76 protein-coding genes and 1 tRNA gene (2 of these 77 cut by a window edge) are annotated in these 115,343 nt (G+C 61.8%); 27 read left to right on the forward strand and 50 right to left on the reverse strand.

What is annotated here, in order from left to right; translation table 11 throughout:
* The 11 genes from ACGHP5_RS11400 to ACGHP5_RS11450 all read right to left on the reverse strand — a co-directional run.
* Positions 1-936 carry the beginning of a TonB family protein gene (locus ACGHP5_RS11400; RefSeq protein ID WP_390566848.1) on the reverse strand. The gene continues 1,632 nt to the left of window position 1, outside the view, so 936 of the gene's 2,568 nt are visible here — the first part of the coding sequence; its start codon is at positions 934-936; the stop codon falls past the left edge of the window.
* Between the two features lie 6 nt (positions 937-942).
* Positions 943-1,317: a BlaI/MecI/CopY family transcriptional regulator gene (locus ACGHP5_RS11405; protein ID WP_290532488.1), complete on the reverse strand. Its 375-nt coding sequence runs from the start codon at positions 1,315-1,317 to the stop codon at positions 943-945.
* Between the two features lie 363 nt (positions 1,318-1,680).
* Positions 1,681-2,175: a GNAT family N-acetyltransferase gene (locus ACGHP5_RS11410; RefSeq protein WP_390566850.1), complete on the reverse strand. Its 495-nt coding sequence runs from the start codon at positions 2,173-2,175 to the stop codon at positions 1,681-1,683.
* A 15-nt stretch (positions 2,176-2,190) separates the two neighbouring features.
* Positions 2,191-2,940, reverse strand: a complete 750-nt coding sequence (gene trmB / locus ACGHP5_RS11415; protein WP_295904837.1) for a tRNA (guanosine(46)-N7)-methyltransferase TrmB — start codon at positions 2,938-2,940, stop codon at positions 2,191-2,193.
* 56 nt (positions 2,941-2,996) lie between these two features.
* Positions 2,997-3,434: a hypothetical protein gene (locus ACGHP5_RS11420; RefSeq protein WP_290532485.1), complete on the reverse strand. Its 438-nt coding sequence runs from the start codon at positions 3,432-3,434 to the stop codon at positions 2,997-2,999.
* Positions 3,435-3,438: 4 nt separating this feature from the next.
* On the reverse strand, positions 3,439-5,007 hold the full coding sequence (ricT, locus tag ACGHP5_RS11425; RefSeq protein ID WP_390566853.1) for a regulatory iron-sulfur-containing complex subunit RicT: 1,569 nt from the start codon (positions 5,005-5,007) through the stop codon (positions 3,439-3,441).
* 37 nt (positions 5,008-5,044) lie between these two features.
* On the reverse strand, positions 5,045-6,403 hold the full coding sequence (locus tag ACGHP5_RS11430) for an MATE family efflux transporter (protein ID WP_290532483.1): 1,359 nt from the start codon (positions 6,401-6,403) through the stop codon (positions 5,045-5,047).
* Between the two features lie 116 nt (positions 6,404-6,519).
* Positions 6,520-8,565: an ATP-binding protein gene (locus ACGHP5_RS11435; RefSeq protein WP_390566855.1), complete on the reverse strand. Its 2,046-nt coding sequence runs from the start codon at positions 8,563-8,565 to the stop codon at positions 6,520-6,522.
* A 131-nt stretch (positions 8,566-8,696) separates the two neighbouring features.
* Entirely contained in the window at positions 8,697-11,150 is a 2,454-nt protein-coding gene (locus ACGHP5_RS11440) for an ATP-dependent Clp protease ATP-binding subunit (protein ID WP_390566857.1), read from the reverse strand.
* A gap of 406 nt (positions 11,151-11,556) precedes the next feature.
* Entirely contained in the window at positions 11,557-12,051 is a 495-nt protein-coding gene (locus ACGHP5_RS11445; RefSeq protein WP_290532480.1) for a metallophosphoesterase, read from the reverse strand.
* Positions 12,048-13,325, reverse strand: coding sequence for a replication-associated recombination protein A (locus ACGHP5_RS11450; RefSeq protein WP_390566859.1), 1,278 nt, complete (start codon positions 13,323-13,325; stop codon positions 12,048-12,050). Before ACGHP5_RS11450 ends, ACGHP5_RS11445 begins: the two co-directional genes overlap by 4 nt.
* A gap of 316 nt (positions 13,326-13,641) precedes the next feature.
* On the opposite strand from ACGHP5_RS11450, the gene ACGHP5_RS11455 reads away from it, so the two are divergent.
* Positions 13,642-13,977, forward strand: a complete 336-nt coding sequence (locus tag ACGHP5_RS11455) for a hypothetical protein (RefSeq protein WP_295904819.1) — start codon at positions 13,642-13,644, stop codon at positions 13,975-13,977.
* A 79-nt stretch (positions 13,978-14,056) separates the two neighbouring features.
* Here the strand turns inward: ACGHP5_RS11455 and aspS are convergent, their stop codons facing one another.
* Positions 14,057-15,811 carry an aspartate--tRNA ligase gene (aspS, locus tag ACGHP5_RS11460; protein WP_390566861.1) on the reverse strand — a complete coding sequence of 585 codons (1,755 nt, stop codon included), beginning with the start codon at positions 15,809-15,811 and terminating at the stop codon, positions 14,057-14,059.
* A gap of 204 nt (positions 15,812-16,015) precedes the next feature.
* Between aspS and ACGHP5_RS11465 the strand changes: the two genes are divergently transcribed.
* Positions 16,016-16,549 carry a porin family protein gene (locus ACGHP5_RS11465; protein ID WP_290532475.1) on the forward strand — a complete coding sequence of 178 codons (534 nt, stop codon included), beginning with the start codon at positions 16,016-16,018 and terminating at the stop codon, positions 16,547-16,549.
* A 102-nt stretch (positions 16,550-16,651) separates the two neighbouring features.
* Here the strand turns inward: ACGHP5_RS11465 and ACGHP5_RS11470 are convergent, their stop codons facing one another.
* The 5 genes from ACGHP5_RS11470 to ACGHP5_RS11490 all read right to left on the reverse strand — a co-directional run bounded on the left by ACGHP5_RS11470 (position 16,652) and on the right by ACGHP5_RS11490 (position 26,994).
* Positions 16,652-18,829, reverse strand: a complete 2,178-nt coding sequence (locus ACGHP5_RS11470; RefSeq protein ID WP_390566864.1) for an alpha-galactosidase — start codon at positions 18,827-18,829, stop codon at positions 16,652-16,654.
* 126 nt (positions 18,830-18,955) lie between these two features.
* A complete protein-coding gene (locus tag ACGHP5_RS11475) occupies positions 18,956-21,133 on the reverse strand; it encodes a glycerophosphodiester phosphodiesterase family protein (RefSeq protein ID WP_390566866.1) in 2,178 nt (725 codons plus the stop codon).
* 48 nt (positions 21,134-21,181) lie between these two features.
* Positions 21,182-21,685, reverse strand: coding sequence for a DUF1735 domain-containing protein (locus ACGHP5_RS11480; RefSeq protein ID WP_337756187.1), 504 nt, complete (start codon positions 21,683-21,685; stop codon positions 21,182-21,184).
* A gap of 22 nt (positions 21,686-21,707) precedes the next feature.
* The gene (locus ACGHP5_RS11485) at positions 21,708-23,651 is read right to left on the reverse strand and encodes a RagB/SusD family nutrient uptake outer membrane protein (protein WP_337773097.1); all 1,944 of its coding nucleotides are present in this window, start codon (positions 23,649-23,651) and stop codon (positions 21,708-21,710) included.
* A 19-nt stretch (positions 23,652-23,670) separates the two neighbouring features.
* Positions 23,671-26,994, reverse strand: a complete 3,324-nt coding sequence (locus ACGHP5_RS11490; RefSeq protein ID WP_390566868.1) for a TonB-dependent receptor — start codon at positions 26,992-26,994, stop codon at positions 23,671-23,673.
* A gap of 405 nt (positions 26,995-27,399) precedes the next feature.
* On the opposite strand from ACGHP5_RS11490, the gene ACGHP5_RS11495 reads away from it, so the two are divergent.
* The 4 genes from ACGHP5_RS11495 (at position 27,400) to ACGHP5_RS11510 (ending at position 31,339) form a co-directional block, all read left to right on the forward strand.
* A complete protein-coding gene (locus ACGHP5_RS11495; RefSeq protein ID WP_290532469.1) occupies positions 27,400-27,846 on the forward strand; it encodes a nucleoside deaminase in 447 nt (148 codons plus the stop codon).
* A gap of 98 nt (positions 27,847-27,944) precedes the next feature.
* On the forward strand, positions 27,945-28,883 hold the full coding sequence (locus ACGHP5_RS11500) for a tetratricopeptide repeat protein (RefSeq protein ID WP_295904796.1): 939 nt from the start codon (positions 27,945-27,947) through the stop codon (positions 28,881-28,883).
* Positions 28,884-29,070: 187 nt separating this feature from the next.
* A complete protein-coding gene (locus ACGHP5_RS11505; RefSeq protein ID WP_290532467.1) occupies positions 29,071-29,196 on the forward strand; it encodes a hypothetical protein in 126 nt (41 codons plus the stop codon).
* On the forward strand, positions 29,189-31,339 hold the full coding sequence (locus ACGHP5_RS11510; protein WP_390566870.1) for a fimbrillin family protein: 2,151 nt from the start codon (positions 29,189-29,191) through the stop codon (positions 31,337-31,339). The genes ACGHP5_RS11505 and ACGHP5_RS11510 overlap by 8 nt, the downstream gene beginning before the upstream one ends.
* On the opposite strand, the gene queG is transcribed toward ACGHP5_RS11510, so the two are convergent.
* The gene (gene queG / locus ACGHP5_RS11515; protein ID WP_390566872.1) at positions 31,329-32,234 is read right to left on the reverse strand and encodes a tRNA epoxyqueuosine(34) reductase QueG; all 906 of its coding nucleotides are present in this window, start codon (positions 32,232-32,234) and stop codon (positions 31,329-31,331) included. The genes ACGHP5_RS11510 and queG overlap by 11 nt on opposite strands.
* Positions 32,235-32,333: 99 nt before the next feature.
* Between queG and ACGHP5_RS11520 the strand changes: the two genes are divergently transcribed.
* Positions 32,334-34,001, forward strand: a complete 1,668-nt coding sequence (locus ACGHP5_RS11520) for an AMP-binding protein (RefSeq protein ID WP_290532464.1) — start codon at positions 32,334-32,336, stop codon at positions 33,999-34,001.
* A gap of 141 nt (positions 34,002-34,142) precedes the next feature.
* On the opposite strand, the gene asnA is transcribed toward ACGHP5_RS11520, so the two are convergent.
* From asnA to ACGHP5_RS11535, 3 genes are all read right to left on the reverse strand, one after another.
* On the reverse strand, positions 34,143-35,177 hold the full coding sequence (gene asnA / locus ACGHP5_RS11525) for an aspartate--ammonia ligase (RefSeq protein WP_337773090.1): 1,035 nt from the start codon (positions 35,175-35,177) through the stop codon (positions 34,143-34,145).
* A 210-nt stretch (positions 35,178-35,387) separates the two neighbouring features.
* Complete coding sequence (locus tag ACGHP5_RS11530) at positions 35,388-38,615, reverse strand: DUF2723 domain-containing protein (protein WP_390566874.1); 3,228 nt, start codon at positions 38,613-38,615, stop codon at positions 35,388-35,390.
* An 86-nt stretch (positions 38,616-38,701) separates the two neighbouring features.
* Entirely contained in the window at positions 38,702-40,414 is a 1,713-nt protein-coding gene (locus ACGHP5_RS11535) for a DEAD/DEAH box helicase (RefSeq protein WP_390566876.1), read from the reverse strand.
* Positions 40,415-40,570: 156 nt separating this feature from the next.
* On the opposite strand from ACGHP5_RS11535, the gene cysS reads away from it, so the two are divergent.
* From cysS to ACGHP5_RS11570, 7 genes are all read left to right on the forward strand, one after another.
* Positions 40,571-42,046, forward strand: a complete 1,476-nt coding sequence (cysS, locus tag ACGHP5_RS11540) for a cysteine--tRNA ligase (protein ID WP_337756194.1) — start codon at positions 40,571-40,573, stop codon at positions 42,044-42,046.
* Between the two features lie 14 nt (positions 42,047-42,060).
* On the forward strand, positions 42,061-43,017 hold the full coding sequence (locus ACGHP5_RS11545) for a carbohydrate kinase family protein (RefSeq protein ID WP_390566878.1): 957 nt from the start codon (positions 42,061-42,063) through the stop codon (positions 43,015-43,017).
* A gap of 64 nt (positions 43,018-43,081) precedes the next feature.
* Positions 43,082-44,479, forward strand: coding sequence for an MATE family efflux transporter (locus ACGHP5_RS11550; RefSeq protein WP_390566880.1), 1,398 nt, complete (start codon positions 43,082-43,084; stop codon positions 44,477-44,479).
* 4 nt (positions 44,480-44,483) lie between these two features.
* Positions 44,484-45,116 (forward strand): AAA family ATPase, encoded by a 633-nt coding sequence (locus tag ACGHP5_RS11555; RefSeq protein ID WP_295905458.1) that lies wholly within the window; start codon positions 44,484-44,486, stop codon positions 45,114-45,116.
* A 7-nt stretch (positions 45,117-45,123) separates the two neighbouring features.
* Entirely contained in the window at positions 45,124-46,236 is a 1,113-nt protein-coding gene (gene prfB / locus ACGHP5_RS11560) for a peptide chain release factor 2 (protein WP_390566882.1), read from the forward strand.
* A gap of 402 nt (positions 46,237-46,638) precedes the next feature.
* Complete coding sequence (locus ACGHP5_RS11565; RefSeq protein WP_390566884.1) at positions 46,639-47,820, forward strand: exo-beta-N-acetylmuramidase NamZ domain-containing protein; 1,182 nt, start codon at positions 46,639-46,641, stop codon at positions 47,818-47,820.
* Between the two features lie 428 nt (positions 47,821-48,248).
* Positions 48,249-48,479, forward strand: coding sequence for a helix-turn-helix domain-containing protein (locus ACGHP5_RS11570; protein ID WP_290532455.1), 231 nt, complete (start codon positions 48,249-48,251; stop codon positions 48,477-48,479).
* A gap of 273 nt (positions 48,480-48,752) precedes the next feature.
* On the opposite strand, the gene ACGHP5_RS11575 is transcribed toward ACGHP5_RS11570, so the two are convergent.
* From ACGHP5_RS11575 to ACGHP5_RS11625, 11 genes are all read right to left on the reverse strand, one after another.
* The gene (locus tag ACGHP5_RS11575) at positions 48,753-49,334 is read right to left on the reverse strand and encodes a sugar O-acetyltransferase (RefSeq protein ID WP_390566886.1); all 582 of its coding nucleotides are present in this window, start codon (positions 49,332-49,334) and stop codon (positions 48,753-48,755) included.
* Positions 49,335-49,433: 99 nt separating this feature from the next.
* Positions 49,434-49,601: a DUF362 domain-containing protein gene (locus ACGHP5_RS11580; protein ID WP_015547590.1), complete on the reverse strand. Its 168-nt coding sequence runs from the start codon at positions 49,599-49,601 to the stop codon at positions 49,434-49,436.
* Positions 49,602-49,647: 46 nt separating this feature from the next.
* Positions 49,648-50,919 (reverse strand): serine--tRNA ligase, encoded by a 1,272-nt coding sequence (serS, locus tag ACGHP5_RS11585; protein WP_290532453.1) that lies wholly within the window; start codon positions 50,917-50,919, stop codon positions 49,648-49,650.
* 156 nt (positions 50,920-51,075) lie between these two features.
* The gene (locus tag ACGHP5_RS11590; RefSeq protein ID WP_390566888.1) at positions 51,076-53,346 is read right to left on the reverse strand and encodes a hypothetical protein; all 2,271 of its coding nucleotides are present in this window, start codon (positions 53,344-53,346) and stop codon (positions 51,076-51,078) included.
* A 33-nt stretch (positions 53,347-53,379) separates the two neighbouring features.
* Positions 53,380-54,939: a RagB/SusD family nutrient uptake outer membrane protein gene (locus ACGHP5_RS11595; RefSeq protein ID WP_337657033.1), complete on the reverse strand. Its 1,560-nt coding sequence runs from the start codon at positions 54,937-54,939 to the stop codon at positions 53,380-53,382.
* A gap of 18 nt (positions 54,940-54,957) precedes the next feature.
* Positions 54,958-58,152, reverse strand: coding sequence for a SusC/RagA family TonB-linked outer membrane protein (locus ACGHP5_RS11600; protein ID WP_390566890.1), 3,195 nt, complete (start codon positions 58,150-58,152; stop codon positions 54,958-54,960).
* A 10-nt stretch (positions 58,153-58,162) separates the two neighbouring features.
* On the reverse strand, positions 58,163-60,106 hold the full coding sequence (locus tag ACGHP5_RS11605) for a hypothetical protein (RefSeq protein WP_390566892.1): 1,944 nt from the start codon (positions 60,104-60,106) through the stop codon (positions 58,163-58,165).
* 32 nt (positions 60,107-60,138) lie between these two features.
* On the reverse strand, positions 60,139-62,058 hold the full coding sequence (locus tag ACGHP5_RS11610; RefSeq protein WP_390566894.1) for a S8 family serine peptidase: 1,920 nt from the start codon (positions 62,056-62,058) through the stop codon (positions 60,139-60,141).
* A gap of 19 nt (positions 62,059-62,077) precedes the next feature.
* Entirely contained in the window at positions 62,078-63,604 is a 1,527-nt protein-coding gene (locus tag ACGHP5_RS11615; protein ID WP_390566896.1) for a BACON domain-containing protein, read from the reverse strand.
* A 23-nt stretch (positions 63,605-63,627) separates the two neighbouring features.
* A complete protein-coding gene (locus ACGHP5_RS11620) occupies positions 63,628-67,173 on the reverse strand; it encodes a BACON domain-containing protein (RefSeq protein WP_390566898.1) in 3,546 nt (1,181 codons plus the stop codon).
* 12 nt (positions 67,174-67,185) lie between these two features.
* Positions 67,186-68,385, reverse strand: coding sequence for a BACON domain-containing protein (locus tag ACGHP5_RS11625; protein WP_390566900.1), 1,200 nt, complete (start codon positions 68,383-68,385; stop codon positions 67,186-67,188).
* Positions 68,386-68,850: 465 nt separating this feature from the next.
* Between ACGHP5_RS11625 and ACGHP5_RS11630 the strand changes: the two genes are divergently transcribed.
* From ACGHP5_RS11630 to ACGHP5_RS11640, 3 genes are all read left to right on the forward strand, one after another.
* On the forward strand, positions 68,851-70,662 hold the full coding sequence (locus ACGHP5_RS11630; RefSeq protein WP_337773072.1) for a U32 family peptidase: 1,812 nt from the start codon (positions 68,851-68,853) through the stop codon (positions 70,660-70,662).
* Positions 70,663-70,672: 10 nt separating this feature from the next.
* The gene (locus tag ACGHP5_RS11635; RefSeq protein ID WP_337773070.1) at positions 70,673-71,608 is read left to right on the forward strand and encodes a class I SAM-dependent methyltransferase; all 936 of its coding nucleotides are present in this window, start codon (positions 70,673-70,675) and stop codon (positions 71,606-71,608) included.
* 471 nt (positions 71,609-72,079) lie between these two features.
* Positions 72,080-72,367, forward strand: coding sequence for a hypothetical protein (locus ACGHP5_RS11640; protein WP_337773068.1), 288 nt, complete (start codon positions 72,080-72,082; stop codon positions 72,365-72,367).
* A gap of 1 nt (position 72,368) precedes the next feature.
* Here ACGHP5_RS11640 and ACGHP5_RS11645 read toward each other — a convergent pair whose 3' ends face one another.
* The 10 genes from ACGHP5_RS11645 to ACGHP5_RS11690 form a co-directional block, all read right to left on the reverse strand.
* Entirely contained in the window at positions 72,369-73,058 is a 690-nt protein-coding gene (locus ACGHP5_RS11645) for a hypothetical protein (RefSeq protein ID WP_390566903.1), read from the reverse strand.
* 11 nt (positions 73,059-73,069) lie between these two features.
* Positions 73,070-73,645: a chromate transporter gene (locus tag ACGHP5_RS11650; protein ID WP_337757339.1), complete on the reverse strand. Its 576-nt coding sequence runs from the start codon at positions 73,643-73,645 to the stop codon at positions 73,070-73,072.
* Positions 73,642-74,184, reverse strand: a complete 543-nt coding sequence (locus ACGHP5_RS11655) for a chromate transporter (protein ID WP_290532497.1) — start codon at positions 74,182-74,184, stop codon at positions 73,642-73,644. The genes ACGHP5_RS11650 and ACGHP5_RS11655 overlap by 4 nt, the downstream gene beginning before the upstream one ends.
* A 2-nt stretch (positions 74,185-74,186) precedes the next feature.
* A complete protein-coding gene (locus tag ACGHP5_RS11660) occupies positions 74,187-74,951 on the reverse strand; it encodes an NADH:ubiquinone oxidoreductase (RefSeq protein ID WP_290532439.1) in 765 nt (254 codons plus the stop codon).
* Positions 74,952-75,138: 187 nt separating this feature from the next.
* On the reverse strand, positions 75,139-76,662 hold the full coding sequence (locus ACGHP5_RS11665) for an NADH-quinone oxidoreductase subunit C (RefSeq protein WP_390566907.1): 1,524 nt from the start codon (positions 76,660-76,662) through the stop codon (positions 75,139-75,141).
* Positions 76,659-78,059, reverse strand: a complete 1,401-nt coding sequence (locus ACGHP5_RS11670; protein WP_290532437.1) for a complex I subunit 5 family protein — start codon at positions 78,057-78,059, stop codon at positions 76,659-76,661. Before ACGHP5_RS11670 ends, ACGHP5_RS11665 begins: the two co-directional genes overlap by 4 nt.
* A 4-nt stretch (positions 78,060-78,063) precedes the next feature.
* Positions 78,064-78,693: a hypothetical protein gene (locus tag ACGHP5_RS11675; RefSeq protein ID WP_290532436.1), complete on the reverse strand. Its 630-nt coding sequence runs from the start codon at positions 78,691-78,693 to the stop codon at positions 78,064-78,066.
* A complete protein-coding gene (locus tag ACGHP5_RS11680) occupies positions 78,690-79,604 on the reverse strand; it encodes an NADH-quinone oxidoreductase subunit H (RefSeq protein WP_337773058.1) in 915 nt (304 codons plus the stop codon). Before ACGHP5_RS11680 ends, ACGHP5_RS11675 begins: the two co-directional genes overlap by 4 nt.
* A gap of 1 nt (position 79,605) precedes the next feature.
* Positions 79,606-81,594, reverse strand: coding sequence for a proton-conducting transporter membrane subunit (locus tag ACGHP5_RS11685; protein ID WP_290532434.1), 1,989 nt, complete (start codon positions 81,592-81,594; stop codon positions 79,606-79,608).
* 22 nt (positions 81,595-81,616) lie between these two features.
* Positions 81,617-82,330: a 16S rRNA (uracil(1498)-N(3))-methyltransferase gene (locus ACGHP5_RS11690; RefSeq protein ID WP_295904183.1), complete on the reverse strand. Its 714-nt coding sequence runs from the start codon at positions 82,328-82,330 to the stop codon at positions 81,617-81,619.
* Between the two features lie 90 nt (positions 82,331-82,420).
* Between ACGHP5_RS11690 and ACGHP5_RS11695 the strand changes: the two genes are divergently transcribed.
* From ACGHP5_RS11695 to ACGHP5_RS11735, 9 genes are all read left to right on the forward strand, one after another.
* Entirely contained in the window at positions 82,421-84,589 is a 2,169-nt protein-coding gene (locus ACGHP5_RS11695; protein ID WP_337772668.1) for a M3 family metallopeptidase, read from the forward strand.
* Positions 84,590-84,668: 79 nt separating this feature from the next.
* A complete protein-coding gene (locus ACGHP5_RS11700) occupies positions 84,669-86,750 on the forward strand; it encodes a M3 family metallopeptidase (RefSeq protein ID WP_337772670.1) in 2,082 nt (693 codons plus the stop codon).
* Positions 86,751-86,895: 145 nt separating this feature from the next.
* Entirely contained in the window at positions 86,896-87,861 is a 966-nt protein-coding gene (locus ACGHP5_RS11705) for a hypothetical protein (RefSeq protein WP_390566911.1), read from the forward strand.
* Positions 87,862-88,337: 476 nt separating this feature from the next.
* Positions 88,338-88,874, forward strand: coding sequence for an RNA polymerase sigma-70 factor (locus ACGHP5_RS11710; RefSeq protein ID WP_015547610.1), 537 nt, complete (start codon positions 88,338-88,340; stop codon positions 88,872-88,874).
* A 73-nt stretch (positions 88,875-88,947) separates the two neighbouring features.
* Entirely contained in the window at positions 88,948-89,937 is a 990-nt protein-coding gene (locus ACGHP5_RS11715; RefSeq protein WP_390566913.1) for a FecR family protein, read from the forward strand.
* A 233-nt stretch (positions 89,938-90,170) separates the two neighbouring features.
* Positions 90,171-93,566 carry a SusC/RagA family TonB-linked outer membrane protein gene (locus ACGHP5_RS11720; RefSeq protein ID WP_390566915.1) on the forward strand — a complete coding sequence of 1,132 codons (3,396 nt, stop codon included), beginning with the start codon at positions 90,171-90,173 and terminating at the stop codon, positions 93,564-93,566.
* Between the two features lie 13 nt (positions 93,567-93,579).
* Positions 93,580-95,334 (forward strand): RagB/SusD family nutrient uptake outer membrane protein, encoded by a 1,755-nt coding sequence (locus tag ACGHP5_RS11725; RefSeq protein WP_295904173.1) that lies wholly within the window; start codon positions 93,580-93,582, stop codon positions 95,332-95,334.
* A gap of 18 nt (positions 95,335-95,352) precedes the next feature.
* A complete protein-coding gene (locus ACGHP5_RS11730; RefSeq protein ID WP_390566917.1) occupies positions 95,353-96,228 on the forward strand; it encodes an endonuclease/exonuclease/phosphatase family protein in 876 nt (291 codons plus the stop codon).
* A gap of 6 nt (positions 96,229-96,234) precedes the next feature.
* The gene (locus tag ACGHP5_RS11735) at positions 96,235-98,454 is read left to right on the forward strand and encodes a DUF5689 domain-containing protein (RefSeq protein ID WP_390566919.1); all 2,220 of its coding nucleotides are present in this window, start codon (positions 96,235-96,237) and stop codon (positions 98,452-98,454) included.
* A gap of 77 nt (positions 98,455-98,531) precedes the next feature.
* Here ACGHP5_RS11735 and ACGHP5_RS11740 read toward each other — a convergent pair whose 3' ends face one another.
* The 8 genes from ACGHP5_RS11740 to ACGHP5_RS11775 all read right to left on the reverse strand — a co-directional run bounded on the left by ACGHP5_RS11740 (position 98,532) and on the right by ACGHP5_RS11775 (position 114,455).
* A complete protein-coding gene (locus tag ACGHP5_RS11740; protein WP_390566921.1) occupies positions 98,532-100,202 on the reverse strand; it encodes a metallophosphoesterase N-terminal domain-containing protein in 1,671 nt (556 codons plus the stop codon).
* Between the two features lie 98 nt (positions 100,203-100,300).
* Positions 100,301-102,781 (reverse strand): DUF5689 domain-containing protein, encoded by a 2,481-nt coding sequence (locus ACGHP5_RS11745; protein ID WP_290532423.1) that lies wholly within the window; start codon positions 102,779-102,781, stop codon positions 100,301-100,303.
* A 79-nt stretch (positions 102,782-102,860) separates the two neighbouring features.
* A complete protein-coding gene (locus ACGHP5_RS11750) occupies positions 102,861-105,422 on the reverse strand; it encodes a BACON domain-containing protein (protein WP_390566922.1) in 2,562 nt (853 codons plus the stop codon).
* Between the two features lie 21 nt (positions 105,423-105,443).
* The gene (locus ACGHP5_RS11755; protein ID WP_390566924.1) at positions 105,444-106,967 is read right to left on the reverse strand and encodes a RagB/SusD family nutrient uptake outer membrane protein; all 1,524 of its coding nucleotides are present in this window, start codon (positions 106,965-106,967) and stop codon (positions 105,444-105,446) included.
* Between the two features lie 18 nt (positions 106,968-106,985).
* Positions 106,986-110,054 (reverse strand): SusC/RagA family TonB-linked outer membrane protein, encoded by a 3,069-nt coding sequence (locus ACGHP5_RS11760; RefSeq protein ID WP_390568428.1) that lies wholly within the window; start codon positions 110,052-110,054, stop codon positions 106,986-106,988.
* An 80-nt stretch (positions 110,055-110,134) separates the two neighbouring features.
* Complete coding sequence (locus tag ACGHP5_RS11765) at positions 110,135-111,268, reverse strand: hypothetical protein (RefSeq protein WP_290532420.1); 1,134 nt, start codon at positions 111,266-111,268, stop codon at positions 110,135-110,137.
* 59 nt (positions 111,269-111,327) lie between these two features.
* Complete coding sequence (locus ACGHP5_RS11770) at positions 111,328-113,850, reverse strand: metal-dependent hydrolase (protein ID WP_390566926.1); 2,523 nt, start codon at positions 113,848-113,850, stop codon at positions 111,328-111,330.
* Positions 113,851-114,384: 534 nt separating this feature from the next.
* Positions 114,385-114,455, reverse strand: a tRNA-Gln gene (locus ACGHP5_RS11775).
* Positions 114,456-114,591: 136 nt separating this feature from the next.
* On the opposite strand from ACGHP5_RS11775, the gene ACGHP5_RS11780 reads away from it, so the two are divergent.
* Positions 114,592-115,343 carry the 5' portion of a nucleoside permease gene (locus ACGHP5_RS11780; RefSeq protein WP_290532418.1) on the forward strand. It continues 493 nt past the right edge of the window, so only the first 752 of its 1,245 coding nucleotides appear in the window; it begins with the start codon at positions 114,592-114,594; its stop codon lies off the right edge, out of view.

Below are 115,343 nucleotides of genomic sequence, written 5' to 3' on the forward strand. Positions count from 1 at the left end.
TTTTTTATCCGCCGCGTCCCGGGACACCGTTTCGTCGGCCGGGACCTTGGCGGTCTCTGCAATCCGGACCTCGGCGGCGCGCGTGGTCAGCGAGAAAGCGCACAGGAGCCCTATCACGGCGGGAAGCGTGCCCGCCAGCCGCAGCAGGGAGTGCCTGCCGGAAGTTTTTGTTGTCATCATTTTAAAGCGTTTTTTGGTTAAGGAATCCCGCAGCCCGTTGGCTATTTCCGGACTATAACCGAATAGCTGCCTGAATATGGTTTTCATGTAATGTTCGATGTCGTACCCTTCGGCCAGCACGTCGCTGTCGGCTTCGAACTCCTCGGCTTCGGTGAGCCGCCGTGCGGCGAGCCATACGAAGGGGTTCCACCACAGCGCGGCCTTCATGCACTCCATCGCCACGCGCTCGGCGGAGTGGCGGTGGGCGACGTGGCTCGCCTCGTGGGCCACGATGGCCTGCAACTCGCCGGCCGGGATCTGGTCCCAGACGTAGATCGAACGGAAGAACGAGAACGACGCGATCCGCTGCGGGGTGCGCACGAGCGTGAAACGCTCTGTGCGGGTGATCGCCGCGCCGCGCCGCAGCCGGCGGATGCGCACGACCTGCCACAGCATGACCCCCGCGACCAGTCCGACCCCGATCAGGTACACCGTCAGGCACACCGTTTCGGGCGTGACGGCCGGAGCCGCCTCTTCGACCACTTCTGCGGTCCATTCGGTCGCGGGCAGGGCGACCGTCGGGGCGACCTCGACCACCTCGCCCGGCCAGACGGGGATGCGCAGCAGCGGGATGACCGCCGCCAGGAGAGTCGATGCGAGCAGGTAGGCTCTGCACCAGCCGAACCGCACGCGCCGGTCGAGCAGGATGGCGTAGGCGGCCAGCAGCACGCCGCTGCAGGCCAGCACTTCGAGGGCGTAGATGGCAAGGGTTTTCATGGCGGGCTATTTTTTGGCGTTGCGCATGATTTCGAGGATTTCGTCCATCTCCCGGGCGGGGATGTTCTCATGGCGCGAGAAGAACGATACCAGCTGGGCCAGCGAACCGTCGAAATAGTTGGAAAGCATCGACGACATGACGCCCCGGGCATACTCCTCGCGGCCGATCAGCGGAAAGTAGCGGTGGCTCTTGCCCTCGGCCCTGTGGCTGACGAAGCCTTTGTTCTCCAGGATTTTGAGGAACGTGGCGACGGTGGTGTACTTGGGGTGGGGTTCGTCGGTCCGGGCGATGATGTCGTTGACCACCGCGTCGCCCAGCCGCCAGAGAATCTGCATGATCTCCTCCTCGCCGCGAGTCAGTTCCGAAATGTTGGTATCCATGGTTATTGTGCTTTTGTGTCTGTTATCCTGTTTCCGGTCCGTTTCCGGTCCGCCGTAGGCCGTCGAATGCCGCCTGCGGGAATGTTGTCAATGCAAGTTTACTACTAAATTTTTAGTAAAACAAATTTTTGATCTAAAAAATTAGTAGACGGGGCGAAAATAATGGATACCTATATTTATATATTTATAAAAGAGGTGGCGCGGAGAAGCCGGAGGCGAGGATGGCGGTGAATAACAGCGGATGGAAGGGCGGCGGGGAGGAGCAGACAGGAACGAATGAAGTGGGACGGTGCGGAGAAGATGTGGAGAGTGTGGAGGTCGATGGCGTGGATCGGAGATTGCGGCGGGCGGCGGAAAAGCCGTTTACAGAATCCACCGACAGGTTTCCGCGCGGCTGCGTTCGCGGAATCCGCATTTGAGGAGCAGGCGCTGCGAGGCGAGGCCGTCGGTGTTGGTTTCGGCGGTGACATGCCGGACGCCTTCCTGCCGCAAAGCCCAGGCGCACAAGGCTTCGACGGCCTCGCGCATGTAGCCGTTGCGTTCGAATGCGCGGCCCAGTCCGTAGCCGATTTCGACACAGCCTTCCGGATCGGGACGCTCCTTGAAGACCGCCGAGCCGACGACCGTACGGTCGGTTTTACGGATGAGAAACCAGAAGCTGTGCCATTGCGGACTGGCCGCGTCGGCGAGGGTCGCGGTGCGTTGCATTTCGACGATAGTCCGGAAATCGCCGGCAAGCGGTTCGGCCCGGTAGCGGCACTCCAGCCTCCGTTCCAGCCGGGGCAGGTCGTCCAGCCACAGCATCAACTGCTCCGGTGTCAGAAGCCGGATTTCCAGCCGGGCGGTGTCGGTCTGCATGGCGGGAAAGCCGGGTTATCGGAGTTGTCTTTCGGCCTCGTTGTCCTTCTCCGCCTTGTCGTCCTCCTCCCAGTCGAACCACGGGAATTCGCGCCGGCCGCCCAGCGCGAAGCGCGTGTAGGTGATCGGAAGCCCCATCTCGAGAAAACGGGTTTCGTAGGCCGTCTTGACCGAAAGCACTTCGTCGGCGAATCCCGAGCCGTAGATGTCCGCTTCGGAGACCTCGCACGTCAGTCCGTAATGGCGGATGACCTCGCCGGTGTAGGCGTAGAGGTGCTTGGAGTCGGTCTTGAGGTTGATCCGCCCGTCGGGCCGGAGCAGGCGGGCGTAACAGGCCAGGTAGAGCGGCGAAGTGAGGCGTTTCTTGGCCCGCCGGGTCTTGAGCTGCGGATCGGGGAAGGTGATCCAGATTTCGGAGATTTCATTTTCGGCGAACAGCGCGTCGATGAACTCGATGCGTGTGCGCAGGAAGCCTACGTTGTGCATCCTGCGGTCCGTGGCGGTCTTCGCGCCGCGCCACATGCGTGCGCCCTTGATGTCGATGCCGATGTAGTTGCGCAGCGGATCGCGCTGGGCCAGTGCGACGGTGTATTCGCCCTTGCCGCAGCCCAGTTCCAGTACGATGGGGTTGTCGTTGCGGAAGAAATCACGGTTCCAGTTCCCTTTGAGCGGGTGGTCGCGGCGGAACACCTCGTCGAATTCGGGTTGTACGAAACATTCGAAAGTCAGGTTCTCGCGGAACCTGCGGAGCTTGTCTTTGCCCATAGTGGTATGTTGTTCCGCCGGACTGCGGGGTCGGCAGGGCGGTGATGTGTTTTCGGTTATCTGCTTTCCTGCAGGTCGATGCCGACGGCCTCGACCCCACGGACGGGGCGGACCGGCGTGACCGAGCAGCGGTAGTCGCCGTGCTGCGTGAGGCGGATTCGGCGGCGGTAGGGGATCACGGCCTCGCGCATCAGGGCCGCGGGACCTTCCGGGCGCGGGATGGCGAGCAGGAACCACTCCCCGAAGCGGAGCGAATCGGGTGTTACGGTGGCGATGCGTACCGTCAGCGTGTCTTCCGCGAAGCGGTCGTTGCAGCGCAGGAAGATCACGGCGTCGCGCAACGACACGGTGTCGGCGTTCGGCAGGCGGATTTCGGCCCGTGAGTCCCACCGGGCGGGGCTGACGTCGGTTGCCGCCGACTGGTGCGGCGAAATGCAGCTCCCGGCCAGAAGCGCGGCCGCCACGGCCGCAATATGCCCTGCCGAGCGTTTCACCGCGCTATTGGTTTTGAGGCGTTCCGCCGTTATTGCCGCTGCCTGTGCTCCCGCCTCTGTTGCCGTTATTGCCGACCGGGGCGTTCCCTCCGTTTCCGCTGTTGTTCCCGTTGTCGCCATTGCCGCGCCGGCGGTTGCGGTTGTTGCGGCTGCGGTTTCCGCCCTCGCGGCTGCCTCCGTTGCTTTCGCGGGGTTCGCGTCCGTTGCTTTCGGCCCGGTTGCTATTCTCGCCGCGGTTGTTGCCGTTGCGCGGACGTTCGCCGTTGCCGCCGTTCTGGCGCTCTCCGCCGTTGCCGCCGTTGCGCGGTCGGTCGTTGCGGCGCGGCTGCCGGTCGGGACGGCCGGACTGCCCTTCACGCGGCTGGCGGCTCTCCCCGCCGGACTCCTGCGGTGTCTGTCCGTTCTGTCCTGCGGGACGTCCCTGTTCGCCGCGGCCCTTGCTGTTGCGGCCGCCGCGCTTGCGGCGTTTAGCCTGGTCGAAGCGGGTGATGCTGTCCTCCTCCGAACGGTAGGTCGGTTCCTCGGCGTCCGTCCGGATGTCGTCGGCGTCCTGCAACCGTTCGACCTTCTTGCCCTGGCGGTTCAGCGCCATGATCTCCCGCACGCGCGAGACGGGCAGCGTCGTGACGTTGGCCATCGCCTCCTTCGACGAGGAGAAGGTCATCGTCCCGGCCAGCACGTCGCTCTTGACGCAGAACCATTCGCCTTCGGCGGCCTGCAACGGCTCGCGCAGGCGCGGGAAGTCCCGGCGGGCGTCGACGTAGGTGTCGTATTCGTACATCATGCAGCACTTGAGCTTCGAGCACTGCCCGGCGAGTTTCTGGGGGTTGAGCGAAATGTCCTGCACGCGCGCGGCCCCGGTCGTGACGCTCGAAAAGCTCGACATCCACGACGCGCAGCACAATTCGCGGCCGCAGGCGCCCAGTCCCCCGATGCGCCCGGCCTCCTGGCGGGCGCCGATCTGCTTCATCTCGATGCGGATGTGGAACCGTTCGGCGAAGACCTTGATCAGCTCGCGGAAGTCCACGCGCTCGTCGGCGATGTAGTAGAAGATGGCCTTGATCTTGTCGCCCTGGTATTCCACGTCGCCGATCTTCATGTTCAGGCCCATGTCGGCGGCGATCTGCCGCGAGGCGATCATCGTCTCGTGCTCCAGCGCGATGGCCTCCTGCCACTTTTCGATGTCGTAGGGCTTGGCCTTGCGGTAGATCTTCTTGTATTCGCCGTTGTAGGGGTTGAATCCCGTGCGGCGCATCTGGCGCGCCACCAGGTCGCCCGTGAGCGACACGACGCCGATGTCGTGGCCCGGCGACGCCTCGACGGCCACGATGTCGCCCCGTTTGAGGTCGAGGTTGTTGACGTTCTGGTAGAACGAACGGCGGGTGTTCTTGAAACGCACCTCGACGATGTCGCTCGGCATGTTGACCGGGTACTCGTCGAGCCAGGCCGTTTCGTGGAGCTTGAAGCATCCGTCGCAGAGTTTGGCTTCCGGCTCCGAGCCGCAGTTACAAAAGGCGCACCCGCGGCCCACTTCGGGTTTGCAGGCGCCCGTATGTTGTTTTTCGGTATCCATTATCGGGTATAATTTGCGTAAAGATACGAAAAATATTTTATTTCGTTACGTAGAGTTTGCGGATGCTGCGGCGGATGCGCACGATCATCATGACCGCCGCGGCCGACAGCCCGAACGAGAAGCCCAGGAAAAGCCCCGAAGGACCCATGCCCATCGTGAAGCCGAACAGGTAGCCCACCGGGAGGTTCAGCAGCCAGTACGACACGAAGGCGATCGGCATGATGATCTTCACGTCCTGGATACCCCGCAGGATGCCTACCGAGACGTTCTGAATGCCGTCCGAGAGCTGGTAGAGCGCCGCGAAGACCATCAGGTTCGAGGCGATGGCTATCACCTCGGCGTTGGTGGTGAAGAAAGTCGGGATGATGTTGCGCATCGTGATGAAAACCAGCGCCGCGAGGGCGTTCCACGCCAGCACGAGGTGGTACGACGCCTTGGCCGCGAGCGACAGCTGGCCGATGTCGCGCGCGCCGTAGCAGTGCGACACGCGGATGGTGGTGGCCGCGCCGATCGACATGACGATCATGAAGGCGCAGTTGCCGATGGTCGTGGCGATCTGGTTGGCGCTCATCGTCTCCTTGTTGAACCACCCCATCATGATTCCCGTGCCGACGAAGGCCGAGGCTTCGAGGAACATCTGCATCGAGATCGGCAGGCCCATGTGCAGCAACTGTTTGACCGATGTCCACGAGTAGTTGCGCGGCGAGAAGCCTTCGAGGTAGACGCGGTATTTGCTGCGGCTGTAAAAGTAACCGATCATCAGTATCGGGGCGATGATGCGCGACATCAGCGTGCCCAGGCCCGCGCCTTCGGCGCCCATCTCGGGGAATCCGTAGCGGCCGTAGATGAACACCCAGTTGAAACCGATGTTCGCCAGGTTGGCCGCGATCGTGACCACCATCTCGACCTTCGTGTTGCCCACGCCTTCGAGGAACTGCTTGAAGGTGAAGAACAGCATGATGAACGGCATGCTCCACACCAGCATCCTGTAATAGGGGATGGCCATGTCGACCACTTCGGCGGGCTGGCCGAGGTGGTACATCAGCGGAATGACGGCGTACTGCACGGCGGCCATCGCCACGCCCAGCAGTCCGTAGAAGAGGATGCCGTTTTGCAGCAGCCCCGACGATTTCTCGCGGTCGCCCTGTGCGTAGAGTTCGCCCACGAGGGGTGTCATGCCCAGTGCGATGCCGATGGCGGCGATGAAGAGGATGAAGAAGACGGCGCCGCCGAACGAGACGGCGGCCAGCGGCGTGGGGTCGCTGCCGCCGTAGCGGCCGACCATCAGGTTGTCGGCGACCTGCGTGAGGATCTGCCCCAGCTGTGTCAGCACCACGGGCAGCGCCAGCCGCAGGTTGGCCTTGTATTGGTCTTTGTATGTTGCGAAACTGTACATTCGATTCGGGTATTGAGGTGCAAAGATAGCCATTTCCGGCGGGATTGCAATTCGCAAACCCCTTCCGGAGCCGAAAAAGCGTCGGAAGGGGCTGCGAAGGTTGCGTGCGGTGCGAATCAGTAGGGCAGTTCGATGCGGATGCAGCAGCCCCCGCTGTATTCGGGACAGACGCGGATGTCGCCCCCGAGGCGGGTGACGATCAGGCGGCAGAGGTAAAGCCCGATGCCCGAACCGGGTTTGAAGGGGTCGACCTTGGTGAAGCGTTCGAACACCCACTCCTGCTTTTCGGGCGGGATGCCGATGCCCGTGTCGCTGACGCTGATTTGCAGCGTGCGCCGGGATTCGTCGTTGCGGCAACGGAGCGTGATGCGTCCTGCGGCGGTGAACTTGGCGGCGTTATGCAGCAGGTTGTCGAGGACGCGCGTCAGGTAGAAGGCGTTGGTGGGTATCTCGATGCCCTCTTCCACCGCTTCGTAGGCGTAGCCGACCGCCGGATTGTCGCCGAGCTGCCTCTGCAGCTCCAGCCGTTCGGCGCAGAGCAGGCAGATGTCGGTCTGGGCGACCGGGAGCGGGTCTTCGGTGCTGATGAGCTGCGAAAGTTCCAGCATGTTTTCCAGCAGGACGGTCAGGGCCTTGGTGCTCTTCCCGATCTCGGTCTGAAAGGCCTGCCGGGCCGTGGGGTCCTGTTCCGTGAGCAGCAGTTCGGAAAAGCCGTTGATGGCGTTCAGCGGCGTGCGTATCTCGTGGCACATCGAGTTGATGAAGGCGGTCTTCATCCGTTCGCTCTCCTGGGCGCGGCGGCTCTGGCGCTGCGCCTCTTCGCTGGCCGCCATGAACTGCGTGCGCGCCAGTTTCAGCCGCCGGACCATCGCCTGCTGGTAGACGGCCCAGCCGGCGAGCAGCAGCAGCACGATGCCGCCGGCCATAAGCAGGAAGAATTTGCTGCGGTCGGCCAGCCGTACCTTTTCGAGTTCGAGGCGGTTGACGTCGTAGAGCGCCTGCATCTCGGCCAGTTTGCTTTGCGCCTGGTCCATGCGGCTGTAATAACGGAAGTCGTTGCCTTCCCGCACGGCTTTGAGTGCCTTTTCGTAATCGCCCGCCTTTTCATACATGTGCGACTGCGCTATGTAGATGGAGCCGAGATCCGCCTTCTTGCCGGTCTGGGCATAGTGGGTCAGCAGCGAATCCATGTAGGCTGCGGTCCGCTCGTAGTCGCCCGCATGCTGGTAATAACGGGCGCTGGTGTTGTATATCTCCTCGCGGTCGTCGCGCCCGTGCGCCAGCTCCATGCATTTGTTGTAGTAGTCATCCACCTCCTCCCGGGCGAGGAGGTCGCCCAGGAAGACCATCTTGCCGTAAGACCGCATCAGGTATTCCGACGAGTCGCGGCGGGGGCGTTCGAAACGCGTGTCGGCCGCCATCCATGCACGGTGCAGGTCGATGCACCGGCCGATCTGCCCGGCGGCGCGCGGATCGTCGGCGTAGAGGTAGATGTCCGCAAGTTCCTCGCGGCAGAGTTTTTCGAAGTGGACGCGTTCCTCCAGCGGGTATTTTTCGAGCTTGGCGAGAGCCTGCTCCACATAGGGGATGGCCTGGAGGATGTTGCCGTAGGCTTCGGTGGCGATCGACGAATAGTCGATGGAGAGTCCCGTGAGGAACTCCCATTCGATCTCCTCCTCGGGGGTGAGGCTGCCCGGCTGCCGTTCGCGGAACTCCGCCAGCGCGCGGTCGATCGCTTCGAACGAGTTGGCCACCGACATCTGCTTCCAGAGCCAGAAGGCGTTGAGCGATGCGCGGAACAGCGCGAAGCGGCGGTCGGGCAGGAGGCTGTCCGCAAGGCGGACGTACTCCAAAGCCCGTTCGGGCTGCTTCGCCGAGAACCCCTGCACGAGCCGGTCCAGCGCCTCCCGGCATCCGTAGTCGTCTCCGGCCCCGGCGGCTTCGGTGAGTGCGGCTTCCCAGTAGACGGCGGCGAGCGCCGTGCTGTCGGTGCAGAGGTCGGCCAGCCGGACATAGGTCTGCTCCCGTTCGGCAGGCGTGCGTGCCCGGGACAGCGCCGCGGACAGGCTGTCGGCTTCAGTGGTTGCGGAGAGCGCCGTCGCCGCGGCGCAGAGAGTCATGAACAGGGACCCGGTGAGGGCTTTCAAAGAAATCGGACGCATTCGGTTTCAGTGAGGAGATATGAAAAATTCACACAAATTTAGGAAAAATGGAAAATTTCGCATCGTTTCCCGCTGGAAAAATGCAAAAAGGGGCCGGGAAGCGATCCCGGTCCCTCTCTGTAAGCGGTCGGTTATGCCACGCGCAGCTTCACGCCGTGGCCCTTGTCCGACTCCACGACCACGGTGTCGCCCTCGTGGAGCTTGCCGTCGATGATCAGCGCCGAGAGCGGTTCCTCGACGTTGTCCATCAGCGTCCGCTTGAGCGAACGCACGCCGTAGCGCGATTCGTAGCCCATGGCCGCCAGCCGTCGCTTGGCTCCGTCGGTGATCTTCACCTTATAGCCCAGCCTGCCCGTGCGGGCCATCAGTCCCTGCAACTCCAGGTCGACGATCCGTTCCACGTCGGCGATTTCCAGCGTGCGGAACAGCACGATGTCGTCGATACGGTTGAGGAATTCCGGGGCGAAGGTCTGCTCCAGCGCCTTGCGGTACTCGCTCTGGGGCGTCACGTCGGCTACGGCGCTCTTCGAGGTGGTGCTGTAACCCACCTGCACCGATTTCCGGACCACGGCCCGCGAACCCACGTTCGAGGTCATGATGATGATCGTGTTCCGGAAGTCGACCTTGCGTCCCGAGCCGTCGGTGAGGTGCCCTTCGTCGAAGATCTGCAGCATGGCGTTGAAGACCTCGGGGTGGGCCTTTTCGATCTCGTCGAAGAGCACCACGGCGTAGGGCTGACGACGCACGGCCTCCGTTAACTGGCCTCCTTCGCCGTAACCGACGTATCCCGGGGGCGAGCCGATCAGGCGCGCCACGTTGTGTTTTTCGCCGTATTCGCTCATGTCGATCCGGATCAGCCCGCGGCGCTCGTCGAACAGCCATTTCGACACCTCCTTGGCCAGCAGCGTCTTGCCGACGCCCGTGGGGCCGACGAAGAGGAAGACGCCGATGGGGCGGTTTTCGTCCTTCAGTCCGGCACGCGAACGGCGGATGGTGCGCGAAATCTTCTCCACGGCCTCCTGCTGTCCCACGACACGCTTGGCGAGGTGTTCGCGCAGGGTTTGCAGACGGCTCATCTCGCCCCCCGAGACGCGCTCCGCAGGGATGCCCGTCATGGCGGTAATCACCTCCTGGATATGCCCTGCGGTGATCTCCACGGGGTTGCTTTCGAGCGAGCGTTTCCATTCGGCGCGGCTTTCGCCCAGCTTCGAGCGCAGCGCGATCTCCCGCATGCGCGCCGAGGCGGCCTTCTCGTAGACCAGTGCCTCGACCGCTTCGCGGCGCTCGCGTTTGGCGTCGTTGAGCGCCGTTTTCATGGCCCGCAGCTCCTCCGGTTCGCGTGCCGACCGGAGGTGCGCCCGCGAGCCGGCCTCGTCCAGCACGTCGATGGCCTTGTCGGGGAAATAGCGGTCGGTGATGTAACGCCCGGTGAGCGTCACGCAGGCCTGCAACGCCTCCTCGGTGTAACGCACCTTGTGGTGGCGTTCGTAGTGGGGCGCGATGTTGCGCAGGATCTGGAGCGTCTGCTCGGGCGTCGTCGGCTCGATCACGACCTTCTGGAAATGGCGTTCGAGGGCCGAGTCGGTCTCGATGTTCTCGCGGTACTCGTCGAGCGTCGTGGCGCCGATGGTTTGCAGTTCGCCGCGCGCGAGGGCCGGTTTGAGGATGTTGGCCGTGTCGAGGCTGCCCTGCGTGGAGCCGGCGCCCACGATGGTGTGTATCTCGTCGATGAAGATGATCGTGTCCTTGGCCTTGCGCAGTTCGTCCAGAAGCTGCTGCATGCGCTCCTCGAACTCGCCACGGAACTTCGTGCCCGCCACGAGCGACGAGACGTCGAGCGAAAAGAGCGTCTTGTCGGCGATGGTGTAGGGAACCTCGCCGCGCGCGATGCGCAGCGCCAGCCCCTCGACGATGGCGCTCTTGCCCACGCCGGCCTCGCCGATCAGGATCGGGTTGTTCTTCTTGCGGCGCGAGAGGATCTGCACCACGCGTTCGATCTCCTGCTCGCGGCCTATGACCGGATCGATCTTCCCTTCGCGTGCCTGGCGCGTGAGGTTCACGCCGAACTTGTCCAGCAGGTGGGCCGGGCTTTTCTCCCCGGCCTTGTTCTCCTCGCCGAAGTCGAGCATGTGAACCTGGACTTCGGTGCGGAAGTCGTCGCCCACGGCGAATTTCTGCAGGTCCTCGGACACGCTGTCGGCCGTCACGCCGTACATCTCCAGCACGCGTGCGGTCGCCGTCGAACGGTCGCTGACGATGGCCAGCAGCGCGTGGGCCGTCGATACGCTCCGGGCGACGCCCGGCATTGCGAGCAGTTCCTCGGTGAAATCGCGGTAATATTCCTCGGGCGACCGGGTCTCCTGCTGTTTGGCGGTGATTACCTCGCGTTCGATGCGCAGGCGCACCTGATAAAGCTCCCAGTCCTTGAGCCGGGAGGATAAAAGCTGGTAGGCGAGCGACCCCTCTTCGCGGAGCAGCTCCAGCGTGAGGAAATCCTTGAGCGAATGCGTCATTCCCGCCTTCGTAGTGTTGAATGCCGAGCGGGCGATGATGCCCTCCAGCGTTTTCGAAATCTTCAATTGCATGTTGCGTCGTCGTTATGAATTCGCTATACTAACGTGAGCGCGTATGTGATTATTATGCGGCCGTTTTTGTTTAGCGCCTGAACTGTGGTGGCTGACACAGAGGCGTTTCCGTCGGGGAGGTATTTTCGGGACGGTCCCAAGGCTTCGGGTTTACTGGCTGACCTTCAATGCCTTGCGGGCTGTATTGGAGTGCTTTCGGGCGGAATTGTATAGGGTTGCCTTTTTTGTAGTGCGACTTGCCGGAATGTTCCGGGCATTTCGCTGACGATCACCAAAATCCGGCCGGAATGCGTTTCCGGCCTTTTGGGGTATAAAATTTTATTTCGGGTGATTTCGTGACGGAAAAGGCTCTCCTGAACACTCCTTTTTAGTTCTCCGTCTTTTTAGCTCTCCGTCCGCCGGGTCTTTATTTGCGGGGCCACTCGCCGACCTCCATGTCGCGCATGTCGCTGCCGTCGATCGTAAGGCGCACGGCCGTGCGGACCTTGTGGAATCCGAACTCCCCGGCGGCGCCGGGATTGACTGCCAGCAGGTCGTAGACGGGATCGTAGACGACCTTGAGGATGTGGGAATGCCCGGCGATGAAGAGTTTCGGGTGCACGGACTGGATTTTCTGTACGGCGCGCGGATCGTAATGGCGTGGATAACCCCCGATGTGGGTCATCAGCACCTGCACCCTTTCGCATTCGAAAGCCAGGAATGCGGGGTAGACGCGGCGGGTCATGCCGCCGTCGATATTGCCGCTCACGGCACGCAGCGGTTTGAAGGCGGCGATCCGGTCGGCGAGTTCGATCGAGCCGATGTCGCCCGCATGCCAGATTTCGTCCACGTCTTTCAGAAATGCGCGGAGCGTGTCGTCGAAGGTTCCGTGGGTGTCGGAGATGATGCCGATGCGTTTCATTTGTATTTGTCTTTCCACAACTGCGCCATCCGTTCGGCGATTTTCGCCTCGGCGGCGTTCTGCGTGTCGGGTTCGTAGAACTTCGTGCCCGAAAGGCTCTCGGGCAGGAACTCCTGCTCGGCGAAATGCCCGGCGTAGTCGTGAGCGTATTTATAGCCCTTGCCGTAGCCCGCCTTGTCCATCAGGCGGGTCGGGGCGTTGCGCAGGTGCAGCGGCACGGGACGGTTCGTGGTGTCGCGCTCGACCAGCGACATCGCCTTGTTGATGGCCATGTAGGCCGAATTGCTCTTGGGGCTGGTGGCCAGGTAGATCGTCGTCTCGGCCAGCGTGATGCGCGCTTCGGGCATGCCGATCTTGTGTACCGTGTCGAAGCAGGCGTTGGCCAGCAGCAGGGCGTTGGGATTGGCCAGCCCGATGTCCTCCGAGGCCAGGATCACCAGCCGCCGGGCCAGGAACCGAGGCTCCTCGCCCCCGGCAAGCATCCGCGCCAGGTAGTAGATCGCGGCGTTGGGGTCGCTGCCGCGGACCGATTTGATGAAGGCCGAAATGACGTCGTAGTGCTGTTCGCCGTTCTTGTCGTAGAGGGCGATGTTCTGCTGGAGGCAGTCGGTGACGTACTGGTCGGTGATCGTCACCTTGCCGTCGGTGGCCCCGACGACGATTTCGAGGATGTTGAGCAGCTTGCGCGCGTCGCCGCCCGAGAAGCGGAACAGCGCGCCGGTCTCCGCGACTTCGATCCGGCGTTCCTTGAGTTCCGTGTCGGTCGTCAGGGCACGGTCGAGCAGTGTTTGCAGGTCCTTGTCTTCGAGCGACTTGAGGATGTAGACCTGGCAGCGGCTCAACAGCGGCGAGATCACTTCGAACGAGGGGTTTTCGGTCGTCGCGCCGATGAGCGTGAAGACGCCCTGCTCGACGGCTCCCAGCAGCGAATCCTGCTGCGATTTGTTGAAGCGGTGGATTTCGTCGATGAACAGCAGCGGGGCCTTCTGGTCGAAGAACCGCTGCTTGCGCGCCGACTCGATTACCTCGCGCACATCCTTCACGCCCGACGTAACGGCCGAGAGGGTGAAGAACGGACGTTCCAACTGCGTGGCGACGATCTTCGCCAGCGTGGTCTTGCCCACGCCGGGAGGTCCCCAGAGGATGAACGACGGGACGTTGCCCGTCTCGAAGAACTTGCGGAACACCCCGTTTTTGCCCACGAGGTGCTCCTGCCCGATGTATTCGTCGATCGTGCGGGGGCGTAGTCGTTCGGCTAAAGGAATGTTCGGCATAATTAATATCGGTGCTTTGGGGCTTCAAATATACGAAATTCCGGGAATAATTCCTATATTTGCCCTACATACTGACAAACACGGAAAGTGTAAGTCTGTTCCCGAATCGTGAACGTAGGAAATTCACTTGGGTTGGGAGTAGGCACGCATCTTGCCGCGTCGTATCCGTATCTCGCGGATATAGGCGTGGGAGCTGTCGCTTATTTTATTCCCAAGGTATCCTACGACCTACGATTCTGAAATAAGACTTCGGCACCACGCTTTCTTTATATGTGGGTTGCAAAGGGTGTCTTGCGGCAAACTTAAACTGATTCTCATGAAGGCAAAAACTCGGTATAATGATTTTACCGGTACGGTCGCCGCCGATATCAGCGATTACCTCGAAAAGGGATATCTGAATGCGTTGATTCCCGGAAGTGTCCGTGAAGCGGAACGTTATACGGTCGTGGGATTTGAATTCTACGCGCATTATGACGAAATGATCTTCGCGCTTTTGTGTCGTGACATGCTGGCAGAAACCGACGATTCGCTGGTTGCCATTGAAACTTCCTGCGACCTCTCCTCGTTTTTCAACCTCTTCAAACGATTCAACTTGAATCTGCTGCCCGGAGGTTCCGAAAAGTTCGTCGTGAAGATGCGGATAAAAGCGTGATTTGGGAGATTCAACCCGGGATGAAAACAACGGCAGGCGGACTTCTCGTCCGCCTGCCGTATGCTGTCAGTTTTCCGGGTTATTCCTCCGGCTTCTTCAATTCCAGATACAACTCATCGAGCTGCGTCTGGTCGATGTAACCCGGGGCGTCGAGCATCACGTCGCGGCCGGCGTTGTTCTTCGGGAAGGCGATGTAGTCGCGGATCGACTCCGACCCGCCGAACAGCGAGCACAGGCGGTCGAAACCGAACGCCAGTCCGCCGTGAGGGGGCGCGCCGTACTTGAAGGCGTTCATCAGGAAGCCGAAGCGCTTCTGCGCCTCGTCGGGCGTGAAGCCCAGCAGTTCGAACATCTTCTCCTGCAACTTCGAGTCGTGGATACGGATCGAACCGCCGCCGATCTCCGTGCCGTTGCAGACGAAGTCGTAGGCGTTGGCACGCACGCGGCCCGGGTCGCTGTCGAGGAATTCGACGTCCTCGAGTTTGGGCGAGGTGAAGGGGTGGTGCACGGCGTAGTAACGCTGCGTCTCGTCGTCCCACTCGAACAGCGGGAAATCCACCACCCACAGCGGGGCGAACTTCTGCGGGTCGCGCAGGCCCAGCTGCTGGGCCACTTCGAGGCGCAGGGCGCAGAGCTGCGTCAGCGTCTTGAACTTCTTGCCGCAGAGGATGAAGACCATGTCCCCGGCCACAGCGCCGCAGCGCTCGGCCATGGCGCGCACCTCCTCGGGGGAGTAGAACTTGTCGACCGACGACTTCACGCAGCCCTCCTCGACGCGAATCCAGACGAGGCCCTTGGCGCCGATCTGCTGCCGCTTGACGAACTCCGTCAGCGAGTCGATCTGTTTGCGGGTGTATGCGGCGCAGCCCGTGGCGGCGAATCCGGTGATGTATTCGGCCTCGTCGAAGACCGGGAAGCCGTGACCCTTGGCCAGGTCGGTGATGTCCGCGAACTCCATGCCGAACCGCAGGTCGGGTTTGTCCGAGCCGTATTTCTCCATCGCCTCGATCCACGGCATGCGGCGCAGCGGCTCGGTCAGTTCGATGTTCATCACGTGTTTGAACATGTGCTTGGCCCAGCGTTCGAAAATCTCCAGCACGTCCTCCTGCTCGACGAACGACATTTCGCAGTCGATCTGCGTGAACTCGGGCTGGCGGTCGGCGCGCAGGTCTTCGTCGCGGAAGCAGCGCACGATCTGGAAATACTTGTCGTAGCCGGCGACCATCAGCAGCTGCTTGAGCGTCTGCGGCGATTGGGGCAGGGCGTAGAACTGGTTGGGCGACATGCGGCTCGGCACGACGAAGTCGCGGGCGCCCTCGGGCGTCGAACCCACCAGGCAGGGGGTTTCGATTTCGAGGAATCCCTCGTCCGAAAGGAAGCGGCGGATCTCCTGGGCCATTTTGTGGCGCAGGATCATGTTGCGTTGCAGGGGCGGACGCCGCAGGTCGAGGTAACGGTACTTCATGCGCAGGTCGTCGCCGCCGTCCGAGACCTCCTCGATGGTGAAGGGGGGCACTTCGGCTTCGTGCAGGATGACCACCTTCTCGGCCGTGACCTCGATGTCGCCCGTCGGCATTTTGGGGTTCTTCGACTGCCGCTCGACGACCTTGCCGACGACCTGGATGACCCACTCGCGGCCCACGCGGCAGACCGTTTCGCGCGCCTCGGCGGGGGAGTGCTCCTCGACGACGATCTGGGTGATGCCGTAACGGTCCCTCAAGTCGATGAAGGTCATGGCGCCGAGGTTCCTCACTTTTTGCACCCATCCGGCCAGGGTGACGGTTTGGTTGACGTTGCAGGCCCGGAGGCAGCCGCAGGTATGGGTTCTGTACATATGAAATTTATTTTGTACGATTTACGTTTTGTTCTTGTAACCTGCAAAGTTAAATAAAAGTCCCGAGAAAAAGGAAACGGAACGGGTATTTTATTTGCGTTCCCGGTCCGGCGGGAAGTGAAAAAGCGCTGCGCGGAAGAAATATGCGGAAATGGCACGGAATTTTATACCCCGTTTCACGTCAAACCAATCATGCACTGAATTATGAAAAAAATCGCTACTCTGTTGCTGGCGGCCCTTGCGTTCGCGGGATTCGAATCCCATGCGCAGGGCATCCACATCATTCCCAAGGTGGGTCTGAACCTTTCGAGCCTGTCGCACGTCGACGGCAGCACGATCGCCGGGCTGAATGCCGGCGTCTCGCTGGAAATCCTCCTCACCGAGAAGTTCGGCATCGAGCCGGGTGTCCTCTTCTCGATGCAGGGGACGAAGATCGGCTCCGAGAAAATCCACCTCGACTACATCAACATCCCCGTTTATGCGAAGTACTACGTGCTGGGCGGGCTGAATGTCTTCGCCGGTCCGCAGGTGGGCTTCAACGTGCGCGCCAAGAGCGGCGGCGAGCGTGTGAAGGACCTGGTCCGCACGGCCGATTTCGGGCTGGGACTGGGCGTGGGCTACCAGTTCGGGTGGGGCCTGATGGTTTCGGCCAACTACAACTTCGGCTTCGTCAACATCGAGAAGGACACCTCCACGAAGAACGGCGTGTTCCAGCTCAATGTCGGCTGGCGCTTCTGAAAAGCGGCTTCCGCAAAGGGTCCGTCCGGAGTTTCCGGGCGGATTTTTTCAAAAAAACGGTCCCCGAAATCCGGGGACCGTTGCTGTCTGTTTCCGTCGGGGTCACTCCACCGCCTTGAGTTCGAGGATGCGGCTGGCATACTCCTTGCCCACCGCGAATTCGAGTCCGTTCTCCATCAGGAACGCACCGCTGAAGGTCTTGCCGTCCTGCGGGACCGGCTTCCCGTCGACGTTCAGTTCGGTGATCAGGTAGCGTTTGCCGGGGTCGAGACCCGCCATCCGGAAGGCCGGCGACGGCATGTTGAGGAAGTGTTCCAGCTTGTAGACGAACCAGACGGCGCGGTCCTTTCCGGGGGCGACGTACATCAGCGAAGCGTAGCCCGTCTTGTCGTAGGGCGAGATCAGCCGGTAGAGGTCGCCCTGCTGTACGACGGGGCGGATCTCCTTGTAGGCGGCAATCGCCCTGCGGGCGAACTCCTTCTCCTTGTCGGTCATCTTCGAGGGTTGCAGCTCCAGCCCCAGGCGTCCCGACATGGCCACGTCGAAGCGCAGTTTGAGCGGCACGCTGCGGCCCGTCTGGTGGTTGGGCGAGGCGCTCACGTGCGAGGCCATCGCCACGGCGGGATAGAAGTTCGACACGCCCCACTGCATGTAGATGCGTTGCAGGGCGTCGGTGTTGTCGCTGGTCCAGAATTCGTCGTAGTAGGGCAGGACGCCGTAGTTGACCCGGCCGCCGCCGCTGGCGCACGACTGCATCACCAGACGGGGATATTTCTCCCGGATGCGCCGCAGCACCTTGTCCATGCCGCGGTGGTACTCGATGTAGAGGTGCGATTGCCGGTCGGCCGGCAGGAAGGTCGAACCGTAGTTGTAGAGCGTCATGTTGTCGTCCCACTTGATGTAGGCGATGTCGGGATGCGCGGTCATCAGATGGTCGACCACGCCGAAGACGAACTCCTGCACCGCGGGGTTCGACAGGTCGAGCACCTGCTGCGTGCCGCCGCGGCCCTTGCGGTTCTCGCGGTAGGGCTGCTGGATCACCCAGTCGGGATGCTTTTCGTAGAGTTCGCTCCGGGTGTTGGTCATCTCGGGTTCGATCCAGATGCCGAACTTCACGCCGTGTCTGCGGGCCGACTCGGTCAGCCCCTCGATGCCCTGCGGCAGCTTTTCGCGGCAGACCGTCCAGTCGCCGAGGCTCGTCTCGCCGTTGTTGCGCGGGTATTTGTCGCCGAACCAGCCGTCGTCCATCACGAACAGTTCGCCGCCCAGATCCGCCAGGTCGGCCATCATCCGGTCCATGCCCTCCTGGTTGACCTTGAAGTAGACGCCCTCCCACGAGTTGAGCAGCACGTCGCGCAGTTCGGTTCCGTGGTTGAGCCGGTGGAGGCGCGCCCAAGAGTGGATGTTGCGGCTCACGCCGCTCTTGCCTTCGTCGCTGAACGTGAAGGCGAACACCGGGGTCGTGAAGACCTCGCGGGGTTGCAGCGTGTATTGCGACTGCTCCTCGTTGATGCCCGCGAAGAGGTGTGTGGTGTGGGTGTTGTCGTTGTCCAGAGCGATGCGGTAGTTGCCGGCCCAGGCCAGCGTGCCGCCGATGACACGGCCCGTCAGTTCCCGGGGACGTCCGTCGAGCGAGATCATCAGCGAGGGGTTGTCAGTCTGGGTGTTGCGTACGCCGTTCTTGTTCTTGAGCACCTTCATGCCGTCGGTCAGCGGCTCTTCGTGGAGGTAGCACTCTGCGCCCCATGTGCCGTGGAAATGCGTCAGCCACGTGTCGCCCCGGCGGACGGGCATGTAGGCCGATGCGAACCGGTAGAGCGTCACGGGCTTCTTCTCCGTGTGGCTGATCTCGGTCCACGTCTCGATCACCTCGCAGTCGTCGTAGGTCTTGTAAAAGAGCGTCACGAAAAACGGGTAGTGCTTGTCCTTCATGGCGATGGCGGTGGTTTCGGCGCCGTTCCCGCGGTCGCGCGACACCGATTCGACCACCAGTTCGAGCGACATCGAGCCGTCGGCGTGCGTCGCCTGGATGGCTACTTCGCGGTGGCATTGGGCGCCGAACTGCGGGTAGGCCGCATCGCCGAACGCCGCGCCGCTGGCGAGGATGTCGCCGGGCGAGGCGACGCGCGCCCCGAAATACTGGAACAGAGGGGCTTTGCCTTTCTCCGCCGTCAGCAGCAGCGAGGAATTCCGGGTCGAGAGCAGGATGTTTTCCGCCCGGAGCATGCCGCCGGACAGCAACGCCGCGCCGACCCATGCCAATACTGAAAGTTTCTTCATAGAGGGTTGTCGTATAAGGTTGATTTCGGGTATAAAACTAATAAAAAAACGCGGATTCCGCAAAGAATGCAGGCCGGACAATCGTCCGGCCTGCGAATCCAGAAATTCGGGGCAGAGCCTCCGCGGTTATTTCGGAGCCGTGACGAACGGTGTCTCCAGCAGTTTTTTCAGCGTGGCGGGGTTGTCGGTGGTGATGTAGTCGACACCCAGCGCGATGCAGGCCATCATGTCGGCCGTCGAATTGACCGTCCAGGCGTTGACCTCGATTCCGCGGGCGTGGGCTTCCGTCACCCACTCGGGCTTTTTCGAAAGCACGGTCGAATACTGGTAGTCGATGCCCGAGAGCTTGTCCGCCGCGACTTCGGCCGGGGCCTTGTCGCCGCCCAGGTACTGTACGCCGGCCGCGGGCATGGCCGCCCGGAGCTGCTTGCAGACCTCGTAGTCGAAGGCGATGTAATCGACCCGCGACTCCATCGACTTCGCCTTGACGGCGGCCACGACGGCGTTGACGGCCCGCGTGTTGCTTGCGGCCGAACTGTGGGTCTTGATCTCGCAGATCAGCTTCATCGAGGCGTCCCTGGCTCCCTGCTCCAGATAGGCGTCGAGGGTCGGAAGCACCTCGCCGTTGGCCAGCGTGAGATCCCTGATCTGTGCATAGGCGCTCTCCTCGATCCGCAGGTCGCTGCCCGCCACCGTCGCGTTGTGGTTGATGACCGGCACGTCGTCGGTGGTGATCCAGACGTCGAACTCGGCGCCGTGGATACCCAGTCTCTGGGCGTTGGCCAGGGCCGCGATCGAATTCTCGGTCGAATTCTCCACGCCGTCCTGATGCTGGCCGCGGTGCGCGATGATCCGGGGCATCGAGATGTCGGGATTGTCGCTGACGGTGAATTCGACCGTGCCGAGCGGGTATTGGCTGCCGGCACGGACGAGCGTCATGAAATACCGTCCCGTTCCGGCGGGAATCTCTGCGGGGACGGTCACGGCCAGCGACTGAAGGGTATTGTCGCCGGAGGCTTCGGTGAACGCGGCGTCGGCCGTGAACGCTGCGGTTACGTCGGCCGCCGAGGTGAACTTCACCTTGTCGCCGGCTGCGAAACCGTTGCCGTAGACCGTGTAGGTGTAGCCCGCGCCGATCTCGCACCTGGTCAGGCAGGTGAGGTTCGAGAGGTCGAACTCCACGGGGGTCTGGCCGGCGAACATCGCATCCTTGTAGAGCAGGGCGATCTGTTCCCCGGTCAGCGCATCGTCGAAGACGCGGGCCAGAACCACCTCGCCGTTCCATGCGTTGCCCATCGAGCCTACCGCCGAGTCGCCGCCCACGGCGAACCAGCGCGCGCCGTCCGAGGCGTGATTGAGATTGCCCGCTGCGTCGGCCGTGCCTTTCAATGCGCCGTCCACGTAAATGTAGGCTTTTCCCTCGTTTTTGTCCCATACGCCGACGACGTGGTAGTAGCGGCCTATTTCGGGATAGACGTCGCTCTGCGCCCAGCGCCATGAACTCTTGCCCGTCGTGCTTACGTTGGGAAGGAACGTGATGCAGGCCGGATGGCCTCCCTGGCCCTCCTTGCAGATCAGGAAACCCGTGCCGCCGGCCTGATGCGCCGCGAAAGGTTTGTACTCCGCCGTGCCCTTGTTTTCATTCGAGCGGAAAACCACCTCCAGTGTGTGTCCGTCGTCGAGGCCGTTTTTGAAGGTTTCGTTCGTGTAGTAGTCCACCCGGTAATAGGAGTCCTTGCGGGTATTCTGTCCCGGGGTGTGCGTGTAGTTGGTCACGATGCGCTTGTAGACGTCGTGATAATAGCAGGTCAGCGCCGTTCCGGGGTAGGAGAGCACCTCGTTCCTGAGCGGCGACACGTCCTCGGCCGTGCCGTCGGCGTGGAAGACCACGTCGAGCAGGTCGGCTTTCGGTGGTTCGGGCGGTACGGGTCCGGGTTCCTGCGTGATGGTGAACTCCTCGGCCAGCGTGGGGTCCGAGACCGAGATGAACCGGACCACGCCGGAGCGCTCCCTGCTCACGGTGTTTTCCGGAATCAGGATCGCCAGCGTCATGCCGTCGACGGTGGGGTGGGTGAACCAGTCGGTCTTGCTCTGGTCTATCGCATAGGTCCACTTGCCGCCGGTCGTTACGGTGAACACGACCGTGCCCCCTTCGTAGGGGATGGTCCCGGTTTCGGGAGTGAGGTTGGAAGTTACCGAGAAATCGACGTCTTTCCATTTGGCCGTCTCGTCGTCGTTGCACGACGGGCAGAGTGCCAGGGCGAAAGCCGTGAACAGAAAAACCGGTAAAAAACCTTTTTTCATAATGGGAAGGTTATATGGTTAATTTTTCAGTTGATTGATCCCGCCGGGTCATTCGGCGTTTTCAGGCTCCTCCGCCTCGGGGCGGACCGGGAAGATCAGCACCGTGGCGGCGGCCGCGTTCACCTCCGTGTCGGGGCTGTCGACCGAAACGGGAAGCACGTAGAGACTGCCCGCCGTGATCGCCGAGACGTCGAGCCGGATGCCGACCTTCGCGGTGTGAGCGTCGTTGTCGAGCCGCACGGCGGCGGACGGGAGGTCGTAGCACGACGCGGGCATCAGTTCGTAGGCCGTGCCATTGGCTTTGTTGTAGGCGGCCAGCGCCTCGGCGTCGACCGACAGCGCGGCCGTCGAGACGCCTTCGTTGTAGCCGCTGCGGTAGATCCACACCTCGTAGTCGACCGCTGTGGCGTCGGCCGTCAGGCCGACCTGTTGCAGGCCGTTTTTCGGGATCAGCACCTTCGAGCCGATGTCGTATCCGACCTCTTCGTTGTCGGAGCACCCGGCCAGGCAGGCTGCCGCCGACAGCGCGAGCGCTATAAATAGTTTTTTCATAATCGTTTCCTTTCGCTAATGGTTAATAACCCGGATTCTGAACCAGCTGGCCGTTGATGTTGAGCTGCGAGTTGGGGATCGCCAGCCAGTAGTGTTTCGGCGTGGTGAAGATGCGCGTGTCGTTCTCCTTCATGTCGACCAGCTTGTAGAACTTCTCGGGCGTGTCGCCCTCGATATTCCAGGCCTTCGGGATGGGGCGCAGGCACTTTTCGGCGATCTTCCAGCGGCGGATGTCGTGGAAACGGCGTCCCTCCATCAGGAACTCGATCGAGCGCTCGCGGCGGATGATGTCGCGCAGCTTGTCGCCCGACGGAATGCCTCCGGCCCTGCTCCACGATTCCTGGAACGTCGGCAGGCCGCAGCGCGAACGGATCTTGTTCAGACACTCGTAGCCGTAGTCGCTCAACGTGCCGTCGTACTCGAAGTCGGCTTCGGCGTAGCTCAAATAGAGTTCGGCGATGCGCATGTAGGGGTAGACGTAGCTCATGTAGGTGCTGACGGCGTAGTTGCCGCTTGAGTTGAGCGTCATCTTCGACTGCTCGTTGACCCATTTCTGGCAGAAATAGCCGTTGTAGGACTGGTATTCGTTGTCATAGCTGCCGGTGAAGCCCTGCGGTTCGCCCTTGTGCGCCTTGATGGTCATTTTGCCGCCGTTGAAACGGTACGTGCCGCGGTCGTAACCCACCGACGCGTAGAAACGCGGTTCTTTGTGGAGGTGCATCTCGACCGTCCCGGCCGCCTCGTTGTAGGCCAGCGGGTCGATGTCCTTCGTCTCGGGGTCGTCCTCCCACGGAAGGCCGTTTTTGGTGTAGTACATCTGGACCGCCTCGACTGTCGGGCACGAATAGCCGCGGTAGGCGCCTGACACCTTCGTGTAGTCGCTGGCCAGGTGGCAGCCGAACTGCCGCTGCGTGTAGGTGATCGAGGCCGACTTGTTCAGGCTCATCAGGTACTCGTTCTGGTTCATGAACTGCGTCGAGTTGCCGTCGCCGGTGAAGACGTAGGTGTAGTTGGTGCGTCCCAGTTCGAACGGGTCGGTCACGCTGGAGCTTTTCGACACGGAGAGGCCCAGCTTGCGGCCGTCCATCGTGTAGGCTCCCGTCGCCTCCGAAGCCTCCACGCAGTCGATGGCCTCCTTGGCGGCGTCCATCGCGCGTTTCCACTTCTCGGCGTCGTAGGTCTGGTTGATCAGGTGCGTGCCGTCCTTGTTGACGAAATCGGCGTAGAATTCCGAGTTGCCGTTCACCAGCGGCGACGCGGCGTAGAGCAGCAGGCGGGCGCGGTAGGCCAGCGCCGTGGCCCTGATCGCGCGGCCGTACTGGATGGGGCCCCAGTAGTCGGGCAGCATCTCGGCGGCTTTGCGGAACTCCTCTTCGATGAAGTTGACGCACTCGTCGTAGGTGCTGCGCGGCACGTTCACGCTGCTGGCCGGCGCATTCAGGTCGATCTCCTCCCGGGCCAGGACGATCGGACCGTAGTACTCCAGCAGGATCTGGTGCAGGTGGGCGATCAGGAAGTGCGCCTCGCCCGACCAGATGCGCAGGTTGGCCTCCGTGATGTCGGGAACCGAGCCGATGTTGTTCAGGAAGTTGTAGGCATAACGGATGCCCTCGTAGATGTTGTACGAGTAGTAACCCGTCGGAAGCCCCGTGGTCGTTCCCCACATGTTGAAGTAGGTGTTCGTCGGGGACTCCTGCGAGGTGGCGTACACGAGGCTCTTCCATGAGAAATAGCGCACCGATCCGTAGTAACTCGAAATCAGGTCGTCGCCGCCGCTCAGGTCGGGCATGGCCTGCGCGTGGAACAGGTCGGGGCACTTGCCGTAGATCATGAAGAGCATCTTTTCGGCCTGGGCCTGGGTTTTGTAAATATCCTCCTGCGTGGGGCTGCCCTCGGGGACGACATCCAGGAAATCGCAGGATGCGGTCGCGAGAAGGAGGGCTAACGCCAATGCTATTTTTTTCATAACGGTGTCTTCTTTTGGATTAGAATTGGTATTGAACGCCGATCTTCGCCGTGCGCTGCAACGGGTAGGTCAGGCCGTGGCCGCCGCCCTTCTCGGGATCCCAGTAGTCGAACGGGGAGATGACGAAGAGGTTGTTGCCCGACAGGTAGACGCGGAATTTCTTGATGGTGTAGCCCAGCTCCACGGTTTTCAGACGCAGGTACTTGGCGTCGTGGATGTAGAAGGTCGAACTCTGGGTGTTGTTGGAGCTTAACTGCGAGGTCAGGCGCGGATAGGCCGCGTCGGCGCGGTTGTTTTCCTCCGACCAGTGGTTGTCGGCGATGTACTGCGTGATGCCGTAGCCGAAGTGCGAGGCGTCGCAGAACGGGTGCATGTTGTACATCCGCAGCGATACGTTGGACGCGCCCTGGAACATGAACGAGAAGTCGAGCCTGCGCCATTTCACCGTCGCGCCGATGCCGTACTGGATTTCGGGAACGGTGGGACTGCCGGCAGTCGTCACGTCGTTGCCGTCGACGATGCCGTCGCCGTTCAGGTCGCGGTACTTGATGTCGCCGACCGTGTAGTTGCCGAACTGCTGTTTGGGCGAGTTGTCGATCTCCTCCTGCGAGGTGAACAGTCCGTCGGCGACCAGCACGCCGGTGATGGCGTTGACCGGATGTCCAACGACCGACATGTAGTCGTACATCAGGTCGCCCTCGTCTTTCTCGACCACTTCGTTGCGCGAGAAGGTGAACGTGCCGCGCAGGCTCAGCGACCAGTCCTTGCCGAACTGCTTGTTGTAGACGGCCGAAAGGTCTACGCCGTGCGATTTCACGCGGCCGATATTACCGTAGGGCGTAACGCCCAGCAGGCCCGTCGACGAAGGTAGCGAGGTGCGCCGCATGAAGATGCCCGTACGGTCCTCGGTGAAGTAGGCAGCCTCGATGTTCAGCGCGTTGAACAGTCCCAGTTCGAGACCGATGTCGAGTTTCTTGGCCTCCTCCCACGTCGCGTTGGGGTTGCCGTAGGTGGTGATTTGCGGGCCTTTGCCCTGGGTGTTCCAGTTATAGTAGAATTTCGATTCCTCGCCCATGGCCACGATCGAACGGTAGGGGAAGCGCTCGCTCAAGGCGTCGTTGCCCGCCAGGCCGTAGGAGGCGCGGATTTTCAGGTTGCTGACCGTCTTGCGGATGCCGTCCCAGAACGACTCGTTGGAGATCACCCAGCCGGCGGCCGCCGAGGGGAAGAAGCCCCAGCGTTTGCCGGGAGCGAAGTTCTCCGAACCGTTGTAGCCGAAGCTGGCCTCGAACAGGTAGCGGTTGTCGAATCCGTAGGTCACGCGGCCCGCCATGCCCTGTTCGCGGTAGGGCAGCAGGTTCTCCTCGCTCGTGCCGGCGATGTTGTTCTTCTTCTCGTTCATGCGGTAGACGAACATGGCTCCCACGTCGTGTTTGCCGAACTTGCGGGCGTAGTTCAGCGAGGCCTGCAACGCGTAGCGGCGGTGGCCGCCGTTGCCGTCGGTGCTGGTCAGGTAGGTCGTGCCCGTGTCGCCGATCGAGTTGGTGATGAGGTTGGCCGTGCCGTCGGGATTGAGCGAACTGCCGTCCTCGACCTTGAAATAGTAGGGGGTCGCCGTGCGGTAGGTCGCCGAATAGGTGTAGTTGTAGAACGATGCCGTGAGGTTGGCGCTCAAGCCCTTGGTGAAGAAATCCAGGTTCTGGTCCAGCGTAAAGGCCGTCGTCATGTAGGAGTAGTAGCGCTTGCCGTAGCCGCGGGCCAGCTTGGCCAGCGGGTTGAGGTCGGTGGCGCCGGTGTCCCACGAGGCGTTGTTGCCGTAGCGCACGAACGTGTCGCCCTCCTCGGCCGGGAGCGTGGCCGGGAAACGCACCGGATTGGCGCGCATCGAGTAGTAGAACAAATTGCCGATGTCCTCGATCGGGCGGGTGTTGTACTCCAGCTGGGCGTTGACTTTGATGCCGACGATCGTCGTCTTGGTGATGTTGGCGCTGACGTTGCTCTGGAAAATGTACTTCTGGTGGTTCATCTTCACGTCGTAGGGGTTCTGCTCGATGTCGGCGATGATGCCGTTTTCGTTCGAGACCGCCGCGTTGAGGAAGTAGCTGACCTTACGGCCGCCGCCGCGGATGTTGAGGTTGAGGTTCTGGTTGACCGAGAAATCCTTGAACATCAGGTCATACCAGTCGTTGTTCGGATAGAGGTACTTGTTGAGTCCCGCCTTCGTGCCGTTGATCTTGTCGGCCGAGTAGAACGGCTGGTAGGTGTGGAGCGTTCCGGTCTCCTTGGCGGTGTTGAAGACTGCCTCGTTGTAGAGTTGCATGTAGGTCACGCCGTCGGCCACCTGCTGTACCATCGTGGGCATCGAGAAGGTGTTCTCCAGACGGACCGAGACGTTCATCTTCTCCGAGTTGCGGCCGTTTTTCGTGTTGATGAGGATGACGCCGTTGGCGCCGCGCGAACCGTAGACGGAGGTCGCCTGAGCGTCCTTGAGCACCGAGAACGACTCGATCGACTCGGGAGGCATGTTGTTGAGCATGTTGCTCAACACCTCCACGCCGTCGAGGATGATCAGCGGCGCGTTGCTCGACCCGAAGGTCGAAATGCCGCGGATGTAGAAGGTGGCGCTGTCGTAGCCGGGTTCGCCCGAGGTCTGGCGCGAGATCATGCCGGCGATGTTGCCGGCGAACGCCGTGGTCAGCGAACTGGAGGTGATATTCAGGTCGGAGGGTTTTACGGAGGTGATCGAGGCGACCATCGACTCCTTTTTCTGCGTGCCGTAGCCGATGACCACGACTTCGTCGAGCGTGTTGCTCTGCTCGGCGAGCGATACGAGCTTGAACAGCTCGGTATCCTCGACGTGGAGCTTCTTCGTGTCGAAACCGACGTACGAGAAGGTCACGTATTTCGATTTGGCGGGAATGGTGAAGGTGTACGAGCCGTCGCCGTTGGTGATCGTGCCGGCCGTCGTTCCTTCGACGTAGATCATCACGCCGGCCAGCGGAGAGTTGTCGGTGCCGGAGATCACCGTGCCGCTGACCGTCTGGGCGACGTCGCGCGAACCGCTGGCGGCCTGGTAGATGCGGACCTGCGTGCCGCTGACCGAATACTGGAGACCGGCGCCGGGCAGGATCTGGTCGAGAATCCGGTTTGCGCTGATGTTTTTCTCGCTGACCGTTACGACCTTGGTCAGGATCGGTTTTACTTCATCGGGATAGACGAACCGCAGGTCGCTCTGCGACTCGATCGATTCGAGGACCTCCCGGATGCTTGCATCGGTTGCATCTACCGTTACATAGATGCTCCGGATCTGTGCGGAGACATTTCCCCCCCCCACGCAAGGCATAGGGTTTCGGACAGCAGCAGCGCGGCGACGAATCGCAGGACTGCCGGAAAATGCCTGTTCCCGGGTGCTTTTTGGCGAGTTTCTTCCATAATGGTTTTAATTGGTTCTGGTTAGTAATTGGTGTGGTTTCGAAATACAGAGTGCATGGTTTGGGCCGGTTTGGGGCCAGAATGTGTTTTCTTTGTCGGAGCGAATTGAATTTAAGTGTTTTGTGGACTATTCCATTTGCAAATATAGAAATTCTGCAATAGAATGCAAGCGTTTTTTCGATTTTGATTTTTTCTTTTCGGGGAAAGGTCGGTTTTGAATCGAAATTGCCGCCTTTGCGCCGCTTCCGGACGGGGTTTGCGGGGGCGGGGCGCGTTCTTCGAAAAAAATGGTTACTTTTGCCGAAAACAATCCGGCATGGAACAGCACGAAACCGACGAAAAATTCATGCGTCTGGCACTAAACGAGGCGCGGAAAGCGTTAAGACAACAGGAGGTCCCCATCGGCGCGGTCGTCGTGGCCGGAGGTGCGGTGATCGGACGGGGCCATAACCTCGTCGAGACCCTGGCCGACCCCACGGCCCACGCCGAGATGCAGGCCTTGACGGCCGCCGCCGCGACGCTCGGAGGCAAATACTTGCAGGAGTGCACGTTGTACGTCACGGTCGAACCGTGCATCATGTGCGCCGGGGCGATCGGATGGGCGCAGGTGAGCCGCGTGGTGTGGGGCGCCGACGATCCCAAGAAGGGTTTCCGGCGCTACTCCGAGGCGGTGTTCCACCCCAGGACGACCGTGGCGCGGGGGGTGCTCCGGGAGGAGTGCGAGGAATTGATGAGCAGTTTTTTCGCGGGTTTACGCGGATAGATTTGGTAACAAAGGAATTTTTTTTATACTTTTGCATCCAGCGCGTTTCGGGAACGGGGCGCATGAACTGAAAAACTTAAAAATCGAATAGAAAAGCAATGAAAAAGTTATTTGTATCGGCAATCGCGCTGCTGGCGGCGGTGTCGCTCTCGGCGCAGGACGTTACTGCAATCTACAACGAAGCCGCAGCCGCTTTCGGCGCCAAGGATTTCGCAGGCGCGGCCGCGAAGTTCGAACAGGTGATCGAACAGGGGCTGGACAACGAGGAGGCCGCATCGCTGGTGGCCACGGCCAAGACGACGCTTCCCAAATGCTACTTCATGCTGGGCGGCGGAGCGATCCGGACCAAGAACTACGACGAGGCGCTGAAGAATTTCACCAAGTCGGCCGAGCTGGCCGAACTCTACGGCGACATGAGCCAGATGGCCAAGGCCAACGGCTGGGTGGCCAAGATCTACCAGATCCAGGGCGGCGACGCTTTCAACAACAAGGACTATGCGACCGCCGCAGGCGTGTTCGAGAAGGGCTACAAGGCCGACCCGGACAATACGGCGATGGCGCTGAACCTCGCCATGAGCTACTGCGAGATGGGCGAGTACGAGAAGGGTATGGACATCTACGAGGCGGTGGCCGCCAAGACGCACCCCAAGTACGCCGATGACGCCGCCAAGGCCAAGGAGATGATCGCTCTCTACACCAATAACAAGGTGGCCACGCTCCAGGCTGCCAACGATTTCGACGGCATCATCGCGATGGCCGACGCGCTGTTGGCGAAGAACCCCGAAAACGCCCTGGCGCAGAAGGTCCGCTTGCAGGCCTATGCCAGCAAGAAGGATTACAACAAGGTGATCGAACTGGGCGAGGCCGCCGCCAAGGTGCAGACCGATCCCGAGGATGTGAGCCTGATGTACCTGACGCTGGGCGCCGCCTACAACGCCAAGGAGATGAAGCCGCAGGCCATCGAGGCCTTCCGGAAGGTGACGGCGGGACCGGCTGTCGAGAGTGCGAAAGCCGCGCTGGCCGAACTGACCAAATAGCCTGCGGGCCGCGAAGGGGCCGGGTCTCCGAAGGGCTTCCGGGCCGCAGACGGCCGGACCTCCCGATCCATGAAATAAACCGCAGAGCGGGTTCCGAATTTCGGAACCCGCTCTCTTTATGTCCTGCCGTCAGCGGCGGTTTGGTACGGTATGTGTTTCCTTTTCCGGCATTTAACGATTCGTAACGATGGAAAGGGAAACGTATTTGCGGCCGGAGGCCGAGGTGACGGAGGTGCGCATCGGGCGCGGATTCGCCGCTTCGTCCGTGGACGGCGAGGTCGAAGGTTTCGACCGGGAGGAGTGGAATGAATAGGTTTGCGATTGCGGCGGTCGGATGCGGGTTGTTGTGCGCCTGCACGGCCGACCGGACCGGGGAGCCGGTTCCGCCGAAGACGTTCACGCGCAGCGTCCGGATTGCGGCGGCGGCCCCCGAGACCCGCACGGAACTGGCCGCGGACGGTTACAACGTCCTCTGGACGCCCGGCGACCGGATCGGCGTCTACGTCAAGAGCGGCGACACATTCACTTCGGTCAATGTTCCGCTGACGTTCGAAGGCGCGGAGGCCGCGGCCAGCGGCACGTTCAGCGGCGAGATCTCCCTCACGGAGGGCGCTTCGGGCTATACGCTCTATGCCTATTACCCGTGGTCGGAGCAGGCGTCGGACGACGCTTCGGCGGTCGCCTTTACGCTGGAGACTTCCCAGGTGCAGGCCGCTGCGGGCGACTCGTCGCATCTGGGCGATTCGGATTTCCTCGTGGCGGGGGCCGTCGGGAGCGCGACGGGCGATTTCCCGGCGCTGGCGTTCCGTCACGCCTTCGCGGTGGTCGAAGTCAGTCTGACGGCTTCGGGAACGATGGCCGGGAAGCGGCTCTCGGAGGTGACCCTCTACTGCTCGCCCGCCGCGACGGTCGATTCCGGGGGCAATCTCGGCGGGATGTCCAACCTGGCCGGGGCGTTCTCGTTCGATCTGACCGCCGCTTCGGGCAACAACGCGGCGGCGTATGCGGGCGGCTCGGCGGAGATCGACTATTGCAGCCTCGCTCTTACGGAGACCCCGGCGCTGGGGAGCGAGCCGGTGAAGGTCTGGCTGACGGTTAATCCTGCCGACTATTCGCGCGGCGGCGGGAAGGTCTACGTCGTGGTGCGGACCGAGGACGGCTATACGGCCACCTACACCCGTCCGGGACTGGTCATCGCCGCGGCGCAGATGAAGGTCATCACGCAGGATGTGGCCTCGGGCGCGGCCCCGCAGCCTGCCGTGGACCTTTCGGGCGGCGGAGAGCGGGCCAACTGCTATGTCGCCTCGGTCGCCGGGCAGGAGTATTCGTTCGACGCCACGGTCGCCGGGAACGGCGTCATTTCGCAGGCCCTCGCTGCGGCTGTCGGGCGTTACGAGGGGCGCACGCTCTCCGCCGCGCTGTCGGGAGCGTCGGCCCGCCTGCTGTGGCAGAGCAGCCCCCGGCTGATCGATCCTGCGAGCTTGCGCGTGGAGGGCGGGAAGATCTATTTCACGCTGACGTCGCGCCCCGTGTCGCTGGGCGGCAACGCCGTCATCGGCCTTTACGCTGACGCGTCGTCCGACGAGGCGCTGTGGAGCTGGCATATCTGGATCACCGATGCGGACAACGCCGCGCTGACGGCCCTTGCCGAGACCTATATCCTTCCGTCGGATTATGAAAACGAATACGGTTCGGGTTCGGTGCAGATGATGGACCGCAATCTGGGGGCCGTTTACAAGGAGGACGGGCCGTATGCCCGTTCGTTCCGCGCGCCGCTCTACCAGTGGGGCCGCAAGGATCCCTTCCCGTGGGGAAAGGTGATCTTCGACGCGCAGGGTGCGCCGCAGACCTACATCACCTACCGCAGGCCGGTGCAGACTTCGGGAGCCTTGGGGCAGTACGCCGGTTACACGGGCAATACGTATTACGCCACGGCGCATCCCGACATCTTCATCACCACGACCGACGGCAGTTCCTACGACTGGTATTACGGGGCGGGCAAGGGCAACGGTCCCGCGTTCCGCAACAACGAGTTGTGGGGCAATCCCACGGGCTACGAGGTGGGGCAGAAGACAGCCAAGACGCTGTTCGACCCCTGTCCGCCGGGATGGGTCGTACCGCATCCCTACGCCTTCACCGCCTTTACGAAGACGGGCGGCACGGCCGCCGTCGCCAGCGGCGAGGTCCTGGTAAAAGGGGCGTTCGTGCAGGGGTGGAACTTCCTCTACAACGGCATCGACGCGACCTATTATCCCGGAGTCGGATATCGCTACGACGAATACGGGCTTTTCGTATTCACGCCTTCGGGCTACTACTGGTCGAGTTCCCCGGCGCCCGCCGACACGTTCGGGGCGTGGGTGTTCGGACTGACCGCGGCGACCGTCTACCAGCGTATTCCCGATCCCCGGGGATTCGGGCTTCCGGTGCGTTGCATGCGCGACCTCGCTACTCCCTGACGTTGCGCCGGATGCGGTCCAGTCCGCTGCGCGTCAGCGGCGTGCGGCCGCAGAGGGCTTCGAACGCCGCCTCGTCCATGCCGAGCCACGCCCCGGCGTCCATCGTCAGCGGGTCGAATACGGGGTCGAACGCCGCGTTGCGGTGCTGCGGGGCGCGGCGGTTCCAGGGGCAGCAGCTCTGGCACGCGTCGCAGCCGAAGATCCAGCCGTGGAGGTCCGTTTCGCCGGGCTGCTCCCGCTCGATGGTGCGGCACGAGATGCAGCGGCCCGTGTCGATCGTCCGCCCGGCGGTGACGGCGCCCGTGGGGCAGTTGTCGATGCAGCTGCGGCAGGTTCCGCAGCGCGACTCTTCGAACGGCGTGTCGTAACGGTCGGCCTCTTCGGTGAGGATCAGTTCGCCCAGCAGGACGTAGCTCCCGTATTGCGGCGTGACGAGCAGCGACTGCCGGCCGATCCACCCCAGTCCGGCCTCCACGGCCAGCTGCTTTTCGGCCAGCGGCGCAGTGTCGACGAACGCGCGGCCCCGAAGGGCGGGACTGACTTTCCGCAGGGCGTCGAGCATCCCTGCGAGCATCGCCCTGACGGTGGTGTGGTAGTCCTCTGTGCAGGCATAGGAGGCTACCTTCGTCCGGTGCTCCGGCGGGTAGCCTTCGCCGACGCGGTTTTTGTAGCTCACGGCGCAGACCACGGCCGTGCGTGCGCCCTCGACCAGCCGGCGGGCGTCGAACCGCTTCTCCGCGTTGCGCTCCATGTAGCCCAGCGAGGATTGGTAACCGCTGTTGAGCCATGCGCGGAACCGCTCCTCGTTTGCGGACAGATGGCGGCACGGGGTGATGCCGCAGAGGTCGAACCCTGCTCCGGCTGCGAGCTTTTTGATGTACAGATGGTCGAGCACATTGATAATTTACGCCAAAAATAGTGTTTTTTAGCCGGAAATTAGTAATTTCGCCCCAAACTTTTGCGTTATCGGAACGTAGTTAAAAAAGAACACATGATGACTATCAATACACTGTACGAACTGGCCCGCAACAGCGTGGAGAAGTTCGCGTCGAAGGTCGCTTTTTCGATGTACGAAGGCGACGACGTGACTTACGCCGAGGTGGGCCGTCGTATTGCCAGGGTGCAGGAAATCCTTACCGGAGCGGGGCTTCGTGCCGGGGACAAGGTGGCCCTGCTGAGCAGCAACATGCCCAACTGGGGCGTCTGCTATTTCGCCGTCACGTCGGCGGGCATGGTGGCCGTGCCGATCCTGCCCGACTTCTCGGGCGAGGAACTGGACATGATCATCGAGCATTCGGAGGCCAAGGCCCTGCTCGTGTCGGACAAACTTTTCACCAAACTCTCGAAGCAGACCATCGAACGGCTCAACGTGGCGGTCCGCACCAAGAACCTCGGCGTCATCTCGCAGCGCGTCCGCGGGGAAGGCTCGACGGGCGTCCCCCGGCCGGAGGATCTGGCCGTGATCATCTACACGTCGGGAACCACTTCGAAGCCCAAGGGCGTGATGCTGACCCATGCGGCGCTCTGCGCGCAGGTCGACATTTCATCCTCGATCTTCCCGGTCGACGGCGACGACACGTTCCTCTCGGTGCTGCCCCTCTCGCACACCTACGAGTGCTCCATCGGCATGATCTATCCTTTCTCGATGGGTGCGCGGGTGGTCTACCTCGATCGTCCGCCCACGGCCTCGGCGCTGATGCCCGCGCTGCGGGCGATCCGTCCGACGGTCATGCTGATCGTGCCGCTGATCATCGAGAAAATCTACCGCCACCAGGTGCTCGCCAAGTTCAATTCCAACTCCTTCTGGAGTACGCTCTACCGCATCGGCTTCATCCGCCGCTACCTCCACCGCGTCGCGGGCAAGAAGCTGATGAAACTCTTCGGCAGCCGTCTGCGCTTCCTCGGAATCGGGGGAGCGAAACTCGACGGCGGAGCCGAGAAATTCCTGCTCGAAGCCCGCGTGCCCTATGCCATCGGCTACGGGCTGACCGAGACCGCGCCGCTGCTGGCGGGTGCGGCCCCTTCGATGGTGCGGCTGGGTTCCACGGGACCCCAGGCCCCGGGTGTCGAACTGCGGCTGGAGAACGTCAACCCCGAGACCCGTCAGGGCGAGATCGTGGCCCGCACGCCGAGCGTGATGGTGGGGTATTTCAAGAATCCCGAAGCGACGAAGGAGGTTTTCACGGCCGACGGATGGTTCCGCACGGGCGACCTCGGGGAGTTCGACAAGGACGGCTGGCTCTACATCAAGGGCCGCCTGAAGAACATGATCGTAGGGCCCGGCGGCGAGAACATCTATCCCGAGGACATCGAGACGGTGCTCAACTCGCACGTCTGCATCGCCGATTCGATCGTCACCGAGCAGGAGGGCCGCCTGATCGCTTTGGTGCACTTCAACCGTGAGGAGATCGAGTCGATGATCGACGACTGGCGCGAGGAGTGGGAAGGCAAGAAGGAGGCCTGGGAGGCCAAGACCGAGCAGCTGAAGAAGGAGATCATGGATTTCGTCAACGCCAAGGTCAACCGTTTTTCGCGGATTTCGGAGGTCGTCGAGGAGAAGGACGACTTCGCCAAGACACCCACGCACAAAATCAAGCGTTTCCTTTACAACAGGAATAAAAAGGATCACAAAACCCCCGACCAGCCTGCCGCCGGAAAATAAATAAACCCCCGCTCTCGGAGCGGGGGTTTGTCTTATCTGGAGTAGTCGGCGGGCTTTCGGGGGAGGCCGGGTATTCGGGGCCGGGTTACTTCGGGAGTCCGGTCCGTTTCCGAGAACCGCTCTTACTTCCGGGAGGCCGCCTTACTTGAGATAGATGCCGTGGGCGGCGCACTCGGCGATCATCCGCTCGGGCCAGATGCTGACCTGCACCTCGCCGATGTGGGCGCAGCGCAGGTAGAACATGCAGAGGCGCGACTGGCCGATGCCGCCGCCGATCGAAAGCGGCAGGCGCCCTTCGAGCAGCAGGCGGTGGAACTCCATTTCGCGCCGCTCGGGACAGCCGCAGATCGCAAGCTGGCGTTCGAGGGCCTCGGCGTCGACGCGGATACCCATGCTCGAAAGTTCGAAGGCGCTCTCCAGAACCGGGTTCCACACGATGATGTCGCCGTTGAGTCCCTTGTAACCGCCTTCGGTCGGGGTGCTCCAGTCGTCGTAGTCCGGGGCGCGCCCGTCGTGCCGCTGTCCGTCGGACAGTTCGCCGCCGATGCCGATCAGGAACAGTGCGCCGTATTTGCGGGCCGCCGCCTGCTCGCGCTCCTTGGGCGTCAGCGCGGGGAACTCCTGCAACAGCTCCTCGGCCTGGAGGAACGTGATCCGCTCGGGCAGGATGGGCGTGATGTGGGGATAAAGTTCGTAAACCTCCTCCTCGACGGCCTTCATCGCCTCGTATATCGTTTCGACGGTCGTTTTCAGGAAGCCGAGGTTGCGCTCTTCGGGACGCATCGTGCGCTCCCAGTCCCACTGGTCGACGTAGAGCGAATGGATGTTGTCCAGCTCCTCGTCGGCGCGGATGGCGTTCATGTCGGTGTACAACCCGTATCCCGGGGCGATCTTGTAGGCCCCGAGTTTCATGCGCTTCCATTTGGCCAGCGAGTGCACCACCTCGGCCCGGCGGTCGCCCAGGTCGCGGATCGGGAACGACACGGCGCGCTCCACGCCGTTCAGATCGTCGTTGATGCCTGTGCCCGAAAGGACGAACAACGGGGCCGTGACGCGGCGCAGGCGGAGGTTGCGGGCCAGCATGTCGGGGAAAATCTCCTTGAGATAGGTGATGGCCTGCTCCATCGTTTCGGGAGCGAGCTTGGCCGTATAGTCTTCCGGAATGAAAAGCGGCATAATTCTCTGGTTTGGGTTCGTGAAAAACGGTTTATTCCGCAAATATAGTGAAAGGTGAGTGCAATCGGGTGTATTCGGACTCAAAAAATGTCGTTTTTAACCGTAGACCCGGATTTTGGTTTGCCCGAATATCCGCTTCGGGTGGGCGGCCGCAATAAAATAACGCACGTAATGCTTCCGTTACGTGCGTTATTTCATTTCCGGCTCCGGCTATTTCGCGGCGGGCAACAGCGCCGAGTCGGGCTGCTGGCGCTTGTCGCCCACGTCGATCAGGTTCTCCTCGGAGACCCCCAGCGAACGGTAGTAGTCGTTCAGTTCGGCCACCACCTCCTTGCGGTCGGCGTAGCTGGCCAGGTAGTAGATGTCGCCCAGCTGGTCGAGCTTCTCGTCGATAAGGCCCGAGACCATGTCGCCCTGCGCCCCTTCGAAACGGAGGTAGTGCTCGATGTATTCGATCAGCGTCTGGGCATACTCCCTCAAAAGGGCGTCGCCCTTCGCGGCGGCCTCCTTGTCCCCCATGGCCGAAGCGGCGTAGTAAGCCTCCAGGAAGGGGTAGGTGTTGGTGTCGGTGAAGCGCACCTGCGAGGTCGGCATCCGCTCCAGCCCCAGGTCGAGCAGCTCGACGGCCTCCCCGACGCGGTTCTGCCGCAGCAGCTCCTTGGCCACGCGGGCGAAGGCGTCGCGTGCGTGCGAGGCCGACAGGTTGTACTGGATGAAGTAGTCGACGTACACCCGCGGGTCTTCGAGGTTGCCGTAGCGGAACGTGTCGCGCAGCAGCGGCGCGGCGTAGTCGGCGTCGATGCGCCCGATTTCGTAGGGGTTCTGCGTCGGGGTGAGGATCGGCACGAGCCGGTAGGCATAGCCGTCGAACTGGAGGTAGTCCATCAGCCCGAAGTCCTGGAGAATGTAGACCTGTGTCATGTAGATCGGGCGTTTCCAGTCGAAGTTGGCCAGCATGTCGAGAATCATTAGCTGGTTCTTGTCCAGCGAATTCTTCTTGATGTTGATGAATACCGTGTCGACCATCTTGTCGCGGTCCTTCTCGGCCACGATGCCCGAGGCGATGGCGTTCTCCTTGTTGACGGGTATCGCGATGCGCTTGGCGGGGATGTAGTCGGCCAGCGTGCCGTCGGCGAGCTTGACCTTGCTGCGGGGGTCGTCGCTGCGCACGAAGTCGATCACCTCCTTGATCTCCACGGGACGGTCGATGCTGTTGGTGACGTAGATCATGTCGTTGTTGTAGGTGTATTTGTGCTTGGGCAGCGAGAAGGGAACTCCGGGGGCGTCGTTGGCCTTGGTCTTCATCTCGTCGATGTACCACTCGCCGCCGAGGTAGGAGGTGTTCATGATCCGCACGTCGGGGCGCACGCCGTAGACCTCCTGGTTGTTCCACAGCGGGAAGGTGTCGTTGTCGCCGTAGTTGAGGATGATCGAGTTGGGCAGCGTCGACTGGAGGTAGTTCCAGCCGATGTCGCGGGCCATCGTGCGGTGCGAACGGTCGTGGTCGTCCCAGTTCTGGGCCGCGAGGATGGCCGGGACGCTCATCGAGACGACGGTGGCCGCGGCGGCCGCCGTGACGTTGCTGCGCTTGGTGATCCACGCGATCAGGTCGCGCAGGGCCAGCACGCCGAATCCGATCCAGATCGAGAAGGCATAGAACGATCCCGCATAGACGTAGTCGCGTTCGCGCGGCTCGCCGGGCGAGGTGTTGAAGTAGAAGACCAGTGCGATGCCCATCATCACGAACAGCCACAGCACGATCGAAAAGTTCCGCTGGTCGCGGTTCAGCTGGTAGACGAGTCCGATGAGTCCCAGCAGGAAGGGGAGGAAATAATAGGTATTGCGTCCCTTGTTTTCGGCGATTTCGCGCGGCAGGTTGTCCTGCGGGCCGACGTATTTCTCGTCGATCCAGCGGATGCCCGAGAGCCAGTTGCCGTCGGTGATCGTCGTGCGCGAAGGCTGTATGTCGCTCTGGCGTCCCACGAAGTTCCACATGAAATAGCGCCAGTACATGTACGAAAGCTGGTAGTTGAAGAAGAAATGGACGTTTTCCCAGAACGTCGGTTCGGTGACCGTGCGGGTGTCGCCGTAGGAGTCGGTGTAGGCCCGTTTGCGTCCGAAGTCGAGCGTCTCGCCGCGCATGGGGCGTCCTTGCGCGTCGCGCAGGATTTCACCCTTGTCGTCGCGCAGCGTCTCGGTCTTGGTGCGGTAGGCGGCCCACTCCTTGTAGGCCTTTTCACCCTTCGAGTAGTTCCACATGCGGGGGAACAGCTGCATGAATTCCGGAGCGTGGGTGTATCCCGTGAGCACCGTGGCGGTCTTGTACTTGCCGTCCTCGTCCAGATACCACACCTTCTTCTCCTTCACGCCCTCGGGGGGAGCCGAGTACTGTGCGCCGTACAGCAGCGGCCGGTCGCCGTACTGGTCGCGGTTCAGGAGCGACAGCAGGGCGTGGGGGTTGTTGGGGTTGTTGGAGTTCATCGGCGGGTTTGCCGCGGCGCGGATGGTCACCGAGGCGTAGGACGAGTAGCCGATGAGGATCATCGTCGTCGAGAGCAGCAGGATATTCAGCACTACGCGGCCCCGTTTGTGCGCGGCCCACGCGGCCCATCCCAGACCGATGATCAGCGCCAGCGCGAAGAGCGTGATGCCGGAGTTGACCGGCAGGCCGAACGTGTTGACGAACAGCGTGTCGATCTGCGCCCCGATCCAGACGGTGTAGGGGATGATGATGTTGTTGACGAAGACGATCATCGCCCCGGACACGAGCGTCGAGAGGGCGATGCCTCGCCAGGTCACCGTGTCGGTTTTGCGGAAGTAGTAGATGAAGACCAATGCCGGGATGCAGAGCAGGTTGAGGATGTGCACGCCGATCGAAAGTCCCATCAGGTAGGCGATCAGCACGATCCAGCGCGAGGAGTGAGGCTCGTCGGCCTGCTCCTCCCATTTGAGCATCAGCCACACGACCAGCGCCGTGAACATCGACGAGAGGGCGTAGACTTCGCCCTCGACGGCCGAGAACCAGAACGTATCGGTGAAGGTGTAGGCCAAGGCCCCGACGGCCCCGGCACCCAGGATGGCCCACGTATTGGCCCGGGTAAGCGCTGCGCCGTCGCGCGTCACCAGACGCCGCGCCAGGTGGGTGATGGTCCAGAACAGGAACAGGATGCAGAAGGCGCTGGCCAGCGAGTTCATGGCGTTGACGGCGATGCCCACGTAGTCGGGGTTTCCGAAGGCGAAGAGCGTGGCCAGGCGCGCCAGCATCATGAACAGCGGCGCTCCGGGAGGATGCCCCACTTCGAGTTTGTAGGACGTTGCGATGAACTCCGAGCAGTCCCAGAGGCTCGAGACGGGTTCCATCGTCATCAGGTAGACCATCGCCGCGACGGCGAATACGGCCCAGCCCGTGATGTTGTTCCAGCGTTTGTAGAAATGCATATCCGAGAAAACTTTTTTCGTAACTACTTATCGTGCAAAAGTAATGATTTAACGCGGTTTTTCCAACCTTATTACGTGAAATGCATTTACAGCCACCGTTTCCACCATTTTTTCTGCGGGGCCTCGGCCGCCGCCGGAGCGGACTTGGCGGCCGGAGCCGCTGCGGACCTGGCGGCGTTTCCGGAACCCCCGCGTTTGCGGCGGCGGGACGGTTTTGCCGAAGGGCCCGGATCCGGGTTGGCGGCGCTTTTCGGCGCGGCGCCCGCGGCGGATTTGTTTCCGGCGGTTTTCGAGGCGTTTCCGGCCCCCTGCTTCGGGCTTTGTCCGTGCGACGTGTCGGCAGGGCGGGAGGCTGTTTTTCCGGCCGGTTCGATGGGCGTTCCCGGTGCGGGGCGCGTGCCCCGTCTGCGGCGGGAGCGCGACGGGCGGGAAGAGTGCCCGGCGTCGGCCTGCGCCGGATTTTGTGCCGGCTGCGGCTCCTTCGCGGCGTTGCGGGGGGCCTTCTGTTCCGTGTTGCGGGCGGGCCGCTGCTGTTCGGCGCCTGCATCCCGGCCGGACCGCTGTGCGGATTTGGCCCCGGCATTCCGGGCCGGTTTCGGCTCCTGGGTGCGTGCGGGACGCTGTGGGGCCTTCTGCGCGGGTTTCCGCGCCGGGACGGCTTTGCGCACGGCGTATTCCGGAACCGGTCCCTCGGTGGGGATCGTAAGCCCGGTGAGCTTCTGGATGTCGCAGAGATACTCGAATTCGTCCTCCGAGCAGAACGACCACGCCGCGCCTTCGTATCCCGCGCGGCCCGTGCGGCCGATACGGTGGACGTAGGTCTCGGCGACCTCCGGCAGTTCGTAGTTGATCACCAGCGGCAGCTGGCTGATGTCGATGCCCCGTGCGGCGATGTCCGTAGCTATCAATACCCTGCATTCGCCCGTCTTGAAGTCGTTCATGGCTTTCACGCGGGCGTTCTGCGACTTGTTGCCGTGGATGGCGCCCGACTTGATTCCGGCACGGTTGAGTATCTTGGCCAGTTTGTCGGCGCCGTGCTTGGTGCGGGTGAAGACCAGCACCTGGTTGGCATCGGAGTCCGTGAGCAGGTCGATCAGCAGCTGGCTTTTCTCGGCCTTCTCGGCGAAATAGACCGTCTGCGCGATGGTCTCGACCACCGATGCCGGGGGCGTGACGGTGACGAGCACCGGGTCGCGGAGGATTTTCGCGGCCAGTGCGGCGATCGACTCGGGCATCGTGGCCGAGAAGAAGAGCGTCTGGCGCCGTTCGGGAAGCAGCGGCAGGATGCGGCGGATGTCGTGGATGAAGCCCATGTCCAGCATGCGGTCGGCTTCGTCGAGCACGAAGAAGCGGATCGTGTCGAGCGTCACGTAGCCCTGTCCGATCAGGTCCAGCAGGCGGCCCGGAGTGGCGATCAGCAGGTCCACGCCTTTCTGGAGCGCGTCGACCTGCGGGCGCTGGTTGACGCCGCCGAAGATCACGCAGTGGCGGACGGATGTGTAGCGGGCGTAGTCGCGGCAGCACTCGTCGATCTGGATGGCCAGTTCGCGCGTGGGGGTGAGCACCAGGGCGCGGACCGGGCGGCGTCCCCTGGGGGCCGGTTCGGCGGCTAAAAGTTGGAGCATCGGCAGCGTGAAGGCTGCGGTTTTGCCCGTCCCGGTCTGGGCGCAGCCCTGGAGGTCGCGGCCTTCGAGTACGGGAAGAATGGCTTGTTGCTGGATGGGGGTGGGATCCGTGTACCCCTTTTCTCCGATGGCGCGTAACAGCGGCTCGGAGAGTCGTAAGTCTTGAAATTTCATATAATCGGCGCAAAGGTACGATAAATTCCCGGTTCCTGCGCCGGAGGGGCGTATATTTCTCACCTTCGCTTCCGCCTGCTCGATTTTTGACGGCAGGACGCGGATGTTTGCGGAAAAAGTCGTAACTTTACCCGTTCAAAACGTTAATTCACGATTATGGATTCCAAACTCGTACTTTACAATACGCTCACCCGCCGCAAGGAGGTCTTCGAGCCGCTCGTTCCGGGCCGCGTGGGCATGTATGTCTGCGGTCCCACGGTCTACGGCGATCCGCACCTGGGTCATGCCCGGCCCGCCGTGACGTTCGACCTGCTGTTCCGTTACCTCAAGGCTTCGGGTTACAAGGTGCGCTACGTGCGCAACATCACCGACGTGGGCCATCTGGAGCACGACGCCGACGAGGGCGAGGACAAGATCGCCAAGAAGGCCCGGCTCGAACAGCTGGAGCCGATGGAGGTGGCGCACTACTATACGGAGCGTTACCACCGGGCGATGGACGCGCTCAACGTCGAGACTCCCTCGATCGAACCCTACGCCTCGGGACACATCATCGAGCAGATCGAATTCGTGAAGAAGATCCTGGCCGACGGCTATGCCTACGAGGCGAACGGCTCGGTCTACTTCGACGTGGAGAAATACAACGCCGAATACAACTACGGCAGGCTGTCGGGGCGCAACCTCGACGACATCATCGCCAACACGCGCGAGCTGGACGGGCAGTCGGACAAACGCCACTCCTACGACTTCGCGCTGTGGAAGAAGGCGTCGCCCGAGCATATCATGCGGTGGCCGTCGCCCTGGGGCGAGGGATTTCCGGGATGGCACATGGAGTGCTCGGCCATGTCGACGCGCTACCTCGGGGAGCGTTTCGACATCCACGGCGGCGGCATGGACCTGATGTTCCCGCACCACGAGTGCGAGATCGCGCAGTCGACCGCCGCGCTGGGCCACGATTCGGCCCGCTACTGGCTGCACAACAACATGATGACGGTCAACGGGCAGAAGATGGGCAAGTCGCTGGGCAACTTCATCACGCTGGAGGAGTTCTTCACCGGGTCGCACCCGAAGCTTTCGCAGGCCTATTCGCCCATGACGATCCGTTTCTTCGTGCTCCAGGCCCACTACCGCTCGACGCTCGACTTCTCGAACGAGGCCCTGCAAGCCGCCGAGAAGGGGCTGGACCGCCTGATGAAGGGCATCGAGACGCTCGGGAAGATCAGGCCCGCGGACGCTTCGACGGTCGATCCCGCCGAGCTGGAGACGCGCTGCGCCGAGGCGATGGCCGACGACTTGAACTCGCCGATGGTCATTTCGGCGCTGTTCGACTGGGTGCGCGTCGTCAACCAGCTGGCCGACGGCACGCAGACGATCGCGGCCGCCGACCTCGCGGCGCTGACGGCCACCGTGCGCCGCTATGCCTTCGACATTCTGGGACTGCGCGACGAGAAGGCCGCCGGGACGGCATCGGGACGCGACTACGTGACGCCGCTGGTCGAGATGCTTTTGGACGAGCGTCTGAAAGCCCGAGCGGCGAAGGACTGGGCCGCGTCGGACCGTATCCGCGACGGACTTACGGCTGCCGGCATCCGCGTCAAGGACCGCAAGGACGGCTCGGACTGGGAACTGGAATAAAACGGCCTGCTGGTATGGAGAATCCGGACAAGATCGTAGCCGTCGGACTGGGCGAGGTGCTTTACGACCACGACGTCGTGACGGACGAATATACTTTCGGCGGCGCACCGGCCAATTTCGCCGACCATTTCCTCAAGTGCTCCCGGCTGATTTCCGGCCCGGATGCGGCGGAGGTGCATGTGGTCAGCGCGGTCGGGGACGACGAGCGGGGCCGCGCGGTGTCGGCCGAACTGGAGGCCCGCGGGCTTTGCGACGGGCTTTGCCGCGTCGGGCAGCTGCCGACCGGCGTCGTCGACAAACGCCGGGATGCCGCCGGGGTCAACACCTACGAAATTCTGCCCGGCGCATGGGACGCAATGGCGTGGTCCGACGCGCTGGCCCGGCTGGCCGCCCGGACCGACGTGGTCTGCTTCGGCTCGCTGGCGCAGCGCAGCGCGGCGTCGCACGCTACCGTCGTGCGGTTTCTCGACGGGGTGATTCGCCGGGAACGGCGGACGCTGCGCGTGTTCGACGTCAACCTGCGGCAGGATTTCTTCTCGCGGGAGGTGCTGGAGGAGTCGATGGCTCGCTGCAATATTCTGAAGATCAGCGACGAGGAGGCTCCGCGCGTGGCCGGATGTCTGACCGGATGTCCCGACGCCGATGCGGGCGGGCTGTGCCGGGAGCTGCTCGACCGCCGGGAGAACCTCGAAATGGTCATCCTCACCGAGGGCGCCGAGGGCAGCCGCGTGTTTACCCGGAACCGGATTTCGGCCTATGTGATTCCCCGCGGGAACCGGGTCCGCCCCGTCGACACGGTCGGTGCGGGCGATTCGTTCACGGCGGCGTTTTGCGCGATGCTGGCTGCCGGGCACGACATCTGGCCGGCCCAGGCGTTCGCCTCGAAGGTCGCGGCTTTCGTCTGTTCGTGCGCGGGCGCCACGCCGGAGTATCCGGCCGCGGCGAAGACGGAATTTTTGGAGGCATTGTAACCTTGTATCGGACAGGGGCGGAGAGATGGAGACATACCGGTAAGGAATATTAAGAGAATAGGCTATGACGGAGATAAAATCGGCGGCTTTGGAACTCGGAACCGAGTCAATCCGGAAGTTGCTCGTACAATATGCCGTGCCGGCGATCATCGCCATGACGGCCTCGTCGCTCTACAACATGGTCGACAGCATCTTCATCGGCCACGGGGTCGGGCCGCTGGCCATTTCGGGCCTGGCGCTGACCTTCCCGCTGATGAACCTCGCCGCGGCGTTCGGTTCGCTGGTGGGCGTGGGCGCCGCGACGCTGATCTCGATGCGTCTGGGGCAGCGCGACTACGAAACGGCCCAGCGGGTGCTGGGCAATGTGCTGGTGCTCAATCTGATAATCGGCATAGCGTTCGGTCTCGTGGCGCTTCTGTTCCTCGACCCGATCCTCTATTTCTTCGGGGCTAGCGAGGCCACGATCGGCTATGCCCGCGAATACATGACCGTCATCCTGCTGGGCAACGTCGTCACGCACATGTATCTGGGCCTGAACTCCGTGCTGCGCGCCTCGGGGCATCCCCGCAAGTCGATGTACGCCACGATCAACACCGTGGTCATCAATACGATCCTCGACCCGCTGTTCATCTTCGGCTTCGGCTGGGGCATCCGCGGCGCGGCCATCGCCACGGTGCTGGCACAGGTCATTTCGCTCGTGTGGCAGCTGCGCATCCTTTCGAACAAACAGGAACTCCTCCACTTCCGCCGCGGCATCTACCGCCTGCGGAAGAAAATCGTGCGCGACATGCTGGCCATCGGCATGTCGCCCTTTCTGATGAACCTCGCTGCCTGCTTCATCGTCATCCTCATCAACAAGGGGCTGAAGGAGTACGGCGGCGACCTGATGATCGGCGCCTACGGCATCGTCAACCGCCTGGCGTTCTTCTTCGTGATGATCGTGCTGGGCGTCAACCAGGGCATGCAGCCCATTGCGGGTTACAATTTCGGCGCGAAGCAGTACGACCGCGTGATGCGCGTGCTGAAACTGACGATGATCGGCGCGACGTGCGTCACCTCGGCGGGATTCGTCCTCGGCGAGTTCATGCCGCGTCTGGCCGTGGGGCTGTTCACCACCGACGAGGAGCTGATCCGCCTGGCGGTCGAAGGCATGCGCATCGTCTTTTTCTGCTTCCCGATCATCGGCTTCCAGATGGTGGCAACCAACTTCTTCATGAGCATCGGCATGGCCGGCAAGGCGATCTTCCTGTCGTTGTCGCGCCAGTTGCTGTTCCTGATGCCCGGACTGATCTTCCTGCCGCACATTTTCGACGTCTGCACCGAGTGGAACGGCAGCTGGGGCGTGTGGTGCTCGATGCCGCTGTCGGATTTCCTGGCTTCGCTCGTGGCCTTCTTCATGCTGACTTACCAACTGCGGAAATTCCGGGCCATCGGTGCGGAAAACGCCGCCAAAGAGGGATAGGACTATGGAAAAATTCGTCATCAACATCGGCCGCCAGCTGGGCAGCGGCGGCAGGACCGTCGGGGAGATCATCGCCCGCAGGCTGGGCGTGAGGCTTTACGACAAGGAGCTGATCAACCTGGCGGCGCGGGAGAGCGGCATCTGCTCCGAGTTTTTCGAGAAGGCCGACGAGAAGGAGTCGCGCGGCGTGATCTCGACCGTGGTGAGCTACCTGCGGGCGCCGTTCGTAGGCGACGACGGGGGCGTGACGAACGTGCTGTCGAACGACGCGCTGTTCAAGATTCAGAGCGACGTGATCCGCGCCGTCGCGGCGCGTGAATCGGCCCTCTTCGTGGGCCGCTGCGCCGATTACATCCTGCGCGAGAACCCGCGCTGCGTCAATGTCTTCCTCACGGCCGACGATGCCGACCGCATCGACCGCATCCGCCGCCGGCAGGGATGCACCGCCGGAGAGGCCCGCGCGATGATGGAGCGCGTCGACGCACGGCGCGCCTCGTACTACAACTATTACAGCTCGCGGACGTGGGGCGAGGCGGCGACCTACCACCTCTGCGTCAGCACCTCGCCGCTGGGCGACGAGGGCACGGCGGATTTCATCCTGGAGTTCGCCGCACGGAAACTGAACATGAAATTTTGAGCATATTATGGTACTTGCGGAACAGATCAAGGAGATTGAACAGCGCCGGGAAGCGCTGGAACGCTGTTTGGACATCGACCAGAAGCGCATCGACCTGCGCAACGAAGAGGAGAAAACCCAGGAGCCGGATTTCTGGGACAACCCCGACAAGGCACGCGAGCAGCTGCGCAAGGTGGCGGGGATCAAGGCGTGGGTCGACGACTACGACGCCATCCGCAAGGATGCCGAGGACCTTCGGCTGATGCCCGACTTCGTGAAGGAGGGAGTGGTCAGCGAGGAGGAGATGGACGCGCACTACGCCGCGACGCTCGAGAAGATCGAAAAGCTCGAAATGCGCAACATGCTGCGCCGCGAGGAGGACAAACTCGGGGCCATCCTCGACATCAACGCCGGGGCGGGCGGTACGGAGGCGCTCGACTGGGCGTCGATGCTGATGCGCATGTACACCCGCTGGGGCGAGGCCCACGGCTACAAGGTCAAGGTGCTGGATTTCCAGGCCGGCGACGAAGTGGGGGTGAAGTCCTGCACGCTGGAGTTCGAGGGCGAATATGCCTACGGCTACCTCAAGAGCGAGAACGGCGTGCACCGCATGGTGCGCCTGTCGCCGTTCAACGCCAACAACAAGCGTCAGACCACCTTTGCGTCGGTGTTCGTTTCTCCGGCCGTCGACGATACGATCGAGATCACGGTCAATGCCGCCGACATCGAGTGGGACACGTTCCGTTCGTCGGGCGCCGGGGGGCAGAACGTCAACAAGGTGGAGACGGCCGTGCGCCTGCGCTACCACGCGAAGGACCCCGACACGGGCGAGGCGATCGAATACCTGATCGAGAACATGGAGACGCGTTCGCAGCTGATGAACCGCGAGAACGCCATGCGCATCCTCCGCTCGAAACTCTACCAGCGCGAGCTGGACAAGCGTATGGCGACGCAGCAGGCGCTGGAGGCTTCGAAGAAGAAGATCGAGTGGGGTTCGCAGATCCGCTCCTATGTCTTCGACGACCGCCGCGTGAAGGACCACCGCACGGGCGTCCAGACTTCGGCCGTGGAGTCGGTGATGGACGGCGACCTGGATGCCTTCATCAAGGCCTACTTGATGGAATACGGTGCGCAGGCATAGGAGGCCTTACTGAACCCAGCAGCCTTTTTGTTCGATGCGCCTGATTTGCCATTCGGCAGGCGACATCCGGATGTGGTAAATCCCTCCGTCGCTGCTGTATACGCAGGCCAGCGCCGCGGTGCGGGAATAGTTCGGCGGCGGCCGGTCGACGGATGCCGGACGTATGTAGTTGCATTCGAAGAAGGTCCGATCGTGACGCGTATCCGCTCCTCCAGCAGTTCCATGCACCGCTCGGGAAACCGGAAGGCGTTCCGTCATATAATCCGAGTGCGGGGCTTGATGGCGAATCTGTGGCCGCACGGGCCATGCGGCGAGCAGCTAAATCAGTATCGGCACCGGTTTCATGAGGGACGGGGCCTTACAAAGATAGCATTTTTCGGCGCAAAATATTATCTTTGCTCTATGAAGCGATCTGTTTTTATCCTTATATTCACCGTTTTTGTAGCCTTCGCCGCTCCGGCGCAGGTGAAAGTCGGCATGACCGACACGGCGGCCTATTACCCGCTGCTGCGGGGGCGGCGCGTGGCCGTGCTGGCCAACCAGACCTCCGTGGCGGAGTTGCCCGGCACCCCGGGGGCCGATGCCGCCGGACGGGTGCATCTCGTGGACCTGCTCCACGGCGAAGGGTTCGATATGGCGGCGATCTTCTCGCCCGAACACGGATTCCGCGGCACGGCCGATGCCGGAGAGCATGTCGCAAGTTCGGTCGACGCCCGGACCGGGATTCCCATCCGGTCGCTCTACGACGGCAATGCGAAACGGCCCTCGGACGAGGCGATGCGCTCGTTCGACGTGCTGGTCGTGGACATGCAGGACGTGGGTCTGCGCTTCTATACCTATTATATCTCGATGCTGCGGATGATGGATGCCTGCGCCGATTTCGGGAAGCGGGTCGTGGTGCTCGACCGGCCCAATCCCAACGGACATCTGGTCGACGGCCCCGTTCTCGACATGAAATACAAATCGGGCGTCGGGGCGATTCCGGTCCCCGTGCTTCACGGACTGACGATGGGTGAGATCGCCCGCATGGCCGTCGGCGAAGGGTGGGCGAAACCGTGCGCCCTGACGGTCGTGAAGTGCCGCAACTACACCCATGCCACCCAATACCGGCTGCCCGTCGCCCCGTCACCCAACCTTCCGACACAGCGGGCCGTCTGCCTCTACGCCGCTCTGTGCCCTTTCGAAGGCACGGTCGTGAGCCTCGGACGCGGAACGGACAGCCCGTTCGAGATCTACGGCCATCCCGATATGACCGGGCGCGCCTTTTCCTTTACGCCGCACCCCACGGCCGGGGCCAAGCATCCGCCGCTCGAAGGCCGGCTGTGCCACGGTGTCGACCTGCGCCGTATGCCGCTCTCCGAGGCCCGCGAAGTGGGATTCTCGCTGCGCTACGTGATCGACGCCTACCGCGATCTGGGGCTGGGGGACAGGTTCTTTACGCCGATGTTCGAAAAACTGGTCGGTGCGGGATGGGTGCGCGAGATGATCGCGGCCGGGGCTTCCGACGCCGAGATCCGCGCCCGCTGGGTTCCCGATGTGGAACGCTACCGCGAAAAACGGGTGCAGTACTTGCTTTACGAATAGCCTGAACAGCCGTTCCGGAATTTTCCGGAGCGGCTGTTCGTAAGTGGCGGAACGCCGCGGTACAGATTCTATGAAGAAGTAGTGACGCAACTCCGCGTTACTGGGCTCCGCCGAAAACCCTCCTGCCCCGAGAATAATAAGAAAGGGCGCAGGTACTCATTCCCCCGTTGGCCTTGCAATGCCGTATCCGGAAATTTTCCCTACGCCCAAGTCTGCCGCCTGCCTTGCGGCAGGGGCATAACCCGGGTTTCAGACAAATTTTACACCGGATATAAACCTGTATATCGCTATAACAGTTTGCAAGTTTACGGGGTATAAAGGTTGTCTTAACCTTATTATCTGTGTATGTCCCGGCTTACGCCGTACTGTTTTGCAAAGTTAGCATAATTCTTTTTCGGTTCGGTTTGATTTCTCAAGTCCTTTGCATTATGAAAGGCCAGAAACATTATGATACTGCCATAAAATCCGTAGCCGAAAGACTTCGCGCTGTACGGATTGCTCGGGGGTTAACCCAGGAAGCAGTCTATTTCAATACGGGCCTGAATATGCGCCGTGTTGAAGGCGGTAAGACGAATTTGTCGCTTTCGACACTCTGCGAGTTATGCAAGTTCTATGATATTACGCTGGAAGAACTCTTCAAAGAGCTTCCGATCGAATAAAAAGCACCTCAAAACGAGGTGCTTTTCTTTTTCGTATTTGACTTTTGTGTCGCTACTTGCCGCGATTGACCCCGACCTGATGCCGGAGCCGTGAAACGACGGACCGGCTAAAAGCGTGAGCGGAGGGGACGGAGCGCGTGCGCCCCCGCGAATAGTCGCCCGGAGCCAGCGTTAGACGGTTTGTCGTAGGCGGAGGCATCCGTCGGGGAGTTTTTAGTACTTTTTGCGGAAAAAAGTACAATATTTTTCAGCGGACGCAGTCCGCGGTTAATGCTAATGCACCTCTTTGATCCGATCCGCTTCGGTGATTTCCCGCAGGACACGGCAGGGCGAGCCGACGGCGATCACCCCCGCCGGAATGTCGCGCGTGACGACGCTCCCGGCCCCGATCACCGTGTTGTCGCCGATTGTCACGCCCTGCATTACGACCGTGTGGCCTCCGATCCAGACGTTGTTGCCGATGGTGACGGGCAGCGAGCGCATGATGCCTGCGTTGCGCTGGTCGGGCAGTAGGGCGTGGTTGACGGTGTAGATGCCGACATTCGGCCCGATGAAGACATAGTCGCCGATGGTGACGGGCGCTTCGTCGAGGATCGTCAGGTTGTAGTTGCCCACGAAGTGGTCGCCGACCGAAATCTGCTCTCCGAAGTCGCAGTGGAACGGGCTGTGGATGCAGACCGACTCGCCGACGTGTCCGAACAGCTGCCGGATGATCGCCTCCCGCTCCTCCCGCCGGGTCGGGGGCAGCTGGTTGAAGCGGAACACCAGCTCCTCGGTCCGCAGCAGCGCGCCGCCGATTTCGGGACAGATGGCGTGGAGCCAAAGCCCGGCTTTCATTTTTTCGAGATCGCCCATGATTCGTTTGTGTCGTTGTTGGGTTGATAGACGCGGCCTTTCAGACCGCAAAAAGCACACCCCGTTGCCGAAGTGTGCTTCTCTTTCGGATATTCCGTGTTACTCCGAAACGATTGCCTCGCTCGGGCATACGCCTGCGCAGGTTCCGCAGTCGATACATTTGTCGGCGTCGATCACATAGATATCGCCGGCCGAAATAGCCTCTACGGGGCACTCGCCGATGCAGCTGCCGCATGCAACGCACGAGTCGGTAATTTTGTAAGCCATTGTGTTGAGTGTTTATTGTTAAATGTGTGTGTGCAAATATAAAAACTTATTTGATAATATCAAAACCCGTGTAGGGAATCAGCGCCTCGGGAATGCGGATGCCTTCGGGGGTCTGATAGTTCTCCAGCAGCGCGGCCACGATGCGCGGCAGGGCCAGCGACGAGCCGTTGAGGGTGTGCGCCAGCTGGATCTTCTTCTCCTCGTCGCGGTAGCGGAGTTTGAGGCGGTTGGCCTGGAACGACTCGAAATTCGACACCGACGACACTTCGAGCCAGCGTTTCTGGGCCTCGGAGTAGACTTCGAAATCGTAGGTCAGCGCCGAGGTGAACGACATGTCGCCGCCGCACAGGCGCAGGATGCGGTAGGGCAGACCCAGAGCCTTGACGATGCTCTCCACATGGGCCACCATGCCGTCCAATGCTTCGTAGCTCGTTTCGGGCAGCGACAGCTGTACGATCTCCACCTTGTCGAACTGGTGCAGGCGGTTCAGTCCGCGCACGTCCTTGCCGTACGACCCGGCCTCGCGGCGGAAGCAGGGGGTGTAGGCGGTCATCTTCACCGGGAAATCCTCCTTTTCGAGGATCACGTCGCGGTAGATGTTCGTCACGGGAACCTCGGCCGTGGGAACGAGGTAGAAATTGTCGGCCGTGGCGTGGTACATCTGCCCCTCCTTGTCGGGGAGCTGTCCCGTGCCGAAGCCCGAAGCCTCGTTGACCATCACGGGCGGCTCCACTTCGAGGTAGCCGGCCTTGGTGTTGCAGTCGAGGAAGAAGTTGATCAGCGCGCGCTGCAACCGTGCGCCCTTGCCCTTGTAGACGGGGAATCCCGCGCCGGTGAGCTTCACGCCCAGGTCGAAGTCGATGATGTCGTATTTGCGGGCCAGCTCCCAGTGGGGTAGCGGGTTTTCCGGAAGCGCGGTGTAGTTCTCCACGAGTTTCACCACGAGGTTGTCTTCGGCCGTCTTGCCTTCGGGGACGATCTCGGCGGGGAAGTTGGGCAGCGAGACGATGGCGGCCTGCAACTCCTGCCGGGCGTCGGTCAGCTCGGCTTCGAGACGTGAGGATTTCTCCTTGAGGTCCGCCACGAAGCGTTTGCGCTCCTCGGCCTCCTCGCGGCGGCCCTGGCCCATCAGTGCGCCGATCTCCTTGGCGGCCTTGTTCTGGGCGGCCAGCGTGTTGTCGAGTTCCAGCTGGAGGGCTTTGCGCTGGTCGTCGAAGTTGATGATCTTTTCGATGACAGGTGCGGCGTCCACGCCCTTCTTGGCCAGCTTGCGTGCGGCGGCCTCTTTGTCGTCGCGGATTTGCTTTATGGTAAGCATAGTATCGTGAGTTTTTTGTGTTTTCGCGTTACAACCTGCAAAATTAGTAAATTCGCGCTAAACTGTGACGCCGTGACGCCGTTTTTTGCGATTTTACCGAAAAACCGGGCTTCCGCCCAATGCGGAAGTCCGGTTTTCGGTTGTACGGGCTGCGGATCAGCGGGTGTGGAGCACGAGGTCCGTGCGCAGACGCTTGCCTTCGGCCGGGGCTTTCGCAGTCGCCGCGGCGCTTCCGGCGGCCTTCGCCGGAACGGCTACGCGTTCGCCCGTCAGGTAGGTCGTGAAGCGCTGTCCGCCGGCTTCGATGCTTCCGGTCCGCGATTCCGCGCCGCGTGCCGCGGTCTGTGCGGACGCCTGTTGCAGGGGCTTCATCTTGAGGGACGAGTAGGTTTTCGAACCGGCGTACTGGCGCAGGTAGCTCGAACTCGACGCCTGCGGCGTGCTGAAGAGCAGGAACATGTAGCTGTTGACCTCCTCGGCCGAGTAGGGGCTTGAAGCCCAGTAGAGCGTGTCGCCGATGTAACCGACGGCCATTCCGGCGCCGCCCCAGAAGATCGACAGACCGTTCGAGAAGCCGAGCGTCGCATAGGCGCCGTTGTACATCCCCGCGTACTGGGGTTCGACGATCAGCATGTGCAGCTCCTTGTCGTAGTAGCCCTTCAGCTGGGGTGCGAAGTCGCGCATGTCGGTCATGCCGCTGATGAGCACGTCGCGGTCGTTGATGCGCGCGATGTCCATGCGGAAGGTCTTTTCGGACGACTGCGAATCGACGTCGACGGTCGCCGTGACGCCGAATGCGCCGATGAAGTCCTCCAGGGTCTTCGTCCGGTCGAAATCCTTGGCGAAGTAGCCGAACGTCGACGCGCTCTTCGAAACGAAAGCCGTGTCGCCGAACGAGTTGTACATCAGTAGGGCGAGTGTGTACGTGCTGCCTTCGTCGAGCGTGTTGAACGCCGTGCCGCGGCCTTCGGGGGAGTTGAGCTGTGCGATCATCTCCTCGGGAACGTCGTAGCCCCGGGATGCGGTCAGCTCCTCGAGTGTCATGCCGAGTGCCTCGCACAGGTAGTCGGCGACGGCGGTCTTGACGCAGAGATACTTCATCGCCGCCACATTCGCGGTCTGCATTTGCCAGACGAGCGTGTTGTAGGGCGAGTAGTTGAGGTTGTTCTCCGGAGCGTAGAACTCGAATTCGAGCGATCGGGGGGCGTATTCGTCGCTTGGGTCGTTCGTGAACCGCTGCATGTAGAGTTTGCAGGGGTTCTCGATCGAGTCGTAGGCCAGCGCCACGGCGGTGTAGTTGCCCGAGGGTACGTTCCACACCGAGGCGTCCTCCGCATGGAGCGTCACCACGGGGGTTACGGCCTCCAGTTTGTCGTCGATCAGCTGCCGGCGCACCTCCTGCTGCCGTTCGGTGTCGGCGGTGATGTCTCCGGCGACGACCGCGGCCTTGTAGTACTTCGTGTAGTCGTTGGGCGAGAAGTGGAGCTTCGGGGCCTTGAACCCGGTGCTCGTGGTTTCGATGCCCTCGAAGGCGATCTCCACGACGGGCGTGGTGTCGATGTCGGTGTCGAAGACCAGTTTTTCGGTCCCTTGGGCGAAATAGCCCGACGACACGTAGTAGATCAGGTAGAACGAGAAGGTGCTCTCGCCGTCGAACGTGCAGGGATAGCTGGCGTACGCCGAGTCGTTGCCGGTGTAGACGGCCATGTCGGCGACGTAGACGTACTCGTTGTAGTTCGAGTTGTAGTAGCCGATCGACTGCGCCGGCACGGTGCAGGTGTTGTCGTCGTGGAGGACGAACTTGAACGTCACGCCGCTGGCCCAGTCCTTCAGCCGGAAGATATTGGCACCCACGGCTTTCTCGACCTCCAGTCCCGAATCGCGGCCCGAGTAGTACCCGTTGTAGTGGTAGGTCGCCAGCTGGGGGATCTCTTCGCCCTCTTCGGTGGTGCGGTAGAGCGTCTCCCACTCCAGTTCGTAGGTGGCCGAAAGGGTCACCTTGTCGGAGTACTGCGCCACCTGCGCGGCGTTGTCGCCCGGACGCGCCTCCCGGCTGCTGATGTAGAGCGTGGTCTTGTAGTTCGAACCCATGACGAAGTTCGAAAGGTCGACCTCGACGGGAATCGTCACGGAGTGGCTGCCGTCGGGAATGGTCGCCTCGGCCGGAACCGAGAACAGCTCGTAGTCGTCGTCCTTGGTCGCCAGATAGACCTTGTAGGCGCCTTTGTTGCCCGGACGCGCGATTTCGACGTTGATCACGCCCTGCACGGCGTCCTGCGGAAACTCCTTCTGGATGGACGACTGGATGAAGTGGATCGCCTTCGCATCGTCCTTGTTGGGGGTGTATTGGTCGCCCTCCTGCGTCTGGCTGCAGGCCGCGGTGAAGAGCAGCAGTCCCGCACCCAGGTATTTCGATATGTTTTTCATAATGTACTTGATTTTCAACGGTTCAAAGGCTCGTTAGGGATTCTGGTCCTCCTCGTTGATGTTCGGATTGGCATCCAGTTCGGCTTTGGGAATGGTCAGCACCCAGTCGTAAGTGTCGGCTTTGGTGATGTTGACGTTCCGGCGGTTCATCATCGAAATGCACTCCTCGGAGAAGCCGTCGTCGGTCCGACGGTCGATGCCCTGGCCCAGGCGGCGGACGTCGAACAGCCGGCCGTACTCGCCCCACAGTTCGATGCGGCGGTGGGTGAGGATGTTTTCGAGGAACGATCCGGTCCAGGTCGTGGTCGTCGCACCGAGCAGCGTGCCGCTGCGGTTGTTGGCGCTGTAACTCGGGTCGCGTTCGGCCATGACGGTGTTCATCAGTTCGCGGGCGCTCTTGAGGTCGTCCAGCCGCAGGGCCGCTTCGGCAGCCGTGAAGTACATCTCCTCGACGCGCATGTAGATGTAGTCGCCCAGGAAGGAGGCCACGTTGCCGAACGAGAATTTTTTGCTGACGTAGGGCGACTCCTTGTCCGAGGGGTCCCACCAGTCGCGGCGGATGTCTGTTGCGCTGATGCGGTTGTAGAGCTGCTTGCTGATCAGCTTCGGAGCCGATTTGGCATAGGCGCCCTCCTTGTTGTCCATGTGGGTGAAGAACCCGGCGTAGCCGCCCGCCTGGTCGGCCACCTGAATGCCTGCGCCCCACATGACGTTCTGCTTGCCGAGCGAGTTCATGCCGCCCGTCAGGTCGCTCTTCGTGCCGACGGCGTAGCCGCCTTCGTCGATCACGCGCTTGGCCGCCTTGAACGCTCCGTCCCAGTCGCCTTCCGCCAGACAGGCGCGCGACTTGATGCCCAGGGCCACGTAGAGGTTGATGTGCGATTTGTTATTCTCGGCAAGCGTGGTTTCCCTGGCCTTTTCGAGCAGTTCGATGGCACGGTCGATGTCCTGGTCGATGCGGCCGTAGACCGTGCGCAGCGATTCGCGGGGCTGTCCGCCCGTGTCGATCGACGTGCCGGTGGTGTAAACCGGTACGCAGGCCTCGTTCCAGCGCGAAGCGCCCGTCAGAGGGTTGTAGGGGGCGCGGGAGAACCACGTCGCCAGGTTCAGGTAGCAGAGCGCCCGGATGGCGTAGGCCTGTCCTGCGACGTAGGCCACGTCGGCCTCCGTTCCGGCCATTTCCGGCTCGGCGTCGATGATGTAGTTTACGTTGGCGATCCACTTGTAGTTGGCGTACCAGACGTCGTACGACCGGAAGGCCGACGAGGTGTAGTTGCTCTTGACGTTGTAGCAGTGGTCGCCCCAGAACCAGCCGTTGCCCTGCGACTGCATGATCAGGTCGTCGGCCATGCAGTCGAGCGCCAGGTTGTAGGCCGCGATGCCGAAGCACTGGTGGGTGTTTGCGGTCGTGGACCATCCGGCCGTCCACATCGAGCGGTAGACGCCGTTGACCGAAGTGATGGCCGTGGATGCCGATTTGAGCAGTTCCTTGCCCGAACCCGAGTCGGTCGGGGAGAAATCGAGCATCGAGTCGCTGCACGAGGGGGCTGATAAGCCGATCAGCGCGATGATAAGATATATTGCTTTTTTCATAGTTGTTTTCTCCCGTGGTTAAAAGTTCAGGTCGATACCGAATGCGATCACGCGCGACGGGGTGTAGCTGTAGGCCACCGATCCCGTGAAGTTATACTGCGGGTCCATGCCGTCCATGTGGTTGAACATGGCGATGTTGTCCAGCGTGGCGTAGATGCGCAGCGACTCGATGTCGATCTTCTTGAGCCAGCGCTTGGGAAGCGTGTAGCCGACGGTGATGTTCTTGATGGCGAAGTACGAGGCGTCGATCAGCGAGTTGTCGGCCGTGGCGTACGATCCGCCCACTTCGAGCATCGGCACGTCGGTCTTGTCGCCCGGCTTCTGCCAGCGGCGTTTGGCGTTTTTGTGCCAGTTGTTGCCGGCGTACTGCACGTACATCGAGCCGTTGTAGAGTCCGTCGTAGACCCATCCGCCGATCGAATAGGTCGTCAGGAACGAGACGTCGATGTTCTTCAGGATCGTGAACGTCGAACCGATGCTGCCGAAAAGCTTCGGCTCGCGGCTTTCGTGGTAGTACTTGCTCAAGGTGGCCATCGCCACGTTGTCGGTGATGTACTCGTCGCAGCGCGTGTTCACCAGCGAACCCTCGTCGTTGACCGTCTGGGTCCAGTAGGCATAGTAGAGCTGCTTGCCCGTGGCGGGGTCCACGCCGGCCGTTTTCGGCAGGTAGAAGGTGTAGATCGGCCGCCCCACCTCGATGACGCGGATGCCCGACGTGATGACATCCTGGCCGCCCGTGAGCGAGAGCACCTTGTTGCGGTTGAACGAACCCATCAGCGTCGCGTCCCAGCGGAAGTCGCGCTTGTCGAGGATCGTTCCGCGCAGCGAGACTTCGAGTCCCTGGTTGCGCAGCGAGCCGACGTTGTCGTTGAAGCCCGTGAATCCGGTCGAGATCGGCAGCGGACTGTTGAGCAGCATGTCGCGCGTTTTGCGGTTGTAGTACTCGACCGAAACGCCCAGGCGTCCGCCCAGCATCGTGGCCTCGATGCCGGCGTTGAGGTTGCCGTTCTTCTCCCAGGTCACCTCCCTGTTTTCGAGTTTGTCGACGAAGGCGCCCGCATCGGTGGCATTGGGCCACGTGTAGTCGTAGAGACCCTGCCATGCGTAGTAAGTTCCCAGGTTGTCGTTGCCCTGTACGCCGTAGGAGACCTTCAGCGTGAGGTTGTCGAGCCACTGGCGGGTGTTCTCCATGAACTGCTCCTCGGAGATGCGCCACGAGGCGCCCACCGACCAGAAATGGCCCCAGCGGTCGCCGGGGTGGAAGCGCGACGAACCGTCCGTTCGCCAGCTGGCGTCGACGTAATAACGGCTCTTGAAACCGTAGTTGACGCGCGCGAGGTAGGACTCCACGCCGTAGTTGTGCGAATAGCTGTTGTTGTCGGTGGTCGTCACGGCGGGGCCTAACTCGTCGATTCCGCCGACGATGCCGGTTTTTTCGCCGTTGGCGTAGTTGTACTTGTAGCGGTAGTACTCATGGCCGGCCAGCAGGTTGAGGGAGTGGTCGCCGAACGTGCGGTCGTAGGTCAGCAGCTGGTTGAACGTGTAGCTCAGCGTGCGTGTGTTGGTCTTGCTGAGGCGTCCGCCCTGCTGGGCCGCGTTGCCGTGCTCCTTGTCGTAGACCAGCGTGCGCTGGTAGTCGGTGTAGTCCGTACCGAAGTTCATCGTCAGCTTCAGTCCGTAGAGCCGGGCCTCTTCCCTGACGGTTCCGAAGGTGATGTAGCTGCGCGCCGAAAGCGAGTTGCGGGTGTAGTAGGCCTTGTTGTTGTAAAGTTCGGCCTTCGAGTTGAAGCCCTGGGCCGAGGGGCGGTTGGCGTAGCCGTTGTCGTCCTCCGAACCGTATTCGTATTGCAGCTGCCCGTCGGCGCTGCGCACGTTGTTGCCGGCCATGTCCTTCAGGTAGACGGGATAGACCGGGGCCATGAACTGCGCCGTGTACCAGACGTTCGACGTGCTTGCGTCCTCGAAACTCTGGTAGCTCGATTCGCTGTGGGCGAAGTTGGCGTTCATGCCGATCTTGAGCCAGCTCTTGGCCTGCGAATCGGCGCCCACGCGGCCCGTGTAGCGGGAGAAGTCGGTGTTCTGGAGAATGCCGTCCTCCATGTAGTAGCCCAGCGATGCGACGTAGTTGGCGCGTTCCGAACCGCCGTTCACCGAGACGATGTGTTCGGTGCGCACGGCCGAATTGTCGCTGATCTCGTCCAGCCAGTTCTCGTTCCAGGCTGCTTTGGCGTCCGAACGGATCTTGCCCGTCGACTGGTCGATCAGCGTCTCCCACGTGTAGTTCTTGTAAGGGTTGTAGTATTCGGGGTTCTTCAGTCCGCCGATCTGCTGGCCGAGGTTGGCGGCGGCATAGCGGCTCGCGCCCTCGAAGTCCATGCCCGTGCCGTACTGGGCGCTGTTGCGCAGCGCTTCGTAGCTCATCTCGACGTAGTCTTTCATGCCGACCAGGTCGTAGCGCGGGATGGCGCGCGAGGCGATGCCGACGTTGCCCTTGTACGAAATGCGGATTTTGTCCTTCTTGCCCTTCTTGGTCGTGATGACGATGACGCCGTTGGCTCCGCGGGCGCCGTAGAGCGCACCGGCCGATGCGTCCTTGAGCACGGTCATCGTCTCGATGTCCGCGGGGTTGATCGAACTGAGCGACCCGTCGAAGGGGATGCCGTCGACCACGTATAACGGTGTCGCCGAGGCGTTCACCGACCCGATGCCGCGGATGATGACCGATGCCGCCTCGCCCGGCTGGCCGCCGCCGGAGGCGACCTGCACGCCGGCTACGGTTCCCTCGAACGATTTGGTGACGTTGCCCACGACACGTTTCTGGAGTTCGCCGCCCTTGACGACGGCGGCCGAACCGGTGAACGACTCTTTCTTGGCCGTACCGTAGGCCACGACCATCACGCCTTCGATCTCGGCGGTGTCCTCCCGGAGCGTGACGTCGATGCGGGTCTTGCTGCCGACGGGGATTTTCTCCGTCTTGTAGCCCAGGTAGGAGACGACGAGCGTGGCGTTGGCCGGGACGTTGGTCAGGGTGTAGTCTCCGTCGACGTTCGTCGTGATGCCCTGCGTAGTGCCCTCCACGAGAACGTTCGCGCCGATGATGGCTTCGCCGTTGGCTCCGGTGACTTTGCCGCTGACGGTGACGTTCTGCGCCCAGGAGGCCGTCGTCCATGCCAGCGACAGGATGCACCAGAGAATTGCTGCTATCTTGTTCATAGATGTACTCTTATTTGATATTGTGCGTGTTGTGAATGATGGTCCAGAGGTCGCCTTCGGGTTTCGCTCCGGCGGGCAGCTGGACGCTCTCCATCGGGTAGATGAACTTCCCGGGGTTGGCGATGGGTTTCCCGACGGGCGACCGGAGCGGTTCGTTCGCGCGGGTTGCGGCCTGCGCCTTCGCCCGGGCGGCTGCCGGAGCCGCGCTGGTGGTCGCCGAACCCCATTTGGTGACTTTGTCGCCGACCGTGTTGGTCGCCGTCGCCATGAAGACGTACGTGGTTTCGGGCGTTACGCCGCTCTCCCCGGTGAAGAGGATGGCAAAGCCGTTTCCGTTGATGTAGGGGAGGTATTCCTCCTTGACGTCGTGTCCGAACTCCTCGATCACGGCCGGGTAGTTGTTCGTGCCGACGTTCGCCAGGGCGCTCTGTTTGAAAATCGCGTAACGCACCGTTGCGATGTCGATGCCCTTCATGACGCCGGCCACGGTGTTGTGCGTCGGGCCGTAGTTGGCGTTGGTCGAGGCTGCGGCTGCGAACCACGCGGCGGCCTCCGTGCTGGTCTTCGTGGTGACGGAGTTGACGCAGACCGTTTCGGCACCGCTCGACGAGGTGGCCAGCGTGAGCAGCGTGTAGGACGTGCCGGCGCTGACGCCTTCCGTAAGTCCGTTGTAACCGTCGGCGCTGTTGACCGTCGCCGAGAGCAGCGCAGGGTTGAACTGGAGTCCGTAATTGGGGTCTTTCAGGAATGCAGCGACGGCCTGCCGGTCGTAGGGATCGGGGAAGACCTGGTTGAAGAGTTTGGTCGTCAGCGTACGGTAACGGACGTCCGTCACGTCGTCTCCCTTCCAGTGGGTCCACACGGAGTTGGTCCAGCCGTAACCCGTCATGGCGAGGTAGGCGTTGCTGATGTAGAACCGCTGCGTGAACCAGTCGCTGCCGCCGTAGTTCGGACCGGCGGAATAGCCGTCGGCCGTGGTTTTGAACTGCGTGGAGGAGAGGTTCGAGGTGATGTTGCCCCGCAGGTCCATGCCGAATGCGAAGATCACGTAGCTCAACTCGGGGGTGAGTCCCGTCATCTGAAGGCTCTGGGTCCCCGATTTGAGCATCGAGGCCATGGCCAGCTGGAGGCTGATGCCCTGCTTTTTGGCGTATTCGACGATATAGGTTTGGAAGGCGGTCATCAGCTCTTCGGGCGAATACTTGGCGAAGGTCGTGGCCGGGAGGATTTCATAATAGTAGGTTTCGTCGCTGGAGGCGTAGATGTCGAACGCCACGGCGTCGGAGATGATCGTCGTCGGGGCGATGACCAGCGGCGGAACGTCGGCGTCCGAGGTGACGAACGAAAGCTGTGCGGCCTCCGAGTTGGTGAAGCGCGTGGCGTCGGACGTCATGGCGCGCACCGAGAAGGAGTAGGTGCGGCCCTTGTCGAGCTTCGACAGGATGACCGTACGGTTTCGGGTGGTCGCGGCCTCCCCGCCGTCGACCGAGAACTCGTAGAGTTCCGCTTCGGGCACTTCGGTCCAGGAGATGACTGTTTTCGACGCATAGGCGCTGCCGAGTGTGATCTTCGGCTGGGGAAGCTGCTCCAGGTCGTCGGTCAGCACGTGGATGTAGGTGAAAGGGGATTCGGTGTATTCGGCCGGGTCCCGGGGACAGGCCTTGACCGCCACGACATACTCTTTCTGCCGTTCCAGACTGTTGAATTCCAGCCGGCAGCCGGTCGTCGATGTCTCGCTCCCGCCGTCGAACGTGTAGACGTAGGACCCTGCGTCGTCGACGGCTTCCCAGCGGAGGGTGAATCCGGTGGTCGTCAGGTCGCTGACGATGATCTGCGGCTGTGCGACGGGTTGCAGGCCGGAGCCGGTCTCCGCCGCGTCGTCGTCCGACGAGCAGGTGCACAGTCCCGCGAGGGCCGCCGCCGCGAATGCCGCGTATTTATAAAAGGTTTTCATAGGTTTGATTCTCTTTTGCGTTAGTGAATGTGTCATTCGACGGTTACCTCGATCGGTTTGCGAATGGCCGCGCCGTCCGAGACGATGATCGTCGTCCGGCCTTTCTTGAGGCCGGTGAGCTTCATCACTCCGCCCCGGAGTTCGATCTTCACGAGGTCGGGGACGGAAACGGTGTACCCCAGGACATTGGTGGCGGTGAAGTAGTTGCCCAGGTCGATGCTGACGGTGGCGCCCACGCCGACCCGCTGCGCCGGGATGCCGTCGATCTTGGCGATGGTCCGCAGCAGTTTGTAAGTGTCGAGGCTGCCGATGCCCATGTTGCCCAGATACTGCTGGTAACTGCCGGTGCAGTAGCGGTCGACGGACTGGGTGCTGCTCAACAGCGCCTGCCGGAGCATTTCGCCCGTAAGGCCCTTGCGTTTTTCAGCGCCGTAGTAATAGCTGACGGCCAGCGCGCAGGCTCCCGACACGTGGGGGCAGGCCATCGAGGTTCCCTGGCTGCCTTCGTAGCCCGAAGAGCCGTCGGCGGCCACGCTCGTGCTGTAGACGCCGCCGTAGGCGTTGCTCAACATCTGGTCGCCGCCCGGGGCCGAAATCCGGACCCATTTTCCGTAGTTGGTGTAGTAGGCCGGGGCGCCCGTGAATCCGGTTGCGCCCACGCTGATCGCGTTGGCGTCGGCGGCGGGATAGCAAATCTCGTTCGAGGCGTCGTTGCCCGCGGCGAAGAGGACGATGCCGCCGGCCATCGGACCCGTCTGGTTGCCGTTTTCATCCAGTCCCGCATATTTGTTGAAGTATTCCATGGCACGCGAGAGCGCCGAGTAGGAGCCGCGCGTCCAGTCGGTCACGGAGATGGTTCCGGCGGTGTATCCCCAGCTGTTCTGGCAGATCACGGCGCCGTTGTCGGCGGCGTACTTGATGGCGCGGATCTGTCCGGCCAGTCCGGCGCCCGACGATCCGGACTCCGACTTGCCGAGAATCTCGCACGACATGATCTTCACGCCGTCGCCCCTGCCCGAGCCGCCTGCGATGCCGCAGACACCCACGCCGTTGTTGTTCACGGCGGCGATCGTGCCGGCGACGTGCGTGCCGTGCATCAGTTCGGCCGAGAAATCCAGTTCGCCGGTCTCCTTGGTGAAGTTGTAGCCGTAAATGTCGTCCACATAACCGTTGCCGTCGTCGTCGACGCCCGGCGTGCCGTTCAGTTCGGCCTCGTTGACCCACATGTTGGCGGCCAGGTCCTCGTGGTCGTACTTGACGCCCTGGTCCACCACGGCGACGATCACGTCGGGATCGCCCGTCGAGAGCTGCCAGGCGGCGTACACGTTGGCGTCGGCGCCCAGTCTGCTCGCCTGTGCGAAGACGTTGCCCGTATTGTTGTAGTGCCATTGCATCTGCTGCGAACGTTCGCTCTCGTTGAAGGGGAAGGGGACGTTGCGCACCTCGTCTTCGATGGCGCGGGTGACGCTCTGCGCCCCGGCGGCGGGGGATGCCGTGCGGCGGTAGTCCGAAGTTTCGGCGGCCAGCGAGTATTCGATGATCTCGATGTCCTTGCACGAGGAGAGCAGGCTGGCCATCTCGCTCGTCGGGACCGACGGGTCGTATTTGGCGTAATACCAGAGGTGCAGGCCTTCCCGGCGGGTACGCTCTTCGAAGCGCCCGCCGTCCGGGAAGAGCCGTTCGAAGCGGACGGTGTTCACCGTGTTGAGGATGCGGTCGATCTCGTCGATGCCGCTGCCTTTCGAAACGCCCTGCGCGCGGCTCTTTTCCACGATGCCGGAGGCCTCGGTCTTCAGTTTGAGGATGATCTCGCCGCCGATGGCCGCCGGGGAGGCGTTGACGATGACGGGACCCGCGGTCTCTTCGCCGCTGCTCTGCGTGTCGTCCTTGGCGCACGATGCCGCCGCGAGGACGGTTGCCGCCAGGAGGAGCGATTTGAATATGTATTTCATAGACGATCAGTTTTTGGAGTTATTCCCGGATGCAGCGTATCTGTGCCGAACAGTCGTGTTCGGCGAGCCTGTAATTGCACCAGTTGGGGTTGAAATTCACGAAGTAGACCGATGCCTTCGTCGCGTCGGGAGACGCCTGGGCGGTCCAGTAAAACGCCATGCCTCCCGTGTAGTTGCAGATGCTCACCGAGATGTAGTCCGTGTAGTAGATGTTGCCGGCCATCGGGTAGTAGTCGCCGGTGTTTTTCCAGCGGCGCCCGCAGTCTTCGTAGACGTTCCAGTCCCATTTGGGGCTGACGCCAGTTTCGTCGTAATCCGCCGCGGCTCCGCCGTTGGTGATCGAGTTGTTTCCGGCGGGAATGCCCCAGAGGTCTGGCCCCGGGACCTTGTAGCCCGGAGGACAGGGGTCGAAAATGGTCTTCTCGGGACCCCACAGCCCCGGATGCGTGGCCTTCGGGTCGGTTCCCGTGCAGTACCAGTCGGCGTGGCCGTTGTACGGCGACTGCAGGTAGGTCATCGGGTTCTGGATCGAATTGGGGATGTTGGCCGGCGGCGTGGCGAGCACGGCGGCCTGCGCGTCGTAGACCCAGGTTCCCGTGCCGTCGCCGATCGCGGTGTTCGGTTCGTTGTAGGCCGGGACGTTGTCGCCGTCGGTATCCGCGTGATAGGGCGAGCGCGAAGGCGTGAAGGGGTCCTTGCGGCCCCATTCGTAGAACATGCCGCGGTTGCCCACGTCCATCGGGGTGTTGTTCAGCGCCCCGAGGTTGCGGTCCATGATCACGGCGGCGACTTCGCCTTCCGAGTCGATGTGGTCGTGCGCGGTGATTTCGTCGTTGCAGACCCAGATGTGCCAGCTCCAGACGATGTTGCCCTTGATGTCCTTCACGGCGATCACGGCGTTGCCCTCCGACCGGCCCGTCGAAAAGGTCACGTAACCTCCCCGGTAGATCGGCGCGCCGTCGATGATTTCACGCGACATAGTCTTGTCGCCGTCGTGGCGCGATTCCCAGAGCAGTTCGGCGAAGGCGCCGTCGTCGATGGCGAGTCCGTAGTTGGCGATGTAGTCGCTGACTCCGTCACCGCCGCCGTTGCCCTTGATCGATGCGTCGAATTTGTAGACGCCGCCGGTCCGGGCGATGTAGCAGTTGGCGGTGCCTTCGGCGCTCAGGTTGACGCTTCGTTCGGCACGCTGTACGAGCGCGACCTCCTGCGAAACGGTCTCCCCGTTCTTCTCGGCGCTGACCGTGAGTTTGCCGGTCAGGGTTTCGGCCCCGGCATTGATCAGGGTCTCGACCAGCAGGGCGTTGCCGTCCTGCCGGGCGACGGTGAACCAGTCGCCTTCGGCGGCGTAGTCCCAGCCGTCGGCGTTCGTCGCCACAGCGATCACGGCGTTGCCTCCGTCGGCGTCGAAGATCACTTTTTCGCTCGACACCTCTACGTAGGCTTTGCTTTCGCCCTCCTCCGGCCAGATTCGGGTGGTCTCGGTGCAGGCTGCCAGCAGTGCGGCCGACAGCACTGCGATGCTGCATATTATCGTATTTTTCATGTTCGGGATCGTTTTGTGTTCGTCTATTCCTTCCACGTGGTGGGGATCTTGTCGTAGTCCGAGAGCTTCGTACATCCCGCAAAGCTGCTCTTGGCGGCGGTGATCGCGGTGAGTCCCGAGGCGGCGGCATTCTCCGCCGTGCGGTCGTACAGGTGGTATTTCACGCCGTCGACGACCGTGTAGGGCGATTCGCCTTCGAGCGATGCGCAGCCCTGGAAGGTCGAAGTCAGCGTCTTGAGCTTCACGGCTTCGTCGAACATGCTCGCCGGAATGCTCTTGAGCCTCCCGCAGTCACGGAAAAGATTCGCAACGCTGGTCAGTTTGACGGGGCTGACGAGCATGTTCTTGCCGACCTCTTCGAGCGACACGCAGCCGTCGAAGACCGAATTGAACATGGTGGCCGAGGCGCAGTTGAACACCTCCGACCCGACGCGGACCAGTCCCGTGCAACCGGCGAACAGACTGGTGTAGGTTGAAATCTGCGCGGTTTTCAGCAGTCCGTCGGGGATCGCCCGGAGCGACGTGCAGTTGAAGAATGCCTTCTGGAAATTGAGCGACGTTCCGTTCAGTCCTGTGAAGGCGTCCGGTGCGATGCTTTCGATTCCCGAGCATCCGGAGAACATCTCCGTCAGGGTTTTCGTCTTGGTATTGGTCTCGAACAGGCGCGCGGGAACCGCTGCGAGCCGGGTGCAGTTCAGGAAGCACTGGGCCGCGGTGGTCACATTGACGTTCTTGGCGAAGAGTCCGGCGGGAATCGTCTCCAGGGCGGAGCATTCGGAGAACGCGTTGTTGAAGGCCGTCGCCCCGGTCAGTCCGTCGAAGATTCCGGCGGGCACGCTCTTCAGCGCCGTGTTCCCTGCGAAGAGATAATCGCATTTGGCCGAGGCGGTGCTCGTTCCGAAAACGAGGCCGACCGATTCGAGGGCCGTACAGTTCTGCAGGGCGTTGGAGTAGACCGTCACTTTCGGGTTGCCGGCGAACAGTCCGTCGGGCAGCGTCGTCAGTGCGGCGCAGTTCTGGAACACCTTGCCGAAGGTCGTGACGGAGGGATTGCGGCTGAACAGACCGGCGGGAGCCGTTTTCAGTCCCGACGCCGCGAATACGCTGGTGGCGGTCGCCAGGTTCGGCATCCCGGCGAAAATATCCTCCGGAATGCTTTCGAGCAGCGTGCAGTTTTCGAACAGGCTGGCCACGCTGGTGATCGCGGGTGCCCCGGCGAACGCCTCCGCCGAGACGGTTTTCAGGTTGTCGCAGTCCTTGAACATCGAGGAGATATTCTTGCAGGCGGCGCAGCCGGAGATGATGTTGGCACCGATCTCTTCGAGTCCCGTGCAGCCTGCGAACAGCCCCGAGAACGAAGTGACCTTGGAAAGTCCGCCGAGTACGCCTTCGGGGATGCTTTTGAGCGAGGTGCAGCCCTTGAAGACATTGGTGAACGAAGTGACCGCCGTATTGGTGGCGAACAGCCCTGCGGGCAGTGTCGTGAGCGACGTGCAACCGCTGAAGGCGTCGTTGAAGGCGGTGACCAGGGTGAAGCCGTCGAACAGTCCTGCGGGCACTTCGGTCAGCGACGCGCAGTCCTTGAATATGTTGTTGAAGGCGGTCTTCGTCACAGTCGTGAAGGCTCCGCTGTTCCTGAACAGTTCGGCGGGGACGCTTTGCAGTTCGGCGCAGCCGGTGAAGCAGCTCATGAAGGTCGTCACCTTGTCGCAGTCAGCGAACAGGTCGGACGGAACACTTTGGATAGCCGTTTTGCTGAATGCGCTCTGGAAATTGGTGACCTTGTGGTTGTTGGCGAACAGGCCGGCCGGGACGGATTTCAGGCTGGTTCCCGAGAACAGCATGCGGAACGAATCGACCTCGGGGTTGTTGGCGAACAGGCCGGCCGGGACGGATTCGAACGAAAGCGTGTTGGCGAACAGCGAGTTGAAGGTCGTCACCTTCTTGTTGTTGGCGAAGAGTTTTTCGGGAACCGTCTTCAGTTTGCCGTTCGAGAAGATGATCGAGCAGTCGGTCAGCTCCGTGTTTCGTGAGAAGAAATCCTCGTCGATCTGGGTGATCGCCGTGCCGGAGAAGAGCGAGCCTACCGAGGTAATCTTCGTGCAGTTGTAGAGCAGGTCGGCGGGCACTTCGGTGACCGCGTTGCAGTTCTGGAAGCAGTAGGCGAAGGTTTCCGCCTCGGTCGCATGGTCGAGCAGTCCGTCGGGAACGGCTTCGAGGACGCGGCAGTCGGCGAATGCATAATAGAAGGTGGTGACCTTGGCGAAGGCTTCGGTGTTGTCGGAGGGAATCCGTTCCAGTTCGCGGCAGTTCTGGAACGCGCGCGCCATCGAGGTCAGCCCCGTGCGGCCCCAGTTGTAGACCTCCTTGAACTGGTTGCCCAGTCCGTAGGTGGGGATGTCGTAGGAGTTCAGCGACGGCACGCTGCCCTTGACCGAGACGATGTAGTAGCCCGGGTCGGTGTAAGTGTGTGTGGGATAGGCGGAGGTGACGTTCTCTTCGATATTGCCGTCGCCCCAGTCGATGGTGGCGTCGATGGCCTTGTCGAAGGGAAGGAAGGTTTTGAGGCTCGAAGAGGTGATGTCGATTCCGAGGATGAAGGCGTCGAGATCCAGGCCGGTCTGGGAGACGGTGACGACCTGTTCGGTCTGGTTCTGTTTGCCGTCACCGGCCGATATGGTGATGGTTGCGGTGCGCGACGATCCGCTCGAATTGGTCTCGGCGGTGATTGTAAGCCCCTGCTCGGTTTTCGTGGCGGAGAGCCAGTCGGAATTTTCGGAAAGCGTGTACTCCCAGTCGTAGTTGGACCTGATTCCCAACTCTTTTTTGTCGGATTCGGTGGGAGTGGGCGAGAGGGGGATGGTTTTTAGCGAAACATTGACGTAGACGGCACGGTCCTGCGTGACGCGGATCGTTTCAGTGACGGGATTTCCCCCCCCCCCCTCGCCGGCAATCAGCACGAAGGTCGTTTCGCGGTCCTCGATCTCCTCGTTGGGGTCGAGCGTCATCGTGACTTTGTCGCCCTGCTGTTCGAGAAGCAGCCACGGGCAGTCTTTGGTTTCGAAGACCCAGTCTTCGTCGGTCGACTGCACCTCGAATTCGGCGGTCAGTTCGCCGACGGCGGGAATCTGGAAATTGTTTTTCGATGCGGCGATTTCGAGCGTGCCGTATGCGTTCTGCTTGGTGGAGATGGTCGCGGTCTTGTCGCCGGCGGTAATGGTGATCGTAGCCTGCTGCTGCTCCTCGACCTTGTTGCCCCCGCAGCTCAGGATGAGCTGGTCGGCGACATCGTCTTTCTCGATGGTCAGCCAGCCGGCGTTGACGGCGTCGTATTTCCAGGTCGTGTTGGTCCGGATGTCCACGACGACTTCGCCGCCCAGGCTCTTGAAGCCGATCGAGGCGTTGCGTTCGTCTTCAGCGGCGAACCACGTGTTTTTCGACGAGATGCCCAGTTCGGCCGCGACGCCGGACGGTTCGTCGCCCGGAACGGGGTTGGTGTAGGTGATCGTCTCTTCGGAGCACCCCATCATGCCGAGCAGTAAAGCTGTCAGTGCATATAATTTTTTCATGTGTGCTGCGGTTTAATGTTTCGATACGGGAAAGGTGCGGTCCGAGGGGGCGATGCCGTCGGCGGCCCGGGTGACGGAGGTCGAAGCCGTGCCGGTGTCGGCCGGAATGTCCCAGTCCACGAGGTACATCGTGCCGGTGGCGTAGTAGAGGTCGCCGAACGACAGCCACTGCTGCTCCTGGTATCCGATGATGCCCAGCGTGGTGTACGGCGGCTCGAATCCGGTCAGAAGGATCGCCTTGCGGTTTTCGTCCGCGTCGTCGTTGTAACCCTCTCCCAGCCTGCCGGTCAGCATGCCGTTGTGGAAACCTCCGCCCTGCATGTTGATCGAGTACAGGTAGTGGAAGCGCGAGACCGTCGAGGAGATCTCGCGGGTGTAGCAGAGCCTGCCGAGTTCGATCGACATGGTTTGGGTGTTTTTGTCGTAGGCGGCTTCCACGACCGTGCCCGTCAGGAACAGGTTCTTGATGTAGAAACTTTTGCGGTACTCTTTCTCTTCGACGGTGCAGAACGTGCCCGTGCCGCTCACGCCGATCGGCTCACGGCCGTAATACCAGTTTTCCGCATAAAGCCCGTAATATCCCAGCATCTGATAATAGGGATTTTCCTCGCGTGAGATTTGTGAAACGGACACTTTGCAGGTTTCCGTAGCGGAGCCTTTGGTCGAACGGACGGTGAGCGTCGCGTCGCGGTGTGCGTCGGGATTGCGCGGGGCGCCGACGCGTACCGTTCCGCTGACCGGGTCGCTTTCGACCGAAACCCAGTCGGCGTCGCTCGTGACGCTCCACTGGCCGTTGGTGACCACGGTGAAGAGAACGCTCTCGCCTTCGGAATCCAGCGAAATTTCGTCCGAAGCGGTGGTGGACAGCAGGACCGTTTCCCGGGAGAACGCCTGGTGAACGGTGATTTCCTGTTTGTCGCCGGCCGTTTCCACGGCGATTTTCGAGCTGCGGACATCGTCGGTCGTATTGCCTGTCACGGAAATGGTCAGCAGACCTTCTTCGGAAGCCAGCGTCACCCAATCGTCCGGACAGCTCACCTTCCAGTCGGAGGGCGTGGCTACCGCGACGGTGGTCGTTCCGCCTTTCTGGGCGAACGCGACACTGCTTCGCGAGAGGACGATCACATCCGCGACCTCCTCTTTGTTCTTGTCATCGCAGCCGCTTGCGGCGCAGAGGACGAGAACCGTCAATAGCGTAAAGCATCTTCTCATAAAAATTGGATTAGGAATAAAAAATGGATAGGTACGGTATCCCGTTTCCGGAGAACCGTATTTGCTGAAAATTGCATCATACCGAATTTTTGGACTTGTTTATTTGCGGCACAATATAAGAAAAATTTGTCCGAATGTCTTCTGGAAAACCAGAAAATATTGTCGTGCGAATCTTTTCTGTCTGCTTGTTTTTCGGCCGAATATGTATGTATGTTGTTGAACAATAGAGAATTCGAAAAACGCAGGCTGTTTTTCGGCTGTGGCTGTTTTGCTTGTCGGATATTGTTGTTGCGGGAGTGTTCCGGGTCCGGAGGGAAAGAACGATTTTTGTTAAATATTGACCATGTCGTGCGTAAGTCGTTGAATGATCGCTGATAACCTCCGCTCCGGCGGCGGTTACCGCGATTTTCCGGCGGCGGAGTCCCGATATTGACCGCTTTTTGTTACTTTTGCAAAAAGAAAGAAATGAAACCCGTCGAACTGTTAGCTCCTGCCAAAGATTACGCCTCGGCCGCGGCGGCCGTGGATTACGGCGCCGATGCGGTCTATATCGGCGGCGCGCGGTTCGGCGCGCGGCAGGCCGCAGGGAACTCCGACGGGGAGATCGCCCGGGTCGTGGAGTACGCCCACCGCTTCGGGGTGCGGGTCCATGCCACGCTCAACACGCTCGTGTGGGACGACGAACTGGAGGCCGCCGAACGGCAGGCCCGGGCGCTGATCGCCGCGGGCGTCGACGCGCTGATCGTGCAGGACATGGCTCTGCGGCGGATGGACCTTCCGGTGGAACTGCACGCCTCGACGCAGGTTTCGAACCGCACGCCCGAAGGGGCGCGGTTTCTGGGCGAGGCGGGGTTTGCGCGGGTGATTCTCGAACGCAACCTCTCGCTGGAGGAGATCCGGGCCATCTGCGCTGCGACGGCTGCCGAGGTCGAATGTTTCGTCCACGGGGCGATCTGCGTGGGGTACAGCGGCCGCTGTTTTCTCTCGCGGTCGATGTCCGCGCGCAGCGGCAACCGCGGGGCGTGCAGCCAGCCCTGCCGCTTGGCCTGGGACCTGACCGACGGGCGTGGCCGGACCTGGATCGCCGGGAAGCACCTGCTGTCGGTACGCGACATGAACCTTTCGCAACGCATTGGCGATCTGCTGGATGCGGGCGTCACTTCATTCAAGATAGAAGGTCGGCTCAAGGATCTCGCTTATATCCGTAACGTTGTGGCCTACTACCGCCGGGCGGTGGACGAGGCGCTGGCCCTGCGGCCGGGGTTTCGGCGGTCGTCCGTCGGCGAGAGCGTCCCGGATTTCACACCCGACCCGTCGAAGAGTTTCACGCGCGGGGAGTCCGAATACTTTCTGGACGGAAAACGCGCCGGGGTGGCGTCGTTCGACACTCCGAAAGCTGTCGGCGAACGGGTGGGCCGCGTGGCGGGCGTTTCGGGCGGCACGTTCACGCTCGACGGCGGGCACGACCTTGCGCCGGGCGACGGTGTCTGCTTCCTGACGCCGCGCGGCGTGACCGGAACCAACGTCAATGCCGTGGAGGGCCGCCGCATCACGCCCAACCGCATGGAGGGAATCGCGCCCGGGGCGGAGGTCCGCCGCAATTTCGACCGTCGATTCACGCTGGCCGTGGAACGCAGCCGCACGCGGCGGGTGATTCCGGCGAAGGCCGCGGCGGAGGCGACGGCCGAAGGGCTGAAACTCACTTATACGGATTGTGAGGGCGTTGCGGTCTCGGCCGTGCGGGCCGTGCGGCTCGACCCGGCGAAGAATCCCGATGCCAATGCCGCCGCACTGCGTGCGCAGGCGATGAAGTCGGGCGACACGATCTTTGCGGTCCGCGAAGCCGAAGTGCGGGGCGCAGAGTGGTTCGTGCCGGCGTCGCTGGCCGCGGAACTGCGCCGCGAAGCGCTGGCCGCACTCGAACTCGTGCGCCGGGAGCGGCGGCCGGAACACCGCATCCTGTCCGAGAATCCCGCTGCGAAATACCCTTCGGAGCGGCTTACGGCCGAGGAGAACGTCACCAACCGGCTGGCCGAGGCGTTCTACCGCGACCACGGGGTGCGGCAGATCGAACGGGGGCTGGACCTCGCGCCGGCGACCGCCGGGCATGCGGTCATGCGGTCGGCCTACTGCATCCGCCGTGAGATCGGCGAATGTCTCCGGGAGCATCCGCGGCTGCGCGGCGACCTGTTTCTGGAACACGGCGCCTGCCGTTACCGGCTGGAGTTCGACTGCCAGGCATGCGAAATGGCATTGATAGACGAATGTAAAAAATAGAAACCGATCCATGCAGGAACAGCTTACACCCGATTTCAACGATTACGAACTCATCGACACGGGGGATTTCGAGAAACTGGAGCGCTTCGGGCGCTATGTGACGCGCCGTCCCGAGCCGCAGGCCATCTGGCGGCGGACGCTTGCCGAAGAGGAGTGGCGGCGCACGGCCGACGCCTCGTTTCGGCGCGATGCGCGCAGCGACGAGCGGGGCGAGTGGCGTCTCGCTCCCGGAATGCCCGACCGCTGGGCGGTGGAGTATGCCTATAAGCGGATGCGGCTGCGCATGCGGCTGGGGCTTACGTCGTTCAAGCACGTGGGCATCTTCCCCGAGCAGGCCGCCAACTGGAATTTCATCTACGACAGCTGCCGGGCTTTGGCCGGAGGTGAACCATCTGGCGGCGAGCGTGTTGCGGAGTTCGGTTCGAGTGTTGCGGGAGGTGGCGCCCCCAAGGTGCTGAACCTCTTTGCCTACACGGGCGGGGCGACGCTCGCGGCGCGGGCCGCCGGGGCCGAGGTGACGCACGTCGATTCGGTCAGGCAGGTGGTGACCTGGTCGCGCGAGAACATGGAGCTGAGCGGCCTGGAGGGCGTGCGGTGGATCGTCGAGGATGCGCTGAAATTCGTCCGGCGCGAAGTGCGCCGCGGCAGCCGTTACCGCGGAATCATCCTCGATCCCCCGGCTTACGGGCGCGGGGCCGACGGCGAGCGGTGGATTCTGGAGGACAACATCGGCGAAATGCTGGAGTGCTGCGCGCAGCTGCTCGAACCCCGGGGAGCGTTTCTGGTTCTGAACCTCTATTCGATGGGTCTCTCGTCGACGCTGGCCCGCACGGCCGTGAGGCAGGCGTTCGGTGCGCCGCGCGAGGAGCAGTGGGGCGAGTTGTGTTTCACCGACCGGGCCGGCAAGCAGCTGCCGTTGGGAACCTATTACCGGTTTACGCGGTAGGATTGTATTTTTGGCGGCAAAAAGACTGAACCGCGGCGAGTACCGCGGGGAGTAGCTACCTTTTGGTGTCAAAAGGTAGCACCAAAACCATCCGCATGTCGCTTTCGCGGGAACGGCGCTCCAAGCGATAATGCGGACAACTTCACGCCGCCACAGGCGGCGAAAGATTCCGGCTCGATGCCGGAGCCGTCAAACGAAGGCCCGGCTAAAAGTGATAAGAAACGGGGCCGGGGCGCGTGCGCCCCCGCGAATAGGCGCCCGTTTCGAACGTTAGACGGGACGAAGTAGGCGGAGGCATCTGTCGGAGAGTTTTTGGTACTTTTTGCGGCCAAAAAGTACATAACATCCCGCGGGCGAAACCCGCGGTTAGTTGCCGACCAAAAAGCGGCAATACCCCTGCGTTTACAACGCAGTTTTGGTACTTTTGCGGTTAAAAAACAGTGGATAACCAAACGAATTAAAACGCGTGATATGAGTATTCTTGCAGTACTATTCGGAATTTTGAGCGGCTGTTTCCTCGCCGTGCTGGTGGGCATCATCGGCAGCCACCGACGCATCGGTTTCGGCTGGGCTTTTTTGATAAGCGTGATCTTCACCCCGCTGGTGGGACTGATCGTCGCCCTGCTGACCGACCCGCTGCCCGGCGGCGGACAGCGATGGGGTTGTATCGGAATTCTGGTCGCCATTCTGGGACTGTTGTTTCTCGCCGCGTTCCTGCTGCTGTTGTTGGCGGGAGGTGCGGTGCTGGCCGCCGTCTGACCTATCGGTAGCGTTTTTCCAGTTTGGCGATCATCGCTTCGAGCTTTTCCTCGTTCGCCTCGAAATAGCGCGTGTCGAAAGCCCTCGGAATCATGCCGAGCCAGTTCTGCACCTTTTTGCCGGCGAGCATCCTGCCGAATGCCTTGCCGATATTCGTATCCGCCGACCACAGGGTCTCTCCCATCTGTTCGGGCAGGATGGCCTGCATGCGCTGGTCGTAATAGAGACTCATCGAGTTGTCGAACGCCCCGAGTTCGTTGTAGCAGCGCAGAAGGTCGATGACGATCTGTTTGTCGGCGATGTCGGACGCGACACCCGTCGTCTTGAACATCTCCAGCGCGTCGGTCAGGAAGCGGTAGGGTTTTCCCATGCCGCCGGTGATCCGCCGGGTATAGTAGTCGACCGTGTCGGCGGGAAGGCCGTCGAGCGAGAAGTCCTGCTCCTTCAGGCGGTATGCGACCCGTTTCTCGTCGTTGTACATCCATTTGTAATCCCGGATGACCTGCAGGTTGTCGCGCAGTTCGAGCGTGACGAGCTGCATGGCCTGTCGCACCTCTCTCTGCCGGGCCGAGTCGGTGATCCGGGCTGTCAGCCACAGCGTCAGCAGCACGCCGCCCGTAACAATCGAGAATTGGCGGACGTAGTCGCCGACATTCCAGTTTTTGAGCCGTTTTTTCAGGGATTTCTTCATAGTGTGTCGGGTTATTGGAATACGTAGTAAATCAGGATTCCCGCGGCGGCCGAGAGGACGATCAGCAGGATGGGGTTGACCTTGCGCCACGAACCCACGAAAACACCGCCGAAGAGCACCCAGCTCCAGGCGTCGATGAAGTTCCGGTCGTCGGGGGCGCTGCTACGGGGGAAAATCAGCAGCAGCGCGGCGGCGGCGATCATGCCGATCACCACGGGCCGCATGCCCCGCATGGCTCCTTCGACCAGCCGGTTGCCCTTGAGGCGCATGAAGAAACGCGCCACGAGGATCATCAGCGTCAGCGACGGCAGGCAGACGGCGAAGGTGGCGATCGCCGAACCGAGGATGCCGCACCAGGTGTGCCCGGTCTGGATGCCGACGCTGTAACCCACGTAGGTCGCCGAGTTGATGGCGATGGGTCCGGGGGTGATCTGCGACACGGCGACGATGTCGGCGAATTCGGCGGTGGTCATCCACTGGTGCTGCACGACCACTTCGTTCTGGATCAGCGACAGCATGGCGTAGCCTCCGCCGAATCCGAAGAATCCGATCTTGAGGTAGCTGATGAAAAGTTGCCAGAGGATCATTTCCTTACCTTTTTAGCGATTGTCAGTTCCCATGCGATGCCCAGCGCGGCGGCCGCGGCGAGGATCCAGATCGGCGACCAGTCGAGCCACCAGATGGCCAGGGCCGAGGCGGCGATGACGACCAGCATCGTCCAGTGCATGCCGCGCGAGAGCGAGAGCACCGGGCCGATGATCAGTGCCACGACCGCCGGACGCATGCCCTTGAAGGCCGCGTCGACGACGGGATTGTGGCGGATGCCGGCGAAGAAGACGGCGATCACGAGGATGATGACGAACGACGGTGTCACCGTGCCCAGCAGGGCTGCCGCTGCGCCGCGCAGTCCGCGGACCTTGTAGCCCACGAATACCGAGGTGTTGACGGCGATCGGGCCGGGGACCGACTGCGCGAGGGTCAGCAGGTCGAGGAACTCCTTCTGCTCGATCCACCTGCGTTTGGTGATCAGCTCCTGCTCGATCAGCGGCAGCATGGCGTAGCCGCCCCCGAAGGTGAACATCCCGATTTTCAGGAACGAGACGAAGATGGTCGTGAGGCTCTGCATCGTCATTGGCGGGTTTTGCGGCCCAGCAGGTTCATCATCCCGTCGATGTAGGTCATCGGGTGGGTCGGTGCGCCGGGCAGCCAGAGGTCCGGGGTGTGGCTGTCGAAGAACGTGCGGTCGACGGCGCGGCTGTCGGCGAACAGGCCGCCCGAGCAGGCCTCCGAACCGCAGGCGACGAGGATTTTGGGTTCCGCGACGGCGTCGTAGCAGATTTCCAGCGCCTCGGCCATGTTGGCCGTGACGGGTCCGGAGACCACCACGCCGTCGGCATGGCGCGGTGAGGCCGTGAAGCCGATGCCGAAGCGGCCGAGGTCGAAGTTCACGTTGCCCGTGGCGCCCAGTTCCATTTCGACCGATGCGTCGCCTCCGGCCGAGACTTCGCGCAGCTGGAGCGCACGGGAGAAGCAGCGGCGGATTTCGGGACGCACCTTTCCGGCGTCGAAGGCCACGCGGGTGTCGCCCGGGCGGACGACAAGCCCCTGGCGCGTGGGCGAGCCGATGCGGTAGTCGTTGGTGAAACGGACGTTGCGGGGCGCGATGCGCGCGCATTCGCCGCAGAAGAGGCAGCGCCCCAGGTCGAGTGCAAGGGGCGCGGCCGTGAAGGCCCCCGTGGGGCACATTGCGGCGGCACGCTGCGCGTCGGCGTCGTCTCGGGTTTCGGTCAGGCAGGGGCGGCCCCGGAATTCCGGAGTCAGCTCCACGGCGTCGAGATCGGGGATCGCCTGCCGTCCGTGGCTGTGCAGCACCTTTATTTTCGGAAAGATCATAACGAATGGAATATATCTGACAAAATTAGCGAAAAGCCGGTTAATGGGCAACTCTTTCCCTGAAATTGAGCAAAAGAAAGGCCGAAGTGGTTCGCCCGTATGTTAAGCCCCCGCCGAAGCGGGGGGCAGACTTGCAAACGCGGCGGTACGCTGCGGGCCGGGACCTGGCGGGGGCTGAACGACCCGGTTACAGGTCATGACCGCAGTAGGAGAGATTGAAACTCTTGTTGCAGATCGGGAAGTCCGAGATCCCTTCGCCGCGCACGGCAAGGGCCAGCGCCAGCCAGTTGTGGAGGCTCGGGTCCTTGATGCGGGCGGCGGCGATGCGGCCTTCGGCGTCGGTCAGGAGGACGTGGCAGGTCTCGCCGCGCCACCCCTCGACCAGCCCGAACGCGAGCGACGAGGGGGCCAGCGGCGCCGCGTAGTCCGGGCGCGGGTTTCCGGCGTTGGCGTATTCCTGTCCGGGGAGGTCGAGCAGGCGGTCGACGTATCCGGCCGATTGTAGCACCTCGCGGCAGCGCACCATCAGCCGGGCCATCACGTCGCCCTGCGTTCGGACGACGCTTTCGTGGCGCAGCGCTCCGGCGAAGACGCCCCAGGGGTGCGACGTGCGGATGTCGCGGGCCAGACCGCTCGCGCGGGCCGCCTGGCCCACGCCGCCGATGCGCTGCATCTCGTCGCGCGGGACGATGCCGCACTGCTCGAAGCGAGCCAGCAGCGAGGGCGACGATTTGATGTCGCGGCGCACCTCGTCGTAACGGCGGGCGATCTCGCGCACGTTGCGGCGGATCATTGCCGCCTTTTCGGCCGTCAGCAGGTGGTCGGTTCCCAGGGGGCGGATCAGCCCCTTGCCGAAGCGGTTGCCGCACCACGCCTGCGTGGTGTTGATGGTCATGGTGCGCAGGGCCTCCGAGGCTACCTGTCCCAGCTGGTAGCCCACGTCCATGCAGAGGGCGCCCGTGTCGGCGATCTGCATGGCCATGCGTTCGAGTTCGAGGGCCGCGGCGCGTTCGCACTCCAGCGCCGCCGGGACTTCGCGGCCGGCGAGTCTCTCGACGGCCCGGGCGAAGGCCGTGGCGTGCGCCACGGCGCTGTCCCCGGCGACGGATTCCGCGAGGCACATCTGCCGCAGACGGTTCGCGGTCGTTTCGAAGGCCGCCTCGACGCCCCGGTGCTGGTAGCCCAGCGCGATTTCAAGGTGCAGGACCTGTTCGCCGTTGCAGATGAAGCGGAAGGCCCCCGGCTCGATGATGCCCGCGTGGATCGGCCCGACGTTGACTTCGTGCAGCGAACGTCCCTCCATCGTGTAGAAGGGGTAGTTCTCGATCGAACTGCGGCGGTCGTAACGCCCGGCGGGGAACCGCAGCGGCTTGGGCCACGGCATGCCGTCGAAGCGGATGCCGTAGCGTTCCGAGATGTCGCGCTCGAAGGGGTGCATCTGCGGGTGCAGGGCCGTGAGCGACGGGAGCGCCGTCTCGTCGTAGTAGTCCGTGGTGTGCGAAGTGATCAGCACGCGGTGCTCGGCGTCGTCGAGCAGCAGCAGGAAGAAGCGCATGCTCCCGCCCGACGGAAGGGCGAAATAGTGGGCTACGTGGTAGCGCGCCTCGGAGAGTTTTACGCGAAGGTCCTCGTAGAGGGCGGCATAGGAGACTTCGGGGATGTCGTTCAGCGCGACGGAGGCGCCGGTGTTGTCGGTTATGTAATAATTCATAGCGATGCGATTCGGTCGATCAGTTCCCGGAAAAATGCGGGCTGCCAAAGCCCCAGGCCGATGGCGGCGGCGAGCAGCGACAGCGCCGACCACGACAGTGCGCGGTCGGTCGCCGAGGGGTGCAGTTCGTCCTGCCGGGGCTGGTAGCAGAGGCGCAGCAGGCGCGAGCAGAAGAAGTAGATGACCAGGCACAGTAGCAGCATGATGCCCGTGACGAGCCACCAGCGGCCGTCGGCGATGGTTTGCTTGAGGATCATCAGTTCGGAGAGGAACAGCGGCGAGGGCGGGAAGGCCACCAGCACGACCATTCCCGTGAGCAGCCCCACGGCCCCCACGCGATTGATGTGGATGTAGTCGCCGATGCGGTTGATGCGGTAGTTGCCGTAGACCTGCCGCACGACGGCGATTTGCAGGAACAGGCTACTCTTGATGAGCGTATGGCAGACGACGTGGAACACGGCGGCCCAGACCCCGATGCCCCCGATGCCCAGCCCGATGGCCGCGATGCCCATGTTCTCGACCGTGGAGTAGGAGAGGAAGCGTTTGTAGTTGTTGGTGCGGCGTAGGAACAGCGCGCCGACCACCAGCGACAGCACGCCGACGAGCAGTAGCACGGAGCGCACCCACGGGAAGACCTCCGTGGCCGAGAGCACCTTGTAGACCCGCAGCAGCGCCAGGAACCCGGCGTTGACCAGTCCCGTGGAGATCAAGGCCGAGGCCGGGGCCGGGGCGGCGAAATTGGCGTCGACGCCCACGGTGTAGAGCGGGAACAGCTCGGCCTTGCAGCTGTAACCGCAGAGGATCAGCAGGAAGGCCGTCTTCAGGTAGAGAGCGCTGCCGCCCGGGGCCGCTGCGGCGACGGTGGCGTAGTCGAGCGACTCGCAGTCGGTGGCGGCGGCCAGCAGCAGGATGCCCAGGTAGGCCATGGCGATGCCCGTCGAGCAGACGAAGACGTATTTCCAAGCCGCTTCCAGCGCCTGCGCCGTGCGGCGGTGGTAGACGATGCCCGCCGAGCAGAGCGTGGTGGCTTCGAGGAAGATCCACGTCACGGCGAGGTTCGAGGCGAAATAGGCTCCTGCTATGGCTGTGGTCAGGAGCATCAGCAGGCCCGCGTAGGTGCGGGTCTGGCGCAGGTCGCAGTCGTGGAGGCTGGCCTTCGAGTGGAAGAAGGCAAAGGCGGAGACGATGCAGAGCAGGCAGTAGAAGAGCGTGCCCGCGGCGTCGAAGGCGAACCACACGGCCGAGGTTTCGCCGTAAAGCCCTCCGGCGACGATCCGAACGGCGAAGGCCGCCTGTACGGCGTAGAAGGCCGCGCCCGTGAGGCGCAGCAGGCTCCGGCGGCGGGCCGTGAAGGCCGCCGCCGCGATGAGGACGCTGAAAATGAGGTAGCAGATCATGGCGTCAGTCCTTTACGTTGGTGAGTGAATCGGCGTCGTCGGCGTGGAGCTTGCCGTCGATCTTGGTGAAGAAGATGCCCAGCATCAGCACCGAGATGAGGATGTCGAGCAGGATGGCGAAGTTGATCAGCAGCGGCATCTCGACGCCGATGGCCGTCGAAAAGAGGAACACGCCGTTTTCGATGACCAGAAAGCCGACCATGTGGGAGAAGATCCGGCGGCGCATGACGATCAGGATCAGTCCGCTCAGCAGCGAGTAGAAGGCCACGCCGAAGAACACCAGGTCGATGGTCGTGTCGGCGATGTAATAGGTGACCGAGGCGCTCACGGCCAGCGCCACGAGCGACAGCAGCAGCGATCCGGACTGCGTGGAGCCGGAGCGCCAGACGCGGTTGATCTTCGTGCGGCGGATGACGGCGAAAAGCAGTCCCGGAACGAGGATACCCTTGAAAAGCAGGGTTTCGAGGCAGATGAAGGCCAGTTCGGCGGGGTTGATGGCGTGCAGCCGCACCAGGGCGACGGCGAACAGCAGCCACCCCTGGAGGCCGATCAGCGAAGCGAAAGTGCGGAAACGCTCGGTGATGGCCAGGTAGACGAGCGTCACGACGTAGAGGATGATCAGCGGAAGTATCATTGCAGACCGATGTTAAGTTGCAGCAGGTAGCCCGTGAAGAACACGAGGACGGCCAGTGCCGCGACGGTGAGGATGAAGGTGGTGTTGCGGGCGAGTTTGTTGCGGGCCTGGGTCGATTCGACGATGCCCACCGAAAGCCCCGTGACGAGCACCGCGAGCGGGGCCGCCGCCCACCAGCGGGGGCAGCAGGTCGCGGCGACGGCGTCGGCGGCGAGCACCGACAGCGCGGCGGTCTTGAGCCATCCGCCGATCTTGATGTAGGCCAGGTCGACGCCGCAGTAGTCGAGGCACATCACCTCGTGGATCATCGTCAGCTCGAGGTGCGTGCGGGGGTCGTCGACCGGCACGCGCCCGGCCTCGGTGAAGACGATCTTCACGAGTACGTAGGCCGCCAGCAGCAGCACCACGACCAACTGCACCCCGTTCACGGCGTCGCCCGAAAAGATCGCGGCGAAGGAGGTGTAGCCCGACAGCAGGGCCAGCGTGCCGAAGACGAGCATCAGCGCCGGTTCGACCAGCGCGCCGTACAGGGCTTCGCGGCTGGCGCCCATGCCCTCGAACGAACTTCCGGTGTCCATCGCCGCGAGGATGAGGGCCACGCGGCCCAGGGCCAGGAGGTAGGCGAAGGCGACCAGATCGCCGTCGAACGACAGCACGGGGCGAAGGTCGCCCACGGGGATGAACAGCGCGGCGACGAGGGCCGTGCCGAGCGTGACGGACGGGGCCGCGCGGAACACGGCGGTCGTCGTGGGGGAGTAGACGGCGCCCTTGCGCAGCAGCAGGCGCACGTCGTAGAGGTGTTGGGCGAAGCGGATGCCCTTGCGGCCCGCGAGCAGCGCGCGGGTGCGGTTGATCAGTCCCGGAATCGCCAGGGCCGCCAGCAGAAGAAGGAGTGTGTTGAGTGCTGCCATCTTAAATCACGTTAAATACCGACAACAGGAACACCAGCCCCAGGAAAGCCAGTGCGAAAAGGATGTAATGGTTGATTTTGCCCGTGCGCAGGCGCATCACGCGCTGGTTGATCACGCGCAGCAGCTCGACCCACCAGGCGGCGAACAGCCGGCCGATGCGGTCGCGGTGGCCGATGTCGAACGAGTGGGCCGCGGGGAAGATCTCGCCCTTGCCCACGGGGGAGCCCTGGCCGCTGTTCTGGGTCAGCGACGTGGCGATGGATTGAAGCCCTTCGGAGAAGGATTCGCCCGTGTACTGCATCCGGACGTTCGGCGCCGTGAAGCCGCAGCCCCACGTGGGACCTTTGGCGACGGTGCGCGTGCGCAGCGTGCGGCGGCGGAGCCACAGCAGCAGGGCCACGACGGCGATCAGGAGCCAGGCCGTGCGTCCCGCGGCGGCGAGCGGCGGCGAGAGCAGCCAGTCGGCGGCATCGGCCGGGGTGCGGAGGAAGAAACCCGCGGCACGGGTCACGGCCGAGACGGCCGCCCGCGGAAACAGCCCCACGAACAGGATGCCTGCGAGCGGCAGGGCCATCGCCGCGATGCGGAAGGCGTCGGCCTCGGACGACTCGGCGACCTCGTGGGTGCGGGGCGAGCCGAGGAAGACCGTGCCGTAGAGTTTGGTGAAGGCCAGGACGACGAGTCCGCCGATCAGTGCCAGCGCGGCCAGTCCGGCGGCGGAAGCCAGGGTGTTGCTGCCCGAGGCGATGCCGTCGAGCATCCCGAGATAGATCAGCAGTTCGGAGACGAAGCCGTTGAGGGGCGGCAGGGCGCAGATGGCCGCCGTGCCCGTGAGGAAGAGGATCGCCGTGAGGGGCATGTGCTTCGCAAGTCCGCCCAGCGCGTCGAGCGACGTCGAGCGGGTCTGCGAGAGGATGTTGCCCGCGCCGAAAAAGAGCAGGCTCTTGAACAGCGAGTGGTTGAGCGTGTGCAGCAGGGCGCCCGTGACGCCGCACAGCGCGACGAGCTGGTTGCCCGAGGATTTGCCCAGCGCGGCGACGCCGAGTCCGATGAGGATGACGCCGACGTTCTCGATCGAGGAGTAGGCCAGGAGGCGTTTCACGTCGTTCTGCACGGCCGCGAGGATCACGCCCCACAGCCCCGTGACGACGCCCGATGCGAGCAGGATCACTCCGGCGGTGTGCAGGAGGGGTTGTTCGCCCAGCGCGGCCGTCACGCGCAGGATGCCGTAGACGCCCGTCTTGATCATCACGCCCGACATCAGGGCCGAGACGTGCGACGGGGCCGCGGGGTGCGCCTCCGGGAGCCAGACGTGCATCGGGAAAAGTCCCGCCTTCATGCCGAAGCCCGCCAGGAACACCAGCAGCAGCGGCAGGCCGGGCTGCGTGCGGAAGTAGTCGCCCAGCGCGCCGAACGTGGCGGCGCCGCAGGCCGCGTCGAGCCGTACGAAGCCGATGACGAGCAGCACGAAGCCGATGTGCATCATGATCAGGTAGGAGAGCGCCGCGCGCCGGACCTCGCGCCGCTGGGCGTCGAAGAGGATCAGCAGGAACGACGCCACGGTCATCAGCTCCCAGAAAAAGAGGAACGAGAAGCCTCCGTCCGAAAGGACCACGCCCAGCATGGCGTAGAACATCGCCACCAGCGCCGTGTAGTGCAGCGAGATGTGGGCCGGGGATTTCTCCGCGAGGCAGTGGGCCAGGTAGCCCCGCGAGTAGAGCACGGCGGCGACGGCGCCGACCGAGATGATGATGACGAACAGCGCCGAAAGCCCGTCCATCGAGCCGGTGTCGCCGCCGAAAAGCGTGCCGGGGATCGACCACACGGGGGCGCTGCCCGCTCCGGCAAGCACCCCGACGGCGCGCGCCGAGCACCACAGGGCGCCGGCGGCCGTGAGGGCCAGGGCTGTCCAGACTTTGTGCCGCAGCGGCGCGGCGAAAATGGCCGCCGCCACCGCTGTCAAAGCGATTAGCAGGTAGAGAAAAAACATATTTCAGAGTTTTATTGCATTCCTAACCGTTGACCACCGCTGCCATGACCACCGCCGCGAGGGCCGCGGTCTCGGTGCGCAGGCGCTGCTGTCCGAGGGTGATCTCTTCGAAACCGCTGGCCAGCGCGAAGGCGATTTCGCCCGGCGAGAAGTCGCCCTCGGGGCCGATGAAGACCGTGGCCGTCTCGCCCGGACGGAGCGTGCGGGCCAGGTATGCCTTCCCGGCCGACGACTGCGCAGGGGCGCAGTGGGCGATGAATTTCCGCCCCTCGGGGGCCGACAGCACCGCTTGGCGGAAGGGCGTGAGCGGGTGCAACACGGGGCGGTAGGCCTTGAGCGACTGTTTCAGCGCCGCGGTGACGACCTTCTCGCCCCGCTCGGGCTTGAAGACCCGGCGTTCGCTGTGTTCCGTTTCCAGCGGAACGACGGCCGTGACGCCCACCTCGGTGGCTTTTTCCAAAAACCACTCGAAACGGTCCGAATTTTTGGTCGGCGCGACGGCCATCGTCAGCGCGTAGGGCAGTTTTTCGAAGCAGGCTTCGGCGCTGACGACCCGCACGGTACAGCGCCGGGGATTGTCGTCGGTGATTTCGCAACAAAATAAATTGCCCCGTCCGTCAGTTATATGGATGCGCCCGCCGCGCTGGAGCCGCAGTACGCGGATGCAGTGTTTCGACTCCTCCTCGCTCAGCGTATGGAGCGGGGGGACGATGTCCGGCGCGTAAAAGAGTTGCATGATTGGAGACGTATTATTTATTTTATTTACAGATTTTTATTGTAACTTTGTCGAATAATGCGCGACAAAGTTACTAAAATAACACGATCGATGAAACGTATCACTGCTTTATTAACACTTTTTCTGGCCATGACATTCGTATCCTGCAAGTCCGGGAAAACCGTGGGTGAAAATCCCTTTTTCGCCGAATGGGAGACCCCCTACGGCGTGCCGCCCTTCGACAAGATCGAGCCGGCGCACTTCCTGCCCGCGCTCGAACGCGGCATGTCGCTGCACGAGGCCGAGATCGACGCCATCACGTCGAACAACGACGCGCCGACGTTCGAGAACGTCATCCTCGCCTACGACGCTTCGGGAAAGATGCTTTCGCAGGTCGAGCTGATCTTCGGGATGCTCTGCGCCGCGGAGAACACCCCCGAAATGCAGGTGCTGGAGGAGCAGATAATGCCCCGGATGGCGGCCCACGCCGACAAAATCCGTCTCAACGGGAAACTTTTCGAGCGGATCAAGGCCGTCTACGACCAGCGTGCCGCGCTGGGACTCGACGCCGAGCAGAGCCGTCTGCTGGAGAAGACCTACCGGGATTTCGTGCGCGCCGGAGCGCTGCTCGACGCCGGGCAGAAGGCGCGTCTGAAGGCGATTAACGAGGAACTGTCGCTCACGGCCGTGAAGTTCGGGCAGAACATCCTCGCCGAGAACAACAACTTTACGCTGGAACTCGCCTCGTCCGACCTGGACGGCATTCCGGTCACGGCCCGCGACCTGGCCCGCGAAAAGGCCGAGGCGATGGGCCGGAAAGGCAAATACGTCTTTACGCTGCACAAGCCCAGCCTGATCCCGTTTCTGACCTACTCGTCGAAACGCGACCTGCGCGAGCAGATTTACAAGGCCTACCTCAACCGCTGCAACAACGGCGATGAGTATGACAACAAACAGCTGATCAACGATTTCATCCGTCTGCGCACGGAGAAGGCCCGCCTGCTGGGCTATCCCTCGTATGCCGCCTACGTCGTGGACGACCAGATGGCCGGAACGACCGGCGCCGTGTACGACCTGCTGGAGGAGATCTGGACCCCGGCGCTCGAAAGCGCCAAGGGCGAGCTGGCCGAGATGGAGGAGCTGTTCCGGAAGGATTTCCCCGAGGGAGAGTTCGCGTCGTGGGACTGGTGGTATTACGCCGAGAAGGTCCGCAAGCAGAAATATGCCCTCGACGAGGAGATGCTGCGGCCCTATTTCTCGCTGGAGAACGTGCAGGGAGGCATCTTTTTCCTCGCCAACAGGCTCTACGGCATCACTTTCCGCCCGATCGTCGTGCCGCTGTACCACCCCGAGGCGGTCGCTTACGAGGTGCTCGACGTCGACCAGTCGCACCTGGGCGTGCTCTATTTCGACTACTTCCCGCGCGACGGCAAGAGCCAGGGCGCGTGGTGCGGCAACTACGTGGAGCAGACCTATGAGGACGGAAAACGCGTGGCGCCCGTGGTGTCGATCGTCTGCAACTTCACGCGTCCGGCGGGAGGCAATCCCGCGCTGCTGACCCTCGACGAGACCGAGACGCTGTTCCATGAGTTCGGACATGCGCTCCACTTCCTGTTCCACGACGTGAAGTACCGCGGACTCACGGAGGTCGAGGGCGATTTCGTGGAGCTGCCCTCGCAGCTGATGGAGAACTGGGCGTTCGACCCCGAGGTGCTGAAACAGTATGCCGTGCATTACCGTTCGAACGAGGTGATTCCGAAATACCTCGTCGACAAACTGCGCCGCAGCGAACTTTTCAACCAGGGTTTCATGACCACCGAACTGATCGCCGCGTCGCTTTCGGACATGGACATCCATTCGATCACCGAATACGAGCCGTTCGACCCGATGGCGTTCGAGCGCGAGGCGCTGACCGAAAAACGCGGACTGATCTCGCAGATCGAGCCGCGTTACCGCTATCCCTATTTCTCGCACATCTTCGACGGCGGCTACTCCGCGGGCTACTATTTCTATACGTGGGCCGAGGTGCTCGACAAGGACGCCTTCGAGGCCTTCCGCGAGAGCGGCGACCTGTTCAACAAGAAGATCGCCGGCGACTTCCGCCGCAAGATACTCGCCCGAGGCGGCTCGGAGGACGGCATGACCATGTACCGCGACTTCCGCGGCAAGGACCCCGACAAGCGGGCGATGCTCCGCGGCCGCGGCCTCCTGAATGAACCCGAGCCGGCCGCCGAAGACGCTGCGACCGCCGCCGAAACGGCCGCCGCCCGGGAAAACTGAAACTCGCACCCATCGAAAAAGAAACCGCATAATTTGACATAAAATGAAAAAAGCACTGGTTATTATGGCATTTTCCGCTATGGCCGCAGGCTGCGCCGACAATTCGGTTCCCAAGGCGCAGCTGCCCGAACTCGATCTGTCGAATCCCCTCCTCGCGGCGTGGAACACGCCCCACGAGACTCCGCCGTTCTCCGAGATCGAACTCGCGGACTACGAACCGGCGTTCGACGCCGCGATCGCCTGCTCGCGCGCCGAGATCGACGCGATCGTGAACAACCCCAAGAAGCCTACGTTCGGCAATACGATCGTGGCGCTGGAGCGTCAGGGCGAGCTGCTCAACCGCATCGCGGGGCTTTTCTTCAATCTGCTCGAAGCCGACACGTCGGACGAAATGCAGGAGATCGCCCAGCGCGTGCAGCCCAAGCTGACCGAACTGTCGAACGACATTTCGCTCAACCCCGAGCTGTTCGCCCGGGTGAAACAGGTCTACGAGCATCCGGGACGACTCCGCAAAGAGGACAAGAAACTGCTGGAGGACACCTATCAGAGTTTCGCACGCAACGGTGCGGCTCTTTCCGACGCCGACAAGGAACTTTACCGCAAGTACACCTCCGAACTCTCGGGGCTGACGCTCCAGTTCGGGCAGAACGCGCTGGCCGCGACCAACGCCTTCACGCTCAACATCACCGATCCGAAGGTGGTGGCCGAACTGCCCGCCTTCGTGAAGGAGGGCATGGCCGCCGAGGCCAAGGCCCGCGGCGAGAAGGGGTGGACCGTGACGCTGCAACATCCCAGCTACCTGCCGTTCATGACCTACTCGTCGAACCGCGAACTGAAGGAGAAACTCTGGAAAGCCAGCAATTCGAGAGCGCTGGGAGGCGAGTTCGACAACACCCAGATCGTGAAGAAAATCGCCAATACGCGTCTGAAGATCGCCAACCTGCTGGGCTACAAGTGTTATGCCGATTACGTGCTCGAACGCCGCATGGCCGAGAACACGAAAACGGTCAACGACTTCCTCGCGGAGCTGCTGGCCGAGACCAAGTCCTATGCCGACGCCGACTACCGCACGGTGAGCGATTACGCCGCTTCGCTCGGTTTCAAGGGGCAGCTGATGCCCTGGGACTGGTCCTACTACACCGAGAAATACAAGGATGAGAAATACGCCCTGAACGACGAACTGGTGAAGCCCTACCTGAAACTCGAGAACGTGAAGAAGGGCGTCTTCATGCTGGCCAACAAACTCTACGGGCTGAACTTCACGCCCAACGACAAGATCGAGGCGTACCATCCCGACGTGACGGCCTACGACGTGACGGACGCCGACGGACGCTTCATGGCGGTCCTCTATCTCGACTTCTTCCCCCGCGAGTCGAAGCGTTCGGGGGCGTGGATGACCGAGTTCCGCGGCACGAAGATCGAGGACGGCAAGGAGACCCGTCCGCTGGTGTCGCTGGTGATGAACTTCACCAAGCCCACCGAAACGGCTCCGTCGCTGCTGACGTTCGACGAGCTGGAGACCTTCCTCCACGAATTCGGACACGCCCTGCACGGCATGCTGGGCGAGGGCAAGTACGAGTCGCAGACCGGCACGAACGTCTACCGCGACTTCGTGGAACTGCCCTCGCAGCTGATGGAGAACTGGGCGACCGAGAAGGAGTTCCTCGACCTGTGGGCCGTGCACTACGAGACCGGCGAGCCGATGCCCGCCGAGATCGTCGACCGCATCGTCGCTGCGCAGAACTATCTGGCGGCCTACGCCAACGTGCGTCAGCTGTCGTTCGGCATGACCGACATGGCATGGCATACGCTCACCGAGCCGTTCGAGGGCGACGTGGAGCAGTTCGAAGCCGTCTCGATGGCCCCGACGCAGGTGCTGCCCGTCGTTCCCGGAACGGCGATGGCCCCGGCCTTCGGCCACATCTTCTCGGGCGGTTACGCCGCCGGATACTACGGTTACAAGTGGGCCGAGGTGCTCGAGGCCGACGCCTTCTCGCTCTTCAAGGAGAAGGGCATCTTCAACCGCGAGGTGGCCTCGTCGTTCCGCGAGAACGTCCTCTCGAAGGGCGGCACGGAGCATCCGATGGAACTCTACGTGCGTTTCCGCGGCCACAAGCCCGAAACCAAGGCTCTCATCGAAAAGATGGGTCTGGGAAAATAGGCGATCTGTTCGCCGATTCCGGAGGAGGGCCGCCGCTGGCCCTCCTCTTTTCGTATCCCGGGGTCCGGAACCGCAGATTGCGGTTTCCGATTTATTTTTCGTATCTTTGCAGCTTGGGAAGAGAATTTTTTTGTTGACTACGCCTATGCTTGAAAAATCGAATGCCGCATTGATCGAGGCGATCCATGCGCATACGCCGCAGCATTCGAATCCGGCTTCACTGCTGATGGACATGCTGAATATAGGCCGCGAGGCCGCCTACCGGAGGCTGCGCGGCGAAGTGCCGTTCACTTTCGGAGAAGCCAGCGTGCTGTGCGCGCGGATGCACTTTTCGCTCGACCGGGTGGTGGGGCTGGCGGCTACGGACAAGCTGTCGTTCCAGCTCAAGTTCAAGGAGTTCACGGCGCCGCTCGAAACCTATAACGAGATTCTGGAGCGCGACATCGCCTTTATGCGCGAGGTGGCGTCCGACCCCACGACCGAATTTGCCACGGCGACCAATTCGCTGCCTGCCGAGTTCTACGGCAAATACGACAGCCTGAACCGCTTCAAGCTCTTCAAATGGCTTTACCAGCACGAAGTGGGCAACCCTGCCGTGAGGACCTTCGAGGAGCTGAAACTCCCCGGGGAATTGCAGCGCAACTGCCGGGAGTACGTCAAGTGGGTGCAGTCGGTCGCGACGACCTACCTGATCTTCGACGACAGCAATTTCAAGCACTGGCTTAACGCCCTGCGCGCCTACCGGGAGATGCACCTGATTTCGCAGGAGAGCGTTCGCGTGCTCCGGGACGAACTCTTCGCCATGCTCGACGAGATGGAGACGGTGGCGGTCAAGGGGGAGTTCGAGAACGGCAACAGGATCTTCCTCTATCTTTCGGACATCGACCTCGAGTCGTCGTACAGCTATGTCACGACCAGCAGACACCAGGCCGTGAACATCGGAATGTTCTCGCTGAACGGACTGCGGACGCCCGATCCGCTGATGTACGAATACGTGAAGAAATGGATCAAGACCCAGAGCCGGTTTTCGACGCTCATATCCGGCAGCGGAGAGCTGCGGCGCATCCACTATTTCAAGCGTCAGCGCGAGATCGTCGCCCAGCTGGGCTGACGCCCCGTTCCCGATGCGGAGTCTCTCCGGCGGGCACGAAAGGAAAGGGGAGGGTTTCACAACCCTCCCCTCGAAGCCTCCGGATGTGCGGAACATAGTTGCGTCACTGTCAAGCAATCCTTCCAACTTCTGTGGGCGTCACTACATGCAAACTGAATTCTTCATAGCCCCTTTCGGAACTGATACAAACGTACGCCATTTCGGCGGACGAACCAAGACGAAAATCGAAACAATCCGAAATACGATGTTCTAATTTCGTGTATCGAACGGATTATCGCCGTTCCGGTTTCGATAATCGGTTATTTCGGGAGGCGGCGTTTCGATTATCGAAACGAAAGGCCTCCGGCGTCTGGAATCCGAAACGCTGCTTCCGCCCGCCGCAGAAATGAAAAAACGACTAAATTTTGCACGGGCCGCGACGAAGTAGTAAAAAATTACTACTTTTACCCCGTCCCCGTTCATACCGGCTATTTCCCATGGAAGACGAAAGAACACTGCTCGAAAAACTTGCCCGCGGCGACCGCGCGTCGTTCGACGCCCTCTACATGAGGTATGCGGCGAAGACCGAGGAGTTTCTGTGCCGCATGCTCAAGAACCGGGCAGAGGCCGAGGACATCACCCACGACCTGTTCCTGAAAATCTGGCAGAACCGCAGCACGATGGCCGGCGTCACGGCCTTCGGCTCCTACCTGTTCCGCATGGCCCGCAATGCCGTATACGACCGTTTCGACAGCCGCGCGGTGCGGACCAACTTCGCCCGGCAGACCAATCTGCTGCCCGAATACGAACTTCCGGACGTGGACAACCGCGATCTGCTGCTGCTGATTCAGCTGGCGGTGGAGAAGATGCCCGGGCAGCGGCAGCGCATCTTCCGCATGAGCCGTGAGGAGGGCATCGCCAACGATGAAATCGCCCGGCGTCTTGGCATCTCCACGCGCACCGTCGAAAATCAGATTTCGAGGGCCTTGTCCGAACTGCGCAAACTCGTCACGCTGATCCTGTTTTTCTTCTAAAAACTTTTTTCACCTTTCGGGCGTGCGTAACGGCCGCGTGAACCGTCTTATTGGTGAAACGGGAAAGATCGTTATGTCTGTAAATCGAATAAAAACCATTATCGAAACCTTCCTCGGCAGCGACATGCCCGGGGAGGTGCAGCAGCGCTTCGCGGAGTGGCTGCGCGACCCCGCCTCGCGCGATGAAAAGGAGCGGGCGCTGGAAAACTACTGGAACGGACTCCGGGCCGAAGAGCCGGGAGGCCGTGAACGCAAGCTCGAACGGCTCCACGAGGCGATGCGCCGCGGCGAGCGGTTCCGTGTCCGCCGCATCTGGCGCAACGTCGCGGCAGCGGCCGCCGTCGTGCTGCTGGCCGCCGGGACGAACTACGTCGTGGTGAAGGACTACCTGCGCACGAAGATCGAAACCAACATCGTCACCTCGGCCCATGACAAGGGCGAGTACGTGCTGCCCGACGGCACGCATATCTGGCTCAACGCCGGGAGCGTGCTCCGCTATTACGGCGACCTGACGGGCCGCCGCAGGGTGGTGGAACTCGACGGCGAAGGCTTCTTCAAGGTCCGGCACGATGCCGACCGTCCGTTCATCCTGCGGATGGAGGACATGAACATCGAGGTGCTCGGCACGGAGTTCGACGTGATCAACTACGCCGAGTTCGCGACCACGGAGGCAATTCTTTGCAGCGGCAGCATCCGCGCCTACGGCGGCCGTCTGCCGGCGCCCGTGACGCTGAAGCCCGGCGACAGGCTGGTGTTCGACAAAAAGGAGGGGCGCGCCTCGCGCTCGCGGGTTTCGACGCAGAACTATTCGCAGTGGATGGGCGGCTCGCTGTCGTTCGACGACACCCCGCTGGCCGACATCCTCACCAACCTCGAACGCTGGTACGCTGTCGAGATCGATGCCCCCGAGGCGTGGACCCGGCAGGTGCGCATGTCGTTCAAGCTGATCCGCAACGAAAGCATCGAGGAGATTCTGAAAGCCATGTCGCTCGTCGTGGAGATGGACTACGTCTGCGCCGGGCGGCACATAACGATCATTCCCCAACAACCGAAAAATTCCTAAAAATTACGCGCCTATGTAAAAAGGACCTGGACTTTCCCGCTTTCACTTCCGGAACGCAGAACCCGTTCCGGCCATTTCGACCATTACCTAAATTACAAACCCATGCGTAAACTTATCCAAGCTAAAATCCTTGGTGTAGCCCTGCTATTGCTCTTACTGACCATGGGAGGAAGGGCGCAAACTCCCCCCCCACGGTAAGCATCGCCAAGGACAACGTCTCTGTCGAACAGGTTTTGAAAGAGATCGAGCGACTGACCAATTACACGTTTTTCTACAATAACGGCGACTTCGACCTCAAGCGGATCGTCTCCGTCGCGGCCGTGCGCAAACCCGTGGCCGAGGTGGTGCGGCAGATGCTGCCCGACTGCTCGTGTCGTTTCGAGAACCGGAGAATCATCCTCGTCAAGGACGCCGCGCCCCAAAGCCAGACGGTGAAGGGCGTCGTCAAGGACGAAAAGGGCGCGCCCGTGATCGGCGCCACGGTCCTCGTGACCGACGCCGGGCAGACCCGGGGCATATCGACCGACATGAACGGCGGCTTCACGCTCACCCTCCCGGCGCTTACGGCCGAAGCCATGCTCGAGGTGTCGTTCATCGGCTTCGACACCTACAAATCCGCAATCGGAAGCCGCACGTTCTTCGACGTGGTGCTGACCTATGCCCAGCAGAGCATCGACGAGGTGGTCGTGGTGGGATACGGCGTGCAGAAGAAGGCCAATCTCACGGGAGCCGTGGCCACCGTGTCGCAGAAGGAGCTGAAGGACCGTCCCGTGTCGAACGTCGGACGCGCCCTGCAGGGCGTGATCCCCAACCTCAACGTGAAGCTCTCGTCGGGACAGCCCGGAGCCGGCGCGACCTACAACATCCGCGGTACGACCTCGCCCAACGGCGGCAGCCCCCTGGTGCTGATCGACGGCGTCGAGACCTATCCCGACCGCATCAACTCGAACGACATCGAGTCGATCACGGTCCTGAAGGACGCCTCGTCGGCCGCCATCTACGGCGCACGCGGCGCGTTCGGCGTCATCCTGATCACCACCAAGAGCGGCAAGTACAACGAGAAGGCCGAAGTGTCGTACAACGGCTATTTCTCCGTCTCCAGCCCCACGACCTCGACCGACTACGAGACGCGCGGCTATTACTCGGCCAAGATCGCCGACTTCTTCATGATGGCCACGCAGAATACCCCCTACACCTCCTACACCGAGGCCGACTACAAGGCCCTCTGGGAGCGGCGCAACGACAAGACCGAGAACCCGGCACGCCCGTGGGTCGTCACCGACAAGCGCAACGGCCGCCAGCAGTACGTCTATCTGGCCAACTTCGACTGGTACAACTACCTCTACGACGACAGCCGCCCGACGTGGGACCACAACATCAACATCAAGGGCGGAACCAAGGCGCTCTCCTACATGGTCAGCGGACGCTATTACCAGCAGAAGGGCGTCAACCGCATCGAGCCGGACATGTTCAAGTCCTACAACTTCCGCGTGAAGCTCCAGGCCGAGATCAAACCCTGGCTGACCATCGCCAGCAACACCAAGTTCTTCCAGTCGAACTACAAGTATTACGGCTACGAGGACGAGTACAACAACTTCCGCAAACCCACGCTGCACGCCCTGGCGTCGTTCGTACCGGTGAATCCCGACGGGACCGCCGTGTCGCACACCTCGGTGACGCAGTCGTCGACCCATTACCTGATGGACGGTTACAACGCCATGATGCAGAAGGGCAAGAGCTTCGGCAACAAGAAGACGCAGGAGATCACCACGACGTTCGAAGCCACGTTCAAACTGCACAGGAACTTCAACGTCAAGGCCGATTTCAGCTACACGCAGGGATACCTCCACAACGACTACCGCAGCGTCAACGTCCAGTATTCGCAGTATCCGGGCGAGGTGATGACCGAACCCGAAGGCAGCTTCCCCAACAAGTACAAGGAGGTCGTCTGGGACCAGAACTACTATGTGGCCGACGTTTACGGAACCTACAACAAGACTTTCGGCGAGAAGCACAATCTGACGCTGATCGCCGGTTACAACTACGAGGCCAAGTATTTCCGCGACCTCACGGCGGCCAACGACGGCCTGCTGTCCGAGGACCTCTCGGACTTCAATCTGGCCAAGGGAACGACCAACTTCACGCTCAACGGCGGCCGTAACGAATACGCCATCATGGGCTGGTTCTACCGCGCGGCATACGATTACAAGGGCAAGTACCTGGCCGAAGTCAACGGACGCTACGACGGCACGTCGCGCTTCCCGCGCGGCAAGCGTTACGGCTTCTTCCCCTCGTTCTCGGCGGCCTACCGCATCAGCGAGGAGGCGTTCTTCGAACCGCTGCGCAAGACGGTCGACAACCTCAAGATCCGGCTCTCGTACGGTTCGCTCGGCAACCAGCAGATCGGTTACTACGACTTCATCCAGACCATCACGACCAAAGGTTCGATGAGCGACTATTCGTTCGACGGTACGATCCTCGGCCAGCACGCCACGGTGAGCGATCCCGTGTCGGGCAACCAGACCTGGGAGAAGGTCGTCTCAAAGAACCTCGGCGTGGACCTCAACATGTTCAGCAACCGCCTCTCGCTGACGGCCGATTTCTACATCCGCGATACGAAGGGCATCCTGGGCAAGGGCAAGTCGCTGCCCTCGATCTACGGAGCCGCAGAGCCGCAGGTCAACTCGAACAACCTCCGCACGAAGGGGTACGAACTGGTGCTGGGCTGGCGCGACTCGTTCAAACTCGCCGGCAGCACCTTCAGCTACGGCATCACGGGGTCGTTCTCGGACTACACGGCCAAGTACACCAAGTGCGACAACCCCTCGGGGCTGATCGGAGACCCCTATGTGGGCAAGAAGTACGGCGAAATCTGGGGTTATAGGGTCGACGGGCTGTTCCGCAACGACGAGGAGGCTGCCGAGTATGCTTCGCGCGTGGACCTTTCGAAGGTCGCCGCAGGCTATTACTCCGCGACGGGAGCCTACGGAAAAGGCGTCCGCGGAGGCGACATCAAGTACCTCGACCTGGACGAGAGCGGCATCGTCGACGGCGGCAAGGGCACGCTGGAAGACCCGGGAGACCGCCGCGTGATCGGCAACTCGTCGCCCCGCTACCAGTACGGTCTCACGCTCAACCTTTCGTGGTACGGATTCGACCTCTCGGTGTTCATGCAGGGCATCGGCCGGCTCGACTGGTATCCCGGCGCGGACAACCTGCGCTTCTGGGGTCCGTACAGCCGTCCCTATGCCACCTTCATCCCGAAGAACTTCATGAGCCAGGTGTGGAGCGAGAGCAATCCCGATGCTTACCTCCCGCGCGCCCGCGCCTACACGTCGCTCAACTCGACGCAGGGCGTGGCCTACTATACCAACGACCGTTACCTGCAGAACCTGGCCTACTGCCGGCTGAAAAACCTCACCCTCGGCTACACGATTCCCAAGCGGCTGACCTCGAAGGTCGGCATCAAGGAGTGCCGTGTCTATTTCAGCGGCGAGAACCTCGCCACGTGGAGCGCCCTGAAAAACGATTTCCTCGATCCCGAGCAGGCCGCCGCCGATTCGGACAAGAAGTCGAACGTCTATCCCTGGTGCAGGACCTATTCCGTGGGTCTGAACTTAACCTTCTAAAGCGACTGCCGTTATGAAAAAATACATTCTTTATCTACTGACCGGTATGGCGGCGTGCGGACTTTGCAGCTGCGAGGACGCGCTCGACCGCTACCCGAAAGACAGGCTCACACCCGATAACTTCTTCCGCACGGAGGAGGAGTGTCAGCTCTACACCAACGATTTCTACACGATATTCCCCGCCGCCGGGACCATCTACGGCGAGACGGCCGACATCATCGCCAAGACCACGCTCACGAGCGAGGTGCTGGGCAACCGCACCGTGCCCGCGACGGCGAACTCCTGGAAGTGGGAGAAGCTGCGCGACATCAACTTCTTCCTCGAACACTCCTCCAACTGCACCGACGAGCACGTGCGGCTCGAATACGAGGGCGTGGCGCGCTTCTTCCGGGCGTGGTTCTACTTCGAGAAGGTGAAGTATTACGGCGACGTGCCCTGGGTCGACCGTCCGATCGACGCCAGCGATCCGCTGCTCTTCGAAAAGGGCCGCGATCCGCGCGAGATGGTGATGCAGAAGGTGATCGAAGACCTCGATTTCGCCGCCGCCAACCTGCCCGCCGAAAAGTCGGTCTACCGCGTGACCCGCTGGACGGCGCTGGCGCTCAAGAGCCGTGCCTGCCTGTTCGAGGGAACCTTCCGCAAGTATCACGGGCTGGAGGGCTGGGAAAGCTACCTCACGGCCTCGGCGACGGCCTCGAAGCGGTTCATCGACGAGAGCGGATACTCGGTCTACACGACGGGAACGACGCCGTATCTCAACCTCTTTTCGTCGCTCAAGGCCCTCGACACCGAAATCGTGCTCGCCCGGGCCTACAACACGGCCATCGGTCTGAAGCACGACGTCAACGGCTACCTCACGAGCATCACGATGGGACGCCCCGGCCTGCTGAAGAACATCGCCAACATGTATCTGATGAAGGACGGCACGCCCTTCACCTCGCAGCCCGGCTGGGAGACGATGCAGCTTTCGGAGGAGAGCAAAAACCGGGACGGCCGCTTCGCACAGACGCTCCGCACGCCCGGGTACAAGCGCATCGACGATACGGCGCTGTCGGCCCCGAACCTTGCGGCGACGATGACCGGATACCAGCTCGTGAAGTACCTCCAGTCGGCCAAGTACGATTCGTACAACGCGTCGACGAACGACCTGCCGCTGTTCCGTGCCGCCGAGGTGATGCTCAACTACGCCGAGGCCAAGGCCGAACTGGGAACTCTCACGCAGGAAGACATCGACCTTGCGATCAAGCCGCTGCGCGACCGCGCGGGCGTCGCGAACCTCTCGCTCACGCAGGCCAACGACAATCCAGATCCCTATCTGGCTTCGCCGCAGACGGGCTATGCCAACGTGACGGGCGACAACAAGGGCGTGATCCTCGAAATCCGCCGCGAACGCACCGTCGAACTGCTGATGGAGAACCTCCGCTACTGGGACATCATGCGCTGGAAGGAGGGCAAGCGTTTCGAAAAACCCTTCACGGGGCTGTATTTCCCCGGCACGGGTTCTTACGATCTCAACGGCGACGGCGTGGACGACGTCTGCATCTGGTCCGGCTCGAAGCCTTCGACCTCGGCCCCGGCGGTCTACGAACTGAACAAGGAGATCTTCTTGAGCGGGGGCGACAGCGGCTACATCGTCATCCATACGGATTACACCCGTTCGTGGAACGAGGAGCGCGACTACCTCTATCCCGTGCCCACCGACGACCGGGTGCTGACCCAGGGCGCCATTACGCAGAATCCCGGCTGGAACGACGGCCTGAACTTCTAACCTGAAAAAAGAACGATTATGAAAATCAAGCGATTCATACTGTTCGCCTTCTCCGGCTGCTGCCTGGCGCTGGCCGGGGCGGCCTGCTCCGGGCTGGAGGGCGACAACTCCGACTTCGATTTCGGGGACATGACCTCCAATGCTCCCGACAACCCCTACGACGGGCAGGGTTACGACCGTCTGCCCAACTCGGTGCGGCTGGCGACCTACAACACCCACCGCTGCGAGGGCTGGACCCAGAACTCCGGGACCGACCGCGCGAACTACAACAACACGGCCAAGGTCATCTCGCTGATGGACCCCGACGTGATCGCGCTGCAGGAGCTGGACAAGAACACCACGTGGCATCCCAACGACCAGTTGCAGGAGTTGGCCGACCGCACGGGGATGCGGCCCTATTACTGCAAGACGATCGACTACCGCGGGGGCGACTACGGCATCGGCATCCTCTGCAAAGTGGCTCCCAAAACCACCTATGCCGGCGACCTGCCCGGCACGGAGGCCCGCAAATTCTTCCTGGCCGAGTTCGACGACTATATCTTCATCGCCACGCACTTCTGCCACCAGAGCGACGAGAACCGCCAGCGGTCGTTCGAGATCGTCACCGAGTACATCGCCGCCAACTACGCCTCCTATGCCAAGCCGATCTATCTGGCGGGCGACCTCAATACGTCGAAGCTGCCGGCTGCGGCGCTCGAATCGTGGAAGATCATCAGCACGTCGGCCAACACCTTCGTGAACACCACCTCGCCGAGCCGCATCGACTACGTGCTCGTCTATACGGGCAATTCGCCGTCGTACGAGGTGCTGCGCACCGCCGTGCCCTCGTACGAGGAGATCAACGTGATGACGGTCTCCGACCACCTTCCCGTACTGGTAGACCTCAAAAAGTAAGCGATTATGAAAAACAGACTCTTGAATAGCTTTTTCCGGACGGCGGCGGCCTTCGCGCTGCTGCTCGCGGCCGGAGCGTGCAAGGACGACGTGGCGCTGCCGATGCAGCGGGTAGCGCTGAACACGCACGCGATTCTCGCGCCGTCGTTCGCCACGACGCTCTCGTTCGACGTCGAGGCCAACTGCGACTGGACGATCTCCGTCGCGGGCGACGACACCTCGTGGGCCGAACTTTCGCGGACCGAGGCCACGGGCATGGCGACCGTGGCGGTGTCCATTGCCGAAAACGATACTTCCGGCTCCCGTTCGCTGACGATTCGCGTTGTGGCCAAGCGCAATGCCGCGGCCGCGGAGGAGCTGTCCTTCGTGCAGGCCTCGGCGACGGCCGAGGGGTATCTCTCGATCCCCGACCTGCGGAAACTGGCCGCCGACGGAGACTACACCGTGACGCAGGATGCGAAGATGCGCGGAATCGTGGTGTCGAGCGTCCAGGACAATAACTATTACGACAACTGCATCGCGCTCCAGAGCGCCCTGAAAGCCAACTGCGGCATTACGCTCCGCACCGACGAGGTGCTCTACCGCAAGCCGGGCGAGGAGCTGGAGATCGACCTGAAGGGGGCGGTCGTCGGGGTGAACCCCGGGACCGGCGTGATGGAGGTGAAACCCGCCGCGGACGACAGGGTGAGCCGCACGGAGACGACGCAGGTGACCCCCGCGGCGGTTCCCGTGACCTATGAGCAGCTGATGTCCGGCGATTACGAGTCGATGTACGTCTCGCTCGGCGTGCAGGTGGTGGTCAGCGACATGAACAAGAAGTTGAGCGACAACGTCACCGTGCAGACGCAGGACGACGAGCGTTTCGTGCTCTGCGCGCGGCAGGCCAGCACGTTCGGCATCGACGCGGTTCCCGTCGGGAGCGGCAGGCTTTGCGGCATCGCCGGGATATACGAGGGCGCTTACGCCGTGATGCCCTGCACGTCGGGCGACATCGCGATGACTTCGCCCCGCTTCGACGGAGGCATCACGCTGCCCTACGTGCTTTCGATCATGACCAAGACGGCCTCCAACGGCGCCGGCAAGTACATCTTCTACTCGGGGTCGAACGGCACGGGTTCCATCGACGGCGTGGCGGCGACGGCCATGGACGGCACGGGCGCCAGCATCACGGCCAAGTTGAGTTCCTCGGGCGGCAACCTCGGATTCCGCTACTGGAACGAGAACAGCGGTCACCATAACCTGCCGATGAAGTCGTGGACCGGAGGGAAAGACAAGGACTATGCGCTTTTCACCTTCCCGCTCAACGAGTCGGTCGACGGACCGTTCCGCTTCTCCTTCGGCTGGAGTGCCTCGGGAACCGCCCCGGCGAACTGGACGCTCTCCTATTCGAACGACAACGTCGTCTGGTACACCCCCGCGCCGATGGACGAACCGCATTTCGTCATCCCGCAGGGAAAGTCCGTGGGCAGCGGAAAGAACTTCTTCTACTGGACGATCGACATCACGCCGCAGATTCCGCTGGAACGCCGCGGAACCCTCTACATCCGCGTGACGCCGTTCAACCAGGTCACGGTGAATAACGGGACGGTGGCCAACGGCGGCGAAATACGCCTCCACTCGTGCGCCGTCGTGGAGAAAGTGCCTTCGTTCTCGACCGAGAAACCGGCCGGCGCCGTCTACTTCGAGCCGTTCGACAACCTGACGACGGGACTCGACTACCGCCACGGCGACAAGCTGGCCGGCATGCTCAATTTCTGCGGCAGCGACATCTCGGTATGGGACGCCGGGGCGAAGAACGGCTTGTCGGGTACGAACGTCCGCCAGCGTCCCGGGTATGCCCAGATCGGCTTCGTGGAGACGCAGACCGTCGCTCAGGGTTCCTATGCGAACAGCGCGGGATCGCTGCTGACACCCGCATTCGGGGCTTCGGGAACGCTCCGGGTTTCGTTCGACGCCATGGCCTACAAGAACACTTCGGTACACTCGAACAGCGGCGCCAAGGACATGAACGGCGATCTGAAGTCGGTGGTCGTCGAGGTGATCGGCGGCGGCACGATCGACGGTGCGGCGAAGAAGGTCGTGAGCGGTCTGACCTACACTAAATTCAAAAACTTCACGCTGACGATCGACGGTGCGACGGCCTCCACGGCTCTGCGCTTCACGAGCGAACCCGCTTCGGGCGAGTTCTCGCGCTGGTTCATCGACAACATCTGCGTGACGAAGTAGGGGATTGTACGATGATTGAAAAGCGTCCCGGAGCGAATGCCCCGGGACGCTTCGTTTCATGCCGGACCTGCGTCCGGTCAGCTCTCCGCCTTCGTGGTGACGGTGAAGAGCTGGCGGCCGTATTCGTCGGTGGCGGTTATCCGGATCTCGGCGGACGGCGTTACGGGCGTGTATTCGAGCATGTGGTCGGTGCGGTATTTGTCGAGGAAACTGAACGAGGAGATGCCGTTGCCGCAGGCGTCGTGGACCGTGACGTAATAGTCGTCGTACTCCCGGACCGCCTTCAGCTGCGAGGAGGGAACCGCGACCCCGTTTTCGCGGCATTCGAATTTCCACGTCGGATGCCAGTCCCAGACGTTGAGGCGCACGACCGGCTTGCCTTCGGCATTCTTCAGACCTGAATTGTAAACCCGGTAATACTGCTCGTTCGCGTTGCTGAAATTCACGCTCCGCCGTTCCGTGATCGTTCCGCCGCTGAAATCGTAACGGGTGAACGTCGCCGGGGCGCCGTCGTGACAGAGCGGGAAATACCACCATGCACCGCACACGCACGGGTGCGTGTACTCGGTCACGGTCATGTCGCTGCGCGGTACGGTGACCGTTTCGGCGATGTGGTTGTGGCCCGACCAGATCGTGACGGGCAGCTGCTTGTCCTTGTAGATGTCGAGCAATTCGTCGGCGTTGTCCATCGGATTTAGCGACGAGGCCCCCGGGTTGCGGCGGAAGGCCGGGCAATGCCATGCGATCACGATGCGCTCGACACCCGACGGCATGTAGTCGGCGTCCTTCTGCGCCCAGTCCATCTGGCGTTGGTTGAGGCGGACGGTGTACGAACGGTCGCCGCCGGTGTTGATATACTGCGTATTGTCGAAGACGACGTAGTGCACCTTGCCGATGTTGACGGCGTAGTACGTCGGTCCGAGCGCGGAGATATAGGCCAGTTCGGCTTCCGAGTCGTCGTCGCCGGCGATGTTTTGCACGGCCATGTCGTGGTCGTGGTTGCCGATGGCGTGGAAGGTCTGGATCGGCATGCCCCCGCGTTCGCAGACGTTGACGAAATTGGCCAGCGTCGCCTTGTTGGCGTTGGTCCAGTGCGACTCCTGCGTCATGTCGCCCAGGTTCATGCCGTAGACCGGCACGCTTGCGGGCAGCGATTTGACGTAGTCGCGCAGCGCCTTGAGGTAGGTGCGGCGGAACGTCGTGGAGTCCAGTTCGCCCTTCGGGGGGCAGATCGACGGCGTGGCCGACGATGTGGTCTTGATCATCGCGCGGTTGCGGATGTGCATGTCGGCCGACACGATCATGATGTGGCGGTCGTTGTTGACCTTTTTCAGCGTGAAGTCGTGCTGCTGCACCTTCTCGACGCTCGTGGGGGAGCTGATTCTGCGGTAGAAGCGGGGGATGAACCCGCGCGTGGATTCGACCTCGTATCCCGACGGGACGGTCAGGTAGACCAGTTTCGACTTGTCGGACGACGTGCGCAGCCCGTAGGCTCCCTGTTTGTTCGTGCGCGTCATGTTCACGCCGTCGGTTACGACGACGCCCTGCACGCCGGCGCCGGCACACGTCACGACCCCGCGCACGGTGGCCTTCGGGTCGATTTTCGACCAGTCGACGCCGTCGTCGGGCGAAGGGGTCGGATCGACGGGTTTTTCCTGTTCTCCGGGATCGTCGCCCGAATCCGAGCAGCAGATGCCGCCGGCGGATATCGCCAGCAGGGCGGCCAATAAAAGCAGCAGTTTTTTCATGGTTGCGGTTCTTGCGGTTTGCGGCATGGAACGGCCTTCGGGAAAAGCGGGGAAAGGACGGTCGTCCTCTCCCCGCTCCGACCGTTCGTTACATGCCGTTATTTGTTATAGCGGATGGCGAAATATTCGAGGTTGCTGGAGTGTTCAGCGGCCAGGGCTGCGCCGCTCTTGCTCTGGTTCAGGCGCGCGTTGGCGTAGTCGGAGCCGTCGCTGCAGAGGTCGCTCGTCGGGCGAAGCCGGATGTAGACGTTCGGCTGTCCGAGAATCTCCTGGGGAAGTTCGAAATTGATGCACTTGTAGGCCACGCACGACGAATAGAGCGTGTTCGACCAGACGGAAACGTCGGGGATGGTGTATTCGCCGATCAGGTTCCACTGCGAGTCGTCCTTCGCCGCCTGCGAATCGGTCAGCGACCATTCGGCACACCAGAAACGGGGCGAGAAGAAGCTCTGCTGCGTGTTCATGACGGAAATCTGCATCGAGATGTGCGACGTCGTGATGCCTTCGGTCGAGAAGTTGATCAGCCAGGCGTAGGGGCGGTCGGTGTCGTCGTCCCACCAGAAGTGGTTGGCGAAGGAGGTGTAGCAGTTGCCGCTGACGTTGCCCTTGCCGCGCAGACCCGTGCTGCCGCTGTAGTTGATCTGGCCCGAGGTGGTGGAGATCGCCTCGTTGCTCGTCCAGCCGCCCGTGCCGCAGCCTACGTATTTCGTATCGGCGGCATAGGGCCCGCACCACTCCAGCGTTCCGTCGGGGTTGTGGCTCACCAGGTTGTCCATCAGCGGATTCCAGCTCTCCTTCGAGGGGTCGATCACGATGCCGATGCCGTTCTTGTTGCCGAAGTTGGCTCCGAAGATATAGGAGGCGTTGTTGCCGACGGGACCCAGGTATTCGTAGGTTCCGCCGCCCCACATGTGCTGCTGGTAGGTGCCTTGCAGGTACTCTTTGCTGGCCGATCCCGTGTACTTCTCCTGGTAGGTGTGCGTCAGGTAGCCGTTCGTTCCGTAGGTGGGTTTCTGGACCTTGTTCTCCACGTCGGGATTCCAGTAGCGGTACTCCGTCAGCAGAGCCGAGAAGCTGTCTTCGACACTGTTCTGCATGTTGTCCCAGATGTCGCCCTTGGTCTGGTGGCGGATCTGGTAACGGCCGATGAAGCCGAGCGTCGGGTCGTCGTCCATTTCGGCCGGGTCGGCTCCGTCGCGCCATTCGAAACGCGAGAAACGCTCGTGGACGATGACGCCCGAGATCTTGCCCGAGCCGTAGGGCAGGCGCGTGCCGTCGCTGCGGTAGGCGCAGTTGGTGTTGGTCATCATGTACATGTCGTCGCCGTTGATGTCGCGCACGAGCAGCGGGTATTTGCTGATGCGGTCTGCGTTCGTGCCGATCGCATAGCCCTCGTTGATGGGCGTGATCGCGCCCTTGCGGACGGGGAACTCGACGTCTTTCAGGGTGACGTACGTGTAGATGTCGTCGTCGGTGAGCTGGTTCATCCACTTCTCCTTCACGGGAACGTCCGATGCCGAACCTGCGATGCGCGAAATGACCATCGCCTTGGTGACGTTGCGCAGTTCGTAGCGGTCGGGGTTCTCGACCAGGTAGCCCGAGGCGCCCTGAATGAGGATCTGCACATGGTCGTACTGTTCGAAGACGTTGTCCCCGGCCGAGGCGGTCTGGACGGCGATGCCGTATTTGCCGTCGTAGGTTTCGAGGTAGACGGTCCGGTCCGACATGGTGTAGTCGATCTTGGAGGTCGTGTTCTGCGGATTTTCGCCCGCATTGTGGTTCTTGGTGTTGCTCACCACGATGCCTTCGAGGATGACGTAGTCGTCGACCTTCTTGTTGGTGGCGTAGGTCTGGCGGAACTCCTCGAACGTGATCTGCCGTCCGAGGGTCTCCTTTGCGGTGCGCTGCAGGAGGTTGAATTCGACGGAGACGGTCTCGTCCCAGCCGTCGGTGAAGGAGAGCGACACGGCTGCTGAACGCGGAATTTCGTCGGCGGTGTTCGTCTCGGTCGTGATGACCAGACTGCGCTTTTCGCTCTCGGAATCCACGATTTCGAGGTTCTTGATCCAGTCGGCGTTGTCGGCTTTGGCATACTCGATGTCGACCGTGATCGCCTCGAAGGGGACGTTGGTCTCGATCGGCGAGGTGTTCTCGCCGCCGGCTCCGGCGACGGTGACGGACGAATTCGCGAACTCGATCTTCGCGTCAACGAGCGCCTTCTGCTTGACATAGAGCGTATCGCGGCGCGCGTCTACGTCGGAGCAGAGCACGAAGCCCGCTTTGCGCTTGAAGCCTTCGTTGAATTCGCATTCGGCCGTGATGGCACCCTTCCCGTCAACCGTTTCACCGCAGGTCAGGCTGATCCAGTCGGCCTGGCCGATGCGCTCGATATGGAAGGCGCCGTTGGCGTAGATGTCGATGTCGAACGTGTTCGCATCGGCTTCGACGACGAACTCCTTCTCCAGTGCGCCCAGTTTGACCAGGGCCAGGTCGTCGGCGTCGTCGACGCTGCAGGCCGCCGAGGCCGCGCATACGGCCGCAATGCCTAAAAACTTAAATATCGATTTACGACAGTTCATATTTTATACGTTTTATTCGTTGATGTTTTTTCCGGCCGTGCGCGGCGGACGGTGCATCCGCCGCGCAGCCGCAATTCATTTAGTTGTAGCGTACCGTTATCGTGCCGATACGGGCCTGGCTGTTACCGGCCGCAACGGACGGCGACAGCGTTCCCTTCTCGATGCCGAGGTTCGTCAGGTAGGTCGAAGCCGATGTGCCCGGAGCGATGTCCGTGACCTTGTCGGCCACCTGCAGGCGCAGAACCACTTTCTCCCGGCCGAAGCAGTCGGCGGGCAGTTTGCGCAGGTGTTCGGTGAAGCCCGGCGTCGAATCCTGCGACGTAGTGGTCCACCACGTGATCGAACGCTTCTTGATGATCGGGCAGTCGGGGACGGCCTGGAACGTCTGGCCGCCGTCGACCGAGTAGAGCAGATTCCAGTGCGCCGGGCCGGAGAGGGTCGTGTTGCTCATCGAACCGTGGCCCCAGACGATGCCGAAGATCATGTTCGAACCGCTGATTCCCTGCGTGGAGAACGAAATGTCGAAGTATTTGCCCTCGTCTGCGTCGAAATCCCACCACTGCTGGGTGAACATGATGGCGCCGTTCACTACCAGACCTTTCTGTTCGGCGGAGGCATGACCGCCCTTGCCCGAGCAGACGACGTTGTTGAAGTCCGATGCGGCAGCCTGCGTAGCGCCGTATTTATTGATTTCGCCTTCGCCGATCTCCGGTATGAGGTCGATCTTGCGGTCGTTCCAGTTCCACTCGACGACGGTCTTCGAGAACGGTTCGTCGGTCAGCGCGATCTCCTCGGCGGTCATGGCGCGCAGCTGGTAGCGGCCCAGGTCGCCGAAACGGATCGGGGCGACGTCATCCGCCACGACGATGCCGCGGAACGTGCCCGAACCCTGCGGTACGACGGAGTTGAACTCCAGGTCGCGGCCCGAACTGAAACGCCGCCAGGGAGCGGCCGTATTGGTCAGCATGTAGATGGTCCGGCCCGTGTTGTCGTAGCACATCAGCGGGGCCACGTCCCAGCGCGGGGCAGTGGCCGTGCCGATCGGGTTGATGTTGTCCTTGAACGAATAGCCGTCGGTGCAGTTGGTGTAGGCGCCGTCCTTGCACATGATTTCGAGGCCGGTGACCGACACCAACGTGAAGATGTCGTCGTCGGTGAGTTGGTCGATCGTCTTCGTCTTGACCGGAATCTTGAACTCGTCGGGCGTCGAGGTTTCGAGTATGTTGGCCGCGGTAAGTCCCGTGATGGTGTAGCACTCGGGGGAGTTTTTCTTTTCGAGCGTGGCGCCGTTCAGGGAGAGACGCACCTTCGAGAAGCGGGCCGGCGTGTTGTCTTCGGAGGAGGCGAACTTCAGGCAGAAGCCCCACTTGCCGTCGAGGCTCTCGATATAGGCCGTCCGGTCGTTCTCGCCGCGGTCGAAGAAGAACTGGCTGGTCTGGGGACTCGAAACGATGTTCTTGCTGTCCGGGTCGCTGACGACGTAGCCTTCGATATACTGCTGGAGCGTGATCTCGCCCGGAGCCAGGGCGCGCACCGTGGCGAAGTCGGTGGCGGTCGGGTAGGGCTTCTGGGTGATTTTGCACGAGGCCGAAACGAAATTGCCCTGTTCGTCGGTGAAGCTGAGCCGGATCGTGGCGGTGCGCGGCTCCGAACCCTCGTTTCGGGCCAGCGAGAACGTCAGCCCTTCGTCGGTGATCGCGGGTTTCAGAATCCACTCGGCCTCCTCTGCGACGGGAACGTCGTACGCTACGTCGTAGCCGATCTGGTCGGAATAGGGCACGAGGTTGTTGAGCGTCGCCGGAACCACGCAATCCTGGGCGTAACCTTCGTACGTCTCGGCATTGCTGTCCAGTTTGAGCGCCGGTTTGTCGATGCCCTGCGTGACGGTGAGCACCGACTTGGTGATCTCGCCCTTGGCGTCTTCGATGAAGAGGGTCAGATCGGCGATACGCGCGAATCCGGTGTCGTTGTCCGTGACGTCGAACGTGATTCCCTTGTAGGTGACCGAGACGTTGGAAATCCACGGATCGACGGGCTGCGCCTGCTGCTCGTCGCCGCCCTCTTCTCCGCCTTCTCCGCCCTCTTCCGCTTCAGCGCGGGTCAGGACGGTGACGGGATCGTTGGGCAGGCCGTCGCTGTCGTAATAGGTGACGGTGGCTTCCAGGTCGTCGATGCAGTAGCGCAGGTTGGTGTTGATCGGCGTGAAGATCTGCGACCGGGACATCAGCAGCGTAACCGCCGGTTTCGAGAACGAGAGCGAGGCGTCGGTGATGGTCCCGGCCTGCGAGAACATCACCGTGTCGGCCAGGGAGCCTTTCTCGAACACGACGCCGATCTTTCTCGAAATGCCGTAGTTGGCCGAGTAGGTGAACACGATTTCGTTATTGCCGTATCCCTGGAGCTTGTTGAGCGACGCCCACTTCACGGGGCGCGTGAAGCGCGCCGTCCAGTCGCCGTTCGAGTAGACCAGCACGTGCGTCGAGCCGGCATCCTTGGTCAGGGAAAGCTCGCGCGCCGAGACCGCCAGAGGCAGGTCCAGCTCGAAATCCTTCTGGCAGCCGGTCAGGGCCGTCGTCAGGGCCGTCAGGGCGATCAGTACGCCGGCAACCGATCTTTTCTGTTTATTGAATATTGTTTTCATTCGTCTGAAAGTTTCGGATTATTACAAGCCGTAAGCCTTGTATTCATTGTTGTCGAGGTTGTTCTTCGAGTAGGTGACTTCCGTGTCGGGAATGGGGTAGTAGCGGTGGCACGGTTTGATCCGGCTGTTCGCCGTGTTGAGCTGCAGATAGGCGTAGTCGCTGTTGTCCGTTACGGCGTCGTACCAGATGCCCCAGCGGACCAGGTCGTACTTGCGCTGGAATTCGCCGAAAAGCTCGCGGGCACGCTCGTTGCGGATCTCCTCTTCGAGGCGCGCGGGGGTGCGGTAGGTGTAGTTGGACAGACCGGCGCGCGTACGGGTCATGTCGAGGTATTCGACCGCCTTTTCGTAGTTTTCCTTGTAGAAATAGCACTCGGCCATCATCAGCAGCGCGTCGGCATAACGGAACACCTTGTAGTTGTTGCCGTCGGCCGAGGACTGCATGTTCGGACACCAGAACTTCGGGCCGCACCACGGGCGGGTGTTGGTGTTGTTGAACGTCTTGTCCTCGTATCCCCACGCCATGTTGTACTTGGCGCGGATGTCCTTGCTCATTTTGGACTGGAGACCCTGGCAGAAATAGACGTTCGGACGCATCGCGGTCCAAACGGTCGCCTGGTCGCCGAGTTCGGGAATCTCCACGCCGTCGTAGATGGCCGAGTTGGCCGCACGCGGGTAGGGCTGGCAGATGCAGGCCACGTTGGAGGTGTAGGTGAGGCCGCCCTGGGTGTAGGTGTGCTGAATCTCCATGATCGACTCCGGAGTGTTCTTGTTCCGGAACAGGATATTCTCCGCGTAATCGTACTGCGAGAGCGAACCGTAAATCGTTTCGATATGCTCCAGTGCGTCCAGCGCGACGTCCCACTGCTTGTTCCACATGGCCATCTTGGCGATGAGCATGTAGGCGCAGGAGGCTCCCAGACGATCGGCTTCGTTGTCGCAGGTGCGGGTCTGCGGGGCCAGGGGAGCTATCGACAGCAGGTCTTCGATGACCTTGTTGCGGGTCTCGTCGGCATCCATGCGCGGCAGTACCTGAATCCGGCTCAGGACCTCGTTGTCCGTAACGTCGTCGAAATAGAACGGAACGTTGCCGAAGAAGCAGGTCAGCGTCCAGTAGAAGAACGCCCGCAGGGTTTTCGCCTCGCAAAGCAGCTGGTGGTACTGATCCTCGCTGATCACCTCGTTTTTATAGGCGCGCTCGATGCCGTTGACGGCGAAGTTGCAGCGCTGTACGCCGAGGTAGCCGTTGCGCCAGACCGTCGAACCCATGCGCGGCACGGCGGGCGAGATGTCCAGGCTGGCGTCGAGCGTTCCCGACGGGCAGTAGGCGATGTCGGTGACGCACTCGGTGGCGATCATGTAGGTATAGGTGTAGATCGACTTGATCGGAATGTAGCATCCGTTTACGACCGACTGGCATTCCGAAAATTTGCGGAAGAAGTCGTCGGGATTCGAGATGCCCGATGTGTCTTCGTCCAGCGTACATGCCTGGAACGAAAGCATGGCCATGGCCGCGGCCGTGTAGAATATATGTTTGAGTTTCATCGTCTTAATTCTGTTAGGTTAGTATCTCAACTGAAGGCTGAATATGATGGTGCGGGGCTTGGGATAGGCGCCCAGGTCCATACGGCGCAGCGTCGACGAGGTTCCCTCGCTGGAAACGTCGGGGTCGAATCCGTTGTACTTTTTCCACAGAAAGAGGTTTTCGCCCGATACGCTCAGGGTGAGGTCTTTCATCCACGAGCATTTTTTCTTGAGGTCGAACGTGTACGACAGCGTGACGTTCTTCAGCCGGAGGTACGAAGCGTCGTGGATCATAAAGTCGCTCGGAAGCGCGGCGTCGCTTTTCGCTCCGGCCCGCGGAATGTCGGAATTCGGGTTCCGGACGGGATGCCAGGCGTTCAGCATGTAGCGGTACTGGTTAGCGAACTGCGAACCGGCCATGTAGATCTCCGAATAGTTGTAGATCTTGCCGCCGAGCGAGTAGGCGAAGTAGACGCCCAGCTTGAAACCGTGGATGTAGAACGTGTTCTGCAAACCTCCGTACAGATAGGGGTCGGCGTTGCCCTGGTAGATCAGGTCTTCGCGCGAGAGCACGCCGTCGTGGTTGGTGTCGTAGTAGCGCGGGCCTCCGTCGGTGTTGGCCGGGCTGACGTAGGTTTTCGTCACCGCGTTTTCCTCGCGTTCCTCGGCGCTCTTCCACGTGCCGCCGTATTTGAATCCCCAGAGCGAGTTGAGCGGGTAGCCCTTGACGTAGCCGTACATCATGTAGGGGTTGTTGCCCGGCGAGTCGTAGGCCGAAATGAAGTCCTCGGAACCGATGTCGTCGACCTTCTGTTCGTTGTGCGACAGGGTGAGCGTCGTCGACCAGTGGAACTTCGGACGGACGATGTTGTGGCTCTCGACCGACAGCTCGATACCCTTGTTCGAGGTCGAGCCGATGTTGGTCCAGCGCGACGTGTAACCGGTTTGGGCCGCAACGGCCAGCGACATCAGCAGGTCGGTCGTTTTGGATTTGTAGGCTTCGGCCGTGATGTTCAGGCGGCCTTTGAACATCGACCAGTCGATCGCCACGTTGTAGGCCGTGGTCTTCTCCCACGTGAGGTCCGGGGAGTCCAGGCGGCTGCGGTAGAACGCCACGGGCTGCGATCCGTCGAACAGATAGCCGCCCGTCGTCGAGGAGAGGGTGGCGAGCGAACGGTAGGTGCTGATCGCGTCGTTACCCGTCAGACCGGCGCTCAGGCGCAGCGACAGGTCGTCGATCCAGTTGCAGTCCTTCAGGAAATTCTCGTTCGAAATGTTCCACTTGAGGGCGGCCGACGGGAAGAACGCCCACTTGTTGTTGGCCGCGAAGTTCGAGGCTCCGTCGTAACGTCCCGTCACGGTCAGGTAATAGCGCGACTTCCAGTTGTAGTTCAGACGCGCGTAGACCGACGTTTTGGTTTTCTTCGAGTAGGAAGTGCCCGCCGAATAGGTCTCTTTGTCCTGCACGGCGTTCATGTTGTTCCACAGGATGGCGTCGTCCATGTAGCCTTTGCCGCTCAGGTTGAAATCGTGCGAGGCGAAACTGTAGGCCGAGAATCCGCCGAGAATGTCGAACGCATGGCCGTTCTTCTCGAACTTGTAGCCGGCCGTGGTCTCCCACGAGAACGAGTGCTCGTCCCACTCGGCGCGGTAGGCCTCGCCGCCTTCGTTCTCGCCCTTCAGGGGAAGGGTTCCCGGATAGTAACGGTAGGTATGCCGCTGGTAGAGGTAGTAGGAGAAGGTGCTGTTGATCGTGAAGTTCTTCACCGGCTCCAGTTTCAGCGTGAAGGCGTGGTTGTTCGAGTGGCGTTCGAGGTAGTAGGTGTTCAGGTCGATCAGCGCACGCTGCGTGTTGATCTTCTGTCCGTTGTAATACAGCGGGTTATACGTGTCGTTCGGCTTGAGCAGCGGTGACAGATACTGGGCGCTGCTGTACCAGGCCGTTCCGCCGATGGAGGATTTGTTCTGGTCGTTGTGACGCCAGGTGTACGAACCCGTATAGCCGACTTTCATCCATTTGAACAACTGGCGTTCGAGGTTGATACGTCCCGTGAAACGCTGCTGGCCGCTGTCCTGGATGATACCTTCGGTGTCGTTGTAGGAGAACGAAGCGTAATACGACGATTTGTCGTTGGTTCCCGAGAGCGAGAGGGCATAGTTGGAATAGAGGGCCGTGCGGGTGATCTCCTTGATCCAGTTCGTCCCTTCGCCCAGCGAGAGCGGGTCGGAATAGACCGAACCGGAGAGGGGCGTGTCCTTGCCTACGTCGGGGTGGTTGGCGTCGCCCCCGAAATAGGCGTAATCGTTGCGGTACTGCGCGAATTCCGCCGCGTTCATGATGTCGAGCTGACGGGGCAGCTGGGAGAAGCCCATGTCGGTCTTGAAGGTGATGTTGACCTTGCCCTTGGAGCCGAGACCCCGCTTGGTGGTGATGAGGATGACGCCGTTGGCACCGCGCGAACCGTAGATCGCCGTCGAGGAGGCGTCCTTGAGGACCGATATGCCCGCGATGTCGTCGGAGTTGATGTCGTTCAGGTCGTGGATGGCGTCCATCACGCCGTCGACGACGATCAGCGGCTCGTTCGATGCGTTGATCGAGCGCGTGCCGCGGATGCGGATGGTGGTCGTGGCGCCCGGCTCACCGGTGGTCGACATGAAGTCGGCTCCGGCGATACGTCCCTGGAGGGCGTTGTCGACCGAAAGAACCGGTACGTCCTTGATGTCGTTCATCTTGACCGTCGCGACCGAACCGGTCAGGTCCTTTTTGGCGACCTGGCCGTAACCGATGACCACGATTTCGTCGATGTCGGTGGTGGAGTCCTTCTCCATCCTGACGGTGATGTTCGTCCGCGAACCCACGTTCACGGTCTCGGTTTTGTAACCCAGATACGAAATCTGGAGGCTGTCCGAAGACTTGGCCTTGATGGTGAATTTGCCTTTGACATCGGTGACTGCGCCCTGCGTGCCTTTGACGACCACGACCGTGGCGCCGATCAGCGGGTTGCCGTCCGGGTCGAGGATGGTACCGCTGACAGTCTGGGTCTTTTGCTGAGCCGTTGCCGGCGCCGTGTGCGCCGCGAGCAGTATCAGTACCGCCACCAGCGACATCACTCGGACGGATGCTCTTATTGAGTGAAGAATTTTATTCATTTTAGGCTTTTTTTTGTTGAAACGACTTGTTCCTCTTTTTACTCTTGTCCCTCCTCGTCGAAAGGCGCTCCCAGGATGATGTCCCTGCCGCTGCCGTTGTTCTCGGCGAAGTAGTCCTCCTCGACCTCCTGCAGGCGGCGGATGTAGAAATTGTCGAGGTAAATGCGGTTGTTGTTGGCAGAGGTTTGCGTGAGGGAGCCGCAGATGATGCGGACCCGCGTGTTGGCCGTAATCGGGTTGGCTTTCGTGCCGGCGACGAAGACGAGGAAATCGTGACCTTCCCACATGTCTTCGGGGAACTCCTCGCTCGAAATGTCGTAATAGCCGGCCTCGAGGTCGATCGTGGTCTTCTCGGATTGGGCGAAATCGCGGATGACGCCCCCGCCGAGCACCTCGACCGTGATCTTGTTGTCGTCGCGGGCGCCGGTCATGTAATCGGTGTAGGCCACGGCCCGGAACGAAACCATCAGCAGCGAGTCGCTGCGGAGCGTGTTGGTGTAGGGCGAAATCAGGTCGGCCCCGTGGCCCTTGTCGTCGCCAAGTTTCAGGTAACCGTTCTTGCCGTAGCAGTGGGCGACCTCCTCCCCTTCGATCGTCGTGGAGGTGAACCCGAGGTTCTTCTGGGCCGTGGTCCAGTTGTCGATCGGGGTTTCGTTGTCGGTGAAGCGCGGGTCGGTTTTGCCGTACTTCAGGGTCGCGAAATCGTTGCTTACGCGGGCCGTGGAACCTTGGTGGATGGGGATTATCCGGTTGTAGTTCAGTTCGCCGTCGGAGGCTGCCAGGATCAGCATGCCCGTGCGCCGCGTGTAGTAGCTCGACGTCGTGCTGCGCCGGCTGGCCTTCAGGGTTATCACGCGGAGTCCCGTCTGGGGGTCTGTCGAAGAGTAATCCAGCACCTTGGCCCACGGCGTTGCGGCGTCGTCTTCCCACGTTGCGACGAAGTCGATGTTGGCGTCCACGTAGAGTTTGGCGAGACCGCCCGTCACGCCGACGATGCCGGCGTCGATAGGCTCTTTTGCGATCGGGTCCGCGTAGACCTCGATCGATTCGTTACGATCGGAGTTCGAATGCGTTTCACACGACGTGATGCCGATTGCCGCCACGATGAATGCGGCTCCGGCTAATCCACGTGAAAAACGGACGAAACCCTTCGTCAGAAATGTTTTTCTCATAATTGGTAAAAAGGTTAAGATTGGGTTTATTTGTTTGGGTCGGTTGAGCGACGGGAAACCTACTGTTTCAACTCGAAGTCCACCAGGATCGGGCGGTGGTCCGACGGGTCGTAGAAATTGGATACGTAGGGACTCTGGGTCGCCGTGGTCCACTTGTCCATGACGGTCAGTGCGTTCACCACGCGGGCGTACATCGAGGGCGACGCATACATGTAGTCGATGCGGGCATTGCCGTAAGTCGACGATATGAAGCTCCCCGGGTAGCGTTCGGCGATGATGTCCTTGAGGTCGGTATGGTCCAGGATGTGGTTGTGGACCAGCAGCCGGGTGTCGTTCTCGGGATAGCCGTAGTACCAGTTGTCGACGCGCGACCGCGAGTTGAAGTCGCCCATCATCAGCCAGTCCTGACGGGAGGCGTATGCGGGATTGTTGACGGTCTGCGCGCAGATGTACTTGATCTCGAATTCGCGGTACTTGTCGCCCTCCTTGTTGGCGGCGCTCGCCGCCTGATCGGCCGAGCCGACTCCGTATGCGTAGGCCTGCGGCCAGGTGTGGAGCGTCACGAGGTTTATCGTCCGGCCCTTCACGGTGACCTGCTGAATGGCGGCGCCGTGGGACACGGGTTTGCCCGCCTGGTCCGAATCGGTTATTTTCAGCAGCGTCTCGATCGGATATTTCGACGTGACGGTCTGCGGATAGTTGTCGCGCCAGCCGCCGACGGCCGCGTAGGCGTGGCCGTAACGCGCCGCCAGTGCGGACCAGCCGTCGGGCAGGAACCGGGCGGAGGAGGCTTGTGCCGAATTCGTATTGTCCTTGTAAATGGTGGCCGATTCGCACCATACGCAGATGTCGGGATCGTATTTCTTCACCCAGGCGACGAAATTGTTGTAATTGTTCGCCTGGTCGGACCACATGCCGTTCTGGATGTTCCAGTAAAGCACGCGCAGGTTGTCGGAGCCGCGGCCCATCTCGCCGAGCGCGCGGACCTCGATATTGTCCACGTAGAAACCGTGCACGCCGCTGCTCACGTCGTTGCCGGCCCAGTAGAGCATCGTGCCGTCGGTCGCGTTGTTTACGACGACCTCCACGGTGTGCCACTTCTTGACGGCCGCTTCGCTCGACGGGAGCGTTACGTGGCTCTTTTCGACGATGTATCTCCCCGAGGCGCTCGTGTAGCCCGAATTGTCGGCTGTCAGGGTGATGCTCTTGCCGTCGACGGAGGCCGACGCGATCATGCCGCCGTTCACTACCTGGAACAGCAGGAGGTCCGTCGAGCCGTACTGGTAGCAGAAATCGAATGAAACCTTCACGGAGCGGATGCCGTCGATGGATTTCAGGGCTGCGGTCTGGAAAATGCCCCGCCCCGTGTTCCCCGCGCCGCAGGCCAGGCAGCCCTGGTATTCCTGGCAGCGGAACATATAGGTATAGTCGGCGATATTGCGGCTCGCGACGTACGAGTCGGACATCAGGTGGGACGTGCCGACCGTTTTGCCGCTGATCTCGTCCCACGTGTTCGACTGGATGAACGCCGAGCCGGGGTTGTTGTAGGCGACCTCTTCGTAGGAGTCCGCATAGCCGTCGCGTCCGGTTCCCGTATTGGGGGTGATGGTTTCGGCCGTCGGGGCGTATCCCGTCGACTCCTGGCCGCCCATGATGTTGCCGCCCCAGACGAAATTGTCGAAACTCTCGTAGAACATCAGGTCGGCGTCGGGGGCGTATTTCAGCGCTACGGACGTGGCCTTCCCCGCCGTCAGCTGCGCAGCCGACAGCGTGTGCTCCATGGCGCGGTGCTCCGAATCGGAAACGGTGATTTTCAGCCCCGACGGATAGTCGCCCGGAGCCAGCATCACGTAGAAATGCTTCGGCGTGCCGCTGTCCAGCGGGACGCATTTGCCGTTGTCGGTGCAGTTCAGCACGGCGAAACCGACACCGTCGGTAACCGAGAGGTAGCCGCGCGAGGGCAGGAAATTAGCAAAGCCCGCCACGGGGGTTTCGGCGAGGTTCTCGACCTTCACCGAGGCGATTCGGGCCGACCCGGTCAGCGACACGTCCAGCACGGCGAAGGCATCGTCGAACACCAGCTTGTTGCCGTTCTCCTTGGTGTAGGAGCCGTACATGGGATATGATTGCAGCGATGCCGCCGTGGCGGTCCAGAACTGCGAGTAGGGCAGCTTCACATCGGCATAGGCCGAAGAGCCGTACCAGCCGGAGGAACTTGAATTGGTCAGGATGGCGTTGTAGGTTCCGGAACTCGACGCGTTCGCCTCGACGTAGTAGCGGCCGCTTTCATCGCTTTCGACCGCATAGGATTTTCCGTTGACCGAGACGAGCGATTTGCTCCATGCCCGTTCGCCGGCTCCCATGGCCTTGCGGACGGAATTTTCCGCCTCGCGGAGATAGAAACGAACCTTGCCGTCCACTACCTGTATGTCCTCGTATTCATCGCCGCCGCCCGGATTGTCGGGACCGTCGGGATCGTCGACATGCTTGTCGCCGCTGCCGCACGCCATGCAGAAACACCCGGCCAGCAACAGCGCCGGCTTCAGGATGAAGTTCAGAGATTCTCGTAGATTTAGGGTCATAGTTTCGCGTTTTATGGTTTGGTAAAGGTTGTCGGCTGTCGGTCGGGCACAATGAAAAACGCGTGCATATTGCCGTATATGGCAATATGCACGCGTTAATCGCGAGAGGTGACAGTTTACTTAACTCCGGGTATTCGGCGCGGCGAGGGGGGGGGGAGAATTACAAGTTTTCCACGGCACGAGCAGGCTCGTGCCGTAACCGGACGCTGGTGATCGAATAATCGGCGGTAAAGTAAATTCACGGCTCTAATTTTGATCGTTTTTATCGGAAATGAGTTTCGAAAAGATTCATTTCCGAAAGCAAATGTAACCAAAATATTGTTATCGGACAAATAGGTTGCCTGAAAAATAATCGATTTTTAACATTTATGCTGCTTTTCGTGTTCCGATTTGGGGAGAGGATTGTTCGGCTTGGCTTTTCGTTTGAAAGGAATGTCCGGAGGAGAACCGCGGATTCTGCAGCCCGTTCGGAGCGGGGAGGGGGACACCGGCAAGAAACGGAAAAGCCCCGCATTCGGGGAATGCAGGGCTTCGTTGAGCTACCAGGATTCGAACCTGGAATAACAGGACCAGAATCTGTTGTGTTACCGTTACACCATAGCTCAATAGATTTTGGTGATGCAAAAGTAGAACTTTATTTTGCAAATGCAAAGAAAAATCCGGAAAAAATTTCGTACATTTGTTTTAATCTACGCTGGAAAAACCGCTTGAAACTTAAAATTTACACAAAATCAGAAAATTATGGGAATTAAATTTCGGCTTATCGTCATGAACTTCCTCCAGTATGCGATCTGGGGCTCGTGGCTCATTTCGCTGGGCGCCTATCTGGGAGGCGGACTCGACTTCTCGGGATTGCAGATCGGCAGCTTCTTCGCGACGATGGGAATCGCTTCGCTGTTCATGCCCGCCGTGATGGGTATTATCGCCGACCGCTGGATTCCGGCGCAGAAACTGCTGGGCATCTGCCATTTCATCAGCGGCGCGTTTCTCATCGCCGCGGCCTCGCAGACGGACTATGCCCCGCTGTACAGCTGCATGCTGCTGAGCGTGATGTTCTACATGCCGACCATCGCCCTGTCGAACTCCGTGGCCTACAACGCCCTCGACCTGGCCCGGCTCGACACCGTGAAGCATTTCCCGCCCATCCGCGTATGGGGAACCGTGGGGTTCATCGCCGCCATGTGGTTCGTCGACCTGACGCATATCGGGGGCGTGCAGATCAAACTCACCGAGTGGCAGCTCTACGTGTCGGCCCTGCTGTCGTTCGTGCTGGCGGCCTATTCGTTCTCGCTGCCGGGGTGTCCCGTCGGGCGCAGCGCGCAGAAGCAGTCGTGGGTCGATACGCTGGGCCTGCGGGCCTTCGCGCTCTTCAAGGAGAAGCGGATGGCCATTTTCTTCGTCTTCTCGATGCTGCTGGGCGCCGCTTTGCAGATCACCAACGCCTTCGGCGACAGCTACATTCAGAACTTCGGAACGATGCCCCAGTATGCCGA

Source organism: Alistipes sp. i18-0019-D1 (assembly GCF_042852885.1).
Classification (GTDB): domain Bacteria; phylum Bacteroidota; class Bacteroidia; order Bacteroidales; family Rikenellaceae; genus Alistipes.

What these genes read in the sequence shown, in the direction of transcription:
- ACGHP5_RS11405 (WP_290532488.1), bottom strand. Translation starts at nt 1,317, where the DNA reads ATGGATACCAACATTTCGGAACTGACTCGCGGCGAGGAGGAGATCATG.
- ACGHP5_RS11410 (WP_390566850.1), bottom strand. Translation starts at nt 2,175, where the DNA reads ATGCAGACCGACACCGCCCGGCTGGAAATCCGGCTTCTGACACCGGAG.
- trmB (WP_295904837.1), bottom strand. Translation starts at nt 2,940, where the DNA reads ATGGGCAAAGACAAGCTCCGCAGGTTCCGCGAGAACCTGACTTTCGAA.
- ricT (WP_390566853.1), bottom strand. Translation starts at nt 5,007, where the DNA reads ATGGATACCGAAAAACAACATACGGGCGCCTGCAAACCCGAAGTGGGC.
- ACGHP5_RS11430 (WP_290532483.1), bottom strand. Translation starts at nt 6,403, where the DNA reads ATGTACAGTTTCGCAACATACAAAGACCAATACAAGGCCAACCTGCGG.
- ACGHP5_RS11435 (WP_390566855.1), bottom strand. Translation starts at nt 8,565, where the DNA reads ATGCGTCCGATTTCTTTGAAAGCCCTCACCGGGTCCCTGTTCATGACT.
- ACGHP5_RS11440 (WP_390566857.1), bottom strand. Translation starts at nt 11,150, where the DNA reads ATGCAATTGAAGATTTCGAAAACGCTGGAGGGCATCATCGCCCGCTCG.
- ACGHP5_RS11445 (WP_290532480.1), bottom strand. Translation starts at nt 12,051, where the DNA reads ATGAAACGCATCGGCATCATCTCCGACACCCACGGAACCTTCGACGAC.
- ACGHP5_RS11450 (WP_390566859.1), bottom strand. Translation starts at nt 13,325, where the DNA reads ATGCCGAACATTCCTTTAGCCGAACGACTACGCCCCCGCACGATCGAC.
- ACGHP5_RS11455 (WP_295904819.1), top strand. Translation starts at nt 13,642, where the DNA reads ATGAAGGCAAAAACTCGGTATAATGATTTTACCGGTACGGTCGCCGCC.
- aspS (WP_390566861.1), bottom strand. Translation starts at nt 15,811, where the DNA reads ATGTACAGAACCCATACCTGCGGCTGCCTCCGGGCCTGCAACGTCAAC.
- ACGHP5_RS11465 (WP_290532475.1), top strand. Translation starts at nt 16,016, where the DNA reads ATGAAAAAAATCGCTACTCTGTTGCTGGCGGCCCTTGCGTTCGCGGGA.
- ACGHP5_RS11470 (WP_390566864.1), bottom strand. Translation starts at nt 18,829, where the DNA reads ATGAAGAAACTTTCAGTATTGGCATGGGTCGGCGCGGCGTTGCTGTCC.
- ACGHP5_RS11475 (WP_390566866.1), bottom strand. Translation starts at nt 21,133, where the DNA reads ATGAAAAAAGGTTTTTTACCGGTTTTTCTGTTCACGGCTTTCGCCCTG.
- ACGHP5_RS11480 (WP_337756187.1), bottom strand. Translation starts at nt 21,685, where the DNA reads ATGAAAAAACTATTTATAGCGCTCGCGCTGTCGGCGGCAGCCTGCCTG.
- ACGHP5_RS11485 (WP_337773097.1), bottom strand. Translation starts at nt 23,651, where the DNA reads ATGAAAAAAATAGCATTGGCGTTAGCCCTCCTTCTCGCGACCGCATCC.
- ACGHP5_RS11490 (WP_390566868.1), bottom strand. Translation starts at nt 26,994, where the DNA reads ATGCCTTGCGTGGGGGGGGGAAATGTCTCCGCACAGATCCGGAGCATC.
- ACGHP5_RS11495 (WP_290532469.1), top strand. Translation starts at nt 27,400, where the DNA reads ATGGAACAGCACGAAACCGACGAAAAATTCATGCGTCTGGCACTAAAC.
- ACGHP5_RS11500 (WP_295904796.1), top strand. Translation starts at nt 27,945, where the DNA reads ATGAAAAAGTTATTTGTATCGGCAATCGCGCTGCTGGCGGCGGTGTCG.
- ACGHP5_RS11505 (WP_290532467.1), top strand. Translation starts at nt 29,071, where the DNA reads ATGGAAAGGGAAACGTATTTGCGGCCGGAGGCCGAGGTGACGGAGGTG.
- ACGHP5_RS11510 (WP_390566870.1), top strand. Translation starts at nt 29,189, where the DNA reads ATGAATAGGTTTGCGATTGCGGCGGTCGGATGCGGGTTGTTGTGCGCC.
- ACGHP5_RS11520 (WP_290532464.1), top strand. Translation starts at nt 32,334, where the DNA reads ATGACTATCAATACACTGTACGAACTGGCCCGCAACAGCGTGGAGAAG.
- asnA (WP_337773090.1), bottom strand. Translation starts at nt 35,177, where the DNA reads ATGCCGCTTTTCATTCCGGAAGACTATACGGCCAAGCTCGCTCCCGAA.
- ACGHP5_RS11530 (WP_390566874.1), bottom strand. Translation starts at nt 38,615, where the DNA reads ATGCATTTCTACAAACGCTGGAACAACATCACGGGCTGGGCCGTATTC.
- ACGHP5_RS11535 (WP_390566876.1), bottom strand. Translation starts at nt 40,414, where the DNA reads ATGAAATTTCAAGACTTACGACTCTCCGAGCCGCTGTTACGCGCCATC.
- cysS (WP_337756194.1), top strand. Translation starts at nt 40,571, where the DNA reads ATGGATTCCAAACTCGTACTTTACAATACGCTCACCCGCCGCAAGGAG.
- ACGHP5_RS11545 (WP_390566878.1), top strand. Translation starts at nt 42,061, where the DNA reads ATGGAGAATCCGGACAAGATCGTAGCCGTCGGACTGGGCGAGGTGCTT.
- ACGHP5_RS11550 (WP_390566880.1), top strand. Translation starts at nt 43,082, where the DNA reads ATGACGGAGATAAAATCGGCGGCTTTGGAACTCGGAACCGAGTCAATC.
- ACGHP5_RS11555 (WP_295905458.1), top strand. Translation starts at nt 44,484, where the DNA reads ATGGAAAAATTCGTCATCAACATCGGCCGCCAGCTGGGCAGCGGCGGC.
- prfB (WP_390566882.1), top strand. Translation starts at nt 45,124, where the DNA reads ATGGTACTTGCGGAACAGATCAAGGAGATTGAACAGCGCCGGGAAGCG.
- ACGHP5_RS11565 (WP_390566884.1), top strand. Translation starts at nt 46,639, where the DNA reads ATGAAGCGATCTGTTTTTATCCTTATATTCACCGTTTTTGTAGCCTTC.
- ACGHP5_RS11570 (WP_290532455.1), top strand. Translation starts at nt 48,249, where the DNA reads ATGAAAGGCCAGAAACATTATGATACTGCCATAAAATCCGTAGCCGAA.
- ACGHP5_RS11575 (WP_390566886.1), bottom strand. Translation starts at nt 49,334, where the DNA reads ATGGGCGATCTCGAAAAAATGAAAGCCGGGCTTTGGCTCCACGCCATC.
- ACGHP5_RS11580 (WP_015547590.1), bottom strand. Translation starts at nt 49,601, where the DNA reads ATGGCTTACAAAATTACCGACTCGTGCGTTGCATGCGGCAGCTGCATC.
- serS (WP_290532453.1), bottom strand. Translation starts at nt 50,919, where the DNA reads ATGCTTACCATAAAGCAAATCCGCGACGACAAAGAGGCCGCCGCACGC.
- ACGHP5_RS11590 (WP_390566888.1), bottom strand. Translation starts at nt 53,346, where the DNA reads ATGAAAAACATATCGAAATACCTGGGTGCGGGACTGCTGCTCTTCACC.
- ACGHP5_RS11595 (WP_337657033.1), bottom strand. Translation starts at nt 54,939, where the DNA reads ATGAAAAAAGCAATATATCTTATCATCGCGCTGATCGGCTTATCAGCC.
- ACGHP5_RS11600 (WP_390566890.1), bottom strand. Translation starts at nt 58,152, where the DNA reads ATGAACAAGATAGCAGCAATTCTCTGGTGCATCCTGTCGCTGGCATGG.
- ACGHP5_RS11605 (WP_390566892.1), bottom strand. Translation starts at nt 60,106, where the DNA reads ATGAAAACCTTTTATAAATACGCGGCATTCGCGGCGGCGGCCCTCGCG.
- ACGHP5_RS11610 (WP_390566894.1), bottom strand. Translation starts at nt 62,058, where the DNA reads ATGAAATACATATTCAAATCGCTCCTCCTGGCGGCAACCGTCCTCGCG.
- ACGHP5_RS11615 (WP_390566896.1), bottom strand. Translation starts at nt 63,604, where the DNA reads ATGAAAAATACGATAATATGCAGCATCGCAGTGCTGTCGGCCGCACTG.
- ACGHP5_RS11620 (WP_390566898.1), bottom strand. Translation starts at nt 67,173, where the DNA reads ATGAAAAAATTATATGCACTGACAGCTTTACTGCTCGGCATGATGGGG.
- ACGHP5_RS11625 (WP_390566900.1), bottom strand. Translation starts at nt 68,385, where the DNA reads ATGAGAAGATGCTTTACGCTATTGACGGTTCTCGTCCTCTGCGCCGCA.
- ACGHP5_RS11630 (WP_337773072.1), top strand. Translation starts at nt 68,851, where the DNA reads ATGAAACCCGTCGAACTGTTAGCTCCTGCCAAAGATTACGCCTCGGCC.
- ACGHP5_RS11635 (WP_337773070.1), top strand. Translation starts at nt 70,673, where the DNA reads ATGCAGGAACAGCTTACACCCGATTTCAACGATTACGAACTCATCGAC.
- ACGHP5_RS11640 (WP_337773068.1), top strand. Translation starts at nt 72,080, where the DNA reads ATGAGTATTCTTGCAGTACTATTCGGAATTTTGAGCGGCTGTTTCCTC.
- ACGHP5_RS11645 (WP_390566903.1), bottom strand. Translation starts at nt 73,058, where the DNA reads ATGAAGAAATCCCTGAAAAAACGGCTCAAAAACTGGAATGTCGGCGAC.
- ACGHP5_RS11650 (WP_337757339.1), bottom strand. Translation starts at nt 73,645, where the DNA reads ATGATCCTCTGGCAACTTTTCATCAGCTACCTCAAGATCGGATTCTTC.
- ACGHP5_RS11655 (WP_290532497.1), bottom strand. Translation starts at nt 74,184, where the DNA reads ATGCAGAGCCTCACGACCATCTTCGTCTCGTTCCTGAAAATCGGGATG.
- ACGHP5_RS11660 (WP_290532439.1), bottom strand. Translation starts at nt 74,951, where the DNA reads ATGATCTTTCCGAAAATAAAGGTGCTGCACAGCCACGGACGGCAGGCG.
- ACGHP5_RS11665 (WP_390566907.1), bottom strand. Translation starts at nt 76,662, where the DNA reads ATGAATTATTACATAACCGACAACACCGGCGCCTCCGTCGCGCTGAAC.
- ACGHP5_RS11670 (WP_290532437.1), bottom strand. Translation starts at nt 78,059, where the DNA reads ATGATCTGCTACCTCATTTTCAGCGTCCTCATCGCGGCGGCGGCCTTC.
- ACGHP5_RS11675 (WP_290532436.1), bottom strand. Translation starts at nt 78,693, where the DNA reads ATGATACTTCCGCTGATCATCCTCTACGTCGTGACGCTCGTCTACCTG.
- ACGHP5_RS11680 (WP_337773058.1), bottom strand. Translation starts at nt 79,604, where the DNA reads ATGGCAGCACTCAACACACTCCTTCTTCTGCTGGCGGCCCTGGCGATT.
- ACGHP5_RS11685 (WP_290532434.1), bottom strand. Translation starts at nt 81,594, where the DNA reads ATGTTTTTTCTCTACCTGCTAATCGCTTTGACAGCGGTGGCGGCGGCC.
- ACGHP5_RS11690 (WP_295904183.1), bottom strand. Translation starts at nt 82,330, where the DNA reads ATGCAACTCTTTTACGCGCCGGACATCGTCCCCCCGCTCCATACGCTG.
- ACGHP5_RS11695 (WP_337772668.1), top strand. Translation starts at nt 82,421, where the DNA reads ATGAAACGTATCACTGCTTTATTAACACTTTTTCTGGCCATGACATTC.
- ACGHP5_RS11700 (WP_337772670.1), top strand. Translation starts at nt 84,669, where the DNA reads ATGGCCGCAGGCTGCGCCGACAATTCGGTTCCCAAGGCGCAGCTGCCC.
- ACGHP5_RS11705 (WP_390566911.1), top strand. Translation starts at nt 86,896, where the DNA reads ATGCTTGAAAAATCGAATGCCGCATTGATCGAGGCGATCCATGCGCAT.
- ACGHP5_RS11710 (WP_015547610.1), top strand. Translation starts at nt 88,338, where the DNA reads ATGGAAGACGAAAGAACACTGCTCGAAAAACTTGCCCGCGGCGACCGC.
- ACGHP5_RS11715 (WP_390566913.1), top strand. Translation starts at nt 88,948, where the DNA reads ATGTCTGTAAATCGAATAAAAACCATTATCGAAACCTTCCTCGGCAGC.
- ACGHP5_RS11725 (WP_295904173.1), top strand. Translation starts at nt 93,580, where the DNA reads ATGAAAAAATACATTCTTTATCTACTGACCGGTATGGCGGCGTGCGGA.
- ACGHP5_RS11730 (WP_390566917.1), top strand. Translation starts at nt 95,353, where the DNA reads ATGAAAATCAAGCGATTCATACTGTTCGCCTTCTCCGGCTGCTGCCTG.
- ACGHP5_RS11735 (WP_390566919.1), top strand. Translation starts at nt 96,235, where the DNA reads ATGAAAAACAGACTCTTGAATAGCTTTTTCCGGACGGCGGCGGCCTTC.
- ACGHP5_RS11740 (WP_390566921.1), bottom strand. Translation starts at nt 100,202, where the DNA reads ATGAAAAAACTGCTGCTTTTATTGGCCGCCCTGCTGGCGATATCCGCC.
- ACGHP5_RS11745 (WP_290532423.1), bottom strand. Translation starts at nt 102,781, where the DNA reads ATGAACTGTCGTAAATCGATATTTAAGTTTTTAGGCATTGCGGCCGTA.
- ACGHP5_RS11750 (WP_390566922.1), bottom strand. Translation starts at nt 105,422, where the DNA reads ATGAAAACAATATTCAATAAACAGAAAAGATCGGTTGCCGGCGTACTG.
- ACGHP5_RS11755 (WP_390566924.1), bottom strand. Translation starts at nt 106,967, where the DNA reads ATGAAACTCAAACATATATTCTACACGGCCGCGGCCATGGCCATGCTT.
- ACGHP5_RS11760 (WP_390568428.1), bottom strand. Translation starts at nt 110,054, where the DNA reads ATGTCGCTGGTGGCGGTACTGATACTGCTCGCGGCGCACACGGCGCCG.
- ACGHP5_RS11765 (WP_290532420.1), bottom strand. Translation starts at nt 111,268, where the DNA reads ATGAGAAAAACATTTCTGACGAAGGGTTTCGTCCGTTTTTCACGTGGA.
- ACGHP5_RS11770 (WP_390566926.1), bottom strand. Translation starts at nt 113,850, where the DNA reads ATGACCCTAAATCTACGAGAATCTCTGAACTTCATCCTGAAGCCGGCG.